Genomic DNA, 115,343 nt, shown 5'->3' on the forward strand with positions numbered 1-115,343 from the left:
TGACCCTCGGCAGGGGGCTGCCCATCATGGTCATCTTGACGAAGCCTGCCATACGGGCATGGCGCAGCGCATGACCTGGCAAGAACAACAGCTTCCCGAAGAACATCCCCCCGTGCGTTCGGGCAAGGTGGGTGTCCTGCTCGTCAATCTCGGCACGCCGGAGGCGCCCACGGCTAAGGCGGTGAAGCGCTATCTGGGCGAGTTCCTGTCCGACAAGCGCGTGATCGAGATACCGCAGATCGCCTGGCAGCCGATCCTGCGAGGGATCATCCTGAATACGCGACCCGCCAAATCGGCCGAGGCCTACAGCAAGGTGTGGAGCGACGAAGGCTCTCCGCTCGCCGCGATCACGAAGGCGCAGGCCGAAGCGATGCAGCGCGCCTTCGGCGATGCGGTGCAGGTCGACTGGGCGATGCGTTACGGCGCGCCTTCGATCCCCGACCAGCTGAATGCCCTGCAGGAGTCAGGGTGCGAGCGTATCCTGCTGGCGCCGCTCTATCCGCAATATTGCGCGGCGACGACCGCGACCGTGGTCGACAAGGTGAACGAGTGGCTCGCCGCGCAGCGCTGGCAGCCGAGCTTGCGCACGCTGCCGCCCTATCATGACGACCCGCTCTATATCGACGCTTTGGCTGCCGATATCGACCGCCAGCTCGGCACGCTGGATTTCGATCCCGAGCTGCTGCTGATGAGCTTTCACGGCATGCCCGCGCGCACACTGCAGCTGGGCGATCCCTACCACTGCCACTGCCAGAAGACCGCGCGGCTGCTGGAAGCGAAGCTGGCCAGACCGGGCCTGCGCTTTCGCACCAGCTTCCAGTCGCGCTTCGGCCCTGCCAAGTGGCTGGAGCCGGCAACCGACGCCGTGCTGGAGGAAGAGGCGCGGGGCGGCACGAAGCGGCTCGCCATCGTCGCGCCCGGCTTTTCCGCCGACTGCCTCGAAACGCTGGAGGAACTGGCGATCCAGGGGCGCGAACAGTTCACCGATGCAGGCGGGGAGCAGTTCGCGGCGCTTTCCTGCCTCAACACGTCCGACGCCGGGCTGGCGATGCTCGAAGCGCTGCTGAAGCGCGAATGTGCGGGGTGGATTTGAGCGGCTGGATTCGGCTCGGAAAATAACTTACATTGGGGTCAATAAGGAGAGAGGACACCCCATGGCCACGCTTGCCGCCCATCAGCCCGCAACCGAGCGCCCGACGCACTGGAAAGAGGATAATCCGAGCCCTTCGGACCTCTCGCACATTCCGGGCGAAACGGGCCTGCCCGTCGTAGGCAACACCTTCAGGATGCTGGCCGATCCGCCCGCCTTTACCAAGGCGATGGTCGAGAAATACGGGCGCGTTTACCGCAACAATGCCTTCGGCGGGACGACCGTGGCGCTGATCGGCGCGGACGCGAACGAACTGGTGCTGTTCGACCGCAAGAAGATCTTTTCCAGCGAGCAGGGCTGGGGCCCGATCCTCGACAAGCTGTTCCCGCGTGGGCTGATGCTGATGGATTTCGACCATCACCGGGCCGACCGCAAGGCGCTGTCGATCGCCTTCAAGCCAGAGCCGATGCGCCACTACGTCGGCAGCCTCAACCGCGGCATCGCCGACCGGATGGAGGAATGGGGTGCGGGCCCCATGAAGTTCTACCCCGCGATCAAGCAGCTCACGCTCGATCTTGCGGCGGACAGCTTCATCGGCATTCCCTTCGGCGAGGAAGCGGACAAGGTGAACCAGGCCTTCGTGGACATGGTCCAGGCCTCGGTCGCGCCGATCCGCCATTCGCTGCCCTTCACCAAGATGAAGAAGGGCACCGACGGGCGGAAATATCTGGTCGAGTATTTCACCCGCGAGACCGAACGCCGCCGGGCCGAAGGCGGCGGGCAGGACATGTTCAGCCAGTTCGCCACCGCGACCCGCGACGACGGCGAGCTGCTGCCGGTCGACGAGGTGGTCGACCACATGAACTTCCTGATGATGGCCGCGCACGACACGATTACCTCGTCCGCCACGTCGCTGGTCTATTACCTCGCCACGAACCCCGAATGGCAGGACAAGCTGCGCGAGGAACTGCGCGCGATCACCGGCGGGGAAGGGCGCGCGCTGGGGTACGAGGATCTGGCCAGGGCCGAGCTGACCGAGATGGCCTTCAAGGAAGCGCTGCGGATGATGCCGCCCGTTCCCTCCATCCCGCGCCGCGCGCTGGAGGAATTCGAATTCCACGGATACCGCATACCGGCGGGCACGCCGGTGGGCGTGAACCCCACTTTCGTCCACAACGACCCGGAAATCTGGGATAACCCGGAAAAGTTCGATCCGATGCGCTTCACGCGCGAGGCGGAAAAGGCGCGGCACAAATATGCGTGGGTGCCCTTCGGCGGCGGGGCGCACATGTGCCTGGGCCTCCACTTCGCCTACATGCAGGTGAAGATCATGATGGCGCACCTGCTGACCCGCTACCGGGTCGAGGTGGCGGAAGGCTACGCGCCCGACTGGCAGGCATGGCCGATCCCGCAGCCCAGGGATGGCTTGCAGATCGTGCTGAAGCCGCTGGCCTAGAGCGCTGTCCTAGGCGTCAGAAATCGATGGCGATCCCGTCCTTCACCCAGTCGCCATAACGCGTGGGGCTGAGGCCCTTGGGGTCGTCCTCGCTGGCATCGATGGGCTCGGGCTGCGGCGCGGGATCGTCGCTCCAGTGCGCAGGCTTCTTGAAGTCTTGCGGGCGTTCGGTAGCGCGTTTCATATGAGAGAAATGATCCTGTTCGCACCCGGTTTCAAGCATGACTAAAGCCGGTAAGCCCAAAGGCGGGGCCGACGTGCCCGGCCTGCCAGCCCGCCGCGCGGCGCTGCGCATGCTCGATGGCGTGCTGCGCCGGGGCGAAACGCTGGAGCAGAACGAGACGGCAGCGCTCCACGGACTGCCCGCCCCCGATGCGGGGCTGGCGCGCGCAATCGCAGCGGAAACCCTGCGCTGGCTGGTCGATTTCGACGCGCTGATCGACAGCGCGACCCGCGAAAACCTGCCGGAAGATGCCAAGCCGCGCACGGTGCTGCGGCTGATGCTGGCGCAATGGCTGCGGCTCGACACGCCGCCGCACGCGGTGGTCGCGACCGCGCTGCCGCTGCTGTCGGGCGGGCCCAAGCGGCTGGCGCACGGCGTGTTCGGCGCGCTCGCAAAACGCGGTGTCGAACTGCCCGGCGCGCCCACATTGCCGCCCGCTGTGGCGGGAAGGTGGGGGGAGCGCGCCGGTGCCATCGCCGCCGGCCTCGCCGAACCGCCGCCTCTCGACCTGACGCTGCGCGATCCCTCGCACACCCCCGAATGGGCGGTGAAGCTGGGCGCGGACAGCCTGATGCCCAGCCACCTGCGCCTCTCGCGCGGGCAGGCGGTGCACGGGCTCGAAGGGTTCGAGGATGGCGCATGGTGGGTGCAGGACCTTGCCGCGTCGCTTCCCGCGCGCCTGCTGGGCGACGGTCAGGGCAGGCGCGTGCTCGACCTGTGCGCCGCGCCCGGCGGCAAGACGCTGCAACTGGCGACGCAGGGGTGGCAGGTCACCGCGCTCGATATCTCGGCCAAGCGGCTGAAGCTGCTCGAGGAAAACCTCAAGCGTACCGGGCTGGAAGCCGAGGTAATCGCCGCCGATGCCTTCAAGTGGGAGCCTGAGGCGCCCTTCGACGCGATCCTGATCGACGCGCCGTGCACCGCCACGGGGACCGCGCGCCGTCACCCCGACGTGCTCCACCGCATCGGCCCGCGCCAGATCGCCGACCTCGCCGAAGTGCAGGCACGCCTGATCGAGCGCGCGAGCGGCTGGCTCACGCCCGGCGGCGCGCTGGTCTATGCGGTGTGCTCGCTCGAGAGCGAGGAAGGGGAGGAGCAGGCGGAGAAAGTCTGGCTCCCGCGCGAGCCGATCAGCGCGGAGGAACTGCCCGCAGGCCTGTCACCCACCTCAAAGGGAACCGTGCGCACCGACCCCGGAATGCTGCCCGAACACGGCGGCCTCGACGGGTTCTTCATCGCCCGCTGGCGCAACAGTTAGCCACATAACTCCCTCCCCTGGGGGAGGGGTCGGGGGTGGGGGCTCTGCGCCACCGGCCTCGGCACACCCCCACCCGACCTTCGTCGAGGGGGAGGGGGATGGTGTGGTCCTCGTGGCGTGGTGGCGGACGGAAGTGAAGTGTCTGCTACTAGGCGGAAAACAGACAGAGCATGTCAACGGTTGCGACGGTCTGCGAAATAGCGCCACGCTGATTTGCGATAATCTGGGTCGCCTGTATCGAACTCGATAGACTCGAAGGGTATGGGGGCCCTCCGCCATCGTTGGGTCCAGCGGACGAAACGCACCTCCTGCTCGGGCGAGGTGAAGATGAGTCCAATCAGCACTGCCCAGCAAATAGGCACGATGGTGCCCAATATGCCGAGCAAAACGACATACTGGCTCCCGTTTCTGGAGAGCGGAAGTTGACGGACGATGCCTTCCGTCCGCTCGGGATAGATTACGGCGAGCGCCAACAGAACACTGAGCACCGAGGCAATCAACGTGAGCCGAACAATCGCTCGAATCTTCTGATCTTGATAGTTCAACGCGTTGCTACCTGTGCTTCACATCGAATGAACTAAAGCACGGTCACGCGATGTCCACAACGGGGCCGAAGCTGCTGCTCCAAATCTCTTTCTTGTCAGACCGTCGCGCGTACGTCCCAGTATCAATTTCAAATGCAGCCCCCCAAAGAAAAACGGCCTCCAGGCATTCGCCCGAGGCCGCTTCTCGTTTCCTCAGGCCGCATCGAACTGCGGCCCGTCACAAGGCTCGCGCGAGTTAAGCGGCTTCCTTGATCTCGACCAGCGTCACGCCGAAGGTCAGGTCTTCGCCTGCCAGCGGGTGGTTGCCGTCGGCCTTGACCGAGTTGTCGTGCACTTCGGTGATGACGAGCTGGATCGGCTGGCCGTCCTGGCCCTGCGCGGAAAGCTGCATGCCCGGCTGCGGTTCGGGTTCGGGCGGCAGGTTCTCGCGCGGCACGTCGATCACCAGTTCCTCGCGGCGCGGGCCGAAGGCGTTGTCGCTGTCGATCTTGACCTGCTGCACGGCGCCGACTTCCATGCCGTCGAGCGCGGCTTCGATCTGCGGAAAGATTTCCTGCTTGCCGAGCGTGACGACCTGCGGGCCGCTTTCCTCGGTGTTGCCGACCACCTGGCCGGCTTCGGTCTTGACCACGAAATCGATGGCGACGGTGTCGCCGTTCTTGGCTGTAGGCATAAGGTATTTCCTCTCTGACTGAGGGGTGAGGGCGGCAGTAATATTGCGGCCACGGGAATATTCGATGCGCTCCAACGTGGGGCCATCCGCGCGAGGCGCAACCCCGAAGTTCGAATCCGCCTATAAACGCGCTGTCCTACAGCCACGCAGGCGTGCCATGCCCACGCCATGCGCCACGATACGAAAACGCCGGTCGGACCCGTCTTTTTCGACGTCCGAACCGGCGGTGGTTTTTTGGCCCCTGGACACTGTGTCAGGTGTGGGAATAGGGCGAGGGACTCAGGCGTCGTCCTTCACGTATTTCTGGAAGCTCTTGCGCAGCTTCATCAGCTTGGGCGGGATCGTCGCCTGGCAATAGGGATTGCGCTGGCCTTCGCCGTCCCAGTAATCCTGATGATAGCCTTCCGCCGAATACCAGGTGGCGGTTTGCTGCCCATCGGACATGCCTTCGATCGTGGTTACGGCCATCGCGCCATTGGCGGCGTTCCAGCGGCCGATTGCGGCCTCGGCTTCTTCCTGCTGCTTCGCGTCGAGCGGGAAGATCGCACTGCGGTACTGCGTGCCCACGTCGTTGCCCTGCCGGTTGAGCTGGGTCGGGTCGTGCGTGCCCAGAAACATGTCGAGCAGTTCGGCATAGCTGATCGTGTCGGCATCGTAGGTGACCTTCACCGCCTCGGCATGGCCGGTCTTGCCGGTGCAGATCTGCTTGTAGGTCGGGTTCTCGGTCTCCCCACCGATATAGCCGCTTTCGACGCCTTCCACGCCGATCACGTCCTTCATCACGGCTTCGGTACACCAGAAGCAGCCGCCTGCGAAAATCGCGGTTTCGGTCATATCGTCGTTCTCCTTTGGCCCGCAGATAGGAAGCGTGGCCGCGATTGCCATCACCCGACCTTGGTGCAGCTTGCCATGCCTCGGTAGCACCCTAGAATGATCCGCACACATCACTCCGGGGGAGAATATCCGATGCGCCGTTTCACCAGCCTTGTCGCGCTTGCCGCGCTGACCGTAACCACGCCTGCTCTCGCCGATCACCATGGCGGTGCGATGATGGGCGAAAGCCATGCGCACCACCACGCGCTGAAAGAGGCGATCGCCGCCGATGCTCGTGGTGAGGACGCCGCACGCGACCAGTGGCGCCACCCGTTCGAAACGCTGGACTTCTTCGGCGTGAAGCCGGGGATGACCGTAGTCGACTACATGCCCGCAGGCGGCTGGTACACGCGTATCCTGGTGCCCTACCTCGGCAGCGAAGGGCGCTATGTCGGCCTGACGCCCGATCCGGCGGCAGCGGATGCAGCCCGCTTCGGCGAGTATTTCGGCGGTCTGCCGGGCAAGTTCCAGGAGGTCTCGCCAAGCTGGAACCTCATCGGTGCGCCGATGAGCGTCTATGCCTCGCAGGATGTCCCCGAAACGATGGAAGGCACGGTCGACCGGGCGCTGATCTTCCGGGAAATGCACAACCTGCTGCGCTCGGGCGTGCTTTATACCGAACTCACCCGCATCCGCTCGATGCTGAAGGACGACGGGATGCTCGGCATCGTGCAGCACCGCGCGAACGAAGACGCGCCGGGCGACTATACCAATGGCTCCAAGGGCTATCTGCGGCAGGAAGACGTGATCGCGCTGGTCGAGGCGCATGGCTTCGAGCTGGTCGGGATGAGCGACATCAACGCCAACCCCGCCGATCCCGCCAACTGGGAAGGCGGCGTGTGGACGCTCGCCCCAAGCAATAGCGGCAATGTCGCCGATGCGGCGCCGGTGGGCGAGAGCGACCGGATGACGCTGCTGTTCAGGAAGCGCTGAGCGCATGCAGGCAGCGTTCATTCGCGCGTCGTCAAGCGAGCGGTTTGACGTCGTAACAACGGGATGATTGCCGTGCGAAAGACCTGCCTGCCCCTGATCGTGACGCCGCTGGCGCTTGCCGCCTGCAACGAAGCCTACGACCCGCGCGGGGTCGACCACGACGAGACACTCCTGTCGGTCAGCGCGACGGGTGAGTCCGAAGTCCGCCCCGACGAGGCGTTCTTCCAGGTGGGGGTCGAGAACTTCGCTCGCACCGGCAAGGCGGCCAGCGATGCCAATGCGGAGGATATCCGCGAAGTCGTGGCGGCGCTGCGCGAGGCGGGGGTGCCTGCGGACGATATCCAGACGCGCACCGTGGGCATCCAGCGGATCCAGTACGGCGACCGCAAGGGCCAGTACCAGGCGAACAACATCGTCGCGGTGACCGTGCGCGATATCGAGAAGGCGGGCGATGCGGTGACTGCGGCGACCGAAGCGGGCGCGAACGTGTTCTCCGGCCCGGACCTGCGCATCTCCGACAGCGAGAAGGCCGCCAACACTGCGTATGGCGAGGCCTTCAAGGCCGCGAAGGCGCGCGCGCAGGCCTATGCCGATGCGGCCGACATGGAGATCGCCCGCGTCCTGACCATCCGCGATGGCGGCGGCGCGCAGGGTGGCCGGTACATTCCCGGCGCGCCGCCGCCGCCCCCGCCCCCCGTGGCGCCGGTGGTGCGCACGCAGGCCATGCCCGAAGAGCAGGCGGGCGGGGTGATCCAGCCCGGCCAGACGACCAGCCGCGTCTCCGTGCAGGTAGACTTCGCGCTGGTGCCCAAGTAACCGGCGGCCATGCGTGAGATTACCGTAGCCGCGCTCCAGCTGGCGCTGGGCGCACAGGACGAGGCAGAGAATATCGAGGCGGTTTCCTCCCTGGTGGAGGAAGCGGCGTCTCGCGGCGCGCAGGTGGTCCTGCCGCCCGAGCTGTTCGATGGGCCCTACTTCTGCAAGGTGGAGGACGAGGCGCTGTTCGCCCGCGCCGCGCCTACTGCCGAGCATTCCAACGTGCGTGCAATGGCAAAGCTGGCCAGGAAGCTGGGCGTGGCGATCCCGACCAGCTTCTTCGAGAAGGATGGGCCGCACCACTACAACTCGCTCGCGATGATCGCCCCGGATGGCGAGATCATGGGCGTCTACCGCAAGAGCCACATCCCCGACGGGCCGGGCTACGAGGAGAAGTACTACTTCCGCCCCGGCAATACCGGGTTCAAGGTGTGGGATGTCTTCGGAACGCGGATCGGCGTGGGCGTATGCTGGGACCAGTGGTATCCCGAAACAGCGCGCGCGATGGCGCTGATGGGGGCGGAACTGCTTTTCTATCCCACCGCGATCGGCTCCGAACCCTATGACGCCGAATTCGACACCAGCCGCATGTGGCAACGCGCAATGCAGGGGCATAGCGTGTCGAACTGCATGCCGGTGATCGCGTCCAACCGGATCGGCGTGGAAGACGGGCAGGCCTTCTACGGACACAGCTTCATCACCAACGAATGGGGCGACAAGCTGGTCGAGTACGGGCGCGAGGAAGATGGCGTTCTGGTCGCCACGCTCGACCTCGATACCGCAGCGAAACACCGCGCAGGGATGGGCTTCTTCCGCGACCGGCGGCCCGAGCTTTACGGTCGGCTGGCGCAGGACGTGTGACCTGAGCGAGGCCTACCTCATCGCGCTCGGTTCCAACCGCCGGCATGGCGTCTACGGAGGTCCGCGGGGGGTCGTGCTCGCGGCAATGGAGGAGCTGTCGGCGCTGGGCACCGTGCGCGTCCGCAGCGCGGTGATCGACAGCGCTCCGATCGGCCCGGCGCGGCGCATTTTCGCCAACGCGGTGGCGGTGCTGGAAAGCGATCTCTCGCCGCCCGCCCTGCTGCGCGCGCTCAAGCTGCTGGAGCGCGAGTTCGGACGCAGGCGCGGCAGGGCATGGGGCGACCGGGTTCTGGACCTCGACATCGTGCTGTGGTCGGGCGGAGTGTGGAACGCGCGCGACCTGCGCATCCCCCATCCCGGGCTGGTGGAACGCGCCTTTGTGCTGGACCCCGCAACCGCCATCGTGCCGGAGTGGCGCGATCCGGATACCGGGTTGAGTCTTCGCCAGTTGCAGGCCCGCTTGACCCGCCCGCGCCCCCTCCTTAGGGAGCCGGCTTGGTCGGGCCGTTAGCTCAGTCGGTAGAGCAACTGACTTTTAATCAGTAGGTCGCTGGTTCGAACCCAGCACGGCTCACCATCCTTCCCGCCATTTTGCGCCGCTCTAGGTAGAGCCCCTGAACTGACAGGGGCGCAGATTGCGTCCAAGCTCCTCTCCGGGTCGCATACCTACTCGGGGGGAGTAAGATGGCGAGTTTACTGGCCGCGGCCCTGCTGGTCGCAAGTCCCGTATCTTTTGCAGATGGCCCTGGCGTCGAGCCGTCTGTGCCGGTGCAGGAACACCTTCCTATTCGCGAAAGGATGGCCGTACGCAGCGATGCCGGATCCGATCTGGCAGTGGTGCCGGGTGGAGCGACCGGCGATGTTCAAGGCAGCCCTCAGGAATCTCCTGCAGCAGAGCCTGGACGCGAAGAGGACGATGCCGCCGAGCAGGTCCGGACGACGACTGTCGTCGAACAGCCGGACAAGGACTTCATGGGGATCAAGTTCGGCGTCGGCGTGGCGTTCACGCTCGACTGGGGCGGGCAGAGCCGCGTCAAGGATGCCGAACTGGTCAACAACATAGTTCGGGTAACGGAAAGCCAGGACGGCGAGGCGCGCGTCCTGCTGGAGGTTCACCATTTCTGGCCGCTCGGCACCGGGGACTCCGAAAAAGCGCTTTATGGGGTAGGGCCGTTCGTCTCCGTCCAGCCCGGCTCGGACGATGTGATCGATTCGCTCGGCATCGGCGTGATGGTGGGCATGCGGCGCAACGCCAAGTCCAACAGCAGCCTGAACATCGGCCTGGGCCTGATCGTCGATCCGAACTCGCAGCTGCTGGGAGACGGCATCGTTGCCAACCAGCCGCTGCCGGCCGGGGAGACAGCGATCCGCTACAAGACCGAGTACGAGACGGGCTTCATGCTGATGGCCTCTTTCTCCTTCTAGATGGCGCCGGAGCCCCCGGGGCGGAATTTGTCGCCACCCTCGGGGCCTGGCTCCAGCCCGACCACCGCGCTCCTAGTAGCCGCTGGCCTGCCCGTCCTTGCGCATCTCGGTCGCACCGACATAGACGCCGGTTTCCGGGTCGCGGGCGATCGCCTGGTAGCCGCCGAAGGGAATGCCGGTGGTTTCCACCTCCACCTTGTGGCCCATCGTGCGCAGCGCCTCGACCGTGGCGACAGGAACACCGGGTTCGACCATCAGCGTGCCCAGATCGTCGATCTCGACACTGTCGGCCGGGCTGCCCGCCAGCGCGTCGGTCGGCTGGCGGCCGCCATCATGCATCAGCCGCGCGGCATCGCCAGCTTCCTGCAGGTTCATGCCGTAGTCCACCAGATTGACGAGGATCTGCACATGCCCCTGCGGCTGCATCCCGCCGCCCATCAGGCCGAAGCTCATGAAAGGCTTGCCGTCCTTCTTCACGAAGGCGGGAATGATCGTGTGGAATGGCCGCTTGTTCGGCTCATACGCATTGGGATGCGCGGGATCGAGGCTGAACAGCTCGCCTCGGTCCTGGAACATGAAGCCCAGCCCCGGCGCGACCAGCCCGCCGCCCATGCCGCGATAGTTGGACTGGATCAGGCTGACCATCATCCCGTCCCTGTCGGCGACGGTCAGGTAGGTCGTGTCGCCTTCACCCTCCAGCTTGGGTTCGCGCATCGGCTTTCCGGGGCCGAAAGCGGGCGTTGCCCGCGCAGGATCGATCAGGGCGAAGCGTTCGCGGCCATACGCGTCGCTCAGCAGGCCTTCCGGCGCGGGCGCGAAATCCGGATCGGCGTAAAACCGCGCCACATCCTCGAACGCCAGACGCTTCGCTTCGGTGATGTAATGGATGACCTGCGGCGATCCGCGATCCCACTGCGCAAGGTCCACGTTCTTGAGGATGTTGACCATCTGCAGCGCGGCAAAGCCCTGCCCGTTGGGCGGCAGCTCGCACAGCTCGTAGCCCTTGCGGTAACCGACGCAGGATACATCGACCCATTCGCTGTCGTGTCTGGCGAAATCTTCCAGTGTAAAGGCGCTGCCCTGTTCGCGCAGATAGTCCACGATGATCCGCGCGGTCTCGCCCTCGTAGTATTCGTCGCGGCCATTGGCTGCGATCCGTTCCAGCGTGTCGGCGAGATCGGGATTGCGGAACATCTCTCCCGGTTCGGGGGCATCGCCGTCGGCGAACCAGGTCGCGCGGGCATTCTCGAAGTCGAAATCGAACCGTTCGAGGCGCGCTTCGTAGGCGGCCAGCGAGCGCTCCAGATACATCGAAATCACCGGGGCTACCGGGTGGCCTTCGCGCGCGTACCGAATCGTGGGCGCAAGATTATCCGCCATGGAAAGCTTGCCGAACCGCTCGTGCAGGTCGAACCAGGCATCCACGGTGCCGGGTATCGTGATCGGCAGCGGGCCGACCGGGGGAATCGCCGTGGCACCGGGCCCAAGCTTTTCTTTCAGCTGGGCAAGAGTTTGGCCCGATGGGCTGCGGCCCGATCCGTTGATGCCGTAAAGCCGGTCGGTCTTCGGATCGTAGACGATTGCAAACAGATCCCCGCCGATGCCGTTGCCGGTCGGCTCCATCAGGCCGAGCGCCGCATTGGCCGCAATCGCCGCATCAACCGCGCTGCCTCCGGCCTTGAGGATATCGAGCGCGATCTGCGTGGCGAGCGGATGTGCGGTCGCAGCCATGCCGTTGGCAGCGGCAACGGGAGAGCGGCTCCAGTCCGCACCGACCGGCCTTGCGCCGGGGCCGATGGCCTGTGTCGCCTCCTCCGTCGTGTCGGCGGTGTTGATCGCAGGCGGCGTGGCCTCCTGGGCGAGGGCGGGGCAGGCGATAAGCGCGCTTGCCGCCAGGAAAGTCGAAATAGGTCGCACGACACCTCTCCTTCGTAAGGCCTGTGGACGCAGGCTAGGGCATGGGTGGGGTTTACAAAAGGTCGCGATGCAACAACAAGCAGGCCAGCTTTGGTCCCGACCTTCGCACGCGCAACATTTCGCATTGAAATTTCGCGTGCCATGGCCAATGCTATTATAAGGATGCGCCGGAGGGGGCGCAGACTTTCCGAAACGCTAATCTTGACGCTTGAAACTGGGCCGGTCCGATAGAACGTAATTCAACCAATAAATTCGTCGAGCGCGAGCAGGCCTATCCGGCCAAGCGCGACCCCGAAAGCCGTCGCGCCGACTTCCTGGAGATCGGCGCGCCTTTCGCGGACGAAGAGGCGCAGCGCCAGGCGGGCCGCTGCTCGCAATGCGGCGTGCCCTACTGCCAATCGCATTGTCCGCTGCACAATCACATTCCCGACTGGCTGCGCCTGACCGCGGAAGGCCGCCTGCGCGAAGCCTACGACCTGTCTGCACGCACTTCCACCATGCCTGAAATCTGCGGCCGCATCTGCCCGCAGGATCGCCTGTGCGAAGGCAATTGCGTGATCGAGTTCTCTGGCCATGGTGCCGTCACCATCGGCAGCGTCGAGAAATATCTCGGCGACAATGCGTGGAAGGAAGGCTGGGTTCGCCCGATCGAGCCGGGCCCTGCAACCGGGCAGTCGGTCGGCATCATCGGGGCTGGCCCCGCCGGGCTGACCGCAGCCGAATACCTGCGCCGTGCGGGCCACGAGGTGCACGTGTACGACCGGCACGACCGCGCAGGCGGCCTGCTGATCTACGGCATTCCCAACTTCAAGCTGGACAAGAGCGTGGTCGACCGGCGCGTCGCCCGGATCGAAGAAGGCGGCATCCACATTCATCGCGGAGTCGAGGTGGGCGCAGATGTGACCCTGTCCGAACTGCGCGAGCGCCACGATGCCATCTTCGTCGCAACGGGCGTGTACCAGTCGCGCGAGCTGACGGTGGACGGCGCGGACAAGAACGGCGTGATCCGCGCAATCGATTTCCTGACTGCGTCCAACCGCAGCGGGCTGGGGGACGAAGTCGCAGCGCACGCCGATGGCAGCCTGCTCGCCAAGGATCGCAACGTGGTCGTGATCGGCGGGGGCGACACTGCGATGGACTGCGTGCGCACCGCCGTGCGCCAGGGCGCGGCCAGCGTGAAGTGCCTCTATCGCCGCGACCGGGAAAACATGCCCGGCAGCCGCACCGAAGTGGCGCACGCGGAGGAAGAGGGCGTCGAATTCCTGTGGCTTTCCGGCCCCGCCTCAATCGAGGGGGGCGAGCGGGCAGAGAAGGTGCAGGCCAATCGCATGCAGCTGGGCGAACCCGACGCCGATGGTCGTCGCCGCCCGGTGGTCGACCCCTCCAGCAGCTTTGCGCTCGACGCCGATCTGGTGATCCTGGCGCTCGGCTTCGAGCCGGAGCCGCTTCCGGCGATCTTCGGAGAGACCGGCCTGAACGTGGACCAGTGGGGCACGCTGGAGTGCGATGAAAACATGATGACCTCGCTCCCCGGCGTATTCGCGGGTGGCGATATTGCGCGCGGCGCCAGCCTGGTGGTGTGGGCCGTACGCGACGGGCGCGACGTGGCCGAGCATATCGAGACCTATCTCGCCGCCGAACGCAAGCCGAGCGCAGCAGCAGCATGACCAAGCAGGAACTGGAAGCGCTCCGCCTCGCGGCGGAAGGAATGTACCATGCCGATAGCGAGCACGATGCCTGCGGCGTCGGGCTGATCGGCGAGGTGTCGGGCAAGCCGACGCGGCGGGTGGTGGATGCGGCGATCGATGCGCTGTCCTCCATCTGGCACCGCGGCGCGGTGGATGCCGACGGCAAGACCGGCGACGGGGCAGGCCTGCTGCTCGATCTGCCGGTCGATTTCTTCACCAGCGCGATTCACGCCAGCGGGCACGACGTGCGCGACGGCCGGCTGGCGGTCGGCGTGATCTTCCTGCCGCGCACCGATCTGGGCGGGCAGGATGCCTGCCGCACTATCGTGGAAGCGGAACTGATCCGCGCCGGGCTGTTCGTCTACGGCTGGCGGCAGGTGCCGGTCGACATTTCGGTGATCGGGCGCAAGGCGCGCGAGACGCGGCCCGAGATCGAACAGGTCCTGATCGCCGGGCCCGAGCCTGACGTGCAGTCGATCGACGAATTCGAAAAGCAGCTTTACGTCGTGCGGCGGCGGATCGAGCGGCGGATCGTGGAGGCCCAGTTGCAGGGCTTCTACATCGCCTCGCTGTCGGCCCGTTCGATCGTCTACAAGGGCCTGTTCCTCGCGGAAAGTCTGCCGACGTTCTATCCGGACGTCATGGACCCGCTGTTCACCAGCCGGATGGCGATCCTGCACCAGCGCTATTCCACCAACACCTTCCCGCAGTGGTGGCTGGCCCAGCCTTTCCGCACGCTGGCGCATAATGGCGAGATCAACACGATCCGCGGCAACAAGAACTGGATGCGCACGCACGAGATCAAGATGGCGAGCCTGTCCTTCGGGGGCACGGCGGAAGACATCAAGCCGGTGATCCCGGTCGGTGCGTCGGATACGGCCAGCCTCGATGCGGCCATCGAACTGCTGGTGCGCTCCGGCAAGGCGATGCCCACCGCCAAGTCCATGCTGGTGCCCGAAGCGTGGCAGGCTTCGCCCGACATGCCGGACGAAACCCGCGCGATGTATCAGTACATGGCTTCGGTGATGGAGCCGTGGGATGGGCCCGCCGCACTCGCCATGACCGACGGCCGCTGGGCGGTTGCCGGGCTGGACCGCAATGCACTGCGCCCGCTGGCTTTCAACCTGACCGATGATGGCCTGCTTGTGGTCGGTTCCGAAAGCGGGATGGTGTCGCTGGAAGATAGCCAGGTGGTCGAAAAAGGCCGGCTGGGACCGGGCCAGATGATTGCCATCGACCTGGAGGAAGGCCAGCTTCTGCGCGACGAGGAGCTGAAGTCCCGCATCGCGCGCGAGGCGCCTTACGAATCGCTGGTTGCTGGCTTCCGCGGGATCGACGATCTGCCCGATCCACCGGAAAATGCCGCGCCTTCCTTTGAGGGCGACGATCTCAGTCGGCGCCTGACCGCAGCGGGCATGACCACCGAGGATATGGAGCTGATCCTCGATGCGATGGCGCTCGACGGCAAGGAAGCCATTGGCTCCATGGGCGACGACACGCCGCTGGCCGTCATCAGCGACAAGCCGCGCAGCGTCAGCCAGTTCTTCCGCCAGAACTTCGCGCAGGTCACGAACCCGCCGATCGACAGCTTGCGCGAACGGCATGTGATGAGCCTGCGAACACGCTTCGCGAACCTGGCCAACATCCTCGAGGAAGACGACCAGAACGACAATGTTCTGGTCCTCGAAAGTCCCATCCTCACCTCGCGCGACTGGGCGCGCCTGCGCGCAGGCTTCGGCGATACCATCGGCGAGATAGACTGCACCTTCGATGCACCCGGCAAGCCGGTCGATCTGCGGCTGGCCATAGAGCGGATCCGCAACGAGGCCGAAGCGCTGGTGCGCGACGGCAAGGCGGAGATTTTCCTGACCGACGAGGCCACGGGGCCCGATCGGATCGGCGTGCCGATGATTCTGGCCGCGGCGGCGGTTCACACCCACCTGACCCGCGTCGGCCTGCGCAGCTTCACCTCGGTCAATGTCCGCTCGGCCGAATGCCTCGATACGCACACGCTCGCGGTGCTGATCGGTGTGGGCGCGACCACGGTGAACCCCTACCTCGTCGAGGCCGCGCTGCTATCCCGGCACGAGCGCGGGTTGTACGGCGACATCAGCCGCGAACAGGCGCTCGCCAATTTCCGTGTTTCGCTGGAAGACGGCCTGCTGAAGATCATGGCCAAGATGGGGATTTCCGTGATCTCCAGCTATCGCGGCGGCTACAATTTCGAGGCGGTCGGCCTCAGCCGTGCGATCACGGCGGACCTGTTCCCCGGCATGCCCAACAAGATTTCCGGCGAAGGGTACGAATCCCTGTTCCTCAGCGCGTCGGACCGGCATCGGCTTGCCTACGCGGTGCGCGATGCGCAGTTGCCCATCGGCGGCTTCTATCGCCAGCGTTCGGGCGAGGAAGTGCATGCCTGGAGCGCGGACGGGATGCACGCGCTGCAGACCGCATGCGCGACCGGCAACGAGAAGCAGTGGCGCCGGTTCGTCGACGTGGTGGAGAACCAGCACCCGATCTACCTGCGCGATCTTCTGGGTATCGACGAAGCCGACGAGCCTCTGCCGCTGGACAAGGTGGAGCCGATAGAGAAGATCCGCACGCGGTTCCTGACACCGGGGATGAGCCTTGGTGCGCTGTCGCCGGAGGCGCACGAAACGCTCGCCATTGCCATGAACCGCATCGGCGCGAAGGCCGTTTCGGGCGAAGGCGGCGAATCCGCAGAGCGCTTCACGCCGCGCGCCAATGGCGACCTCGCCAATAGCGGGGTCAAACAGGTGGCCAGTGGGCGCTTCGGCGTCACCGCGCACTACCTCAACAATTGCGAAGAGATCGAAATCAAGGTCGCCCAAGGCGCCAAGCCGGGCGAGGGCGGGCAGCTGCCCGGCTTCAAGGTGGATGAAGTGATCGCCAAGCTGCGTCACTCGACGCCCGGGGTGACGCTGATTTCGCCTCCGCCGCACCACGACATCTACTCGATCGAAGACCTCGCGCAGCTGATCTACGACCTCAAGCAGATCAACCCGCGCGCCCGCGTGTGCGTGAAGCTGGTCAGCGCGGCGGGTATCGGGACCATCGCAGCCGGCGTCGCCAAGGCGCACGCGGACGCGATCCTGATTTCGGGTCACACCGGCGGAACCGGTGCCAGCCCGCAGACCAGCATCAAGTTCGCCGGTACGCCCTGGGAAATGGGCCTCGCAGAAGTGAACCAGGTGCTCGCGCTCAATGGCTTGCGCCACAAGGTGAAGCTACGGGTCGATGGCGGGCTCAAGACCGGGCGCGAAATCGTGATCGGTGCGATCCTGGGGGCCGAGGAGTTCGGCATCGGCACGATGAGCCTGGTGGCCATGGGCTGCATCATGGTGCGCCAGTGCCACTCCAACACCTGCCCGGTGGGGGTCTGCACGCAGGACCCGCGTCTGCGGAAGATGTTTGGCGGAAGCCCCGAAAAGGTGATCCAGCTGATGGATTTCCTCTCCGAGGACGTGCGCCGTATCCTCGCCAAGCTGGGCTTTTCCTCGCTCGACGAGGTTATCGGGCGGACCGAGCTGTTGCGGCAGATCAGCCGCGGTGCCGAGCATCTGGACGATCTCGATCTCAACCCGATCCTGCAGAAGGTTCAGACCGACGAACCGCGCGTGTTCAGCATCTCCGAACATCGCAATCCCGTGCCCGACAGCCTCGATGGCGAGGTTCTGGAAGACGCGCGCGCGGCACTGGAAAAGGGCGAGCGTTTGACGCTCAGCTATCCGGTCCGCAATGTTCACCGCGCGGTGGGCACGCGGCTTTCGTCGGAAATCGTGACTCGTCATGGGCCCGAAGGCCTGCCCGACGGCACGCTCGACCTGCGGCTGACGGGCAATGCCGGCCAGTCACTCGGCGCGTTCCTTGCGCGCGGGATCCGTCTGACGATTGCCGGCGACGCCAACGACTATGTCGGCAAGGGCCTGTCGGGCGGGGAGATCGTGCTGCATCCGCCCCAGGGTGCCCCGCGTGAAAGTCAGCACAACGGCATCATCGGCAACACCGCGCTTTATGGCGCGACCTCGGGCGCGCTGTTCGCCTCGGGCAAGGCGGGCGAGCGGTTCGCAGTCCGCAACTCGGGCGCGACTGCCGTGGTCGAAGGCTGCGGCGCCAATGGCTGCGAGTACATGACGGGCGGGACGGCAGTGATCCTAGGCCCGGTCGGCAGCAATTTCGGGGCCGGGATGACGGGAGGCATGGCTTTCGTGTTCGACCCGGACGACCGGTTCGAGCGCATGGCCAACCCCGGATCGATTGTGTGGCAACGGATCGCCACCGATTACTGGCACGATCATCTGCGTGGCCTGATCGAACGCCACGTGGAACTGACCGGCAGCGACTTTGCGCGGACCCTGCTGCGCGACTGGGAGGGGACGCTGGCACATACGTGGCAGGTGTGCCCGAAGGACATGCTCGACAAGCTCGACCATCCGATCAACGGCGAGAGCATCTCGGTCGAAGCGGCGGAATAATTGGCTCTGGAAGCGTGCCGATTTCGGTCACGCTTCCAGAACGACCTCGACAATAGCGCCCGGACTGGCAGGTCATTCGGCGTGATTTGGCAGGAGGTTTCAATGAAAATGCTTACGGGATTGGCCGGTATCGCGATCATGGCTGTCGCAACCCCGGCTGCGGCTTACAACACTCCGCCCGAGGGCGAGCCCACCGGCACGCGTGGTGGCGGCTCTACCGAAGTGCCCGCACCGCCCGTGGCTCTGCTGTTCGGCCTTGCGGCCGGCGCGATCCTGGTCCGCCGCAAGATCGTCTGAACGCGAGGAGAGCCGGGACGCGCCAATCACGGCGCCATCGGCTCTCCGCCATGATCGATCTGGGCGCGGTCCTTGCCGCGCCATTGCTGAACGCGGGCCGCGGCGCGCATCTGGATGATCGCCAGCGCGGGGATCAGCAGGATCAGCAGCGCGGTCCCGAACAGGACGCCGAAGCCCAGGCTGGCGGACATCGGGATCAGGAACTGTGCCTGCAGACTGGTCTCGAAAGTGATCGGAGCTACCCCCAGGAAGGTGGTGATCGCGGTCAGCATCACGGGCCTGAAGCGTGATTTGGCCGCTTCGATCATCGCGTCTTCGGGCTCCATCCCGTTGTCGAGATTCTCGTTCAGGAAGTCGATCATCACCAGCGAGCCGTTGATGATGACGCCCGACAGCGCGATGATCCCGAACATCGAAAGGATGCCCAGAGGGATGCCGAGCAGAAGGTGCCCGATGAGCGCGCCGATCATGCCGAAGGGGATCGCTGCCATGATGATCAGCGGCTGGATGTAGGAGCGGAACGGCACCGCCAGCAGTGCATATATCACGAGCAGCGCCAGCAGGAAGGCACGACCCAGGTCGCCGAAGCTTTCCTGCTGCTCTTCCTGCTCGCCGCCGAACTCGTATTGCAGCGCGGGGTAATCCGCCTGCAGGTCCGGCATGATCTTCTCGTCCAGCAATTGCGCGACTTCCTGCCCGGTAATCGTGTCGTCATCGACATCGCCGGTGATGGTGGCAATCCGGTGCCCGTCCTCGCGGCGGATCACCGACGGCGCCTCGCCGAAGGATACGTCCGCTATGCTCGACAGCGCGACTTCGCCGCCCGGCACGCGCACGCGGTAACGTTCGATGTCGGCGATGCTGTCGCGCTCTTCCTCCGGCAAGCGGATATAGACGCGAACGTCCTCTCGCCCGCGCTGGACGCGCACGGCCTCGGCCCCGAAGAAGGCAGCGCGGACCTGGCCGGCGACGTCCTGAAGCGTGACACCTAGCGTTCTGGCGGAGGGCTTCAGGCGTAGCTCGACTTCCTGCTGACCGGCATCCTGATCGCTTTCCAGATCGAAGACGCCGCTGACACGGCCCAGTTCGGCCATCAGGCGGTCGCCCGCCTGATCCAGCACCGCATCGTCGGGATGGTTGAGCTGGACATTGATGGGCGCTCCGACGCCCAGCAGGGAAGACGATATGGACAGCGAACGGGCCTCGGGCACCTCCCCCAGTTCCTCGCGCCATGCCTCTTCGATCTGGACGGCAGACACATCCCGCTCAGCGGAAGGGACAAGGCTGAGTTGCACATTGGCGAGGTTCGGTCGCAGCGTGGTCTGCGGCCCTCCCGGGCCATTCGTGGACCGTGCCTGGCCTATCGTGGTGTACACCGCCTCGAGGAAAGTGGGGCCAGCCGTACCGTCAGCTTCGGCAGCGTCGGTCGGCGTGTCCTGATCCGCGAACCGCGCCATCGCGCGATCTGCGGCTGCTTCTATCCGCTCGGTAACTTCGGCAGTGCGTTCCACCGTGGTGCCCGATGGCATTTCGAGCGCGGCGACCACGATGTCACCCTCGATCTCCGGGAAGAAGGAGAACTTGATCAGGCCGCCCGGGATCATCGCCATGAACACGACCAGCAACGCGACCCCGCTCGCCACGATCAGATAGGGCATGGCGACGACGAAGCGCAGTGCCCTGTCGAGCGGCCCGTTCACGAAGGTCTGGAACCGCGCGTCCACCCAGGCTTGTACCCGCGCGAAGAAGCGCGTGACCGGGTTGCCCGGCTTGTGTTCGGGATCGGGCAGGGTGCTGAGGTGATGGGGCAGCACATACAGCGCTTCGATCAGCGAAAGGCTGAGCACGGCGATCACCACCAGCGGGATGTCCGCCAGAATCTTGCCGATCACACCGCCTACGGCCAGCAGCGGCAGAAAGGCGGTGACTGTGGTGGCCACCGCAAAGAACACCGGAATCTTGACGCGCTGCGCGCCGGCGATCGCCGCGCCGATCCCTGTGCGGCCCCGCTCGCGCTCGGCATAGATGTTCTCGCCGACCACCACCGCGTCATCGACCACCAGCCCCAGCGCCAGGATGAAGCCGAACAGGGAGAACATGTTGATGCTCGATCCGGCCCAGTCGAGGATGAAGATCGCACCCACAAAGGTCGCGCCGATTCCCACCGCCGTCCACGCCGCGAGGCGCAGGTCCAGAAACAGTGTCAGCGCGGCAAGAACCAGAACCAGGCCTAGCGCGGCATTCCGCAACAGCAGGCTGAGACGGTCCTCCAGCAGTTCGGAACTGTCTTCCCAGATGGCGTAGGACACCCCGGGAGGCAGATCGAAGTCTTCGGCGATCAGAGTCTTGGCCGATCCCGCCACATCCAGCACGCGCTCGTCGCTGGTGCGATAGATATCCACGAAGGCTACCGGCTCGTCATTGAACCGGGTGATGAGGTCGGCATCCTCGAACTCATCCCGAACCTCCGCGATGTCGCCCAGCCGCAGCGTCGCACCATCGCTGGTGGTGAGAACGACGATGTTCTCGAAATCCTGCTGGTCGTAGTTCTGGCCGATGGTGCGCACGCGCACCTCTTCGCTATCGGTCTCGATCGCGCCTGCCGGGCTGTCGAGGCTGGACTGCCCGACCGTCTGCGCCAGCTGCGGCAGCGAAAGACCCAGCGCACGCAGGCGCGATTGCGGCACATCGGCGTAAATCTCGTAATTGCGAACCGCCGAGGTCTCGACATAGCTGATTTCGGGAAGGGCGGCGGCGGCGTCTTCCAGCCGATAGGCCGTTTCCTTCAGCGTCCGCTCGTTCACGTCGCCGAACAGCGCGATCCGCAATGCCACCTGGCGGGTGGTCAGTTCCCGGATATCGGGCTCCTCCGCCTCTTCCGGGAAGGTCTGTATCTGATCGACCTCGGACTTCACCTCGTCCAGAGCGCGGGCGATATCGGTGCCCAGGTCAAGCTCCACATTGACCGAGCCCCCGCCTTCGGAGGCGGTCGAGGAAATCTGATCGACTCCGTCGATCGCCTCCACCGCTTCTTCCACCTTCAGCAGGATCGATTCCTCGATCTCCTCCGGCGTTGCGCCGGGATAGGTGACCGAAACAGTGATCGTATCCAGGCTGTTCTCCGGGAACACTTCCTGCACGATGGTGGTGTAGGAAAAATAACCCGCCATCAGCATCAGCAGGAGCAGCAGGTTCGATGCCACCCCGTTGCGCGCCATGAAGGCAATCGGCCCGGTGCGATCGCGCGCCCGGTCGGTCGCTTCGTTGCCGTAGCGGTCGACCGCTGCGGACTTGGCCTGCGAATCACTCACCGCGCGATTGCTCCGGCGTCGGACCTGGCGAGGGGCGCGTGCGCGTATTCATCCGCACCTGCATTCCGTCGGTCGGCGCGCGCAGATTGCTGGTCACGATCTGCCCGCCCACCGCGAGGCTTGGCGTGGTGACATAGGCGATCTCGTCCGTGCGCTGGATGACGCGCACGGGCAGGATGCGCAGGCGTCCGTCGCGTGCCACCCATACCTCGTTGCCGGGGCGCAGCGCATCGATCGGAATACGCGCGAACGGTACCGGGATTTCGCCCGCGATGCGCGCTTCGACGAAACTGCCCAGCAGCAGGGGAGGGCCCGGCGGGGCATCCTGCGCATCGTCCACCGGCTGGCCCGCCTGCAAGGGGCCCGGAACCTGAAGGAAAACGTCGATCGTGCGCGTTTCGGGATCGAGGATCGGATCCGCGCGGTCGACGAAAGCCTCCCATCGGTAGGTGATCCCGCCATATTCGAAATAGACGCTTGCCGGGATGCGGCCTGCGCCCGGGCGCAGTAGCGAGGGGATCAGCGCTGCCTCGTCTTCGGTCAGCGCAACGCGGACCTCGAAGGCATCGGTGGCCACCAGCGTGCCGAGCGTCTGGCCGGGCTGGACCAGCGTGCCCACCGCCGCGCTCTCTTCCTGCACGAGGCTGCCGAAAGGCGCTGCGATGCGGGTACGCGACAAGGTCAGTTGCGCCGCCTCCAGATTGGCGGCCGCGCGCTCGCGGGCGGCCTGGGCGGAGCGCAGCTGCGGCTCGCGAGTCGCAAGACGGCTGGGTCCGGATGCAGCAGGGTCGCTGCGATCCCCACCGAACGCCTGCCGTGCAAGCACCGTGGGCGGAAGGATGCGCGCGGCGTAATCATCGGTGTCGATCCCGGCCTGCAGCACGTCGCGCGTCTGCTGGCGCTGGGCGAACCGCTCCAACTCGTCGCGCGCGATCTCGACCTCCTCGCGGGCCTGCAGCACCGCCACGTCCTGCGCCGCGACATCCGCGCGCGCGGTGCGGACCTGGTTCTGGTAGTCGACCGGATTGACGCGGAACAGCGTGGCCCCGCGCGGGACGATGCGCCCCTCCTGGAACGCGGGATTGACGTAGACCAGGCGGCCGGAGACTTCCGCGCCCAAAGTCACGGTCTCGCGCGGCTGGACCGTGCCGCTGCCGCGCACTTCCAATGCGCCCGAGCCTTGTTCGAACGGTACGGTTTCGACCAGCGGGGCCTGCTCGACGCGTTCCTGTTCCTCCGGTTCGGGGCGCAAGGTCACCATAAGAACGGCGATCAGGACGGCTGCGCCCAGCACTCCGAGGGCGAGGATGAGCTGACGGCTCATGGCTGGGTTCCTTCCTGCGGCGCGGGGACCATGGTGACGGGATTGGAGCGGCCCGGTTCCGGCGCGAGACCCTGCGACCAGTCTCCGCCCAGCGCGCGGTGCACGCCGAGCCGCGACAGGGCCACGGCACGCCCGGCGGAGGATAGCGCCGCTTCCACCTGATAGAGCGCACGCAGTGCGTCGAGATAGCTGACGTAGTCGCCGATGCCGGCCTTAAACCTGCGGGCCTGCAGGTCGGCGGAAAATTGCGCTTCCTCTAGCTGGGCAAGGATCAGCGCATAGCGCTGCCGGTTCTCTTCGTAATCCTCGATCGCGCTGTTTGCCTCGCGGTAGGCGGTCAGAACGGTGCGCGCGTAATTGGCCGCCTGCTGATCGTAGACGGCGCGCGCCGCCTCGATATTGGCGGAGATGCGGCCGCCCTGGAAGATCGGCGCCGTAAGTCCGGCAGCCAGATTGAGCGCCCAGTTGTTCGCAATGTCGAACGCACCGGCCACGTCGCCGCCCTGGGTTCCGAGAGAGGCGGACAGCGTGATCGAGGGAAAGCGCTCTGCCCGCCGTGCACCGACGCGAGCGCGCGCAGCCTCGAGCCGGGCCCAGGCAGCGGCGACGTCCGGCCGCTGGCCGAGCAGATCGGCGGGCAGGCCCGCGGGCACCTCTTCGAACACCAGCCTAGGCGTCAGAGGGCGGGCGAGCCGGCTTTCCATCGCTTGCGGGTACTGCCTGACAAGCAGCGCCATCCGCCCATGCGCGTCGTCGAGCGCAGCTTCCTGCTGGGGCAGAGAGGCTTGCGTATTCCGCTGGTCCTGCTGCACCTGATACAGTTCGAAGCTCTGGGTCAGACCGCGGCGGAAGCGCTCTTCGGTCTGCGTCGCCCGCTCGGCAAGAAGGTCGATCGTTTCCAGCGTCAGCTCGATCTGACGCCGCGTGTCGACGATTTCGAAATAGGTGCTGATCGTTTCGGCGGCGGCAGCCAGCTGCACGCTGCGATAGTCGTACTCGGCGGCGATGGCATCGGCACGCGCGGCGGCAAAGTCGTTGCGCGCGCGGCCGAACAGGTCGATCTCGTAGGAGGCGCCAAGACCGAGCGAATAGCTGTCGTTCTCGATCCGGGTGGGTCCCTGCTGTCCGCCTCCACCGCCTCCGGCGAGCCCGCCGAAGGCGCTTCCGCTCAGTGGCGTGTTCGAATAGCTGGCGTCGCCACTGGCGTTGATGCCCGGGAGCAGCGCGGAGCGAGCCACCCGCGCCTGGGCTGCGGCCTGGGCAACCCGTGCGGATGCTTCCGCAATGTCGAGATTGTCGGCCAGGGCATCGCGCACCAGTGCGTCCAGCACCGGATCGTCGAACGCGGTCCACCATGCCTCGGGGCGATAGTCGCCCACGCTTTCGCTATTGGGAAAGTCCGCCGGGATCTGAGCGGTGAGTTCGGGCTGAGCGCGGTCGGGCGCGAGGTTGGCGCATCCGGCCAGCGAGATGGCCACGAATGCCACCGGGAGCCATGGAGGAATCACGCCGCGCATGGTCCACCTCGATACCCTCCGATTCAGATCGTGACGAGGGTAACGGACAAATAAGTTTCGATTGGCGACGGAAAGGGGCGCTCCGGCGGCTTCAGGGTGTCAGCCACCAGCGCAGGATATAGGCGACTATGCCGAGCGCGCCGACACTCATGGCCCAGATCGCCGCCATCCAGCCGAGGCGTTTCCACAGCGGGGCATCGTCTGCTGCACTGTCGCGCATCAGTGGTAGCCTTCGTCGCCCACCTTGCCGCGAAACACCCAGTAGGCCCATGCCGTGTAGGCGATGATGAGCGGCATGGTGATCGCCACGCCGACCAGCATGAAGACCTGGCTGCGCACCGGTGCGGCGGCTTCCCAGATGGTGAGATCGGGCGGGGCGACATAGGGCCAGATCGTCACACCCACGCCCGCCGTGCCGAAGAAGAACAGCAGCAGCGCCAGCCAGAAAGGCTTGGAGTGGCGATCGCGTGACAGCGCGTGCCACATGAACCCGGCGACGATCAGCGTGGCGATGGGAATCGGTGCAACCCAGTAGAGTTCGGGCGCCGTCAGCCAGCGGTCGGAATATTCGGGCCGGACGAACAGGTTGAGCAGGCTGACCCCCGCCATCAGCGCCAGCGTTGCCAGCGCGGCAATCTTGCCGAGCTTGCGGGCATGGGCCTGCCCTTCGCCGTCGAGCTTCCAGACCAGCCACGTTGCGCCCAGCAGCGCATATCCCGCGACCGTGCCGAGGCCCGTGAGCAGCGTATAGGGCGTCAGCCAGTCCCACCAGCTGCCCGCGTAGGCGCGCCCGTCGATCTCGATACCCTGCAGCAGCGCGCCAAGGATCATGCCCTGCGCCATCGTGGCGATCAGCGAACCGCCGGTGAAGGCGGCATCCCAGAAGCGCCGGTGCGATGGATCGCGCCAGCGGTATTCGAACGCCACGCCGCGGAAGACGAGGCCCAGCAACATGGCGATAATCAGCGGATAGGTCGCCGGAAGGATGATCGCGTAGGCCAGCGGGAAGGCGGCAAACAGCCCGCCGCCGCCCAGCACCAGCCAGGTCTCGTTACCATCCCACACCGGTGCGATGGAATTCATCGCCCGGTCACGCTCACGCCCCGGCGCGAAGGTGGGGAAGAGGATGCCGATGCCCAGATCGAAGCCGTCCATCACCACATAGGCGAAGATGGCGAAGGCTATGATGAAGGCCCAGATGACGGTCAGGTCGATCATTCGCCGTCCTCCTTGCGTGCGGGCTCGATATCCTGCGGCTCGACATATTCGATCGAGCTGAGCGAATCCGGGCTCAGGTTGCCCGGGTCCTGCGTGGGCCCGGGGGTGATACCGGCGGTACGGATCGGGCCGGTATCGCCACGCTTCACGCCGGTCTCACGAGCATGCGGCGGCTGGCTCATCAGTTTGAGGATATACCAGGTCCCGGTGCCGAATACCGCGAAATAGACTACCACGAAGGCGATCAGCGAGGCGCCGACCGCGGGCGCGTCCAGCGGGCTCGCAGCGTCGGCGGTGCGCAGCAGGTTGAAGATGACGTAGGGCTGGCGGCCGACCTCGGTGGTGATCCACCCGGCGATGACGGCGACGAAGCCGGATGGGCCCATCACCAGCGCGGCCTTGTGCAGCCATGGCCAGTCATACAGCTTGCCCCGCCACCGCGCGATCAGGCTCCACAGGCCCACGCCCAGCATCGCAAAGCCCAGGCCGACCATGATCCGGAACGACCAGAAGACGATCCCGACCGGCGGCTCTTCATCGTCAGGAATGGTGTCGAGCCCATCGAGCGGGGCGTCGGCGTCGTGCTTCAGGATCAGGCTGGAAGCCTTGGGAATCTCGACCGCGTATTTCACCTCGCGCGCGTCACTGTCGGGAATGCCGAACAGGATCAGTGGCGCGCCGTCGGGGTGGCTCTGGTAATGGCCTTCCATCGCCATCACCTTCTGCGGCTGATGCTCCAGCGTGTTGAGGCCGTGCAGGTCGCCCGCGAAGATCTGCACCGGCACCACCAGCGCGGCCATCCACATCGCCATGGAGAACATCTTGCGCGCGTGCCCGTTGGTGCGGTCCTTCAGCAGATGCCACGCGCCCACGCCGCCGACTACAAAGGCGGTTGTCAGATAGGCGGCCAGAACGGTGTGGAAGAGGCGGTAGGGGAAGCTGGGATTGAAGATGATTTCCATCCAGCTGTCACCGGGAAGGAACTGGCCATTCGCCCCGATTTCGTAACCTACGGGCGTCTGCATCCAGCTGTTGACCGACAGGATCCAGAATGCGCTGATGAAGGTGCCGCCTGCCACCATCAGCGTGGCCACATAATGCAGCTTCTTGCCCACCCGGTTCATGCCGAACAGCATCACGCCGAGGAAGCCTGCCTCCAGGAAGAAGGCGGTCAGCACTTCGTAGGCCATCAGCGGGCCGATGACGGGGCCTGCCACGTCGGAGAAGACCGACCAGTTGGTGCCGAACTGGTAGGACATGACGATGCCGGAGACGACGCCCATGGCAAAGGCGATGGCGAAGATCTTCAGCCAGTACTTGAACAGGTCCATGTAGACCGGCTTGCCGGTCTTGAGCCACAGCCCTTCCAGCACCGCGAGATAGCTCGCGAGCCCGATCGAAAAGGCCGGGAAAATGAAGTGGAAGCTCACCGTGAAGGCGAACTGGATTCGGGCTAGCAAGATTGCGTCGGTGCCTTCGAACATTCCCGCGATCTACAGCAAAGCCCACCGCGCTTCCAGCGTAGGTTCGGCACCGGCTGTTGCGTCTAACGCAACATCTGCGGGCAGGCTTCCTCAGGCGGCGAGCGATGGCTGGTAGCGCGTCCCGAACCCCTTGCCAGCCTTCTTCGCGGCATAGAGCGCGCGGTCGGCAAGCACATGCAGCTCGGCAATGCCGGTGGCATCGTCGGGATAGCAGGCAAATCCCGCCGTCACACCAATCTGCACCAGGGCTTTCCCATCGACCGTATAGGGCGTGTCGGAGACTGCGGCGATGACGGCTTCAATCCTGGCATTGGTTGCCTCGGCCCCCTGCCCCGGCAGCAGGGCGAGAAACTCATCCCCGCCGATCCGTGCCAGAACCTGGCCTTCCGCCAGAGCATTGCGCATGCGCTCGCCGACTTCGCACAGCAGCCGATCGCCTGCCGCATGGCCGAAACGGTCGTTGATGGGCTTGAAGCCGTCCAGATCGAAGCACACGAGCGAAAAAACTTGGTTGCGGGAGAGGTCTTTCATGACACCTTCGAGGCCGTGACGGTTGAGCAGACCGGTCAGCGGATCGTGCCGCGCGCGCTGGGCATTGATCAGTTCCGCGCCGAGGGCGGCCAGCATCGCGCTGCGGTACTGCGCCAGGATCTGCAGCGCGCCGAGGAGGAAGCCGGGAAGGAGGACAACCAGGGCCAGCATAAGCGGCTCGCCCGTACTCGCTGCTCCGATGACAAAAGGCGCGACACACAGCCCGACGAGCAGCAGGGCAAGCCGTGGTGCTGCATAATTGCGCGCGCATAGCGGGCCGACCAGGCCCATGCAGTGCGCGGCGGCCAGGACCATCAGCGGGGTGCTGCCGGTTCGAATGGCGAAGAAGAACAGCGCACCCTGAAGGCTGCACCAGATAATCGACAGCGTTATCGGCGTGTCGATCGCCGGGACACCACCGGCCTCGTGGATCGACTTCACCCGTTTGAGGCTGACGAGCCGGGTGGCCAGGAGTATCGCCTCGGCGATCATGATGATGGCGAATGCGGTGCCGCCGATTGCGAAATGGGCGAGGCCCGCGACGAACAGACCGTTGAGAGCGCCCAGCACCACCGAACCCGGCGAGGAAAGCAGCGCGCCGCACATGGCCGGCCGCAGTTCGTGGGGGGTTCTGCTCCCCCACCGCATCAGCCAGGGGAGCGGGCCAGCGCCTGCCCGCAGCCGCCCTTGCGGCCTGACCGTCGAAAGCAGGGCTGCTTCATCGTTGAACGTCATCCTGCCAACTTAGCGCGCCTTTGCGTAGGAAAGGTAAAGGCGCGAAGGTCCGGCGGGATGGCGGCGTGGGCGGCAATCCCGATAAACGCCGGCAGCGGATACGAAAAAGGGCGACCCGAAGGCCGCCCTCATCGTGTTCGTTCGGGTTTCGGCCCTTATTCGACGACGTCCATTTCCTCGATCAGGTTGCTCGCGCCGTCGACCTTTTCCATCACCCACAGCATGTAGCGGCTGTCGACGTGGATCGAGCGGGTGGTACGCGGGTCGAAATCCCAGTCCGAGTTCACGCTTTCGAACGTGCCGTCGAACAGCAGGCCGACCAGTTCGCCCTGTGCGTTAAGCGTGGCCGAGCCGGAGTTGCCACCGGTCACGTCGAGGTCGGAGAGGTAGTTCACCGGCACCGAGCCGATCGAGGCGAGCTCGTAGCTGCCGTAATCCTGCGCTTCGATAAGGTCGAGCTGGCGCTCCGGCGCATTGAACGGGTCTTCGCCGGTGTCCTTCTGCGTGATCCCTTCGAGCGTGGTGAAGGGCAGGTACTGCATCCCGTCGAAGGGCGATCCGCCCATCACGTTGCCGAAGGTGATCCGCAGCGTGGAGTTGGCATCGGGATAGGGCAGCTGGCCCTGTTCACGCTGCCACTGCGTGATCGCCTGCATGTAGGCGGGGCGCAGCGCCAGTGCGCGCCCGGCGCGTTCCTCGCCTTCGTTCTCCAGCCCGCGCTCGTAATCGTAGAGCGCGATTGCCAGCTGCATGAAGGGATCGTTGCTCGCTTCCAGATCGGCGACGCTTGCATCCATGAGCGCAAGGCGAGTCTCGCTCTCGTCGAGCGAGGTGTTCGCGTAATAGCTGTCGAGGATCGCATTGATCTGCTTGGCATCGTCGACACCCGTCAGCCCCAGCGCTTCGTCGAACACGGCGACGCGCTCGGCTTGGGGCTGGGCGAGATAGCCATCGAGGAACAGCTTCCATTCGGCCTTGTCGACGCTCGCGTCATAACGCCGGTCGAGCGCCTGCAGGCCCTGGCGGAAGAAGGCCATGTCGCGTTCCTGATAGCCGGATTCGCGCTGCGCATTGGGCTTCTCGCGCTCCTTGGCGAGGCGATAGAGGCGCTGTGCCACGCCCAGCAGCTGCGCGCGCGTGGCGTTTCCGTACCAGAAGCTGGTGCGCGCGGCGGTGGCACTTTCCTGCGAGAGGTCGGAAAGGTCGGCAATCGCCGTACGGTAGCCAGCGCGTGCGGGATCGGCGGCGATCCATGCCGCCAGCGCTTCCTCACGCTCGCGGCGACGTTCGATCAGGCCGACGCGGCGTGCGCCCTCGATCTGCCCGCGCAGGTTCTTCTCGTAATTGTTGAGCCCGGCGAGGCGCGATTCGTACTTCACGCGCGCGTCGGATCCTTCGGGGGCAGCGGTCTCGATCGTGTCGATCCAGTCGGTCAGCAGCGTCTGGAAGGTCGGGTACTGCCAGCCAAACGTATTCTCGACTTCGGCGAGCATTGCGTAGCGCGAGGTCGAGCCGGGATAGCCCGCGACCATCACGAAATCGCCATCGTCGAGGCCCGCCGCGCTCACCTTCAGGTGATGGTCGGGCGCGTAGGGCACGTTCTCCTCGGCATATTCGGCGGAGGAGCCATCGGGCGCGACATAGGCGCGGTAGAAGGAGAAGTCGCCGGTGTGGCGCGGCCACATCCAGTTATCGACGTCGCCGCCATACTTCCCGATCGAATCGGCCGGAGCGTAGACCAGCCGGACGTCCTTCACCTCGAGCTGCTTGATCAGCTTGTATTCCGCGCCCCCGTAATAGCTCGCCACCCGGCAGCGGTAGCCGGCATCTTCCTCGCACTCGGCGGTGATGTCCTTCATGCGCTGTTCGACCGTGTCGTAGCGTTCGTTCGGGGTCAGGGCCTCGGTTCCCTCGCGCACGCGCTGGGTCACATCGCTGAACGCCGTGGTCACGTAGATGCGCGAACCCGGGGCGGCGGGAAGTTCGGCGCCCATGGTCTTCGCCAGGAAGCCGTTTTCGAGATAATTGTTCTCGGCGGTGGAATTGTACTGGACCGATCCGCGCGCGCAGTGGTGATTGGTCACCACGAGGCCCTGCGGCGAGACGAAGCTGGCCGAACAGCCGCCCAGCGATACGACTGCGCCCATGGGGAAACCGGTCAGGTCGGACAGCGCTTCGGGATCGAGTTCCAGCCCAGCTTCGCGCAGGTCGTCCGAGATTTCGGGCAGCTGTTCGGGCGTGAACATGCCTTCCTTGGCGGCAAGCGGCTGCGCTGCGACGCTCGCCAGCAGGACGGCGAGGGTGAAGGTTCTGGTACGCATTGGGGTCCCCTGGAAATTTGCAATCGGCACGGCATCATGCCGATGTAATAGTGTCACGTGCTATTCTCCCGCGCGCGGCAACGCAAGCGCTGGCATGTCGTTGATCGATCAGCGTCGGCCTCTGATCGGAGCCCCGATCGGGCCGGGCTCTCGCTTGCCAGGTCGCCAAGCGGCCGAAGATGGGTTAGCTCCTTGCGACAAGAACAGCCTGGGAAGGAGAGCCAAGCGCATGAGCGAATTCGTCCAGCCGCCGCAGAGCACCGTCACCAATTGCACCGCGCAAGACTACGAAGCGGCCTATGCCCGCTCGCTGTCCGATCCGGACGCTTTCTGGCTGGAGCATGCGCAGCGGCTCGACTGGATTACGCCGCCCACAAAGGGCGGCGAATGGTCCTACGACCCGGTCGAGATCGCGTGGTTCGCCGATGGTACGCTCAACCTGTGCCACAACGCGGTCGATCGTCACCTGGCCGACAAGGCCGACAAGACGGCGCTGATCTTCGAGCCCAACGATCCCGATGGCGAGGTCCGCACGCTCACTTACGCGCAATTGCATGCCGAGGTCGTGCGGATGGCCAATGCGCTCAAGGCGATGGGCGTCACCAGGGGTGCGCGCGTGACGCTGTACATGCCGATGGTGGTCGAAGGCGTGGTCGCGATGCTCGCCTGCGCGCGGATCGGGGCGGTCCATTCGGTCGTGTTCGGCGGCTTCTCTCCCGAGGCGCTGGCCGGACGGATCATCGATTGCGACAGCGAGTTCGTGATCACCGCCGACGAAGGGCGGCGTGGCAACAAGCCGATCCCGCTCAAGGTCAGTGTCGATGCCGCCGTGGACGAGCACGATACGCCGGTGAAGGGCGTGCTGGTGGTCAAGCATACCGGTGCCGACGTCGCGATGAAGGACGGGCGCGACCACTGGTACGCAGACCTCGCTTCCGATGAAGACTGCCCGTGCGAGCCGATGAACGCGGAAGACCCGCTGTTCATCCTCTACACCTCCGGCTCGACCGGAAAGCCGAAGGGCCTGCTCCACACGACCGGTGGCTATGGCGTGTGGACCGCAACCACGTTCCACTACGTGTTCGACCACCAGCCGGACGACATCTTCTGGTGCTCTGCCGATATCGGCTGGATCACCGGACACAGCTACGTCACCTACGGGCCGCTACTGAACGGCGCCAGCCAGGTGATCTTCGAAGGCGTGCCCAACTACCCCGACCACGGGCGGTTCTGGCAGGTGGTCGAGAAGCACAAGGTCAGCATTTTCTACACCGCGCCGACCGCGATCCGCGCGCTGATGCGCGAGGGGGATGATTTCGTGACTGCACACGATCGCTCCTCGCTGCGCCTGCTGGGGACGGTGGGAGAGCCCATCAATCCCGAGGCGTGGCGCTGGTATCACCGCGTCGTGGGCGAGGGGCGCTGCCCCGTGGTGGATACCTGGTGGCAGACCGAGACGGGCGGCGTGATGCTCACCACGCTACCCGGCGCGCACGCGATGAAGCCGGGCAGCGCGGGCTTGCCGTTCTTCGGCGTGCAGCCACAGCTGGTCGATGCCGAAGGGCAGATGCTGGAGGGCGCGGCAGAGGGCAACCTGTGCATTACGTCGAGCTGGCCGGGCCAGGCACGCACGATCTACGGCGATCACGACCGCTTCGTGCAGACCTATTTCAGCACCTACAAGGGCAAGTATTTTACCAGCGACGGGTGCCAGCGCGACGCGCAGGGATACTACCGCATCACTGGCCGGGTCGACGACGTCATCAACGTCTCTGGCCACCGGATGGGCACCGCCGAGGTGGAGAGCGCGCTGGTGCTGCACCCCAAAGTGTCCGAAGCCGCAGTTGTCGCCTTCCCGCACGACATCAAGGGGCAGGGCATCTACTGCTATGTCACGCTGAATGCGGGGCTGGAGGGGTCGGACGATCTGGCGGCGGAACTTCGCCAGCAGGTCCGCAAGGAAATCGGCCCCGTCGCCACGCCCGACCGGATCCACTTCACCGACGATCTGCCCAAGACACGCAGCGGCAAGATCATGCGCCGCATCCTGCGCAAGATCGCGGAGAACGACCATGGCTCTCTGGGCGATACCTCGACGCTTGCCGACCCGTCGCTGGTCGATCGCCTGATCGAAGGGCGGGTTGACGGATGAGGCGGGAAATGCTGCGTTGCGGAACAAATCCCGGGCGATGGCGGTTAGGACTTTATCGCCGGTCGAGGGGCCGTGAATAAGACATAAGATAGATCAGGAAGGCCCGGGACCGAATTGAGCTTCGACGAAATGCTAGGATCGGGCGGAGGCAACGGCGAAGATATTCGTCCGGCCTACCAGGCATTTCGCCAATGGCTCGATCGGCAGCCCGAAAATCGCGTTTCCCGCAAGTCCGAACAGGCGGAGAACTTCTTCCGCAAGATCGGCATCACCTTCAACGTTTATGGCGAGGACGAGGCGGACGAGCGGCTGATCCCGTTCGATGTCGTGCCGCGCGTTCTTTCGGGCAATGAATGGCGCAAGCTCTCCAAGGGGATCGAGCAGCGCGTGCGGGCGATCAACGCCTTCCTGCACGATATCTACCACCGGCAGGAAATCCTGCGGGCGGGGCGCATCCCGCAAAGCCTGATCGCCAATAACGACGCCTTCCTGCCAAAGATGATGGGCTTCGATCCGCCTGGCGGCATCTACACCCACATCATCGGCACCGACATCGTGCGGACCGGGCCGGATGAGTTCTACGTGCTGGAAGACAATGCGCGGACCCCGTCCGGCGTCTCCTACATGCTCGAGAACCGCGAGATCATGCTCCAGATGTTCCCAGAGCTGTTCGCGGAAATCCCGATCTGCGAGGTGAGCGACTATCCCAGCTGGCTGCGCCGTTCGCTTTCGGCCTGCGCTCCGCCGGCCTGCATGGGCCGCCCGACGGTCGCGGTGCTGACGCCGGGTACCTACAACTCCGCCTATTTCGAACACAGCTTCATCGCCGACCAGATGGGTGCCGAGCTGATCGAGGGATCGGACCTGCGCGTGGTCGACGGGCGCGTCGCCATGCGCACCACGCAAGGCTACAAGCCGGTCGACGTGATCTACCGCCGGATCGACGACGATTTTCTCGATCCGCTCAACTTCAATCCGGATTCGATGCTGGGCGTGCCCGGCATCTACGATGTGTACCGCGCAGGCGGGGTGACCATCGCCAATGCGCCGGGCACGGGGATCGCCGACGACAAGGCGCTCTATAGTTACATGCCCGACATCGTGGAGTTCTACACTGGCGAGCGGCCGCTGTTGCAGAACGTGCCGACCTGGCGCTGTTCCGAGCCTGACCAGCTGGCCGAAGTGCTCGACCGGCTGGAAGAGCTGGTGGTGAAGGAGGTTCACGGATCGGGCGGCTACGGCATGCTGATCGGGCCGGCCGCCAGCAAGGCCGAGATCGAGGAATTCCGCGCCAAGCTGAAGGCGAAGCCGGATGGCTACATCGCGCAGCCCACGCTGGCGCTGTCGACCGTGCCGATCTACACCGAACAGGGCCTCGCCCCGCGCCACGTGGATTTCCGGCCCTTCGTGCTGATGGCGCCCAATTCGATCGACATCGTGCCCGGCGGCCTGACCCGCGTGGCGATGAACGAGGGGTCGCTGGTGGTGAATTCCAGCCAGGGCGGCGGCACCAAGGATACGTGGGTGCTCGATGACTGATCGCTCTGCTACATATTTTCGGGGGCCACGCGATGCTCGGTAAGACCGCCTCCGGCCTGTTCTGGATGTTCCGTTACCTGGAACGCGCGGAATCGACCGCGCGTCTGCTCGATGCAGGATTTCGTATCGCGCTGACCCGCGCCGGGTCCTCGCGCTCGGAATGGGAATCCGTGCTGACCACGACGGGCCAGCTCCAGGGCTTCCGCCAGCGTCATGGCGAGGCGACGTCCACCACGGTCATGGAATATCTGCTGAGCGACAGGAGCAATCCGGCCAGCATCATCTCCATGGTGAAGGCGGCCCGCGACAATGCGCGGGCGGTGCGCATCGCCCTCACGCGAGAGGTGTGGGAGGCCACGAACGAAAGCTGGATGACGCTCGACAAGCTGCTGTCCGGCCGCATCCCCGAGGCTGATCTGCCCGATACGCTGACCACCATCCGGCAACAGAATGCGCTCGTGCGCGGGGCCACCAACGGCACGATGCTGCGCAACGACGGGTACAATTTCCTGCGGCTGGGCACCTTTGTCGAACGCGCGGACAACACCGCGCGCATTCTCGACGTGAAATATTACCTGCTCCTGCCTTCCATCAGCCAGGTCGGCTCGACGCTGGATATCAAGCAGTGGGAGACGATCCTGCGGTCGGTTTCCGCCCTGCGATCCTACACCTGGCTGCATGGCGCGACGGTCAATCCGCGCGACATCGCGCAGTTTCTTATCCTGCACGAGCAGATGCCGCGCAGCCTCGCGTTCTGCTACAACAAGATCTGCGATAATCTGGGCTATCTGGAGAAGGACTACGATAACCGGACGCAGGCCTGCGAAATGGCCGATTCCATCCGGACCGACTATCTCGGACGGTCGATGGAAATGATTTTCGATGACGGCCTGCACGAATACATCGAGGACTTTCTCGCCAGCAACTCACGGCTCGCCAAGCAGATTACGGCAGATTACTCGTTCGAGGTGACGGCATGAGGCTGCGGATCGAGCACGAGACGCGCTATTGCTACGATGCGCCGGTCGCCTATGGCCTTCAGCAGGTGCGCCTGCGGCCCAAGGATACGCGGGGCCAGTCGGTTCTCGACTGGAAGATCTCCATCGAAGGCGGCGCGCCCGAACTCCACTACGAAGATCACAACGGCAATGCAGTCGACCTGATCGGGATAGAACGCGGTGCCACCGAAACAGCGATCCGCTGCGTCGGACTGGTCGAGAACACGAACAACGATGGCGTGCTGGGCAAGCATCGCGGCTTCCTGCCGCTGTGGCATTTCAGGCGCTCGTCCGATCTGACGAAGGCGGGCGAGGGTGTGCGCGAACTGGTCGGCAAGCTGGCCGATGCCGATATCGGCGATGTCTCGACCGGGCACCGCCTGTCGGAGGCCATCCTCGATGCGGTGGGTTACGAGGGCGGCAACACCCATTCGGGGACCACGGCGGAAGAGGCGATCGCCGGCGGCACGGGCGTGTGCCAGGACCACGCGCATATCTTCTGTTCCGCAGCGCGTCTGATGGGCCTGCCTGCACGCTACGTGTCGGGCTACCTGATGATGAACGACCGGGTGGAGCAGGATGCGAGCCATGCCTGGGCGGAAGCTTTCTTCGAAGGGCTCGGCTGGGTCGGGTTCGACATCTCGAACGGCTATTCACCCGACGAGCGGTATATTCGCATTGCCACCGGCATCGATTTCCGCGAGGCGGCGCCCGTCAGCGGCATGCGGATGGGGGGAAGCAACGAGGGCGTGCTTGTTTCCCTTCGCGTCGAGCAATAAACCGGTCGCACTGACCTTTCACGAGACATAAATTCAATGACCTATTGCGTTGGCATGCGGCTGGACCGCGGCCTGATCTTCATGTCCGACACCCGCACCAATGCGGGCGTCGACGATGTCTCGCAGGTGCGCAAGATGCGCCATTGGGAGAACCCGGGCGAACGCGCCATCACGCTGCTGTCCTCGGGAAACCTCGCCACGACGCAGGCCGTGGTCAGCCTGCTGGACGAGCGCAGCAAGGCCCCGGCGGAGCGTGATCCCTCGATCCTCTCGGCGCCCTCCATGTTTCAGGTGGCGACCATCGTGGGCAATACGCTGCGCGAAGTGATCGCAAACCTGAAAGGCGAAAAGCAGCAGGCCGCTGCCTCGCCCTTTTCCGCCAGCCTGATCGTCGGCGGGCAGATCAAGGGAAGCGAACCGCGCCTGTTCCTCATCTATCCCGAAGGCAATTTCATCGAGGCGGGCGACGATTCGCCCTTCTTCCAGATCGGTGAGACGAAGTATGGCCGCCCGATCATCGTGCGCACGTTCGACCCGGCCATGCCGTTCGAGGATGCGATCCGCCTGCTGATGGTCTCCTTCGATTCCACCATCCGGTCCAATCTGGCGGTCGACCTGCCGCTGGACCTCTCGATCCACGAGCGCGATGCCTATCGGGTCGGCAAACAGCAGCGGATCGAAGCGGACGACCCCTATTTCCGCCGGATATCGGAACAGTGGAGCCTGTCTCTGCGCGAAGCCGTCAACCGGCTGCCACCCTTCCAGTTCGAACGGAACGACACGGGCGACGCCCGATAGCGTCGGGCAGAAGCGCAACCAAATCCGGCCCTCGCTCGTTGAGCCCCCTAGACAAGGAGGGCCCATGGCCGCGCGTGCATATTGGCAGGGGCAGATCAGGCTGGCGCTGGTCTCGATCCCGGTAGAAATCTACTCCGCCTCGCAAAGCGGAGCGAAGATCAGCTTCCGGCAAATCCACGAGCCGTCGGGCAAGCGCATCTCCTACGAAAAAGTGGTCGAGGGCGTGGGGCCGGTCGATCGCGACGATATCATCCGCGGGTACGAGCTTTCGAAGAACAACTACGTCCTGCTCGAGGACGAGGAGATCGAGGCGGTCAAGATCGAGAGCAAGAAGACACTCGAGCTGGTCCAGTTCGTCGACCATTCCGAGATCGACCCGCTCTATTTCGAAAAGCCCTATTACGTCGTCCCGCAGGACGATCTTGCCGAAGAGGCGTTCATCGTGCTGCGCGAGGCGTTGCGGGCCGCGAAGAAGACCGCGCTGGGGCAGCTGTCGGTGCGCGGGCAGGAAAAGCTCGTGGCGATCAAGCCCTGCGGCAAGGGCATGTTGCTGGAAACCCTGCGCTATGCGGACGAAGTGCGCGAAGGGCAGAAGTTCTTCGGCGGAATTTCGGACGACGAGCCAGAAGACGAACTGCTCGATCTGGCCAGCACGCTGATCGAGAAGAAGACCGCGCCATTCGACGCCGGAGAGTTCGAGGATCGCTATGCCGAGGCGCTGCGCAAGCTGATCGACAAAAAGGCCAAGGCGAAAGGGGACAAGAAGATCCTCGAGGATGTCGAGGAGCCATCGGGCGATGGTTCGGGCAACGTGATCGATCTGATGGCGGCTCTGAAGAAGTCGGTCGATGAGGAGAAACCGAAGAAATCCTCTCGCAAGAAGAAGAGCGCCTAGGCCGTGGCCGGCAAGAAGGATCCACTCGCCGAATATAACGCCAAGCGCGATTTCTCGCGCACGAAGGAGCCTGCGGGAAAGGCTGGCAAGAGCGGCAAGGACCGCATCTTCATGGTCCAGAAGCATGACGCGACGCGGCTGCACTGGGATCTGCGGCTGGAAGCCGATGGCGTGCTCAAGAGCTGGGCGGTCACGAAGGGCCCTTCGCCCGACCCGGACGTGAAGCGCCTCGCCGTGCGGACCGAGGATCATCCGATGGACTACGCAACCTTCGAAGGGACAATCCCGGCGGACGAATACGGCGGCGGCACCGTGATGCTGTGGGACCGCGGCACCTGGCACCCGATCGAAGGCAAGAGCGCCGACGATATCGAGGAAGGCCACCTGCATTTCGTTCTGGAGGGAGAGCGGATGAAGGGCGAGTGGCTGCTGATCCGCATGAAGCCCAAGAAGGGCGAGAAGCGCGAGAACTGGCTGCTGCGCAAGCTGGACGACGCTTATGCCGAGGAAGGCGATGCGCTGGTGGAACAGGCGCTCACCAGCATCGATACCGGGCGCTCCATGGCCGAGATTGCCGCCGGGCGCGAACCCGGGGATGCGACCGGCGAGGACGCGGCGCTCGAAGACCTTGCCGAAATGAAGCACGCGCGGCGCAGCGGCAAACCCGGCAAGCCGCCGAAATTTCGCAAGCCTCAGCTTGCGACGCTGGTCGACGAGGTGCCGAGCGGAAATGGCTGGATGCACGAGATCAAGTTCGACGGGTACCGTGCGCTGATCGCCGTCGCTGGCGATGACGTGACGGTATGGACGCGCAACCAGAAGGACTGGACGGACAAGTTCGGGCCCCTGGTGGAAGCTATTGCGGCGCTCGACCTGCCGCCTGCACTGATCGACGGCGAAATCGTGGCGCTGGACAAGGACGGAAATCCCGACTTCTCTACGCTGCAATCCGTGCTCAAGCGCGGACATGGCTCGCAGGGCCCTGCGGACAAACTTGCCTTTTTTGCGTTCGATCTTCTGGAAATCGACGGCGCAGACCTCACCAGGCAAAGCAATATGGAGCGCAAGGAACGGCTGGAAGCGCTGCTGCGCGATGCACGGCCGCCCATCCATCTTGCCGATCACGTGATCGGGGCGGGCGAGAAGCTCTACGCGCGGATGTGCGACGCGGGGCAGGAAGGGATCATTTCGAAGGGGGTGGACGCGCCCTATCGCCACAGCCGAACCAAAAGCTGGGTGAAGGTCAAATGCGTCCAGCGACAGGAATTCATCGTGGTCGGCTGGTCCGAAAGCTCGGCCAAGGCGCGCCCCTTCGCCTCGCTGCTTCTGGCGACCAGAGATGGCGACGATCTGGTCTATCGGGGCAAGGTGGGGACGGGGTTCGACAGCGACGATCTCGATCGCCTCTCCGGCAAGCTCGACAGGCTGGCGCGCAAGACGCCTCCGCTCGACGTGCCCAAGGCGGACGCGCGCAAGGTGCACTGGGTTACGCCCAAGCTCGTGGCCGAGATCGCCTTTGCCGAACTCACCAGCGAGGGGCGCGTGCGCCACGGCAGTTTTCTCGGCCTGCGGCAGGACAAGGACGCAGGCGATGTGCAGGACGAGCGCAAGACGCCTGCGCCCGAGGCCAAAGGGGATGTGGAAATCTCCAGCCGCGACCGGGTGATCTTCCCCGACAGCGGCCAGACCAAGGGCGATCTGGCGGACTACTATGCTGTGGTCGCGCCCATCATGCTCGCCTTCGCTGCCGAACGCCCGCTCAGCCTCGTGCGCTGCCCGCAGGGGCGCGCGAAGAAATGTTTCTTCCAGAAACATGACAACGGCGGCTTCGGTGATGGCGTGAAAGCGGTGCCCATCAAGGAGAAGGACGGCGGGACCGAGGATTACCTATTTATCGAGGATGCGCGCGGCCTGCTGCAATGCGTCCAGATGGGCACGATCGAGTTTCACGGCTGGGGCGCCCGATCCGGTGCGGTCGAGAAACCGGATCGGATGGTGTTCGATCTCGACCCGGATGAAGGGCTTGATTTCGCGCAGGTACGCGACGCTGCGGGCGATCTTCGCAAGCATCTGGCGGACATCGGCCTCACCAGTTTTGCGATGGTGACCGGCGGGAAGGGCGTGCACGTGGTCGTCCCGCTGACCCCCGGCCATTCATGGGATGCGCACAAGAGTTTCGCAGAGCGTTTCGCCAGGGCGCTGGCCCAGGCCGAGCCGGACCGGTTTACCGCCACGATGAGCAAGGCGAAGCGGGAAGGGCGGATATTCATCGACTGGCTGCGCAATCAGCGCGGCAGCACGGCCGTAATGCCCTATTCTGCCCGCGCGCGGGAGGGCGCCCCGGTGGCTGCGCCCGTCGCCTGGAACGAACTGAAGGACATGGAAAACGCGCGCGGCTTTGCGATCGGCGACGCCAAGCGCCTGCTCGACCGTGCGCAGTCGAAGTCGCTCGCCGGGTGGGGCTTCGCGCAGCAGCGGCTGCCCGACGTCTAGCGCCTCGCGCGGTATGCGCGGCGCCGCAGTCCCTGCCTCAATCCAGCCGCCCCTCCTCTGCGACCACCTGCGCCACCTCGGCGTAAAGGCCTGCAAAGGCGGCGTTCGCTCTCCAGGCTGCGGCCACGCTGCGGTACTGGGCCCAGCCGGCCGGTTCGGCGATCCGCACGCCATCGAGCCCACCGGCTTCCGAGCGGATGTAGAGTTCGGGCAGCATCGCGAGGCCGACGCCTGAGCCGGCCATCTGCTGCAGGGTATAGAGGCTGGTGCCCTCGTAATCGGCCAGGATCGTGGCCCCCAGCTGCTCGCAGATTTCGGATAATTGGCGGTGATAATGGTGGCGGTGATCGAGTGTCAGGAAGGTCCTGCCGGAAAAGTCGGCCTCGCTCAGAGTGTCCAGCGATAGCAGAGGATCGTCTGGCGGGGCGACGATTCTGAGGGGTTCGCGAAACAGCGGTTCCACATGCAGGCCGCGCCCGCGTACCGGCATCGGGGAGAGGATCATGTCCAGTTCGCCCGCCACGAGCTCGGCCTGCTGAAGCGCGGGAATGCCCTCGCGGATGAACAGGCGCAGGTCCGGGTGGCGGCGGTGAAGCACCTTGATGACCCCGGGCATAAGGTACGGGCCGATGGTCGGCGTCACGCCGAAGCGGATCGAGCCTGCCAGCCGGGCGGCAACGTGATCCGCCGTGTCTCGAAAATCCCGGTTGGCCCGCAGGACGTCCCGGGCGGGCTCCAGGATGTTCCGCCCGCTGGGCGTGAGCTGCATTCCCCTGGGCACGCGTTCGAAAAGGCGCAGCCCTAGGCGACCTTCCAGCGCCCGAAGCTGCTGGCTGAGCGCGGGCTGCGTGAGGCCAAGCGCCATCGCGGCTTCGCCCATGTTCTCCATCTCTGCGAGACGCACGAAAATCTCGATCTGGCGCAAGGTCGGCATGGAGCCCTATTAGAGAAACTTATCGATATCGTGCAAGCATTCGAATTGGATTATCGTGAGCCGGCCTCGCATATCACTCCCATAGAATGATGGAGAAAAGCGATGACGGCATCCCCCGAAGAGCGGACCGCGATCCCCTACCTGCACAAGCTGGTCCGCGAGCATCGCGCGCTTAACCGGCGGATCGACACCACCAAGACGGCCGGCGCGCGGGAAGACATCAAGGTGCTCAAGCGCCGCCGGCTGCGCCTGAAGGACAAGATCGCCGCGCTGCAGCACCGCTATCACGGCCGCGGCCTGACGAGCTGAGCAAGGCGGTGGGCGACTGGCCCCCTCGGGCCTGCCGGCCACCGCTTCCTCGGGCAGCCTGTTCCCGTTCGCGCTCCAGGGCACCCTGGCTCGCGTCGCCCTGTCCCGCCCCCGGGGCTGCCGACTGACACACCTCATAACGAAAGCTCTATGACCCAATCTTCCGCTATCCGGAATCTGCGCGCCTTTATCGCCAGCGAGAGCGCGGGGGGCATCATGTTGATCGTCGCCGCCGCGATTGCGCTTGGCGTCGCCAACTCGCCTCTGCTGGGGGCGTATCAGGGCTTCCTCGCCACGCCGGTCGTCTTTGGTGCGGGCGATTGGGTCTCGATCGACAAGCCGCTGCTGTTGTGGATCAACGACGGCTTGATGGCGCTGTTCTTCTTCCTGATCGGGCTGGAGGTGAAGCGCGAGATCGTGACCGGCCAGCTGCGCAGCTGGAAGCAGGCATCGCTGCCGGTCTATGCCGCGCTGGGCGGAATGATCGTCCCGGCGCTGGTCTTCGTCGCGATCAATGCCGGGTCGCCGGAGAATATTCGCGGCTGGGCCATTCCTGCCGCCACCGACATTGCCTTCGCGCTCGGGCTGCTGGCCCTGCTCGGCAGTCGGGTGCCGGTGGCGCTCAAGGCGCTGCTGCTGGCAATCGCCATCATCGACGATATCGGCGCCATCGCGATCATCGCGCTGTTCTATACCGAGAACATGAACATGGGTGCGCTGGGCCTCGCCCTGCTTCCCGCGGCGGGCCTGCTGCTGCTGAACCGGGCGGGCGTGGCGCGCACCATTCCCTATTTCCTGCTCGCTGCCCTGCTGTGGATCTGCGTGCTGAAATCCGGCGTCCACGCAACGCTGGCGGGCGTGCTGACCGCAATGTTCGTTCCCATCGCCACCGGCGAGGAACGCCCGCTGGAGCGGCTGGAGCATGCGCTGCACCCATGGGTGGCGTTCCTGATCCTGCCGGTCTTCGCGTTCGCCAATGCCGGTGTCTCCTTCGCCGGGGCGGGAATCGACGCGCTGCTCGCACCGCTCTCTCTGGGCATCGCGGCAGGGCTGGTCGTGGGCAAGCAGATCGGCATCTTCGGCGCGTGCTGGATTGCCGCGAAAGCCGGCTTCGCGACGATGCCGGAAGGCGTGACCTGGCGCCACATCTACGGCCTGTCCTGTCTTGCCGGGATCGGCTTCACCATGAGCCTGTTCATCGGCGGCCTGGCCTTCGCCGACCCCGCCCAGGTCGATGCGGTGAAGATGGGTGTTCTGTCCGGTTCGCTGATCTCCGCCCTCGTCGGGATGGCCGTGCTGACAGGTGCGCGGACCCCCTCGGATCGGGCCACTCACGATGCGCCCACCGGCTCCCACCCACCACAGATGTTTGAATCAAGAAGCTAGGAGAAAGCGTGATGAAATATGTTGCAATCGCTGCGGCCCTGTCTCTCGGCATATCGAGCGTTGCCCTGGCGCAGGGCAAGGACTGGACCTTCGGTGACGGGGAAACACCCGAAGCCTGGGGCGCGATCAATGCCCAGTATGCCTCCTGCGATATCGGCAAGATGCAGTCGCCCATCGATCTGACCGATCCCGACGCGATCGGCACCCTCAAGCTGACCACCAATTTCGGTGAGGCCAGCGGAAAACTGTCGCTGGGTGAAGAGAAGGTCCAGATCGACTTCGATCCCGGCCAGAACAAGGGCATGATGAGCGGGGCCAAGGCCTTCAACCTGTTGCAGGTCCACTTCCACACGCCGGCGGAGCACGCGGTGAACGGCCAGCGCTATCCCATGACCGCGCACTTCGTCCACGCGACGAGCGCGGGTGAACTGGGCGTGCTGGGCGTCTTCTTCACCGAAGGGGACGAGAACGACGCGATCGAAGAGCTGCTGGACGCCCATGCGCAAGGCAATGGGACCGCGCTGTCGATAGACATAGACGACATGCTGCCCGAAACGATCGAGGTCTATCGCTACATGGGCTCGCTCACGACGCCGCCGTGCAGCGAAGGGGTCAACTGGCACGTGGCGAACGTCCCGGTCGAAGCGAGCGCGGACCAGATCGCCAAGCTGCGCGGAGCGCTGGGGCCGACGGCGCGTTCCATCCAGGACCGTAATGGTCGCCTGCTGGTGGCGCCGGAATAATCCATGCACAAGGCATTGCTGCCAATCGTCGCCGGGGGTGCCATCCTCGCATCCCCGGCACACGCGCGCGACGAGCAGTTCGAGCTGTGGCTCAACCCCTCGTTCGAGACCGAGCTGGACGAGAATACGGGCTTCGAGCTGGAGACCGCCCAGCGCTTTCGTGACGGCGCGCAGGGGCGGGTGGACACCTATTTCGTCCGCGGATGGCTGAAGCAGGATATCGCCGGCGATGCGACGCTCGCGGGTGCGCTCGAGTACCGGGTCAATGATGGCGGGTCTGACGAGGTGCGCACGATGCAGCAGCTCTCCACCAGCCACGGTATCTTCAAGACCCGGCTGCGGCTGGAGCAGCGCTTCGTCGATGGGGCGGATCGCATGGGCCTGCGGCTGCGCCCGCGGGTCGGCATCGGGCTGGACCTGACCGGCGATGGCCGCTGGTCGGCAGGGGCGGATGCCGAACTCTTCTGGACCCTACGCGGCAATAATGTGGGCAGTGACACCGGAATAACCGGCCTCAGGACGACCATCGGCGTCGATTACGCGGTCAGCGACACGCTGACGCTCGGCCTGTCCTATCTCCGCCAGCAAGACTTCGAAGACAATGCCCCGGACGACATCGGCCATGCACCGCTGATCGTCCTCGAACAGAGGTTCTGAGTATTTATGGACCAGCTCACCGCCACGCTGCTGTCTGCGCCCGTTCTGTTCTTCGTCCTCGGCGCGCTGGCCGCCGCCGCGCGATCGGACCTTTCCGTACCCGAGACGATCGCCAAGGGCATGTCGCTGTATCTCATGGCGGCTATCGGCCTGAAAGGCGGGGTGGAGGTCGCCAAGGCGGGGATCGGCGCCGAACTCGTCACCGCGCTCGCCGCCGGGCTTGTGCTGAGCGCGGCCATACCCTTCCTGGTCGCGCCGGTGCTCTCGCGCATCGGCGGGCTCGACCGGACGAACACGGGCGCGGTGGCCGCGCACTACGGATCGGTCAGCGTCGTCACCTTCGTCACGGCGAGCCAGGTTTACGGCGACAGCGGCTTCGTGATCGCGGGGTTCATGGTCGCGGTGCTGGCGATGATGGAAACCCCAGCCATCCTTTCCGGCCTGTTCATCGCGCGGCGCGAGGGCGGCAAGCTCATGTCGCCCGAATTGCTGAGGGAGGTGCTGTTCAACGGGTCGGTCGTGCTGCTTCTGGGCAGTTTCGTGATCGGCATGGTCATCGGGGAAGACGGGTTCGAGCCGGTTTCCCCGCTGTTTCGTGCAGGCTTTACCGGCGTGCTGTGCCTGTTCCTGCTCGACATGGGGCTGATCGCCATGCGCCGCATCCTCAAGACGCGCGCGCTCACCGCAAGGCTGGCGCTGCTGGCCGTTATCTTCCCGATAGTGAACGGCACGCTTGGCGTGGTGACGGGCACGCTGATCGGGCTCGATGCGCCGTCTGCCGCCGCGCTCGGCATCCTTGGGGCGAGCGCGTCCTATATCGCAGTGCCTGCTGCGATGCGGCTATCCCTGCCGCAGGCCGATGCGGGGCTCTACCTCGCCATGTCGCTGGGCGTGACCTTCCCCTTCAACATCGTGCTCGGCATACCGCTGTTCCGCTGGATGGCCGAGACCCTGGGAGCCGTGGCATGATCGAGACGACGACACGAACGCGCATCGAAGTGCTGGTGGACGCACCGCTTGCACCGCGATTGGCAAGGCTGGCCGAAGACGCGGGGATAACCGGCCACACGCTGATCCGAACCGAAAGCGGGCGGGGGCGCCACGGCGAATGGTCGGAAGACCTCATCAGCGGCGCGACCGCTAAGTATGTCTTCCTGACCGTCGCCAACCAGGAGCGCGCGGATGCGTTTCTGGAGGCACTCACACCGCTTCTCGAAACGCACGGCCTGGTGGTGCTGCGCTCTAACGTGGACGTGATCCGACCCGACCGGTTCTGAGCCTGAGACGATCACGATACCGCGGAGCCCGGTCCCTGCCTGGCGGGCGAAACTAAAGCGCGGTCAGACCGCCTTCAGCCCCTCGTCCAGCTGCGCGATCAGATCCTCCGCGTCCTCCACCCCGCAGGAATAGCGTAGCAGCGTCTCCGAGATGCCCAGTTCCGCGCGCTGTTCTGCCGTGCATTCCACATGGCTGGTGACGGAGGGCGGGCCGATCAGCGTGTTGACCGAACCGAGGCTGGCCGCGCGATGGACGTATTTCAGCCCGCCGACAAAACGCTTGAGCGCGTCGAAATCGCCATCGACCGAGAAGCTGAGCATGCCGCCGAAACCGGACATCTGACGCTTGGCCACATCGTGCTTGTCGTGGGTTTCGAGGCCCGGATAGAACACGCTGGCCACCTTGGGGTGCTGGTTCAGGAAGCGGGCGACGGCCAGGCCGGTCTCGTTCTGCTTCTTCACCCTGAGGTCGAGCGTCTTCATCCCGCGCAGCAGCAGGTAGGCGGAAAAGGCGGACAGCACTGCGCCGCAGATTTCGCGGTGCTCGTACACGGTGCGCACCAGGTCTTCGCGCCCGATCAGCACGCCGCCCATCGCATCATCGTGCCCGCCGAGATACTTGGTAGCAGAGTGCAGCACGAGGTCGGCGCCGAATTCCAACGGGCGCTGGTTGATCGGTGTGGCGAAGGTGTTGTCGACCACCACGATCGCGCCCCGTTTCTTGGCTGCCCGGATCGCCCGGTCGAGATCGATGATCTTGAGCGTCGGGTTGGTCGGCGTTTCGAGATAGACCAGTTCGCAGCCCTTCGCGATGGCCGCATCGATTGCGTCGGCATCGCTGGTTTCCACCAGATCGACCTCGATCTGCATGCGCGGTAGCGTATCCATGAACAGCCGGCTTGTGCCGCCGTAGCTATCCTTGATCGACACCACCCGGTCGCCGGGTGAGAGCAGCGAGAGCAGCGTGTTTGAAATTGCGGCCATCCCGCTGGCGAAGGCGATGGCTTTCTCTCCGCCTTCGAGAATCCGGCACTTCTCCTCGAACACGCCCACCGTCGGATTGGTGTTGCGCGAATAGATGTAGCCTTCGGCCTGGCCCAGCGCGACGGCGGCCCATTCGTCCATATCCTCGTAGGCGAAGGGTGCGCTTTGCACGATCGGCACCTGCGCTGCGCCGAAGGCAAGCGGCTTTTCCTCACCCCCCCAGACGGCGATGGTCGAAGGATGCTGGTTGGTGATCGCCATGCGGTCCGCACCGTCCGGCGACGCGTGGGAGGGCGTGTAGTCGGCCATTTTCGTTCAGTCCTCGTTGGCCAGCGTTTCGTCGGCGTAAATCGCCTCTTCCGCCGGGTGTTCGCTGCTGGCCGCGCCCCGGTACATTCCTTCGGTATTCATCGCGAAGGCGATCCGGCCCATCGCGTCCATTGCGATCAGCCCGCCGTCTCCGCCCAGTGCTCCGATGGAGCCGATGGTGTCGTCGGCGGCCTGCGCGATGGTCTGGCCGTTCCAGGCGACGCGGTCGCACACCTGCCGCCCGGCGCTTTCGCGGATGAAATATTCGCCCGTGCCGGTGCCGGAGACCGCGCACTTGCCGTTGGCGGCATAGGTGCCTGCACCGATGATGGGGGAATCGCCGATCCGCCCCCAGCGCTTGCCGGTCAGCCCGCCGGTGGAGGTGGCGGCCGCAAGGTTGCCGTCCCTGTCCAGCGCCACCGCGCCCACCGTGCCGAAGCGATGCGTCGGGTCGAGCGCGAGCGCGGAAAGGTTGTTCTTGCGCCACTCCTGGATCTGCTGCCAGCGGCGCTCGGTACGGAAGTAGGCCGGATCCACCTGCTCGATGCCCTGTTCCCGCGCGAACTGGTCCGCTCCTTCGCCCGACAGCAGGACATGGCGCGATTTATCCAGCACCGAGCGGGCAAGCGTGATCGGGTGCTTCGTGGTGCTCACACCGGCCACGGCGCCTGCATTCAGCGTGGCTCCGTCCATGATCGAGGCATCCAGCTGGTTGCGGCCCTCGGCATCGAACACCGCGCCGCGTCCGGCGTTGAACAGCGGATCGTCTTCGAGGATGCGCAGCGTCGCCTCGACCGCGTCGAGGCTGGTGCCGCCGTTTTCGAGAACTGCGGAGCCCGCCGCCAGTGCCGCCTGCAGGCTTGCGCGGTAGGCGGCTTCCGTCTCGGGCGTCAGGTCGCCGCGCTCGATCACGCCGGAGCCGCCATGGATGGCCAGCGACCAATCACGGCGCTTGGCTTTCGGTTCTTCCGACAGCTTGCCTTCGGTCACCCGGATCGTTGTCATGTAGGCTGGTTCCGATACCGTCATGGTGGCCATGTCGAACCGGGTTTCGGGACCGATGGCGATAAGCTGGACGGCATCCCAATCCAGTGCGCCCGATTCACCGAAGCTCGGCTTCGCCAGAGGCTGGACCAGCCAGGCATTTCCCTCGCTGGTGCTATAGAGTCGTGCGGTGCCGTCGGCTTCGACGGTCAGCGCCGTATCCTCGTCGATGCCGAGACCGATCGTCTGCTCGCCCTGCGCTGCGCGGGCCTGGGCGAGGAAGGCCACAAGCCGGCCCAGCCGATTGCGTTCGGTGAAATGGGTGTCGGTGATGATGTTCCCGAGGAAGGGCATCTCCAGGAAGTCACTGACCAGCGTGACCTTCGGGCCCTTTGGATCGGCGAGGGCTTCGCGCGAGTCGACCGCTTCCTCCGCAAGCGCGCCGTATCCCGTGCCGCCCAGGATCGCGAGCCCTGCGCTGGTGCCGCCGATCGGGCGCCCCGCCGCGACATGCGCGTTCAACGCATCCGAAACCGGCGTACCCTTCCAGAAGCGGACATATTTCGACTGGTCGCCGCCGGCGATGAAAATGCCGTCTGCCTGTTCGAGAATTTCCGCGACGCGCGGATCGAACGCGGCCTCGCGATCGGAGAATACGAGCGTCTGCACGGAGGCGAGCCCGCCGATGTGCTCCATCAGCCACTCGCCATCGCTGCCGTCCTGCGAAGCGCGCAGGATCACCAGATGGCCTTCGCCTGCCTTGCCCGCAAACCAGCGCCAGGCGGGCTCGCTCCAATCCGATCCGCCGATCAGCAACAGGCCGGGTTCAGGTGTTTTCGGAGTGGGCGCGGCCAGATCGCCGGTCTCATAGTAGGTGTACCCGTCCCCGGTTTGCACCTTTGCCTGGGAGGCGCCTGGCAGAAGCAGCGCCAGCGAGGCGAGCGCCACGACAAGGAATGATCTGGCAAGCATGAATGAACCCTCCGAGCTTGGCCGTTTTGCCCCTTGCGAAAACGGCGAGACGATCCGCTGTCTCCCACGTCGTCCCCGCGATGTGCAAACGATTCGACCATCGCTAATTTCGCAGATAGACAGGGCGATATCTGTACGATTGAGGCGGAATAGGACTTATTCTGTCGCTCAGGAGGCTTGGGAGGACAAGTTGAGGAAAATCGACGCGGCAGACGCGCGGCTGCTGGAGGCCGTTCAGCAGGATGCCCATCTCACGGCAGAGCAGTTGGGGGCCGCCTGCGGATTGTCGCCCACCGCCGCGCTCAAACGGCTCAAGCGGTTGCGTGCGGACGGTATCATCGAACGCGAAGCGGCCTTGGTGTCGCCGCGTGCGCTGGGTTACGCCATCATGGCCGTGGTGATGGTGACGCTGGACCGCGAGGATCGCGGAGTGATCGATCGTTTCAAGCAGGACATCCGCAACACGCCGCAGATCACCAGCGGCTACTACATCACGGGCGATGCGGATTTCATTCTGACGATCGTCGCGCGCGACATGGACGAGTACGACGACTTCACGCGCGAATTCTTCTACGACCGCCACCCCACCAAGACCTTCAAGACCTGCGTGGTGATGTCGGCGGTGAAGACCAACGGTGCGCTGCCCGTTCACGATTTGGCGCAATCTGCAATCTGACAGGGTTATCACGACAGAATTTGTCGCCGTCGCGCTCGCATTGTGCAAAAGTCGCCGGGTGAGCGCGATATAGTTTTCCCACAAGGTCCAATGCGTTGCGCATGCGAACACAAGCATGCCGCCGCACGGGGAGGGGTCGCCGGATTGGCGAAGTCAACATGTTCGCGGGCGTTCACCGCCCGAGGGGGGACAATACCATGCGCCGTATCTCAATCGCTGTCGCGCTCGCCAGCACCAGCCTTCTAGCCACCGCCGCCGCCGCGCAAAACGTGCCTGCCGCCAGCGAGGCGGACCCGAGCGAAGAGGCCGATGAGAATTCTCAGGATACGACGGCCACCGAATCGGACACGATAACCGTCGTCGGGTCCCGCATCCCACGGATCGAGCAGGAAGGCCCGGCGCCTGTCGTGACGATCACTTCGGACGATATTCTGGAGCAGGGCTACGCGGACGTGCCCGAGATTCTCGCCTCGCTCTCGCAGAATAACGGTGAGACCCAGACCGCGCAGGATTACGGTGCCAACACTTTCACGCCGGGCGCGCAGCAGGTCGATCTGCGCGGGCTCGGGCCGAACCACACGCTGGTCCTGGTCAACGGGCGCCGGATCGCCAACTTCCCCATGCCCTATGGCGGCAACAGCAATGTCGCCGATATCTCGAGCATCCCGGCAGGTTTCATCGACTCGGTCGAGGTGCTGAGCGGGGCGGCTTCCGCCATCTATGGCTCGGACGCAATCTCCGGTGTGGTCAACTTCAAGCTCAACGAGGAAGTCGAATACACCCGGATCGATGCCCGCGTCGGATTGACGGGCCGCGGCGGCGGCGAATCCTACCGGCTGTCCCTGACGACCGGCTTCGAGACCGACCGGTTCTATACGCTGATAGGGGCCCAATACAGCCACCAGGAGCAGCTGTTCGGTTTCGAGCGGGACATTCAGGATTCCGGTCTGGACAACCCCACCTCGGATCTCGCCTATCGCAACTTCCTGCGCACGGATTCCGACGGCTATTACATAGATCCGGGCCAGGCGACGTGCGACTCGCTCTCTTTCACCAACCAGGGCTCGACCTACTACGCCAGCCGCGAGGGCTACGGCTTCGAATATCCGAGCTATGCCACCACGCCGGGGTATTTCTGCGGCAGCCAGGAGGCCTGGGGCTACGGCGCGATCACATCGGGCTGGGACCAGTTCAATGTTTACAGCTCCTCCGGCTACGAGGTGAGCGACAGCGTCGACCTCTTCCTCGACGCGCAGTTCGGCTACGTCGAACGGCAGGTGCTGAACGGTTTCAAGACCTGGTACTATCAGGCGCCCGACGGGGATGAATCGGGCCTGTTCTACAATCCCGACTATATCGACGTCACCAATTCCTACTGGGACGACGGGCTCGATTACTGGCAGCGCATTTTCACCCCGGAAGAAACCGGCGGCTTCGAAAATGCGATGATCAAGGCCCGTTCCTACACCTTCAATATCACTCCCGGCATCAAGGGGACGTTCGACCCCGGGCTGGGCGAGGAATGGAACTACGAGGTTTACTACAACCACGCCGAATACCGTTCGCGCATCTCATGGCCCGAGATCGTCATCGACGCGGCCAATGACTTCTTCCTCGGCCAGCCGGTCGACGATCCGACCAACACCAGCGGATATCAGCGCTTCGATGCCGATCCTTCGCGGCTGTTCACCGCGCTGACGCCTGCGGAATACGCAAGCATTTCTGCCGATACGGTCTATAATCCCAAGACCTGGGTCAACAATTTCCAGGCAACCGTGAGCACTGCGGAAATCTTCCGGCTTCCCGCTGGTCCGGTTGGTTTCGCAGCCGTGGCAGAAATCGGCGATGCAGGGTACGAGATCAATCCCGATCCCAAAGCGCTGACGCAGTATTACGTCGGCATTCAGGATTCCGACGGCGAAGGGAAGCGCGATCACTGGGGTGTGGGCGCGGAAGTCAGGGTGCCCGTGTTCGATTTCCTCCAGCTGACCGGAGCCGGGCGGTACGACCGGTACAAGTATGCCGACAATGACTTCGGCCAGTTCACCTACAACCTTGGCGCAGAACTGCGCCCGACCGATACCCTGCTGCTGCGCGGCGCAATGGGCACCGGTTTCCGCGCGCCGGACCTGCACTACGTCTATCGTGGGCAGGGCACGGTGAACTCTTCGGGCGCAGATTATTACAATTGCCGTCTCGACGATGCTTCGGCGAGCGCCAACGATTGTATCTATTCCGATTGGTCGAATTTCGTGGGCCGCAGGGGCGGCAATCCCGACCTGCTGCCCGAAACCGCGGAGTCGATCACCGCGGGCATCGTGTGGGCGCCCAGTTCGCGCTGGCAGTTCTCGGCCGATTATTTCCGGGTCGAGCTGAACGACGAAGTGCTCAACCTCAGCACCGATCTCCTTCTGCGCGACGAGGCGGCCTGCCGGCTGGGTACGACGTTCGATGGCACGTCGGTCGATGTGAATTCGCCGACCTGTCAGGATGCACTGGCGCGGGTGGAGCGGTACGATAGCGGCCCGCTGGCGGGTGACATCAGGCTCATCGATGTGCTGCCGGTGAACACCGCCCAGCAGGTCACCGACGGGCTCGATTTCTCTGCCGATGGGTGGTTCACCGTGGCCGGGGACTGGGATCTGTCGCTTGGCGGATCGTTCACCTACGTACTGAACCACACGCTGCTGCAATATCCGGGCGACCCGGTGATCGACAAGTTCGATGTATCCGAGGGTTACGGCGTCGCTCGCGAGAAGGGCAAGGCATGGGCCACGCTCAGCACGGACGAGTTCAAGATTTCCTTGACCGCGCTTTATACCGGGGAGCTGACCAACTGGAACTGGGATGGGCGGATCGACAGCAGCGTATGGTACAACCTGTCCACGCAATACTGGGCGACCGAGAACATCCGGCTGAACTTCTGGATCAATAACCTGCTCGATAGCGACCCGGTGAAGGACCCGACGCACGCCTCTTACCCGTATTACAATAGCTCGTGGTACAACAGCGTGGGTCGGGAGTTCTACTTCTCCGCAACCTTCTGGTTCAAGTGATCGGCGGGGAAGCAAGGTTCTGACCATCGCCAAGCTTGACCGGCCCTGTGGCCCGACGGACAAGAGGGGCTCCCGATTATGAAGGAGCCCCTCTTCGTGTCCTCCCTGCTGCGCGCTGCTGGCGCCGTAATCGCCTGCGCCGCGCTGACCTTCACCACGATAGCCCAAGCCAGCTATGCCTATTATGTCGGCAGGGACCTGACCAAAGACGGCAGCGTGATGCTGGGCGGCACGGGCGAGGAGGTCTCGAGCCACTGGCTGGAAATCGTCCCGGCGCAGGACCACCCGGCAGACGCGACGATCACTGTGGGCGTCACGCAGGACGCCGTGATCCCGGGCGAACTGATCGAGATACCGCAGGTGGCGCACACGTTCCGCTACATGCAGATGGCCTACACCGATTTCGAAGGCTTTCCGCCGCCGCTGACCAATGGCGGTGTCAACGAACACCAGGTGGCGGTGCGCGACGTGTGGGCACCCAGCCGGCAGGAACTGGTCGACATGACCCCGCGCCCGCAGCGCGGCCTGCAATATTCCGATCTCGCCCGCATCGTGATGGAGCGTGCCCGCACCGCGCGTGAAGGGGTGGAGATCATCGGCGATCTGATCGCGCAGCACGGGTTCGCCACCTATGGCGGCAACACCCATCTGATTGCCGATCCGGACGAAGGCTGGGTCGTGTGGGAATTCGCCGGTGGGCAGGGTCTATGGGTGGCCGAGCGGCTGGGCTCGGATGATGTCCGCGTGCTCTACCCCGGCGGGATCGGCGAGATACCGACCGATCTTGAGAATGATCCCGATTACCTCGCGTCGGACAACTTCATTGCCTTCGCCGTCGAACAGGGCTGGTATGACCCCGCTTCGGGCAAGCCGTTCAACGTACAGCACGTCTATGGCGACCAGAGTATCCGCGACTACCGCGATCCGGGCATCAAGTTGATGTCGCCCGCCGCAATGGAAGCTGCCACGCGCGCGATGGCCCCGGTAAGCGAGGCCGACCTGATGGAGCGCGTACGCGACCCGCGCGTGGTCGACGACGACAGCGGCTACGGACAAGTGGTCAGCCTTCGTTCCCACCTTTCGGACCCGGACCTGATTCGCGTGTGGAATGCGCCGACAGGATCGGTCGCCGCGCCGTTCAACGTCTGGTGGCTCGGTGTGCAGCACGTGCCGATGGAGTATGCCCAGCACCGCTACCTGACCAAGGATTCGGCTTCGACCTTCCTCAACCCCGATTACCAGATGCAGGAGGCGACCCGCTTCGCCGGACGCACGTTCAAGCGGGTGATGTACTACGCCTGCTCCGACCCGAAACGCCTGCTGCCGCCCGTCACCGACATGCTCAGCGCCTTCGAGGCGGAGACGATGGCCGATCTGGACTGGGTGGAGCGCAGCGCGTTGACGCTGATCGCGCAGGGCGACCGCGAGGCTGCACACGAGTTGCTGACCCACTATGCGGGCAACCGCGCGCTGGAGGCCCTCACCATGGGAGAGACGATGGCCGAGGCGCTGGATGCCTATACAAGGCTCATCCCCGGCCGCACCGCTCCCGAGGGAAGCGAGATCAATACTTTCGATCCCACGGTGAACTGCCTGGCCGATGGCGACCCGGACGTGCCCGAATAGGTCGGGCGAGGCGCGCGCGCTCCGCGCCGCCGGGCTCTATTTTGCGCGTCGGGACAGGCGAAAATCGGCAGCGGGATAGGTGCCGATCACCCGCAGCGTGTCGGTGTAATGCCGACATTCCTCCAGCAGTGGCTGAACCGCCGGTTCGGAGGTTTCAAAATCGATCTGGAAAGACGAGCATTCGAAATTGTCACCGAGCAGGCCGCTCTCCAGACGAGAGACATTGACACCATTGGCGACAAAGACCGTGAGGAGCCTGAACAGGGCGGAGGGAACGTTTCTGGTCTGCGCGATGATGGAGGTGACGAAAAGTGCGTCCTCACCCGTCGGACGGCAGGGATTTGGCGTCTTCGAGAAGGCGACGAAGCGCGTGAAATTGTTCGTCTGGTCGGCCACATCGGAACGCAGCACGTCCAGCCCGTACAGCTCTGCGGCAAGCGACGATGCGAGCACCCCGCGATGGCGATCCCCGTCTTCGGCCAGCGCTTTCGCCGATCCCGCCGTGTCTCCCGCCGCGAAGCTCTTCGCATTCAGCTCCCGGATCAGCTTGCGGCACTGTGCCAGCGCGTGGACGTGGCTCGCGATCGTCGTGATGTCCGCGATCTTCGCACCGGGTACGCCCAGCAGTTCGAACCGGATGGGCTGATAATGCTCGCCCACGGCGTGGAGATCGATGGAGTGAAGCAGCTGGTGAACGTCTGCCACCCTTCCAGCCAGCAGGTTCTCCACCGGCAGCAGCGCGAGCGATGCCTGCCCGCTCGCCGCTGCTTCGAAGGCATCGTAGAAGCTGGGGCAGGGCAGGGGAGTGAAGTCCGGCGCGTATTCGCGGCAGGCCAGGTGCGAGAATGCCCCGGGTTCGCCCTGAAAGGCGATCGAACCGCCACCGGGCGCTTCATGGTTCATGGCATTCTCCGTGCAACATGCGAGGGAGCGGCGTTAGCTTGTCGTGCGGGAAAAACCACGTTCAATCGGGGGCGGGCACATGCGAAAACCTGTCGTGCCTATTGCCACACGCACGCAATGCCCATAACTCACGCGCGGAATTGCGGCATCGATTTTACTGGCGAGTCCGCCCGGCCCGACCACCCAGGGTATCTTGATCGGTCATCCGCCTGCGCAAGCGAGTACACCCGACGTTGGCACACTCCGGCGATCCTCACGACGGACTAGAGGCGGTTTTCCTGGCAAACAGGGAAACACTGCTCCGCTTTCTCGTCGCGCGCGGGGCGGGCGACAATGCCGAGGACATATTGCAGGATGTCTGGCTGAGGATTTCGCGGGGGAAGGCCGGGCCGATAGCGGCGCCGCTCGCCTATCTCTATCGCGCGGCCAACGCGGCGATGATCGACCGCTATCGCTCCGCAAGGCAGGCGGAATTGCGCGATGCCGCGTGGAGCGAGGGACACGGCGGCGCGACCATCGGCGTCTCCGACAGTCCATCGGCCGAACGGGTGGTTGCCGGCAGGCAGCTTGCGGCACGCGTCGAAGAAGCGCTTGCCCCGTTGCCGGAGCGGGCGGTGGCGGTGTTTCGCCGCAGCCGCATCGACGGCGTGACCCAGCGCGTGATCGCCGGGGAATTCGGCGTGAGCATCAGCACTGTCGAGAGCGATTTGCGCCTTGTCTATCGCGCTCTGGCCGAATTGCGGGAGCGGCTGGATGAGGTATGATGGCCAGGACTCCGTCATGTTGCCAGGAGCATTCATGAATGGCGGTTGATCAGCGAACCCTGGATGAAGCCGCGATGTGGGCGGTACGAACGTCGGAGCCGGACTTCGCGGACTGGCCCGCGTTTACCGACTGGCTGGAGGCCTCGCCCGCACACGCCGAGGCTTACGACCGCGCGATGATCGCGGCGGAGGACGGGGCGCGGGCGCTCGACTCGATCCCTGCGAACGATCCCGAATGGTCGGAGGAGGAAGAGGAAAGCTCGCCGCGCCGCTGGCTCGCGCCCGCGCTTGCCGCGTGTCTCGCAATCCTCGCCGCGCTATGGCTATGGCCCGCCGGGGATGCCGGGATGACCTACAGCACCGCTCCGGGCGAGACGCGCGAGATCGCGCTGGAGGATGGCAGCACTGTCTTGCTGGCGGGAGATACCGAAATCGTGATCGATGGCAACCGCCAGGCGCGCCTGAACAGCGGCCGCGCCCTGTTCGAGATCCGGCACGACGAGGGCGAACCCTTCCGTCTCGCGGTCGGCGATGCGCAGCTCGTCGATGCGGGGACCGTCTTTGAGGTTGCGATCCGCGACGCCGCGGTCGCAGTGGGAGTCGCCGAAGGAGCGGTGATCTACAACCCCGGCGGCCCCGCCGCGCGCATCGACCCGGGCGAGGTCCTGCATTTCGATCGTGGGGATGGGGGCTACCGTATCGAAACCGTGCCCCTGGAGCAGGTCGGCGAGTGGCGGGAAGGGCGCCTTACCTTCCGCGATGCGCCGCTGGCCGAGGTGGCGAGCGACCTCTCGCGGGTGACGGGCATTGCCTACCGCACCGCCGATAGGGGACGCGACCGGTCGATTTCGGGGAGCGTTGCGATCGATCCGCTGCGCCGCGACCCGGCGGCGCTCGGCCCGCTGCTCGGGATCGAGGTCCGGCAGGACGGCGACGTCTGGGTCCTCGACGGAAGCTGACGATGCGCGCGGATACGCTTCTTGTCGCAGCCCCGGTCGCTGCCCTCGTGGCGAGCGCCGCCTGCCCGGCCAGCGCGCAGGAGCGGCGCATCGATGTGCCCGCCGGGACGGTCGCGGAGTCCGCCATCGCGCTGGCGCGCCAGACCGGATCGAGCATCGTCGTCAACGGTTCGGGCCTTTCTTCACGGCGGGTCGCCCGCATTCGCGGGACCATGTCGGTTCAGGCAGCCGTGCAGCGGCTGGCCCGGGCGGCGGATGCCCGCGCAGTCCGCATCAGTTCGAGCGCGTGGCGGCTCGATCCGCTTCCCGAGCGCGCCGCCCCCGCGCGCCGCACGGCACCTCCCAAGCGGGTAGAAGCAAGGCCCGTCCCGCCGCCCCCGCCCCCGCCGCCGCCTGCCGCCCCACCGCAGGAAATCGTGGTGACCGCCAGCAAGCGCGAACTGCCGCTGAAGGACATGCCGGCGCAGGTCGCCATGCTCGAGGGTGAGGAATTGTCGCTGGGCGGCGTGGGAGGGACCGAGAAGATCACCCAGCGCGTTGCCACGGTTTCGTCGACCTATCTGGGCAGCGGGCGCAACAAGCTGTTCATCCGGGGCATCGCGGACTCCAGCTTTACCGGGCCCACCCAGGCGACCGTCGGGCAATATCTGGGTGATATCAGGCTGAGCTACAACGCGCCCGATCCCGATCTCAGGCTGTCGGATCTGGACCGGGTGGAAGTCCTCGAAGGGCCGCAGGGCACCTTGTATGGCGCAGGTTCGCTAGGCGGGATCATCAGGCTGGTCCCGAACAGCCCCGACCTGGGCAGCACGTTTGCCACGGGCACGCTGGGCGGTGCGCTGACCGAACACGGCGACGCCAGCGGCGATATCGGCCTGGTTGCCAATCTCCCGCTGAAGACGGACAGAACCGCGCTTCGCGTCACCCTCGATGCGGTGAGCGAGGGTGGCTATATCGACAAGCCCTACCTCGATCGTACCGACGTCAACCGGACCTCGATCCTCTCCGGTCGAGCCATTCTCCGGACACGGCTGGCGCCCGACTGGACGATGGACCTCATCGGCCTCGGCCAGACCACGCATGCGCGCGACAGCCAGTATGTCACCCGCGACCAGCCCGGCTACGACAGCGCGGCAAGGGTCCGCGAAGGGTCGGAGGCGGACTATCTGCATGGCCAGCTCGTGATCGACGGTCGCATCGGGACCGTGCGATTGCGCTCGTCCACCGCCATCGCCGGGCAGACCCTGCAGGAACGATACGACGCCACCACGGATGTCCAGCGCGACCGGGTGTTCGTGCAGCGCAACGAAACCCGCATGATCGCGCATGAAACGCGGCTGTGGCAGCCGATCGGGAACAGGTTCGGCTGGGTTGCCGGGATGAGTCTGGTGGACAACCGCACCGAGCTCAGCCGAAGCCTTCAGCAGGCGTCCCTGCGCGCTGCCACGACCGGGGTTCTCAACACCGTGGCCGAAGGAACGATCTACGCGGAAGGGTCGTATCGGTTGCGCGACAATCTCATCGCCACGCTGGGCGCTCGCTATTCGCTGGTGCGACTGGGCGGCAGCGCGGAGGATGTGTCTGCCGCGCTGGCGATGGAGCGCGCGGCGGTGACGGCGAAACGCGACCAGTCGGCCTTCCTGCCGTCTGCGTCGCTCGTCGCCCGGCTTGCACCGGAAACCAGCCTCTATCTGCGCTATCAGGAGGGCTTTCGCCCGGGCGGGCTGGCGATCGAGGGCGATTTCGTGCGCAGGTTCGATCGCGACGATGCGAAAACATTCGAGGTGGGCGTACGTCACGGGCGGCCGGGCCGCGATTCCTTCGATCTGGCGCTAAACCTGTCCTATACCAGATGGAACGACATCCAGGCCGATTTCATCGATCTCGCCGGATTGCCCAGCACGGCCAATATCGGCGACGGTCGTGTCTGGACTATCAGCGCGAGCAGCGGGCTCTACATAACCCCCGATCTTCGCGTGAGCGGCGGGGCCAGCGTCAATCGCAGTTCGATCGACGAGCCGCCCTTCAACCTGATCCTTCTGCTTGGGCGGACCTCCCACGTGCCCAATATCGCGGAGTTTTCAGGGCGGTTGGGTCTGGAATACTCCCGCCCCATCGGCCCGGGTCTCGATCTCGATGCGCGCGCGTGGGCCAGCTATATCGGGAAGTCGCGGTTGGGTATCGGCCCCGAACTGGGCGATTTCCAGGGAGACTATCTCGATAGCGGGCTGACCGTCCGGGTAGGGAACGATCGGATCGGCGGTACGCTTTCGCTCACCAACCTGGCCGACGCGAAGGGCAACCGGTTCGCGCTGGGTACCCCGTTCGCGGTCGTCCGTGCACAGGAAACCCCGCTGCGTCCGCGCACGATCAGGCTGGGTGTCGACTTCGCATTCTAGCGGCAGGGGGCGCCTCAGATTTTTCTCGCCCGGGCCCAAGGGAAGATCCGGCTGGCTCCGTCCTCCCGTCTGACAACAGACGGAGGAATGCATGTATCGTTATCTTCTGGCCGGAACCGCGCTTGCCGCCCTGGCAGTGCCCGCGGCGGCCCAGACCACGGTCGATTCTAAGCGTACGCAGCCGGTTCGCACCTCGCAGCTCGACAACGGCGCGGGCGACGATGTCAAGGTGACGAGCAACGGTTCTATCGAGCTGACGAGCGGTTCGGGCATCGTCATCGACAGCGATCATGACGCGACCAACGAAGGCAATATCCTTGTTTCCAACGCCGATGGCGCGAGCGGGATCGAGACCACGGGCGACCGCCAGGCGGACATCGTCAACTCCGGCACGATTACTGTCGACGAAACCTATACCCCGGAAGATGTCGACAAGGACGGCGATCTCGACGGTCCCTTTGCGGTGGGCACGGACCGCGCAGGCATTCGTGTCCGCGGCGACCTGACCGGCAATATCGTCAATTCCGGCAAGATTACGGTCGAAGGCAATGACTCGGCCGGCATCACGGTGGCGGGCACCCTCGACGGCAAGTTCGTTCACGACGGCGAAACGAACGTCCTGGGCGACCAGAGCGTGGGCGTGGAACTGCACGATGTAACGGGCGACGTCCGGCTTGCCGGTACGGTAACGGCCAAGGGCGAGGACGCCGTTGCAGCACGCTTCGCGGGCGATCTGGACGGCACCCTGCAGGTGCAGGGCACGATCGCTGCCACCGGCTACCGCTCCACGACGCTGCCTTCCGATACCAGCAAGCTCGATGCCGACGATCTGCTCCAGGGGGGCAGTGCAATCGTCGTCGAAGGCGACGTCGCCAAGGGCATCCGCTTCGCCGTGCCGCCTGCCGACGCGGACAAGGACGATCCCGACGAGGACAAGGACGGGATCGAGGACGCCAAGGAAGGCACCGCGAAGGTCACGTCCTTCGGTGCTGCGCCGGCCGTTGTCATCGGGGCGACCGGCAGGGATATCGCGATCGGTGCGCTTCCAGCGACAGCCTCCGGCTTCGGCATCATCATCGACGGGTCGATCACCGGCACGGGCGTCTATGCCGGGGTCGATGGAAACGGGATGCTGATCGGCGGGCGCGGCGGCGACGTTTCGGTTGCCGGGGGCATCGCGATCAACGGGTCCGTGACCGCCGCCTCGAGGGACAGCAATGCCACCGCGCTACGGTTTGGCGCGGGCGCTACCACCCCCGAACTGCGCAATGCGGGCACCATTTCCGCATCGGGCGGGGCCAGCGATACGACGCAGGCGACCGCGCTGTCGATCGATGCCGGGGCAAACCTGCCCTATGTCCGCAACAGCGGCAAGATCACCGCGACTGCTCTCAAGGACGCAAGCTCCGCCGTCGCGATCGTGGATCGCAGCGGCACGCTGCAACTGGTCGAGAACAGCGGGAGTATCAGCGCCAGCGGCGCGAAGGCCGGCACGGGCCGGAATATCGCGATCGATCTTTCGAGTGTCAGCGCCGGCGCGGTCGTGCGCCAGACGGTGGTCGGATCGGGAGTGACCGCGCCCTCCATCACGGGCGATATCCTGTTCGGTGGCGGCGCCGACCGGCTCGAACTGCTCGACGGGACTGCGGCGGGCGACGTATCTTTCGGCGCAGGCGTGGACCGTTTCGTTATGTCCGGCGATGCCCGCTTCTCCGGCAAGGCGAGCTTCGGCGGCCAGGCCGACGAGCTGATCCTCTCGGGCACGTCGGCCTTCGCGGGCACCGCCGATTTCGCGGGCGGGACCGGTACTCTCACCCTGGGCGACAACGCCCTGTTCAAGGGGCGTCTCGCCGGTAGCGAGAACGTATCGGTCACGGTCGACGGCGGTACGCTCGATCTGGGCGTGCCGACCACCTTGTCGACCCTTGCGGTGGGGGCGAACGGCGTCATCGTCGGCACGCTCAGCAAGGACCCGGCTGCGGGCACCGCCATCACCGTGACGGGGAACGCAAGCTTTGCCGAGGGCGCAAAGCTCAAGCTGCGGCTGACCGACATCGCCCAGGCAGAGGGAACCTACACCGTCATCAGCGCAGGCAGCCTGACCGGCGCAGGAGACCTCGACTCGGACGTTGCGCTCGTGCCGTTCATGTACGACGCGCTGCTGGCCGTGGATCAGGCCGCCGGGCTGGTGAACGTCGACATCGCTCGCAAGGCGACGGAGGAGCTCGGCCTCAACCGCTCGCAGGCGAGTGCCTATGATGCGGTGTACGCCGCTCTTGCGGATGACGACGATGTGGCGGGCGTCTTCCTCGGCATCACGGAGAAAAACGCGTTTCGTGCAGCCGTCGCCCAGACCCTGCCCGATCATGCGGGGGGCGCGTTCGATGGTATCAGCCTCGGCATCCGGACCTTCGCCCGCAGGCTCGCGAACCCCGAAGGGCCGCTCGAACGCGAGGAAAAGCTGAGCATCCTGTTCGATGCAGCGGCCTGGGATTCGTCCAAGGACGAAGGCGACACCGCGCAATACGATCTCGACGGTCTCGGCTTTTCGGGCGGTGCCGAGCTTTCGACCGGGGTCGGCACGCTCGGTGCCACGGCCACCTGGCTCTGGAACCGCCACGATACGCTGGCCGAGAACAACATCATCTCCAACACCTACGAAGGGGCCCTTTACTGGCGCGGCACATGGGGCGCGCTCTCCGGTTTCGCGCGTGGTTCCTACAGCTTCGCCGACTTCGATGGAGCGCGCTATTTCTCCGGAGCCAATGGCGAGGAGACGGTCCAGCGCACGATCGACGGCCAGTGGTCGGGCAATGCCACCAGCTTCATCGCGGGTGCCTCGCTTGAATTGGGATCGCAGTTCTTCTTCGTCCGGCCGTCCGTCTCGCTCGACTATATTCGTCTGAGCGAGGACGGATATGTCGAGACGGGCGGCGAAGCGCTGAACCTGACCATCGAGGATCGCACCAGCGACGAAATGGCGATCAATGTTGGCAGCGCGGTCGGGTTCGACCTTCTCGGCATGCGTCGGCGCGACAAGAACTGGCTGCGGATCGAAGCGGAAGGCGGCTGGCGCGAAATCCTCTCCGGAGAGCTGGGCGCGACGACAGCCCGGTTCGGCGACGGTGACAGGTTCACGCTGACGCCCGAGCAGCGCGCCAGCGGGTGGTACGCGGGGCTGCGCGGGTTAGGGGGCACCGCCTTCTATACGATCTCGGGCGAAGTCTCGGCCGAGGAGCGTAACGAGCAGATCGGTTATGCGCTGCGAGCCTCCATCAGTTTCGCGATGTAGAAAGGCCGCAGAGCTCACGAGATGGGTTCGGCAACCGGTCCAGACTCCTTCCCACGGAAGGGCCGATCGAATCCGGAACCCGGGCGCCTCATCAGGGGCGCTCGGGTTCTTCGTTCCGGGACGCGTGCGGGCATGGTCGGGGAACTCCGCCCGGGCGGCTTCGGCGGCACTGCTTCCGCCGGTCAGCCCCGCGCGCGCGATAAGCCGGCTTCGCTGATGCCTTCATGATAGAGGGCGAAAGCGCGACCGCTTGGGTTGTCAAAGGAACCAGACGCCTGATTTTTGGCGTGGTCACCTGAATGATCGAAAGCCTGCATCGCGGCATCCTAACGAACGATGCGCCGAATCCTTGGGCCTTCCAACCACATCAGCGCCGTGGGGCGGGTTGCGGGACGGCGCGACCTTCCTTTGGGCAACCACGTTGAATCAACGATTTCAGGAAGGAAGGTGGCGGAGACGGAGGGATTCGAACCCTCGATACCCCGATAGAGGTATGGCTCCTTAGCAGGGAGCTGGTTTCAGCCACTCACCCACGTCTCCGCACGCGCCCTGCGACGCGAGAGCCGCGCGCTATACCGAGGGGTGGGGGTGGGCACAAGGGCGCATCGCCAAGGAATTCGCGCGGGCCGCCATCGACCCGTTCGGCGCCGTTTTCGATTCGGTTCGGCCCGTTTTCGATTCGCCTCGCCGTGTTCGCCCTTGATGCGTGAGGTTCAGGCGATTCAGTCTACAGGCGGAATTGCCCGTACAACCATTCGCGAAGGAGCGTGGCCCATGCCCCGCACTCTCAGCATCCGGCGTGTCGCCACGCTTCTCGCGGCGATCTTCGCCATGGCTTCCGCCCCGCTTGCCGCGCAATCGATAGAGCAGGTCGATCCGAATCTGCAGATCGACGGCGATATCTCCGAAAACCCCGGCGAACCTTCGGTCTATGGCAATCCCGATGGCACCGCACAGCAGCCGGCCCCGGCAGAGCCGGAATCGCAGGTTTCGACCTGGACCGATCTTTCCCCCTCGAACGATCAGGCCACCGAAAGCGAGACCTACGGCAGCACGGCAGCTACGCCCGCGCCCGACTATGCCCAGGCCGCGCGGGATGCTGCGGACGATCCCAATACCTGGCGCGACGACGACCTGATCGGCGCCGCACAGGGCTTCTTCGGCGAAAATGCCGAAGGGATCGCCCGCATGATCGAGCGTGTGCTGGCCGATCAGGGCAAGCCCAACGGCTACATCGTGGGACGCGAGGCGGGCGGTGCGTTCATCGTCGGCGCGCGCTACGGATCGGGTACGCTCTATCACAAGGTGGAAGGCCAGCGGCCGGTCTACTGGACGGGCCCTTCGATCGGCTTCGACGTGGGCGCGAATGGCGGCAAGACCTTCGTGCTGGTCTACAACCTGTTCGACACCGAGGAACTCTACGCGCGCTTCCCGGCGGGCGAGGGGCAGGCCTATTTCATCGGCGGCGTCACCGCGAGCTATCTGCGCAAGGGTGACAAGGTGCTGATCCCGATCCGCATGGGGGCGGGCCTGCGCCTGGGTGTGAACGCGGGCTACATGAAATTCTCCAAGAAGCACCGTTGGTTGCCGTTCTGACGGCGCTGCCCTGCACATTAGCGGTTGCCCTCCCGCCCCGGCGATAGCATGGGGCGGGCATGCTCGATCGCCTGCAAGACACTCCGCCCGACGCGCTGCTCGCGCTCATCAAGCAATTCGCCGCCGACGAGCGCGAGGACAAGATCGACCTCGGCGTGGGCGTGTACCGTACCGACGATGGCGCGACGCCCGTGTTCGCGGCGGTCAAGGCGGCGGAGCGGCGCCTGCTCGATGAGCAGGACAGCAAGAGCTATCTGGGGCCGGAGGGCGACAGCGGCTTCGTCAACGCGCTGATGCCGATCGTCTTCGGATCGGACGCGACGATGGGCGGCCGGATCGACGGTTTGCAGACCCCCGGCGGGACCGGCGCGGTGCGCCTCGCCATTGCCATCGCGCAGAAGGCCGGGGTCACGCGCGTGCATGTCGGCACGCCGAGCTGGCCCAACCATATCCCGATCATCACCGATGTCGGGCTGGAAGCGCCCACGTTCAGCCACGCAAACGCCGATGGCAGTGCCGATGCAGACGCGCTGCTCGAGATCATCCGTGCCGGGCGCGAAGGCGATGCGGTGCTGATCCACGCCTGCTGCCACAACCCGACCGGGATCGATTATTCGCCCGAGCAATGGGACGAGATCGCCGAGGCGCTCTCCACCAGCCCCGTGCTGCCGATCATCGACATTGCCTACCAGGGCCTTGGCGAAGGGCTGGAAGAAGATGCGGCGGGCCTGCGCAAGGTGCTGGCCAAGGTGCCTTACGCGCTGGTGGCCTATAGCTGCGATAAGAATTTCGGCCTCTATCGGGACCGGGTGGGCGCTTTCTACGCCAAGGTTGCCGAGCCCGCGCAACTGGGCGCGGCCCTTTCTAACGCGGCAGCGCTGGCGCGCGCCAACTGGTCCATGCCGCCCGATCATGGCGGCGCTGTGGTGCGCATCGCCCTGCGCGACGAGGAAATGCGCCAGACCTGGCTCGACGAACTGACCGGCATGCGCGAGCGGCTGCGCTGGGTGCGCTCCTACCTCGCCAAGGCGGACGGCAAGGTGGACGGCGTGCCGCTGGGGCATCTGGAGGATCAGAACGGACTGTTCGCGATGCTGCCGCTGAACAAGGATCAGATCGCGAAGCTGCGCGACGATCACGCGGTTTACATGGCCGGTTCGGGGCGCATCAACATCGCCGGGTTGACCAAGGGCAATATCGACAAGTTCGTCGCCGCCCTGGCGGATGTCTCTGCCTGAGCTGGACCGTCAGCCGCGCCTCGAAGGGGCGCGGTATCTGCTGCGGCCGCTAGCCGCCGAGGACTGGGACGCGCTCTACGCAATCGCCTCGGATCCGGCGGTGTGGGAACAGCATCCCATGCAGGATCGCTGGCGGCAGGATGTCTTCCGCGACTTCTTCGACGATGCGCTGGCCAAAGGCGGCGCGCTGGCGATTATCGACAAGGTCAGGGGCGAGATCATCGGCTCGTCACGGTTCCAGGCGCTGAAGAGTGCCGAGGAGGACGAGGAAGAGCAAAGCTCGGTCGAGATCGGCTGGACCTTCATCGCCACGCGCTACTGGGGGAAGGGCGCTAACCGGGAGATCAAGCGGCTGATGGTCGGCCATGCTCTCGAGAGTGTCGAGCGTGTCGATTTCCGCGTCGGCGAGGCCAACTGGCGCAGCCGCACCGCGCTGGAAAATATCGGGGCACAGCGTACCCGGCGAACCGACCTTTCCAAATACCAGCGCAAGCGCGTGCTGCACCTGATCTACGCCATCCGCCGTGAGGATTTTGCGGACGGCCCGCTGGCAAGCGACACCTAGGCGCGCGCGTCGGGACTCAGCGGCTTCGGGCGGACATCGGCAGGCGACGGGTCATGCGCAGCCCGTCGCGCATGTTCAGCGCAAGCAGCGTAAGGTTCACCGCGCCTGCGAGAAGTTCCACGGCCTGTACCACGAAGAACACCGTATCGAATTCGCCCGCGTCGGCTTTCCAGGCGAAGAACAACGCCGCCGGGATGAGGATGATCGCGCCGTTCGCCGCAATGATCGGCATGCGCCGCAGCTTGCGCCCGACAAGGCCTCCGCGCGCCCCGCGCGACCGGATGAACCCCGTACCGCCCGTAGCGGCCAGCGCGGGGACCAGCAGCAGGAAGCCCCAGGGTATCGCCAGCTTGACCGTGGCGATCTGTGCATGGGTGCCCAACGTTTCCACCAGTACGGTCGACAGCCAGAAGACCGCGATCAGCCCTGTTGCGAAGACCCCTGCGATGGGGTGGATCAGTTTAGACATGACGAACCTCCGTGCTTTCGCGCGCCCCGCCGCGACAGCCGCGGCGGGCATATACATAGCTAGCTATTATATTGCTTGATAGCAAGCTATGCTTATTTGCATAGCGAGCTATGCCGGCCTATCGGGGGGCCATGCGCTTCTCGAAAGACAGTTCGGCCGGCTATCTGGTCAACGACCTTGCCCGACGCTTTGCGGCTGCGCTGCAAGCGCGGATCAAGCCGCTGGGGCTTTCCACCGGTGTCTTCCCGGTGATGGTCCAGCTATGGGAGGATGACGGTCTGACGCAGACCGAGCTGGTCCGCCGCATAGGGGTGGAGCAGGCCACCATGGCGAACACGCTGGCGCGGATGCAGCGTGACGGGTTGATCGCCAGACGGCGCAGCAAGGCCGATGGCCGGGTGCAGGAGATCCGCCTGACCGACAGGGGCAAGAGCCTGCGCGGCCCGGCGATCGATGCGGCGCTGGCGGTGAACGACACCGCGCTGTCGAGCCTGTCGCCCGAAGAGCGCGAGCAGTTCCTGGGCCTAATGGGCAAGATCATCCGTACCTTCGACGATGGGGAGGGTGCTGCCGCCGACGATTAGAGATCAGATCTGCTCAATGTCCCGCCTCAGGGCAGGCGCATCGTCCGCATCGCGCAGAACGCGATGTGGGCGGGCATCCGCGCGGTCCGCCCCGCTGCGCATCTGGGCGATGATGGATGGACGGTCGTGACAAGGGACGGAAAAGCTCTGCGCGCAGTTCGAACACACGGTGGCCGTGGCCGCCAAGGGCGGGGAGGTGCTTGCGCTGAGGCAGGCCGAGACGGCCCCGGTCTGACATCTGGCACCGGGCGCTGTCCTACATCGGCCCGCACCGCTATGGTCGGACCGTTCTTTGACACCGTTCGCTGCCGCAACGACCCGCGCTGTGAAAGCGCGAGGAATTCTCCCTCTGGACACTGTGTCAGGTGTGTCAGGGCGCGATGGGCCGGGCGCTCGCTTCGGCCCGTCGGGCACCGCCGGCCTTCGGGTTGTTCAGGCTGAGGTACACGCTGTCGCACCACTCGTCGCCGATCTTCAGCGTGCGGCTCTCGCGGCCCGTTTCCTCAAAGCCCATCCGCCGGAGCAGGCGTAGCGAGGCGGTGTTTCGCGGGTCCACGTCTGCTTCCACTGTGGGCAGATCGTGCACAGCGAAGGCACGGTCCAGCACGGGCCGCAGCGCCTCTCCCGCGAAGCCTTTGCCCCATGCATCGGGATGGAGGATGAAGCCGATTTCGGGGAATGCGAACAGGCCTGCCTTCCCGATCACGCGCCCCTCGTGCTCGATCACGAAGTCCTCGCCCTGGGCCGGGTCGATGGCAAGCATGGCGTCCAGCCAGGCTTGGGTTTCGGCAATGTCCGTGTGTGGTGGCGTCGACCAGTATGCGGTCGCGTCCCTGTCGCTGAGGATGGTGTGGAAGGCCTGGAGGTCGCACGCTTTGGCGGGGCGCAGCAGCAACCGCTCGGTTCTGATTTCCGTCATGCGGCTGCGGCATTGCTCCAACGGACTTCAAAGCCACCGGCGTCGCGTCCCTCGCCATCGTCGTCGTTGGCGCCGGTGAGGCGCGCGGGCGTCCGCTGACTGCGCCTGGCGCGCGGTGTTGCGCCGCTGGCCTTGCGCTTGTCCTGTCGCAAGAAGCGGGGGCGCCAGCGCGACAGGGCGGCATGGGCGCGGGTCCACGAAGCGGAGGCCGCCGCGATCACCACCAGATCGATATAGAGCGCGACATCGGCGGCATAGGCCAGCATCAGTTCGGGCCCGAAGATCAGGGTCGCTTCGCCGCCCAGCAGCAGCATCAACGGCGCAATGATCATGAAGACGAACTGGTGCCGCCTGTGGGCAAGAAGGATGTCGAGAGGGCGCTCGACCAGATGCCGGTTCAGCATACGCCGGAAAGGGATATCCGGCCCGAACCGCATGAACAGCGCCAGCACCAGCAAAATGCCCCAGGTCATCATTCCACTATCTCCGATCAGCCGGCCAGCGCCTGCATCCGCTTGAGGTAGCGTGCAAGGACATCGATTTCGAGGTTCACGTGGTCGCCTTCGGCCAGTTGGCCCAGCGTCGTCACCTCGCCGGTGTGGGGGATGATGTTGAGCGCAAACCGCGCCGAGCCGTCCGCCTCGTCCTCAACCGCGTTGACCGTCAGCGAGACCCCGTCGACGGTGATCGAACCCTTGGGGGCGATGAAAGGCGCAAGCGTCTTTGGCGCGCGAATTTCGAGGTGGATGGAGCCATCCACGCGGCGCACCTGTGCCACTTCGCCCACCGCATCGACATGGCCCGTAACAAGGTGCCCGCCCAGCTCGTCACCCAGCCTGAGCGAGGGTTCGAGGTTGAGCCTGCGGCCTTCCTCCCACTGGCCGGGCACGGTGCGCGATACGGTTTCCTGCGATACGTCCACCGCGAACCACGCATCGCCGGGCGTCCCTCCGCGCTCCGTCACTGTCAGGCACACGCCCGAGCACGCGATGGAGGCGCCGATGGCGATCCGGTCCGGGTCGAACGGGCAGGCGATGCGCACGTGCAGGTCGCCGCGCTGCTCGGTTGCGGCGATGGTGCCGATGGCTGTTACGATACCGGTGAACATGGCGGCTCCATTAGCGGGTGCGGGCAAAGGCCTCGAACGTATCGGGGCCGAGATTGCGTCTTTCCACCGGCTGCCAGCGTCCGTGCGCCTGCGCAAGCTCGCCAAGGCCGAAATCTGGCAGGGCAGGTATGCCGCCGCCTATCAGGATCGGTGCGCGGTAGATCTCCAGCCGGTCGACAAGGTCGGCTTCCAGGAAGCTCGCGGCCGTGCGGGCGCCGCCCTCGACGTAGAGGTACTGCGCCGGAATGCGCGCGATCTCCGCCGGAGCGGCGATCGTCCGTGCGCCCGGGGCCTCCTGCGAGGTTAGCACCCAGCGCTGCGGACTGCGCGTCTCCAGCCCGGGCAGGCGCACGTCGAGGCGGGGGGTGTCGGCCCGCCATGTGCCTCCACCGACCAAAATCGCATCGGCCAGCGCACGGCGCGAATGGACATGCGCGCGCGCCGCCTCGCCGGTGATCCACTGGCTGGAACCGTCGGCCATCGCGATGCACCCGTCGAGCGAGAGCGCGAGCTTGAGCGTGACATGCGGTCGATCACGCCGTGCGCGGGTAAGGTAGCCGGAAAGGCTGTCGGCGCTGTGCGGGTCCTGCGCAAGGATCGCCTCGATCCCTGCGGCCCGCAGCCGTTCGATGCCTTTGCCTGCTGTGCGCGGATCGGGATCGCTCGCGCCCACGATCACCCGCGCGGGCGCTGCAGCCGCCAGCAGGTCGGCACAGGCGGGGCCGCGCTGGGAGACATGCGCGCACGGCTCCAGCGTTACGAAAACGTCCGCGCCGCGTGCGTCGTCGCCCGCCAGTTCGAGCGCCATTGCCTCGGCGTGGGGGCGGCCGCGGGCCTGGGTCCAGCCGCGCGCGATCACGCGGCCCTGCTTCACGATAAGGCATCCGACGCCCGGGTTGGGGTTGCTCGCGGGCCGAGCGCGCAAGGCCAGACGCGCCGCGGCGGCCAGCCATCGTGCTTCGCTGCTGCCGAGGTTACTGGGTGTCGGAGGTGTCAACCGATCCGCCCGTGGCCTCTTCCAGCCGGGCCTGCGCCTCGGCTTCCTCGCGGGCGCGCTCTTCGGCGATCTCGGCCTCCATCTTGTCGGTATCGATGCCGGTCGCCTGCCCCAGCGCGCGGTACATCTCGCGCCGCTTTTCGATCCGCGCTTCCTCCAGCCGCTGGCGCGCTTCCTTGCGCTCCTGGTTTTCGAGGTTGGAGGCGATGATCTCCTCCTCGCTCCGGTCGGGGGCGAAGGTGGTGATGTAGACGATTTCCGGCGCAGCGGGCTCTGCGTACCAGCGCTCCGACGCGAAGACGTACAGCATAAGGCCCGGCACCACGCAGGAGGCAGCCAGGATCGGCCAGCGATAGGGCTGGGGCCGCTTGAGTTCGTTCCACAGGTCCCCGACACCGCCGGCAACATCGTATTTCGGGCTGATACGCATCCGGTCGATATAAGGCCTGCGCCCGCCAGCCGCCAGTGCGGACTTTGGAGCGGGGTCAGCCGAAGCTTGCGAAGAGCTGCGGTCCATGGGCCTTCAGCCAGGCCTCCGCCTGGATCAGGTCGCCCTCGAACAGTTCGCCCAGAAGCGCGTGGAACTGCGGCGAATGGTCGAAATGGACGCGGTGGGCGGTCTCGTGCGCGACCACCGAACGCCGCACGGCGTCGGGGGCCTGTACCAGCCGCCAGTTGAGCCGGAGCGTGCCGTTGGAAGAGCAGCTGCCCCACCGCCGACGCGCATTGCTGAGCGCGAACTGCGGAGCCGCTATCCCGGCGCGGCTTGCGTAGAAGTCGATGTCGTCGGCAAACAGCGCGCGCGCTTCGCCCTGCATCCAGCGCTTGAGGCGTGCCGACATTCCCTCTCGCGGACCGCCCAGTGCAACCGCCCCTTCTCTGAGATGGACCCGGCGCGGGTGGGACTCGAACCAGTCGATGGTGAGTGTTTTGCCCCGGAAATCCACTGTGCCACCCGGTTCCGGCTCCCTTGCAGCCGGGCGCTTCGCGCGTTGCGCCTCCAGCCAGTCGGCGCGCGCCTGCGCGAACCGCACGGCCTCGCGCGTGGCGGCCCAGCGCGGCAATGTGACCTGCGCGCTCTGCCCGTCGAGCGAGAGCCGCAAGGTCATGCGCTTTGCGCGAGGATGACGGCGGATCACCAGCGGCAGATCGCCATGCGCCAGCGCGACCACGGGATCGGCAGGATCGCGCAGCCAGTCGATCACCCGTCCGTTTCCCCGGTGGCGTCGGTCCATTCGACGATGTGATGCTCGATCGGCCCCGCATGGGTTTCCGAGATCACGCGACCGGCCACGCCTGCGCCAGCAAGGTGCACATCCTCGCGCGATCCGGTGAGCAGGTAGTGCCAGCGCGGCAGCGGGCGCCCGTCCGCACGGCGGCGGTAGGCGCAGCTATCGGGCAGCCACGGCAACTTGCCGACCAGTGAACGGGTCAGCCGCAGGCAATCGGGCACGAAGGTCTTGCGGTTGGCATAGTCGCGGCAGCGCGCGGTCGAGCAGTCCAGCAGACGGCAGGCGACGTTGGTCTCGGCAAGTTCGCCGGTGTCCTCGTCCTCAAGCTTGTGCAGGCAGCACCGGCCACAGCCGTCGCACAGCGCTTCCCACTCTGGCGTCGTCAGTTCGTCGAGCGGACGCTCCCAGAAACGGTCCCTCAGCGTACCCATCTGTCGAGTTCCGCGGCAACTGCCTGCGGCCCTTCGTCGGTCGGCAGGATGGCGATGGGCTCGCCGTCGGGGCCGAACAGATAGGTGATGCTGGTATGGTCGACCAGATAGCCGCCCGCTTCGTTCGGTTCGCCGATCCGGTAGTAGGCAGCGAAGTCCTTCACCACCTGGTCCAGCTGCGCCTTGCTGCCGGTCATGCCGATCAGCCGCGGGTGGAAGGCGTCGGTAAACTCGGTCAGCACCTCGGGCGTGTCGCGCTGCGGATCGACGCTGACGAACAGCGGCTGGATCTTCGCGGCGCGTTCCGGATCGCTCTCCTCGAACCGCTTCAGACCCGCCATGGCGCGCTGCACGTCGACCGGACAGACGTCTGGACAGAAGGTGTAACCGAAATAGATCGTGCGGTACTGCCCAGCGAAATCGCCCCAGGAAACGGGCTCGCCGTCCTCGCCGGTCAGAGTGAAATCGCCGCCGATTGCGGCGCCTTCCAGCGGAGGTGGGGCGGCGGGCTGCTCGCTCGCCGAACAGGCAGCAAGCATCAGCAGCACGGAGGCCATCACAGGGCGGGTCAGGGCGGGTAAGAAGTGCATGGTCGCGCGCATGGCAATCGGGTTCAGCGTCTGCTAACTGCGGATCGGAAAGGGCTCCGTGCACGAAATCTAGGGGCTTGGACAGGAGTGTATAAGGTGTCGCTGCCGTTTTTCCGCAACTTGGTCCGCGTGGCCGTCTTATCAGTCGCCGCGCTCGGTAGCGCCGCTTTCGCCCAGGCCGGGCTGGGTTCCGACGGGTACCAGTTTCTGGAAGCGGTGCGTGATCGGGATGGCGCGAAAGTGAATGCCGTCGTCAAGGACCCGAGTGCCACCACGATCCTCAACACCCGCGACAAGACGAGTGGCGAAACCGCGATGCACATCGTCGCGGCCCGGCGCGATACGACCTGGATCAGGTTCCTGGCCAAGAATGGCGCAGACCCCGATCTGGCCGACAGGGACGGCGTGACGCCGCTGATGATCGCCGCGCGTCTCGGCCATGTCGAAGGCGTCACCGCGCTGCTGGAATACGGCGCGCGAGTGGATCCGCTGTCGAGTACCGGGGAGACCCCGCTGATCGCAGCGGTGCATCGCCGCGACATCCCGCTGGTGCGCGTGCTGCTGGCCAATGGAGCCGACCCCGACCGGACCGACAATTCGGGCCGCTCGGCGCGGGACTATGTCGCGCTGATTGGCGAGCGCCGCCTGAGCGAAGAATTTGCCACAGCCGACGAGGCGCGCGAAAACGCGGCGCCGCAGCAGCAATACGGGCCCAGCCTCTGATGATCGACGACGCCGCAGACCTCACCCTCGACGAATTGCGTCTCGCGCTTGCGCCCGCGATTGCGGATTCCGCGATCTTCGACGGCTGGACGCAGGCCGCGCTGACGGCGGCCGCCGAGATGGAGGGCGTGGACCCGGCACTCGCCCGGCTGGCCTTCAAGGGGCAAGGGGGCCAGTCAGAAGCGATGGCGATGATCACCGCCTGGATCGAATCGATCGATCAGGCGATGGCGCGCGACCTGCCGCCGGAAACGCTGGAAGGCCGCAAGATCCGCGACAAGATCCGCGACCTGGTATGGTATCGGCTGGACGCGGTCGCAGGCCAGGAAGAGGCGTTGCGCCGGGCGCTGGCCATCAGCGCCATGCCGCAGAACGCCCGCCAGGCGATGCGCAGTGCATGGCAGAGCGCGGATATCATGTGGCGGCTCGCCGGCGATACGGCCACGGACTACAATCACTACACGAAGCGCGCGATTCTCGCGTCGGTCTATGGTTCGACACTGCTCGCCTGGCTCGATGACGAAAGCGAGGACAAGTCCGAGGCCCGCGCCTTCCTCGATCGGCGGATCGAAAATGTGATGCAGTTCGAAAAGACCAAGGCGCAGCTGACGGGCGGGGGAAGCCGCGAGCGTTTCAGCCCCGTGCGCCTGCTGGGACGTATGCGGTACCCCGCCAGATAGCCTCCCATCCAGTATTGATAATCAGTTGCATTTACGCCCGTGCTTTGTCAGAAGCGCGCGCATGACGCTCGAAAGCCTGAAACCTGGCCATCGCGCCCGGATCGCCGCCATTGACTGGGGCGCGCTGCCGCCCGCCGATGCGAAGCGGATGCGCGCTCTCGGGTTCGAAACGGGTGTCGAGGTCGGCATGGCGCACCACGGCGTGTTCGGTGGGCGCGACCCGGTCGCGGTGTCGATCGGCCGGATGACGATCGCCCTGCGCAAGAGCCAGGCCTCCGCCATTTCGCTCGAAGCGGACTGAGGGGCAGCGGATCATGAGCGAGAATTTCCGGGTCGCGCTGCTCGGCAACCCCAATTGCGGCAAGAGCGCGCTGTTCAACAAGCTGACCGGCGCGCGGCAGAAGATCGCCAATTATCCCGGCGTTACGGTGGAACGCGTGGCGGGCATCCTCGCGCTGCCCGATGGCACCCAGGCCGAGGTGATCGACCTGCCCGGCGCCTACGCGTTCGACGCATCCAGTCCGGACGAGGAAGTCACGCGGCAGGTGGTGCAGGGCGAATTTCCGGGCGAGGCGGAGCCGGATGTGCTGGTGCTCGTGCTCGATGCGGGCAATCTGGAACAGCATCTGGTTTTCGCGCAGGAAGTGCTGGCGCTGGGCAAGCCGACCATCGTCGCGCTCAACATGATCGATATGGCCGAACGCGACGGGCTCAAGCTCGACGCGACGGTCCTCTCGCAGGCTCTGGGCGTACCGGTGATCGAGACGGTTGCCGTGCGCCGTCGCGGGCTCGACGATCTGAAAAGTGCCATCGCCGATGCGCGTGCGCAGATCGGTACGCATGCCGATCGCCCCGTCATGGACGCGACCGAGCGGCGGCTGGAGGCGCGCACCATTGCGAAGGCCACGGTGTACCAGACTTCCAAGGCGCGTCGCGTGGGCGACCGGCTGGACAGCGTGCTGCTCAATCCGTGGGCCGGTCCGCTGATCCTGCTCGCGCTGCTGTTCGTGATCTTCCAGGCCGTGTTCGCCTGGGCCGCGCCGCTGACCGATGCGCTCGATGGCGGGGCCGGGGCGCTGGGCGCGTGGGTCGAGGGTGCGTTGCCAGAGAGCTTCCTGCGCGATCTGCTGACCGAGGGGATCATCGCGGGCGTTGGCTCGGTGGTGGTGTTCCTGCCGCAGATCGTCATCCTGTTCCTGTTCATCCTCATCATGGAGGCAACCGGCTACATGGCCCGCGCCGCCTTCCTGATGGACCGCCTGATGGCGGGCGTCGGGCTGTCCGGGCGCAGCTTCATTCCGCTGCTCTCCAGCTTTGCCTGCGCGATCCCCGGCATCATGGCGACCCGCTCCATCGCCGATCCGAAGGACCGGCTGACCACGATCCTGATCGCGCCGCTGATGACCTGTTCGGCGCGGCTGCCGGTCTATGCTGTCATCATCGCTGCCTTCATTCCGGCGCGCGAGGTGGGCTGGGGGATCGGCCTGCAGGGGCTTGTGCTTCTGGCGCTCTACCTGGCGGGTATCGTGGGCGCGCTGATCGTCGCGCTGGTGCTGCGCGGCACCCTGACCAAGGGCGGGGCGACCGGCTTCATCATGGAACTGCCGCGCTATCAGCTGCCGAGCGTGGGCGACATCGCCCTGGGCCTGTGGCAGCGCGCCTGGGTGTTCCTGCGGCGTGCGGGTACCATCATCTTTTCCGCGACGGTGATCCTCTGGGTCCTGCTCAGCTTCCCGCAGGCCGAGCCGGGCGAGAGCCAGGTCGACGCATCTTTCGCGGGCCAGATCGCGGACGGCCTGAACGTCGTTCTTGAGCCGATCGGCTTCAACCGCGAGATCAGCCTGGCGCTGATTCCCGCGATGGCCGCGCGCGAAGTGGCGGTCGCCTCGCTCGCAACGACCTACGCGATCGATGCGGAGAACGAGGAGGCCGAGGCCGAGGGGCTTGCCAGCACGCTGTCGAACAGGTGGAGCCTGCCGACCGCGCTCGCTTTCCTCGCCTGGTTCGTGTTCGCGCCTCAGTGCCTTTCCACCATCGCGGTCGCCCGGCGGGAGACGAATGGCTGGAAATGGCCGCTGTTCATGGTGGGATACCTGTTTGCGCTGGCCTACATCTTCGCGGGCATCACCTACTGGAGCGCGGTGGCGCTGGGGCTGTAGCGAGCCTGTTCAAATCGGTAGCGTCCCTACTGGCCCCGATGCGCCCCATTCGATAGGCCCTTGGCAACAGACACGAAGGGATACGAATCATGGCGGGCAGCCTCAACAAGGTCATGCTGATCGGCAATCTGGGCGCAGACCCCGAAATCCGCAGCTTCCAGAACGGCGGCAAGGTGGCCAACCTGCGCATCGCGACCAGCGAGACGTGGAAGGACCGCAACACCGGCGAACGCCAGGAGCGGACCGAGTGGCACAGCGTCGCGATCTTCTCCGAAGGCCTCGTCAACGTGGTCGAGCGGTTCCTGAAGAAGGGCAGCAAGGTCTACATCGAGGGCAAGCTGCAGACCCGCAAGTGGCAGGACCAGAACGGGCAGGACCGCTATAGCACCGAAGTCGTGCTGCGCGGCTTCGACGGGACGCTGACCATGCTCGACGGCGCACAAGGCGGCGGCGGCGGCGGTGGTGGCGGCGGCTTCGGCGGCGGCCAGCGTGGTGGCGGTTCGGGAGGCGGCTACGGCGGCGGATCGGGCGGTGGCAACGATCAGGGCGGCAGCTGGAACCAGGGCGGCGGCGGATCGGGTGGCGGCGGCGCCAATTACGACGATCTAGAAGACGACATTCCGTTCTAGGGTGCTGGCCGGCGGCGTTGAGCCGGGTTCACACTTCAGACATTACGACACGGCAAGGATGAGCGGATGCATATCCGCTCATCCCGCTTCCGCATGATCGCAGCGCTCGCCTGCGGGCTTGGTGTGCCCGGGGCGCTCCATGCGCAATCGCAGCCCGCCGCGCCTGCGCAGCATTTGCGATCCATCCCCGCGGACGAGGCGAGCTGGGTGCTCGATGCGTTGCGGCAGGAGCAGGCAAAGTTGAGGGATGGCAGGAACACCTACTTCGACCTCTCCAGCGGTGCCCCCGCATCCTACGATCAGAACCGCATCGGCCCGCGCGATGCCTTCGTCGCGCTAGACCTCGACGATGTCTGGCAGATCGAACGCAAATCGCGCGATGGCGAGGTCTTCCCGCGCTACCAGCTCACGCTGATGCCCGACGGGCACAACGCGCCGATCTGGACGGTCGACGTGACGATGACCTGGCCCAGGGACGTGATGCGAATCATCGAGGTCGCGATGTTCTACGGCCCGCCCGCAACGTTCTGAGCATCCGCCCTGACACACCTGACACAGTGTCCAGGGGCTAAAAACTCCCTTGTCGCAAGGGAGCCGTTTCCGGCGGAAAAGACGCTGTCAAAGAGCCTTGCGTTCAAGCCGCGCGAAGATGCCGTGTGCCGTGGCTGTAGGACAGCGAAATCGGTGCGTTGGTGCGGCGCGTGCCCCCTCGCAAAGCACTTCGGCTTGCACCGGCCAAACCCCCCTCATACATTCCAGCCGAGCCAGAGAAGGAATTGTGCCGTGAACATCAGGACGAACAACGCGAACCGCTTTGTCCCGATCCCTGCCACGGTGCCCTATGTCTCCCTTCCTCACACTCGATTCCGTAACCGCGCGCACGCCTGACGGCAGCCCGCTCTTCCATGATCTGACGCTCTCGATCGGTACCGAGCGAGTCGGCCTTGTCGGGCGCAACGGCTCGGGCAAGTCGACCCTGCTCGACCTGATTGCCGGTGCGGCAAAGCCGTCGTCCGGCACCATTCACGCTTCCGGCACGCCTGGCGTCCTGCATCAGGACCTGCCGCCACAGTTTACGATTGCTCGCGCGCTCGGCGTGGCGGGCCAACTCGAAGTGCTCCACCGCGTGCTGGCAGGCGAGGGCACTCCGGACGATCTCGCCCATGCGGACTGGTCTCTCGAAGATCGGATCGAGGCTGCGCTGGCGCAGGTCGGCCTGCCTGCCATACCGCTCGACCGGCGAATCGGTACCCTGTCCGGCGGGGAGCGGACCCGCATCGGAATTGCGCGCCTGAGGCTGGAAGCGCCAGATCTGCTGCTGCTGGACGAGCCGACCAACAATCTCGATGCTGCCGGGCGCGCTGCAATCGCAGCCCTGATCCGCGATTGGCGCGGCGGCGTGCTGGTCGCCAGCCATGATCGCGCGCTGCTCGAAACCATGGACCGGATCGTGGAGCTGACGCCCATCGGCATACGCAGCTTCGGCGGCGGCTGGTCCGCCTTTGCCGCCGCGCGCGATGCGGAGCGCGCACGCGCTGCCGAGGAGAGCGAGCGCGCCGACGCAGCACTTCGCACTGCGCAACGCTCTGCGCAGGCGCGGCGAGAGGCCAAGGCGCGGCGCGACAAGGCGGGCCGGGCGGTGGCCGCACGGGGATCGGAACCGAAGATCGTGCTCGATGCCCGGGCCGAACGTGCGGAGAACACCGACGGACGCGAACATGCGACGAGCGACCGCCTGATCGGCGAGGCGGCAAGGCGCCGGGAAGAAGCGCAAGCCAAAGTCGAGATCGTCACACCGCTGACCATCGAGATGCCGGCAAGCGGTCTGCCGTCCGGGGCGAGGGTGCTTGCGCTGGACCGCGTGGAGGCGGCTGTCGGAAGCCGCAGGCTGGGCCCGTGGACCCTGCGGATCGACGGGCCGGAACGTGTTGCGCTGACCGGCCCCAACGGGGCGGGGAAGACGACGCTGCTGCGGATTGCGGCAGGGCTGCTCGATCCCGTGGCGGGCGAAGCGTACCGCGCGCAGGGTCGGATCGCCATGCTCGACCAGCATCTGGAGATGCTGGACGGCGATGCGAGCATCCTCGACAATCTGCGCGCCCGTCATCCCGAACTGGATAGAGAAAGCGCCCATGCGCAGTGCGCGCGCTTCGCGTTCCGTAACCGCGATGCGCTGCGCATCGTGGGCACCTTGTCAGGAGGGGAAAGGTTGCGCGCAGGCCTGGCGGTCACACTGGCTGGCGCTGCGCCGCCCTGGTTGCTGATCCTCGACGAGCCGACCAATCACCTCGATATCGAGTCGCTCGAAGTGCTGGAGGATGCGCTTCGGCAATTCGATGGCGCGCTGCTGGTCGTCAGCCATGATGCGTCCTTTCTCGAACGCGTGGGCATCGAACGGTTCGTTGCCGTTTGATCCGCCAGTTCGCTTTTGCGTCTTTATTCGCCCGCGCGATAGGCGCAGATGCGGCGTGTGCTTGCCCTACGCGACCCGATTCGTCTGATCCCGCTGCTGTTTCTGGGCGCGATCATCGTGGGCACGATCCTGCTCAGCCTGCCTTTTGCGACCACTGCGGGCACCCGCGCTCCGCTGCTGACCGCAGTCTTCACCTCCACCTCTGCCGTGGCTGTCACCGGGCTGATCGTGGTCGATACGCCCACCTACTGGTCGGGCTTCGGCCAGGGCGTGATCCTGCTGCTGTTCCAGGTCGGCGGGTTCGGGATCATGACCTCGGCGACCTTGTTCGGCCTGATGGCGGGGCGCGGCTTCGGCCTGCGCGACCGAATGGCGACGCAGGTGGAGCGCAGCAGGCTGGAAAAACACGACGCGGTCACCGCGCTCAAGCTGATCCTCGCGATTACCCTGGTGGTGGAAGGTGTCGTGGCGGCGATCCTCGCCGCGCGGCTGTTCGGCACGTACCACGAATCGCTCGGCCTCGCGGTGTGGCACGGCCTGTTCCATTCGGTCAGCGCGTTCAACAATGCCGGCTTCTCCAGCTATTCGGACAGCGTGATGGGTTTTCAGAACGACCCGCTGATCCTGGGCCCGCTCATGTTCGCGGTGATCCTGACCGCGCTCGGCTTTCCGGTGATGCAGGATTTGCGGACCAACGGCATCGCCTGGCGGCGCTGGTCGCTGCACACCAAGATCACGGTTGCGGGAACCGCCGCGCTGCTCGCCTTCGGCTTCTGCGCGACGCTGGCGATGGAATGGCACAATCCCGAAACGCTCGGCCCCATGGGGTGGGGCGCCAAGATCCTCAACGCCGCCTTCCATTCGGTCATGCCGCGCACCGCCGGGTTCAACAGCCTGAATGTCGGCGCCTTCCATGACGAGACGATCATGACCAATTTCTTCCTGATGTTCATCGGCGGGGGCAGCGCCGGGACGGCAGGCGGCATCAAGGTGACGACTTTCTTCGTCCTGTTCGCCGTGGTGCTGACCGAGGTTCGCGGCCAGCGTGACGCGGGCCTGTTCCAGCGCCGCTTCGGGCGCGAGATCGAACGGCAGGCGCTGTCCGTCACCGTCCTGTCAGCCGCTCTGATCTTCGCATCCACCACCTATATCGCCTCGATCAGCCCGATCCCGCTGGACGACATCCTGTTCGAGACGATTTCCGCCTATTCCACCGTCGGCCTGTCGACCGGCATCACCGCCGATCTGCCGCCCACCGCGCTGCTGGTGCTGGTGATGCTGATGTTCGTGGGCCGGGTGGGAACCATCACCGTCGCCACCGCGCTTGCCATCGGCGGGCGCGACCGGCCCTACCGCTATCCGCAGGAGAACCCCATTGTCGGCTGACAGGCGCAAACCCGTTCTGGTTATCGGCCTCGGCCGTTTCGGAGGCGCGGTCTCGCGCACGCTGGAGCGGATGGGGCACGAGGTGCTCGCGGTCGATTGCGACGCGGAGCTGGTGCAGGAATTCGCGCCGGACCTGACCAAGGTGGTGGAGGCGGACGCCACGGACGAGGCCGTGTTGGAACGGCTGGGCGTGGCCGATTTCGGATCGGCAGTGGTGGCGATCGGCACCGACATAGAAGCCAGCGTGCTCAGCGTGCTGGCGCTGGCGGACCTTGGCCTGACCAACATCTGGGCCAAGGCGACCAACGACAAGCACGCCCGCATTCTTGAGCGGACCGGGGCGACCCACGTGGTCTTCCCCGAACAGCGGATGGGGGAACGCACCGCGCATCTCATCAACGAGCGGCTGCTCGATTTCATTGCCTTCGGCGACGATTTCGCCATCGCACGGCTGGCGGCGCCCGAGCCGATCGTCGGCCTGCCGCTGGTGACCAGCGAGTGCCGCAAGAAATACGAGGTGACGGTGGTCGGCGTGAAGCGCGAGGGCGAGGATTTCATCCACGCCGTCCCGGACACGATCATCTTCCCGGGCGACGAACTGGTCGTCTCGGGCCGCATCCGCAATATCGAGAAGTTCTCCGGGATCTGACCCGCGAGCGGGGCGGTCAGCCTTTCTTCAGCGCGGCGCCCAGCGCTTCGGCCAGCGGGCCGCTGGGCGCATCGTCGCTCTTGATCCCGGCCTTTTCGCGCGTGGCGTCGGCATTGGGCCCTTCGGCATAGGGATCGATCGCCAGCGCCAGCGTCTGCGCGATGGCTTCGCCGACATCGAAGCTGTCGCCGGCATATTCGATCTCGTCGAGATCGTCCTGCTCCAGCTCGATCTCGATTTCCTCGCCTTCTTCCAGCGAGGGATGGATGGAGCCTTCGGGCACGAAGCGCAGCGCGATCTCTTCCTCGATATGGACGGGGAAATCCTCGCCGGAGACTGCGCAGGGCTGGACGATATCCGCCTGAAGCGCCCCCTCGACCGCGACACGTTCGCCGTGCCGGTCGAGCGAGACCCGTGCCGTCAGCGATTCGACCGCGCTGATCGCGAAGCGGCGGGCCAGCGCCGCGCGTTCGGCCTCGCTGGCTTCCAGATCCAGCGGGTGGCCGACGATCTGGCGCAGCGAGATTTCGCGCGAGAATTCGGGCTGGGGCAGTGCGTCGCTCATTCGGCGATCTCCCCGCGCTCGAGCATGGCAATATCGGTGCGTGTGAGCCGTGCGTGGAGCGCGCGCAGCCCCTGCGCCATGGCATCGGGCCCGTTCTCTTCGTCCGAAAGGTGCATGTTGCGGCGCACGACGCCCGCCAGATCGGCATCGTCTTCCCTGGCCAGGGCATCGCGCAGCGTGCCCGCGCGACCGCCCAGCGTCGCCATCATGCGGCCCATCAGCTTGCCCACGGTGGGATCGCCTATTCCCGCCTCGCGCATCTGGCCTTCCATGTCTTCCACGAAGAGTTCGGTCAGCCGCGCAGCGGCGGGCACGCCCTCGGGCTCTGCCTCGAGGCGGAGCATGAACAGCGCGGTGAGCATCGAGATCATGTCGAACCGCCCGTCCAGCGTGTCCGCCGCACCGCGCTGCGCATACCAGTGCTCTTCGCGCGCAGCGCCCACCAGACGGTGCCACAGGGGGCGCCATTTCTCGCGCGGATCGCGCTGCGTACCCAGCAATCGGGAGAGGAATGTCATCGGCCGGGCAGTCCTTCATTCAGCGGCAATTCAAACGCGCTCGCCACATCTGCGGCGCGGTGTCGGCTCCGATCGGCCCGGTGCCATTGCGCGGGCGCTGGCAAGGCCTTAAGGCTCCGCCACGATATAGCGTTTGTGCCCTTGCGCAAAAGGGCGCGCACAGAATTTGCAAAGAGGGTTTCGAGACTATGCGGATCGTTAAGGCCATGGCGCCGGTCCTGTTGGTGGGGCTGGCGGTGTCGGTAGGCGGCTGCTCGTCGATCCGGGAAACGCGCGGCTACATCAATGACGAGCGGCTGATGGGTCTCGTCCAGCCCGGGATCGACAACCAGCGATCCGTGGAAGCGACTCTTGGGCGGCCGACCTTCACCAGCCAATTCGGCCCCGAAACCTGGTACTATGTTTCCAGCATCACCGGGCGCAAGCCCTTCGTGCGGCCGCGGATCGAGGATCACTCGGTGCTCGCGGTTCGGTTCGACGGTAACGGCAACGTGGTCGAGGCGGATCGCTCCGGCATCGACGAGGTGGTCTATCTGCGGCCCGACGGCGACGCGACGCCGACGCTGGGCCGCGAGCGTGGCTTCCTGGAAGACCTGTTCGGCAATATCGGCACGGTCGGCGCACCGGGTGCCGGGCCGGGCGGCGGCGGGCCGGGGCGCTGATCGGGCGCAGCGGCCAGCGCATGCGGCAGCGTACCGCTTGATAGCCGCAGAGGGCCTCCCATATCGCGCGGTATGAGCAATTCAGCGGCAGATCACGGCCTGCAACAGTGGCATGGCACAACCATCATCGGCGTGAAGCGCGGGGATACAACCGTGCTTGCCGGGGACGGTCAGGTTTCCATGGGCAACACGGTGATGAAGCCCAATGCGAAGAAGGTCCGGCGGATCGGCGATGGCAAGGTCGTCGCCGGGTTCGCAGGCGCGACCGCCGATGCCTTCACCCTGTTCGAGCGACTGGAACGCAAGCTGGACCAGTATTCGGGCCAGCTGATGCGGGCCGCGGTCGAACTGGCCAAGGACTGGCGCACCGATAAATACCTGCGCAATCTCGAAGCGCTGATGATCGTGGCCGACAAGGACACGCTGCTGGTGCTGACCGGCAATGGCGATGTGCTGGAGCCCGAAGGCGGCATCGCCGCGATCGGCTCTGGCGGCAACTACGCACTCGCCGCCGCGCGCGCGCTGTCCGACTACGAAACCGATCCGGAAAAGATCGCCCGGCGCGCGATGGCGGTTGCCGCAGAGGTGTGCGTCTTCACCAATGACCAGGTGACGCTGGAAACGGTCTAAGTGCGACGGCGAAGTATCTTCTTCACGCGGTAAGTAGCACTATCGCCAAGATAACGACGATCCCCGCGAGCAGGATATAGCCCACGGTGCGGCCCAATTGTTCGCTTGAAGAAACAATTGCACCTCCGCAATGTTTGCACTTGGTCGCTTTGGGATGAACGGTCTCAAAGCAATGGGGGCAAGTGGCTGACATGCAGACCTCTATAATAAGCGCTCAGGAAAGGCATGTTTAGCCGAAGTCCTGTTTGCGGCCAAGGTAGAGGACATGCCTGGATCCGCGGCTATAAGCTGACCGGCGAGCTCATAAACCTGCATCGCATACGGGGATTTCGGACGTGCACGACAACCCAAGCCCGATCATGGCACGCCTTGCGGCCCTTGCCGGTTTCAATCGGCGGATGAGCTGCAGCGTCTAGGCTTTCTGGGCTGCCGCCTTGCGATGACGGCGGGTGCGCCCCAAATGCCCCGGCGATGACAGACAACCTGACACCCAAAGCGATCGTAGGCGCTCTCGACGAACACATCATCGGCCAGAAGGATGCCAAGCGCGCGGTCGCCGTGGCGCTGCGCAACCGCTGGCGCAGACAACGGCTGGGGCCGGACCTGCGCGACGAGGTGACGCCCAAGAACATCCTGATGATCGGCCCGACCGGTTGCGGGAAGACCGAGATCAGCCGCCGCCTCGCGCGGCTGGCCGAAGCGCCCTTCGTGAAGGTCGAAGCCACCAAGTTCACCGAGGTCGGCTATGTCGGCCGCGACGTCGAACAGATCGCGCGCGACCTGGTTGAAGAGGCGATCCGGCTCGAGAAGGAACGTCGCCGCGAAGCCGTGCGCGAAAGCGCCAGCCAGGCCGCAATGGAGCGCCTGCTCGATGCGCTGGTGGGCGACAATGCCTCCGAAGCGACACGCCACAGCTTCCGCGAACGCATCGTCCAGAACGCGATGAACGAGGTCGAGGTGGAGATCGAGGTGCAGGATCAGCCTGCGACCACGATGGATATTCCCGGAATGGGCGGCAATGTGGGCATGATCGACCTTAGCGACATGTTCGGCAAGGCGATGGGCAAGAAGCCCACCAGCCGCCGCAAGCTGCGCGTGCCCGAAGCGTGGGACCGGCTGGTCGACGAAGAGGCCGAGAAGCGCATGGACCAGGACGATGTGGCGCGAGTCGCGCTCGCCAATGCCGAAAGCAACGGGATCGTCTTCCTCGACGAGATCGACAAGATCGCCGTGTCCGACCAGCGCGGCGGCACCGTGAGCCGCGAAGGCGTGCAGCGCGATCTGCTGCCGCTGATCGAAGGCACGACCGTGGCGACCAAGCATGGGCCGATGAAGACGGACCACGTGCTGTTCATCGCAAGCGGCGCGTTCCACGTTTCCAAACCCAGCGACATGCTGCCCGAACTGCAGGGCCGCCTGCCGATCCGCGTCGAGCTGCGCGCGCTGACCGAAGAGGATTTCGTGCGCATTCTCTCCGAAACGCGCGCCAATCTGGTGGAGCAGTACACCGCGCTTATCGCGACCGAGAAGGTCACGCTCGACATTACGGACGAAGCCGTGCGCGAAGTCGCCAAGATCGCCGCGCAGGTGAACGAGGCGGTCGAGAATATCGGTGCGCGTCGCCTGCAGACCGTGATGGAGCGGCTGCTGGAGGACATCAGCTTCGAAGCCGAAGAGCACGAGGGCGAGACGATCACCATCGACGCGGCCTATGTGCGCGAACGGCTGGACGACCTCGCCAGGGATACCGACCTCAGCAAGTATATTCTCTAGGATTCGACGTGTCGGAAGGCAGGCATGCTGCCTTCCTTCGCGCCGCTTCGCGGGCGGCGTGCAGTCCATCATGGGGAGGGCGAACAGCGCCCGGCCACGCGCGGCATCGAACGGACACTGCCCTGGCTCAGGCGGGGCGCAGCGCGGTTCACGCAAGCCAATTCCGGCCCGTCTGCTGAAAGACTCAACTCCGATCGATCGGACAACTCTCTCGGATTTCAGCACGGAGCTTTAACGCCGATCATGGTCGCGTTCGCTCGTTGGACTTCGACTATGCCACTCTTTCTTAAGTAAAGAGTCGCATACTTCGCTGATGGGAGAGATTTGTTCGACATATACGGTGTCGGCGGCCGACCGCCTGGGAATAGGGCGGCTGCTGCGGAGCGCACCGAGCCCGGGGGCCGACATTCAGGGCCGCCTCTACGCACAGCTTGGCGGTTCGCCCGCAGCGGCCCTGATGGGTTCGCTATGCGCGCTGGTCGTCCTCGCCGTGGCGATCTACCGGTCTTCGGCGCCGGTTTTCGTCGTGTTCGTGGCGCTGGAGATCGTGCTTGCCTTCGCGCGGATTGCCGAATCGCGATGGCGCACGAGACGCAAGGCCGAGTGCTTGTCCATCGACGTCAGCTGGTCTGCTCTGTTCTCGCTTCTGTGGTGCTCGCTGCAGGGGGCGGTCGCCTTCGTCATCATGAGCGGCGACGATCCGGTTCTGCAGGTCCTGTCGGCCACGCTCGTCACGGCCGCGCTCGGGCTGATCTGCGCGCGCAACTATGCCGCGCCCAACTTTGCGACCCTTCTTCTGTTGCTGATGGACGTTCCCTTCGCGGCGGGGGCCGTGCTCGCCGATGCGCCGCTGCTCTCGGTCATCGTGATCCTGACGCCGCCTTTCATGTTCGGCGCGCGGCAGATCATCACGACCTTCCACGGCACCCTGCTCAAGAGTCTGAAGGCGGAGAAGGAGAACCTCTATCTCGCCTATCACGACAGCCTGACGGGCATTCTCAATCGCCAGGGGATGGATCATCACCTCGCCAAGCTGGCGAACGAACCCACGCACACCATGGCGATCGTCTCGCTCGATCTGGACGGGTTCAAGGCGATCAACGACGAATATGGCCATGGGGCGGGCGACACGGTTCTGGTGGAGGTCGCCCGGCGCATCGAAGCCGTGGTGGGCACCCGCGGCGTCGTGGCCCGCATGGGGGGCGATGAGTTCATGGTCCTGGTGAGGGATTGCGGCATCGAACATGTCCGCGCGCTGGGCGAGAAACTGGTCGAGCGAATTTCCGAAGGCGCGATCCCGGTCGCCACCGACGTGCCGGTACGCGTCGGCGCGAGCGCGGGCTTCGCGTGCATTCCGCAGGACGCGCTGACCACGCACGAGCTTCGCATCCGTGCCGACATGGCGCTGTATGATGCGAAGGATGCGGGCAAGCACACCTGCAGGCGATTCCGCCAGCCCGACCGTCCGATCGGGGATCTCAACGCAAAGCTCAGGCGGGCATTCTCGCGCGGCTCCCGCGTCGCTGGATGAACGCGCGCTCCAGCCCGGCCATCGTCACTGTATCTCCGCCTGGCTGATGAGGGGCCGACCGGGCGCGCGAATGATCCGAACTGCTGTCGTGGGGCCGCTTGGTCTGGGTGCCTTTGCCCGCAGTGTCGGGGACGGGAACCTGTAGCCCCCCCTGCGCCGGGAGGTGTGGCAGCGCTTGACCCGGAGCCCGGCGTCTTCAAAGGCGGGCGCGCATGACCGAACCGACCCGCCTCACCACAGCGCAGGAATACTGGCTTGCCGTCGCAGCGGCGGTGGTGACGGCCAACGCCTATTATATCCACCCGATCATCGGCGATGTCGCGCGCCACTTCGGAGTGAGCGCCGGACAGATCGGCCTCGTACCCGCGCTCAACCAGCTCGCGCTGGCGCTGGGCATTCTGCTGTTGCTGCCGCTGGGCGATCGCTTTTCCAACCGCACGCTCACCATCCTGTTCACCATCGGCCAGTGCGCCGGGCTGATCGTGATGACGCTGGCGCAGGGCTTCACGCTGTTCACCGCCGGATCGACGCTGCTCGGCTTCTTCACGATCGCGCCCTATCTGCTGCCGGCCTATGCCTCGAAGCGCGTCGCGCCCGAGCGGCTGGGGCAGGTGACCGCGCTGCTGACCGCAGGCGTGATCTTCGGCATCCTGGTCGCGCGGGTCGGAGCGGGCGTGGTGGCGGAGTATCTTGGCTGGCGGGTGGTCTACTGGATTGCGAGCGGACTGATGATCGCCATCACCCTCGCTCTGCCCACGATCATGGAAAAGGGCGTGCGCGACAAGGATGCCAGCAGGCTGGGCTACGGCGCGCTGATCCTTTCGCTCCTCGCGCTGGCACGCGACCGGCGCGAGATCCTGCTGTCGGGCGCGATCCAGGCGATCGGCTTCGCCCAGTTCATCGCCCTGTGGCTGGCGCTCGCGCTGCACCTGACCGGGCCGCAGATGGGCTACGGCACCGATGTTGTCGGCTACCTGGCCGGGTTCGCGGCGATCAGCGTTTTCTCGACCCCCTACTGGGGGCGGCTCGCGGACCGGATCGGGCCGCGCAAGGCCCGGGTCGGCTACGCAATCGTCCAGGTGCTGGGGATTTCGCTGCTGCTACCTTTCGGCAACAACCTGTGGCCGCTGATAATTCCGATCCTGATCGGCAATATCGTCGGCCCGGCGATCGACGTGACCAGCCGCATGACCTTCCTCTCGCAGGAACCCGAGCTGCGCACCCGGCTGACGACGATCTACATCGTGATGATGTTCATCGGCGGCGCGGTCGGCAGCATTGCGGGCACCGCGCTGTTCGAGGCGTTCGGCTGGACGGGGACGGCGCTCGCCATCCTCGTCAGCTGCCTCAGCCTCTGCCTCCTCTCCTATCTCGCGTATCGCCTGTACGGCCATCGGGACGCCGCAGCCTGACCCTTACGGATGCGGGGCGAGGCCGATCTCGACGCCCGTGCGGTCGGTCGCACCGTGGCGATCGACAAGGTCCGCGCTGGCTTCGTTGAGGCCGACGACCTGCACGCTGCGGCCATGCATCCGCATCCGCTCGACCACCTTGTCGAGCGCGCCGATGGCCGAGATGTCCCAGAAGTGCGCGCGGGTGACGTCGATGATGACATGATCCGCCGGGTCGGGTTGCAGGCTTTCCGGGCCCAGCGCCGCCTCGAAGCGGGCAACGCTGCCGAAGAAGATCTCGCCGTGCGCGGTGTAGGTGGCAGTGTCGCCTTCCTTCGTGCGCTCCACCTCGAACATGTGCATCACCTTCTGGACGAAGAAGATGCCCGACAGCAGCACGCCCACGAGCACACCGATGGCGAGGTTGTGCGTGAACACCACCACCGCGACGGTGACGAACATCACCATGGAGCTCTGCCACGGGTGCACACGCAGGTTGGGGATCGAGTTCCAGCTGAACGTGCCGATGGAGACCATGATCATGATCGCGACCAGCGCGGGCATGGGCACCTGGCCGACGATGCCGCCAAGCAGGACGAGCATGATGAGCAGCGCAAGGCCTGCGGTGAAGGTCGAAAGCCGCCCCCGGCCGCCGGACGTCACGTTGATGACCGACTGGCCGATCATCGCACAGCCGCCCATGCCGCCGAACAGCGCGGCGACGATATTGGCGACGCCCTGTCCGCCGCATTCGCGCTGCTTGTCGCTGCCCGTGTGCGTCATGTCGTCGACGATCTGCGCGGTGAGCAGGCTTTCCAGCAGCCCGACCGCCGCCATGGTGAGCGAATAGGGCGCGATGATCGCCAGCGTTTCCCAGGTCAGCGGTACGTCGGGCAGCATGAAGTAGGGCAGGCCCTGCGGCAGCTCGCCCATGTCGCTGACGGTGTTGACCGGTGAGCCGAGCCAGAGCGACAGGCAGGTGAGCACCACGATGGCGACCAGGGGGCTGGGGATCGCGGTGGTCAGCTTGGGCACGAGGTAGATCATGGCGAGACCGCCCGCGACCATGGCGTAAGTCAGCCAGTTCACGCCTTCACTGGTCGGATCGAGCTGGGGCAGCTGGGCCATGAAGATCAGGATGGCGAGCGCGTTGACGAAGCCGGTAATGACGCTGCGCGATACGAACTGCATCAGCAGGTTGAGCTTCAGCAGCGCGGCGATGCCCTGGAAAACGCCCATCAGGATCGTCGCGGCGAACAGGTATTCCACGCCATGATCGCGCACCAGCGGGATCACCACAACGGCCACTGCTGCAGTGGCGGCGGAGATCATCCCGGGACGCCCGCCGGTAAACGCGATCACCATGGCGATGGCGACCGAGGCATAGAGCCCCACGCGCGGATCGACGCCCGCGATGATCGAGAAGCCGATTGCCTCTGGAATCAGCGCCAGCGCCACGACGATGCCCGCCAGCACATCGGCGCGGACATTGCCGAACCATTCGCTCTTCCATCGGGCTGTTCTGCTGGCATGCGCGTGCGCGCCGGTGCTGGGCGTCATGGGAAATCCGTCAATTTTGCTTGGAAGCTCCACCCGTGCACCATGCTGCGCTGCAACACAACCCCGCGACGGGCCGCCGACTGCCGAATGCCGCATGCTGTTCGTCGATCACAGACGGCGATGCCTTGCGACCGGCCCCGGTGTCTGGTTCATTCCCGCCGGAAATTCTCAAGGGGTCAGGGGAGCCAACAATGCTCAAATCCGTTCTCGCCGCCAGCGCCGCCGTGCTCGCCTTCGCCACTCCAGCCTTTGCGCAGGATGATGCTCCGGATCTGGAGCCGGGCCTGTCCGCGCCCGAGATCGACTTTACCGAATGGACGCTGGACAATGGCCTGCGCGTGATCGCCATCCAGGACGAGGGGACCGCCACCGTCACCACATCGTTGTGGTACGAAGTCGGATCGAAGCACGATCCCGAGGGGCGCAGCGGTTTCGCGCATCTGTTCGAGCATATTCTCAGCCGCAAGACCGAGAACATGCCCTACAACATGATCTACGGGCTGACCGCGGATGTGGGCGGTACGCGCAACGCCTCGACCGGGTCCGACCGGACGAATTACTACGAGACCGTTCCGGCGGAATATCTCGAAACCATGCTGTGGACCCACCGCGAACGCATGTTCAAGCCGGTGATCGACCAGCAGGTGTTCGATTCCGAGCGCGAGGTGGTGAAGGAAGAACTGCGCCAGCGCGTGCTCGCACCGCCCTATGGCCGTTTGCAGCGCTTCGTCATTGCCGAAAACGCCTATGACGTCCTGCCGCAGCGCCGTCCCGGGATCGGTTCCATCGAGGATCTGAACTCCGCCACGCTCGACGATGCACGCGCCTTCCACCAGGCCTATTACGGGCCGGACACCGCCACCCTCATCGTGGCGGGCAACTTCGAAATGGATAACCTGCGCGCGCTGGTCGACGAATATTTCGCCGACATTCCGCGCCGCGCGGACCCGATCGACCTGACGATCGACACCCGCGAGCCCGAGCGGACAAGCCCGCGCAGCTTCGTGGCCACCGCGCCGAACGTGCCACTGCCGGTGGCCGGTTCGATCTGGAAGGGGCCGGAAGCGGACAGCATGGATTCGGTGGTGCTCGACGTGATCTCGGCGATCATGGCGCGCGGCCAGAACAGCCGTCTCTACGAAGCGCTGGTGCGCACCGGCAAGGCGGTCGACAGCGCGATGTTCTCCGCAGCGAGCGAGGAGGGCGGTTACGTCGCGAGCTTCGCGATCACCAACCCGATGGCCGACGCCGACGAGGTCGACGCGCTGCTCAAGGCGGAGCTGGAGAAGCTGCGCACGGGTACGGTGAGCGCGGCCGAACTGGCGGAAGCCAAGAGCGAGCTGTTCTCCGATTCGCTTCGGCGCCGCGAAACCGCGCGGGGGCGGGCGTTCGAACTGGGTGAGGCGCTGGTCTCCACCGGCAACCCGCGCGCTGCCGACGACCGGCTGGCGGCCATCGCTGCGGTGACGGTGGATGACGTGCAGCGGGTGGCGGCGAAGTGGCTCGCCCCGCAGGCGCGCGTGGACATGCGCTATGTCGCGGGAGAGGAAGATCCTTCGGCCTATGCGAACCCGGTCCCGATGCCGACCTTCCGCTCGCTGCCCGAGGCGACCGGCGAGCCTCTGTCGGTCCTGCCCGATGGCGAGCGGCAGGCTCCGCCCGCTGCGGGCACGCGCCCTGCGGTCGACGCCCCCGAGATTGTCGAGCAGACGCTGAGCAACGGGATCGAGGTCGTGGCCGCACAGACCGGCGACGTGCCGATTGCCACGATGACCGTGCTGGTGCCCGGCGGCGCCTCTACCGACAGCCGCGAAAAGGCCGGCGTCGCACAGTTCGCGGCGCAGCTTGCCGATCAGGGCACGGCCGACATGAGCGCGCAGGAGATTGCCGCGCGGCTCGAAAGCCTTGGCGCCAGCCTGAGCGCGAATGCCGGGCGCGACGGCACCTTCTTCAGCCTGACCGCGCCGGTCGCCAATTTCGAGGCGGCGGGCGAGGTGCTGTCCGGCATCGTGCGCAGCGCGCAGTATCCGCAGGCCGAACTGGACCGTGAGCGCAAGCGGGCGATCGACGGGCTGCTGGTGGAAATGAAAGACCCGGGCGAACTGGCGGGCAAGGTCGCTTCGCTCGTGATGTACGGCGATGCGCCCTATGGGTCGCAATCCGGCGGTACGTCGGAAAGCCTCGCTGCGATTACCCGCGAAGATCTGATCGAACACCGGCAGACCTGGTGGCACCCGAGCGAGACGAAGATCATCGTCAGCGGCGGTATCGCGCCCGCGCAGGCAACCGGGCTGGCGCAAAGCCTGTTCGGCGACTGGACGGTCAGCGCCCCCGCGCCAACGCCGCCCGCCAATCCCGCAGGCGATGCGCAGCCGGTGCGTACGGTGGTGATCGACATGCCGGAGGCAGGGCAGGCAGCCGTCTACGCGGCGGTGCGTGCCATCCCGCGCGATGACGAGCGGTATTACGCGCTTGAGCTGGCCAACGCCGTGCTGGGAGGCGGTTCGAGCGGTCGCCTGTTCGAGGAGATCCGGACCAAGCGCTCGCTCAGCTACGGGGCCTATTCGGGCTTTGCCGACCGGGCGGACGATGCCGTGCTCGCGGCGAGCGCGCAGACCAAGAACGAGACTGCGGACGAGGTCGCGCAGATATTCCTCGACGAGTTCGCCCGGCTGGGGACCGAACCGCTCGACGAGGCGCTGCTCGACCGGCGGCGGCTTTATCTCGGCGGCAGCTATGCCCGTTCGCTCGAAAGCAGTTCGGGATTCAACGGCATCGTTGCCGGCCTGATGCAGCAGGGCCTCGAACCGGCCGAGGCGGCGCGTTATGCCGACCGCCTTGCGCAGGTGACGCCGCGCGATGCGGGTGCGGCGGCGCAGGAGCTCGTCGATCCCGACAAGGCGACGATCGTGATCGTCGGCAACGCAGCGGCGTTCATCGACGATCTGCGGGCCATCCGCCCCGATGTGGAAGTGATCCCGGCTGAAGGGCTGGACCTTTCCAGCGCGGATTTCGGCCTCGAAGACTGATCCGGCGCTCTACGCGGGCCGGGCGTCTTCGGTACGCTCGGCCTGCTGGCGCGCCCACATTTCCGCATAGAGGCCATCGCGCCGCAGCAGCTGCGCATGGCGTCCCTGTTCGGCCAGCCGCCCGTTTTCCAGCACCAGAATGCGGTCCGCGTCCGCGATGGTCGAAAGGCGGTGCGCGATGGCCAGCGTCGTCCGCCCGCGCGCCACGCGGTTCAGCGTGGCGAGGATTTCCTGCTCGGTACGCGAATCGAGCGCGCTGGTCGCTTCGTCCAGGATGACGATGGGCGGATCCTTCAGCAGCGTGCGCGCGATGGCGACGCGCTGCTTCTCTCCACCCGAAAGCTTCAGCCCGCGTTCGCCCACCTGCGTATCGAAGCCTTCGGGAAGGGCTTCGATGAAGGGCAGGATGGCAGCGCCGCGTGCAGCTTCGCGGATATCGTCCTGTTCCGCATTCGCGCGCCCATAGCCGATATTGTAGCCGATCGTGTCGTTGAACAGCACGCTGTCCTGCGGGACGATCCCGATGGCGGCGCGCAAGCTCTCCTGCGTCACCTGCGCGATATCCTGCCCGTCGATCAGGATGCGGCCCGCAGCAGGATCGTAGAAGCGGAACAGCAGCCGCGCGATGGTGCTCTTGCCCGCGCCCGAGGGGCCCACCAGTGCCACGGTCTCCCCCGCCGCGATTTCGAAATCGAGGCCGTGGAGGATCGTGCGATCCTCGTCATAGCCGAAATGCACGTTTTCGAAGATGATGCCGGGCCGGGCGATGTTGAGCGCGGGCGCGCCGGGTGCGTCCTCCACCTCCATCTCCGCATCGATCAGCCGGAACATGGCTGCCATGTCGATCAGGCCCTGGCGGATCGTGCGGTAGACGAAGCCCAGCAGGTCCAGCGGGCGGAAGAGCTGCAGCAGATAGGTGTTCACGAAAACGAGATCGCCGGTGGTCAGTTCGCCCTGGCTCCAGCCCCACACGGTATAGGCCATCGCGCCCGCCATCAGCAGGTTGGTGATCAGCGACTGCGCGATGTTGAGCAGGCCGAGCGAGGAATCGGACTTGATCGCCGCTTCCGAATATTCCCGCGCTGCCTTGGCGTAGCGTTCTTCCTCGCGCGCTTCCGCTCCGAAATATTTCACCGTCTCGTAGTTCAGCAGCGAATCGACCGCGCGCGCCAGTGCGTGCCCGTCCAGATCGTTCATCTCGCGCCGCAGCTTGGTCCGCCATTCGGTGATGACCTGCGTTACGACGATATAGGCTACCACCGTGGCTGCCGTGGCGAGCACCAGCTCGATCCCGAATTCGACGTAGAAGATGCCCGCGACGAACACGAGCTCGATCGCCGTCGGCGCGATGTTGAACAGCAGGAAGTAGAGCATCGTATCGATGGTCTTGGTCCCGCGCTCCACTGTCTTGGTGATCTCGCCCGTGCGGCGCGAAAGATGGAACCGCAGCGAAAGGCGGTGCAGCCGGTGGAAGACGTCTTCGGCAAGGTTTCGCGTTGCATCCTGGCCGACGCGTTCGAACACCATGTTGCGCACATTGTCGAAAAGCACGCTGGAAAAGCGAGCGGCGGCGTAGGCGGCGACGAAGGCGATGGCGACCATCGCCGCTTCGTTGGCGGGGGTTTCCATCGCGTCGACCGCGGCGCGGTAGGCATAGGGCAGGGCGAGCGTGGCGCCCTTGGCGACCAGCACGAGCACCATCGCAACCACGATGCGGATGCGCAGGTCCGTCCGGTCCTTCGGCCACAGGTAGGGCAGGAAGCGGCGCAGCGTGTGCCAGCCTTCGGGCGGGGCGCTGTTCGTGTCGGATTTGGTGTTTTTTGGCCCCATCGCGCGCCAGCATGTGGCGATACCGGGCGCGCTTCTCAAGCCGTGGCGGCAGGCGTGCCGCTTCGAATGGCCCTGCGATCAGGCGCTGGCGACCGCCGGCGGCTGCTTGCGAACCACCAGCCGGAACAGTTCCAGCAGCATGTCGCGCCGAAGCACGTAGACTATTCCGAGGTACGCGAGCGCGCCCGTGGGCACGAGCACCGCCAGTTCCAGCGGGGCGGGCAGATCGGGCAGGGCGGCGGCGAGCGCACGCACCACCAGCGCCATGCCGCAGGCCGCGCCGAGGCCCGGGGTAATGGCGCCCAGCAGGCCGCTTGCGGTGATCCCGAGTGCGCGCCCGCCCATCGTCAGCACGGTGAGGGGCAGCAGCGGGCTCGCAAGCACCCACGCCCAGGCCAGCCCGGAAATGCCGTGCGGCAGGCCGATCAGGAAAGCGCCGACCAGGATGGCGGTGACGACTGCGGAGGTCTTGGCCGAAAGATCGGGCCGGTCGATCGCGTTGAAGGCGGGTGCGAACAGGATGTAGATCGTGAAGGCCGGCATCGCGAGCGCAAGCGTGCCGACGATGGGGGCCATCTCGGTCCACTTCGGGCCGAACGCCGTCAGCACCAGCGGCTCTGCCGTGGCGTTCATGCCGAGGAAGATCGGGCTGACCACCAGCACGATCAGCCGGATCGCAGTCAGGAAGCCACGCGCCAGTGCCTCGCGGTCCGATTGCAGGCGGGCGAAACTGGGGAAGGCCACATCGTTCAGCGGCGGGATGAAACGCGCGGTGACGATGGTGACCAGGAAGATGGCTTCGGAATAGAGCCCCACCTGATGCGGATCGAAAGCGCGCCCGGCGAGGAAGATGTCCGCCTGTGTCGCCACCGTCCAGCACAGGTGGCTCGCCAGCAGCCAGCTTCCGTAGGTGAACAGGTTGCCGCTGCCGCGGAAATCGAAGCTTGGCCATACGAGACTGCGGGCGGCGATGGTCAGTCCGACAGCGCGCACGAACAGCAGCGCGATGGGCGCCCAGATCAGCGTCCACACACCGAAGCCCAGCAGGGCGAGCACGAGCGCGACTCCGGCGGAAACGATCGCCGCGATCACGTTGACCACCGCGTGCCGTTTGAAGTCCAGCGCGCGCATCAGCAGCACTTCGGGAATGGCGATGAAGGGGATGGCGATGAAGATCAGCGTCTGCAGGCGCAGCAGATCCGCCACCATCGGCTGGCCGTAATAGGCGGCGGCTACCGGGGCGAGCGCGAACTGCGTGGCGGCGATGGCGGCGTTGACCAGAATCAGCATGCCGAAGGTCTGCTGCACGATTCGTCGGTCGATCTCCTCGCGCTGGATCAGCGCGCTGGCAAACCCATAGCCGTTGAGGAAGGCGAGGAAGGTGACGACCACCTGGCCCATGGCGAACAGGCCATAGTCCGCCGGGTCGAGGATGCGCACCACGGCGAGCGTCACGCTCCACGTGATGATCTGGGCCACGATCTGCCCACCCGATCGCCATGCGACGGCGGAGCGTACGGTGTCGGTAAAGCTCATGAGATCCGCCATGCGATGGCGCGACGCAGCCATCCGAAAAGATCGCCGGCGCGAGTCGCGATGATGCCCGGATCCTCGCGCAGTGCGCGCAGGAGGTAACGCAGCCGCAGTTCGTGGGGGTTGCCCAGGAAAAGGGCGAGCCAGGCACGGGCACGGCGACTACGGTCGCCAGCCAGCACGATCTCGCGCTCGAGTACACGCTCCACCTTGCGGCGGTTCTCGTACCAGCGGCGGTCGGTCAGGCTGTGGGCGTGCCTGCGGTAGTCGTACAATTCCTGCTCCAGTGCGTGGAAGCGAAAGCCCGCGCGCGCGGCGCGCAGCCAGAAGTCGTAGTCCTCTGCGCCAAAGAGAGTCTCGTCATAGCCGCCGAGCGATTCGTCCACCGCGCGCCGGTAGAGGAAGCAGCACCCCACCACGTTGCGTTCCAGCAGATGCCCGGGCGGCTCAGCAGGCGTGTGACCCACGGGCTTCCCGTTCGCATCGATCACCCGGTAGCCGGCATGGATGATATCGGCGCCCGGGTGCCGGTCGCGCGCGGCGAGGAGGGTGGCAAGCATGTCGGGATGCAGAAGGTTGTCGTCGGAGGTCCAGCTCAGCCAGTCGGCGCGGGCCCGGGCGAATCCCGCATTGAGCGCGCCCGGCAGCTTGGCGTTGGTATCCAGGGTGATCACGCGCACGCGCGAGTCCTTATTGGCGAAGGCTGCGAGTATCTGCGGCGAGGCGTCGCTCGACATGTCGTCCACCGCGATAAGCTCGAAGTCGGCAAAGCTTTGCGAGAGAATCGATTCGAGCGCTGCGTCGAGGAAAGGTTCGCCGTTGTGGACCGGCAGGACGATGGAAATTGCGGGCGATTCGCCTGCTGTGCCCGCGCGAGGGCGTGCATGCGCCGCCGGCCGCACGCCGCCGCGCGGCGCATGCGCACATGAAGGGGAAGAAAGATCGCTCATTCGGGGCCGGACATAGGCCGCACAGGGTAAAGATACGTTTGCCATCACACCCGATTCTCGCGGATTCGGTGCGGTTTGCGGCGGATTCGCGCCTTGGGGTGCCCAAGCCGGGCCGCAGCCGGGGGTCCGAAATCGCAGAATGTATCGTTTTAAATCAGCAGCTTATGCACAGAGTGACAGAATTTTGAAAAAAGGGGCTTGCCCGAATCCCGACCCCCGCCTAGATGGGCTTCACCGACGCGGCGCTGGCGGCTTCCACCGCCCACCGCTTCGGTCGCCAACATAGTCGGACAGGCCGTCCCCCGGTCATCAGGTCGGGGATCACTGACTGTCCGCCTCTTGCTTTTGGCGGCTCTTTGAAATCGTTGGTTTTTGATGAAGGGACATGTGGGCGACGGCGCCCGGTCTGCGAAGTTTAAGGTCGCAGTAACCGGTATATATAAGCCGAAGCCACATCCATGGGAAACTCCACGTTTCCCACAGATGATGCATGTTCATTCGTATCCATTACGTTTGACAGCAGGTTTCGGCTCCTTGAACTCTTGCTTGTCGGGTTTGCGATCTCCGGATCGTGCCTGGTAGGTAAGTGACACAAACTTGAGAGTTTGATCCTGGCTCAGAACGAACGCTGGCGGCATGCCTCATACATGCAAGTCGAACGAAGCCTTCGGGCTTAGTGGCGAACGGGTGCGTAACGCGTGGGAACCTGCCCTTAGGTTCGGAATAACAGTTAGAAATGACTGCTAATGCCGGATAATGTCTTCGGACCAAAGATTTATCGCCTTTGGATGGGCCCGCGTAGGATTAGGTAGTTGGTGTGGTAATGGCGCACCAAGCCGACGATCCTTAGCTGGTCTGAGAGGATGATCAGCCACACTGGGACTGAGACACGGCCCAGACTCCTACGGGAGGCAGCAGTAGGGAATATTGGACAATGGGCGAAAGCCTGATCCAGCAATGCCGCGTGAGTGATGAAGGCCTTAGGGTTGTAAAGCTCTTTTACCAGGGATGATAATGACAGTACCTGGAGAATAAGCTCCGGCTAACTCCGTGCCAGCAGCCGCGGTAATACGGAGGGAGCTAGCGTTGTTCGGAATTACTGGGCGTAAAGCGCGCGTAGGCGGCTATCCAAGTCAGGGGTGAAATCCCGGGGCTCAACCCCGGAACTGCCCTTGAAACTAGATGGCTAGAATACTGGAGAGGTGAGTGGAATTCCGAGTGTAGAGGTGAAATTCGTAGATATTCGGAAGAACACCAGTGGCGAAGGCGACTCACTGGACAGTTATTGACGCTGAGGTGCGAAAGCGTGGGGAGCAAACAGGATTAGATACCCTGGTAGTCCACGCCGTAAACGATGATGACTAGTTGTCCGGGCTCTTAGAGCTTGGGTGACGCAGTTAACGCATTAAGTCATCCGCCTGGGGAGTACGGTCGCAAGATTAAAACTCAAAGGAATTGACGGGGGCCTGCACAAGCGGTGGAGCATGTGGTTTAATTCGAAGCAACGCGCAGAACCTTACCAGCCTTTGACATCCTAGGACGGTTTCTGGAGACAGACTCCTTCCCTTCGGGGACCTAGTGACAGGTGCTGCATGGCTGTCGTCAGCTCGTGTCGTGAGATGTTGGGTTAAGTCCCGCAACGAGCGCAACCCTCGTCCTTAGTTGCCATCATTTAGTTGGGCACTTTAAGGAAACTGCCGGTGATAAGCCGGAGGAAGGTGGGGATGACGTCAAGTCCTCATGGCCCTTACAGGCTGGGCTACACACGTGCTACAATGGCATCTACAGTGGGCAGCGAACTCGCAAGGGTGAGCTAATCTCCAAAAGATGTCTCAGTTCGGATTGTCGTCTGCAACTCGACGGCATGAAGGCGGAATCGCTAGTAATCGCGGATCAGCATGCCGCGGTGAATACGTTCCCAGGCCTTGTACACACCGCCCGTCACATCATGGGAGTTGGTTTCACCCGAAGATCGTGCGCGAACCCGCAAGGGACGCAGCGAGCCACGGTGGGATCAGCGACTGGGATGAAGTCGTAACAAGGTAGCCGTAGGGGAACCTGCGGCTGGATCACCTCCTTTCTAAGGATCTTCACGAAAGCGCCGGCGCTAGCCGTCGGAAGTGCTTCGTGGTTTCCAAAGAACATTGCCGTCGTCCTCATGTCCTTTCATCACTGGAGATCAGCGCGAAGCGCACCGTGTATCGGTGTGTGTCGCTGCTGTTGCCTGAGCTGGCTTACGCGGCTATCGGCCCTTTCGGCCGGTTCCGGCATGCGTGGGCCTGTAGCTCAGTTGGTTAGAGCGCACCCCTGATAAGGGTGAGGTCAGAAGTTCAAATCTTCTCAGGCCCACCATTATTGCGTGCGACTGGCCAACGGGGCCTTAGCTCAGCTGGGAGAGCACCTGCTTTGCAAGCAGGGGGTCATCGGTTCGATCCCGATAGGCTCCACCAGTCGCGCAAGCACTCCAGAGATGAGGAAAACGGATCCGGCATCTGGCCGGTAGTACGATTTCGATCGTACGTCTTTGACATTGTGAATGGGTTTTATAATCGATGCCGCGGCGCATAGTGCGTCGGCTTTCGGGCCGACAAGCATGTGCTGCAACATTAATCAGATGATTTATCTGGCTGAGATTAAATTCTTCCGCATCATCGTGAAGACGCATGGGCTTTTATGCAGGCCTGTCGTTGATGGTGTGGATTCTCAAGCGTGAGGTAAGAGCATTTGGTGGATGCCTTGGCGTATACAGGCGATGAAGGACGTGGCACGCTGCGATAAGCGTGGGGGAGCCGTGAGCAGGCTTTGATCCCGCGATTTCCGAATGGGGAAACCCACCTTCACCATTTCTCTTCGATCCCTTCTGGGGCTCGGAGTGAGGTGGACAAGGTATCACCGAGCTGAACACATAGGCTTGGTGAAGCGAACCCGGGGAACTGAAACATCTCAGTACCCGGAGGAAAAGACATCAACCGAGATTCCCGTAGTAGTGGCGAGCGAACCGGGACCAGGCCAGTGCCTCATCTTCAACTAGCCGAACACTTTGGAAAGAGTGGCCGTAGCGGGTGACAGCCCCGTAGGCGAAAGTGAGAGATGAGGACTTGAGTAGGGCGGGACACGTGTAATCCTGTCTGAATATGGGGGGACCACCCTCCAAGCCTAAATACTCGTATACGACCGATAGCGAACACAGTACCGTGAGGGAAAGGTGAAAAGCACCCCGATTAGGGGAGTGAAACAGTACCTGAAACCGGATGCTTACAAGCAGTTGGAGCCCCATAGGGGGTGACAGCGTACCTCTTGCATAATGGGTCAGTGACTTAATGTATCATGCAAGCTTAAGCCGTTAGGTGTAGGCGCAGCGAAAGCGAGTCTGAATAGGGCGACTGAGTATGATGTATTAGACCCGAACCCCGGCGATCTAGGCATGGCCAGGTTGAAGGTGCGGTAACACGCACTGGAGGACCGAACCGGTGAATGTTGAAAAATTCTCGGATGAGCTGTGTTTAGGGGTGAAAGGCCAATCAAGCCGGGAAATAGCTGGTTCTCCGCGAAATCTATTGAGGTAGAGCGTCGGATGTATGCCGATGGGGGTAGAGCACTGGATGGGCTAGGGCTGCGCGAGCGGTACCAAACCTAACCAAACTCCGAATACCATCGAGTCTTATCCGGCAGACAGACGGCGGGTGCTAAGGTCCGTCGTCAAAAGGGAAACAGCCCTAACCTACAGCTAAGGTCCCCAAGTCATCACTAAGTGGGAAAGCATGTGGGAATCCCAAAACAACCAGGAGGTTGGCTTAGAAGCAGCCATCCTTTAAAGAAAGCGTAACAGCTCACTGGTCTAAATAAGGGTTCCTGCGGCGAAGATGTAACGGGGCTCAAGTGATGCACCGAAGCTTAGGGTGTACAGTTTACTGTACGCGGTAGCGGAGCGTTCCGTAAGCGAGTGAAGCCGAAGGGTAACCGACGGTGGACGTATCGGAAGTGCGAATGCTGACATGAGTAGCGATAAAAAGGGTGAGATGCCCTTTCGCCGAAAGACCAAGGGTTCCTGCGCAACGCTAATCGGCGCAGGGTGAGCCGGCCCCTAAGACGAGCCCGAAGGGGGTAGTCGATGGGAACCACGTTAATATTCGTGGGCCTGCAGATGTGTGACGGATGGCGGACGTTGTCAGTCCTTATTGGATTGAGCTGGCAGCCAAGTTGTCCCAGGAAATAGCCTCTGCATATAGACCGTACCCGAAACCGACACAGGTGGTCAGGTAGAGTATACCAAGGCGCTTGAGAGAAGTATCCTGAAGGAACTCGGCAAATTGCCTCCGTACCTTCGGAAGAAGGAGGCCCCATTATTGCGCAAGCAGTAGTGGGGGGCACAGGCCAGGGGGTAGCGACTGTTTAGCAAAAACACAGGACTCTGCTAAGTCGGCTTCAAGACGACGTATAGGGTCTGACGCCTGCCCGGTGCTGGAAGGTTAAGAGGAGGAGTGCAAGCTCCGAATTGAAGCCCCAGTAAACGGCGGCCGTAACTATAACGGTCCTAAGGTAGCGAAATTCCTTGTCGGGTAAGTTCCGACCTGCACGAATGGCGTAACGACTTCCCCACTGTCTCCAGGATATGCTCAGCGAAATTGAATTCTCCGTGAAGATGCGGAGTACCCGCGGTTAGACGGAAAGACCCCGTGCACCTTTACTGCAGTTTCAGAGTGGCATTAGGAAAGAGTTGTGTAGCATAGGTGGGAGGCTTTGAAGCGACGGCGCCAGCTGTCGTGGAGCCATAGGTGAAATACCACCCTGCTGTTTTCTGATGTCTAACCTCGCACCGTTAGCCGGTGTAGGGACCCTCTGTGACGGGTAGTTTGACTGGGGCGGTCGCCTCCTAAAGAGTAACGGAGGCGCGCGATGGTAGGCTCAGGACGGTTGGAAACCGTCTGCGAGAGTGCAATGGCATAAGCCTGCCTGACTGCGAGACTGACGAGTCGAGCAGAGACGAAAGTCGGTCATAGTGATCCGGTGGTCCCTCGTGGAAGGGCCATCGCTCAACGGATAAAAGGTACGCCGGGGATAACAGGCTGATGATTCCCAAGAGCTCATATCGACGGAATCGTTTGGCACCTCGATGTCGGCTCATCACATCCTGGGGCTGGAGCAGGTCCCAAGGGTTTGGCTGTTCGCCAATTAAAGTGGTACGTGAGCTGGGTTCAGAACGTCGCGAGACAGTTTGGTCCCTATCTGCCGTGGGCGTCGATACTTGAAAGGAGTTGCCCCTAGTACGAGAGGACCGGGGTGAACGTGCCTCTGGTGTACCTGTCATCCTGCCAAGGGTGCCGCAGGGTAGCTATGCACGGACGGGATAACCGCTGAAAGCATCTAAGCGGGAAGCCTCCCTTGAGATTAGGTATCTTCGAACCGTCGTAGACCACGACGTTGATAGGCTGGGTGTGGAAGCGCAGTAATGCGTGGAGCTAACCAGTCCTAATAGTTCTGATCATGCTTGAGGATTCGCACCATCAACGACAGTCCTGCTTCGGCAGGCGTCGAAGATCGGAAGAATTTTCCAGCCGGATAGACGCCTTTAATACCGCATCGATTATAACCCGTCGCACGCAAGCTTCATTGCTTCGTGGTCATAGCGCCTGTGACCCACCCGATCCCATCTCGAACTCGGCCGTGAAACCAGGCAGCGCCGATGGTACTAGTGCAAAAGCACTGGAAGAGTAGGTCGCCGCGAGGCATTGCAGCTTGCGGGCAGCGGGAAACAAAACCCATTCACTTGTCAGGGCCTTATGGCCCTCTTCCGGAGGGCCGTTCGCGGCCCTCTTTGCATTTGCGGCCCCTTTTACGGCCGCACACACGGTGACGCGGGATGGAGCAGTCCGGTAGCTCGTCAGGCTCATAACCTGAAGGTCGTTGGTTCAAATCCAACTCCCGCAACCACCGAGACCCCGAACAGACCCCAGAAGAAGCCCCGTTGTATCCAGCGGGGCCGTTCGTGTGTCTGCGCTCGACGCGCAGTTGGGAGGCCGATTGCCCTGCCCAGAAGGGGTTTGCGCGGTCGATCATTGGTGCCCGCCAAGCAGTCCTGGCGCGCGATCGCCGTTCGCCCCGGCTGGGCATGGCCGTCAGGCTCCGCTCGTCATTCGCCCTCTTGCCGGGCCAGCTTTTTACCGGCGCACCTCCCGGCACGGCTTGCCACGTGCTCGCAAGGCAGCCTAGCAGTGCCGGTCTGATGGTCGCTTTGATTTGCGGATGGGTTGGTGCCGGGTTCGGCGGCGAGGATGAGCTCGCGCGGTTTGCGAACGCGCTGGTGGCCAATCCCGGTCTCGAAACCGATTTCGTATTCCACACAGCGGGGCAGGGGGCAGTATCGCTGGCCGCGGTTCACGTTGCCCCGCGCGGTTTCACCGGCGCGCCACCTGAGATCCGCGGGTGCCATGGCGCGGTTACCGCAGTGGCCGACGCACGAATCCACAATGCCCACGCTTTGCGGGCGGAGCTGTCACCTGCTGCGCGCGACAGCGCGGCACGGGGCGACGCAGCGCTGATCGCCGCGCTCTACAGCGAGGCGGGCGAAGCGGGGCTGGACCGGTTGCGCGGCGAATTCGCCTTCGCGCTCCACGACGCGGCGAGCAACCGGCTGATCTGCCGCCGCGACCAGATGGGCGTGCGCCCGCTATATTCCTACGAAACGGCAGACGGCTTTGCCTTTGCTTCGCTGGCCCGTGCCTTCACCGGATCGGGCATCGTTGCAGGCCGGCGCGACTGGGCCGGTTCGATGCAGTTCCTCGCGCGCAACACCAACCCGGACGGGCGCACGATGATCGAAGGCGTCTCGCGCATGCCGCCTGCATCTCAATTCACGTTCGCTTCGGGCCAATTGAAAAAGCGGCGCTACTGGGCTCTTCGCGAGCCGGCGCCTGCCGGCCATCCGCCCGATTTCGAGGCCTGGTGCGATGGGCTGAAGGAACGTTTCGACGAGGCCGTGGCGCGCCGGCTGCCGCGGTCGGGCCCGGTGGCATCGGAAATCTCGGCCGGGCTCGACGCGGGCGGAATCTCCGCCACGGCCGCGCGGCTGCTGCCTGGTGAAGACCAGCATCTGCACGCCCATGTCTATGCGATGGCGCAGGATTCGGATCCCGAACTCTTCATCGACGAGAGCGAGCTGGCGGGGGAGATCGCCCGCCAATCCAATCGGATGAGCGTGACGAAAATCCGCCATCAGGGCCGCGATCCGGGGGAGGTGGGCCAGATCGAACCGGATCGCACCGAAGGGCGCTATGTTCATCTGGAAGATGACGTGTGCGCGTCCGCCTCGGCCACCGGCGCTGAGGTCGTGCTGTGTGGCTGGGGCGGGGACGAATGCGTCACCAACAAGCTGCGCGATACCCCCGCCCAGATGCTGAAGCGCGGTGAAATCTCGCAGTTGGCGGAAGATCTGCGCGCGACTTATTCGCGCGAGGGGCTGGGCAGTGCCGCCCGACGGACGGCTTCGATCGCGACCGAACTGGCCGTCCCCGCTGCATGGCGCAATCGGCTAGCGGACTGGCGCATGGGCCGGGGGCTCTTCCGATCCCAGGCCATCACCATGCCCGGCCTGAAGGCGAAGCATTTCGAGCGCGTGCGCTGGCGCGATCTCTCTGGCAGTGCGGCGGCGCGCATGATCGCGGGGCTGGAGCGAATAGCGACCAGCGGGCGCACGGACAGTCTGGCGGCGACATCCGCCCGCCACGGGGTGCAATATAGCTTCCCCATGCTCGACATCGATCTCATCGAATACATGCTGACCTGCCCGCCGGGCTATCTCGCCGATGCGGAGCTGAAGCGAAAGCCTTTCCGGCAGGCGATGAAGGGCGTGCTGCCGGACAGCGTGCGCATGCGCGGCCGGAAAATGATGCCGATCCCGGAAATCATTCCGGATGTTGCACGCAACAAGCAGCAGTATCTGCAACGCCTCGATGCGCTGGAGCGTGATCCAAGGCTGCACGAATATGCCGATTTTTCGCGGCTGCGCAAAATGATCGAGAAGCTGCCCGATTACGATGAAACCATCGCGTATTTCCGGGAGCAGCGCGCCAAGGGTGTTCAGGCTAGGCCCGACACCCTCGAAGGGGTTCCGTTCCGTACCATTTTCGCGCTGGAGCGGTTGCAGTCGTGGCTTGCGGAAGAAGAGTAAGCGCAGGCAGCGGGCCTGGAGTTGAATACTACAACGGATTCGACTCTTTCCATTAAACGAGACTTACGCGCTAGGCGCGTGCACGGGCTGTTCCGCCGCCATTCCAGTGAACCGCCAACTGCCGCTCAGCAGGCCACGGGAAGACAGGTGCCAAGTGCCGTTGACCAATCGGTATCCCCTGGCCAGTTTCCGTGTCGGTGCAGCTTCCTTCACAGACGATCCTCGGACTTTCCAAAAATAGTCGACTCTTTCTAGACTTACGGATATTTCTGGGACCCAACTCCACAGAGGAACGTCCACAGATGAACCAGCCGCACGAGACTTTACCCACGAATGCTGGCAAGCGCGCATGGTCGACACCGCAGGTTGTCGACCTCGACGATCGTCGGGCGATCGCGGGAGGCGCAGTCAACGCCCCCGAGTATTTCGCTCCCACATTTTATTCCGTATCCTGAGAACGCGCGGCCGGCGCGCGAGCAGGGGCTTTCCTGTCTCACGCTGTCGGCCGATCTGATAATCCCCAAGGCCTGGTTGCCCGCCGCATGCGGAAGCTTCGTCGGCATTTCGCAATTCCCCCGCGAAGGAATGCTCTCCGGGATCGTGCCGGGGGCTGAATCTATTGACTTTTATGTTGGGCCCAATATCCCGCACAGCGGATTCAAGAGGGGAACCGACATGAAACAGCCGCATGAAGCACTTCGCACGAATGCTGGCGAGCGCCGCTGGTCGACACCGCAGGTCGTTGACCTCGATGATCGGCGAGGAGTCGAGGGCGGTGTTTCGCCTGCAACTGAGGCCGTAGCGCCTACAGTTTTCTCCCTTTCCTGAAGGCGTTTCGGGACCACGCGCGAGCAGACGGCGGTCTTGACCCGCCCGGCGGATGGGCCGGATATCAGCAGTCTATGCTGACCAGCGTGCGCTCCCTCAGATCATCGAAAAGCTTGCCGAGTTCCTCTCGGCAGGTCGCTTCGCTGACGTCATAGTCACCGCGCACGGCCTCCACGAGGTCGCCGAAGCGCGCATGCTCGTCCAGCAGGTTCCACGCGTGGCGGCCGGTGTCCTTTAGCGCATAGAAACGGCCATCGACGATGTGCATCAGCACCAGTTCCTCGTCGACGACGGTTTCCACGAAATTCTCGCTCTTGCGGATCGTACAGTCGCTCTCGATTGCCATGTTGCGTCCCAATTCTGTCAGTCACGGCTCGTAGCCGAGCTCTTCCATCACTTCGCGGTTGTGCTCGTAAAGGCGCTGGCGCTGCTCTGTCGAGAGGCGTTGGCGCCCATCACCCGATCGTCCGGAATTGAAGAACCTCCCGGCCTTTTCGGGCTTTTCGCGAAATCCGTGCGCATCTTCCTTGGCGCGCAGTTTCTCGAACCGGCTTTCCTCCACCGCGCGGGCAATGGCTGCATCGTCCGTCGCCTCGTCGAGCGCGAGGAAAGCGGCCATCTGCTTCAGGCAGGCGGCAGTGTCTGCCAGCATGTCTTCGTAACGGATGGTGAGCAGGGGGATCGCGCGCTGTTCGTGCCAGCTGATATAATGCCCCTTCCAGCCGAGCGTGCGCTGGCGCAGCTGCGATTGCCTTCCCCCGGCCATGATGTGATCGGCGTGGTTCATCTGTTTCACGATCCGGTCGAAATTCTCGTGCCCCTGGTGATTGGCGTAAGACACGGCGACATCGTAGGGATGGCGCACGAGGTAGATCGCGCCGAAGCTGCAGCCTGCGGGGAACAGCGGTTCGCCCGCGCCGCTGTCGTGATAGCCGTCATGCACCTTCACGAACTGCCGCTCGATACAATCGACGGCGAGAGCGCGGTAGAAATCGGGGCGGACAAGATCGATCTCGTCGTCGGTCATGTCCGAAGAGGGCAGGCCCGTCACCTGATCGAAGCTCCGCCGGTTGGAAGAGATCGATCCGGGGAGCGAGGCGAAATTGTCATCGTCGACGTAATCGTGCGCCAGCAGGTTGGACAGCAGGATACGCGTCCAGGTGTTTCCGGACTTGGGGAAGGACGTCAGCCAGGTGATTGGCTTGTCGAGATACCCGTCCGGCGCGGGGGCAGGGTCAGCGGGCTTCCGGGTCATAGTCCAGAATCCATTCGCGCATGACCGCAGTCGAGTTTTCGAATTCCGACTTCAGGAGCGATCGATCGAAAGTCTGTACGCGAACCGCTGAAATGAGGGCGCCGAGAGTTCTGAAAAGCTTCTCTCGGCCGATGATCGCATTGGCGAAGCGCATGCGATACACGCTTTCGCGCAAGGCCCTGAGGGCCAGGGCGCCGCTGATCTGCTCTATCTCGACCGGCGTGCGCGCGCGGCGCACATTCTCGTTCTTGAGGATGGTCAGGCTCGACAGCAGGCCGGACGCATTCTCGCCCATGGTCGCGGGGCGGGCAAAGAACTTCTCGAAGCTCGGTTCGTCACGCACCGCGCCAAGCTTGTCCGATCCTGTCAGATCGAACGCATCCTTCCACAATTTCATGTCCTTCTGCCCTGCGTAGCAGAACGACCTGCCCGGTTCGATCCGCTCCGGATCGATGATCAGAACGTCGTCGGTAAAGAAGTCCAGCTCACTGCGGGAAAGGGCGGCCACCAGCGTGGACTTGCCTGCGCCCGAAGGGCCGGTGAAGGCATGGACCTGTCCATCCCTGATCACCGCGCTGGCATGGAGCGGGATGAGGCCCCGCTGATAACAGAGCGCCCCCCAGGCGGAACCCAGCAGAAACAGCGCCATGTCCCGATCGGATGTGTCGTTGCGCCTGTAGGTGATGCGCGAACCACCCTCGACCAGGAAGCTCGCCCCGCGAGGGACATGCAGCAGGAAGCGATCCCCGCTGACCTCGAAGTTGGTTCCCGCCTCGCTGGCATCATCCAGCCTATCTGGCACGCAGCCCTCGCAAATCCGCACATCGGCGCTGTCCGCGCGCACGAACGGTTCTACCCGGGATCCCAGTTCGAGGTCCGCGGTGACGGTAAAGGGAACATCACTCATAGAAACGGTATCTGTAACTCGCATTCAATCGACGGCGCAGTGTGGGCTACATGGTCCGCGCCCCTCTCGGGGAGGGCGAACCCTTAACATTCGGGCTCCAATGTCAACAATTTGGCCGGCAAAACCCCCATCGCGGTGCTGGCACTTTGGTCGCCCGCCAATCGCTGATAGGGAAACCGCATCATGAGGATAGTGCGGTTCCTTCGCAGAAAGCTCGGCGAAGCCGAAATCTGGGTCAGCCTGGCCGTGGCCTGGGTGCTGGTCCGTTTCGTGCCGTTCAACTGGTGGCGCAAGAGCATCGGGCCGATCGGGGGGGAGGGCATGGCTGCCCTTCGGGTGGACGAAGCGGCCACCAGGCGAGCCTACGGACTGGGCAGGGCGGTAGAGCGCATTGCCGATCGCGCCTGGTTTGCGCCCGTGTGCCTGCCGCGCGCGATCGCCGCGCGCTGGATGCTGAACCGGCGCGGCATTCCTTCGCGGATCGTGTTCGGTTCGCGCCGCAATGACGATCCTGCGGGCAGGAAACTGCTTTTCCACGCCTGGCTGAAGGTCGCGGACGTGGTGGTGACGGGCGCCCAGGGGCACCACGCCTTCGTGCCGTTCGAAAAGAGATCGACCGAAAATTCGAGCGACAATTCACCCGGCGAGGACCGGCCGGAGCGCGAACTTTCGGATGCGATAGCGACCCGAAAGTTCTGAGCGGCCTGGCGTCAGCGCTTTGGCGGTTCGCTGCGCGCGCCGCCCTATGCTTTGGCCTCTGCCGTGCGTGCCCGGTCCTCCTCGGGCTCGCCTTCGTGGGTCGCGGCCCACACCACGCTGCCAGCGCTGAAGCCGTGAACGATGGTCGATAGCAGGATGGTGAAGGTCACCGTGGCCCACAGTGCGCCCTCGTCGACCAGGTCGAGCTGGCCGCCTGCATAGGCGAGGTAGTAGATCGAGCCGATGCCGCGCACGCCGTAAAACGCGACCACGCCGCGCTGCCGCACGGACAGTTTCGTCCGGACGAGGGCGAGCATCCCGGAGGCCGGCCGGATCACGAAGATCAGCGCAACGCCGAGCAGCGCGTGCGGCCAGTCCAGGTAGGTCAGCAGCGAGGGGATTGCCCCGCCCAGCAGGACCAGCAGGATCGCGGTGACGGAGTGTTCCAGCGCGCTCGAGAAAGAGTGCAGCCGTCCGTGGTAATCGTGCTCCGCCTCCTTCCGGCGCAGGACAATGCCCATGACGAAGGCGGCGATGAAGCCGTAGCCTTCGATCAATTCGGTCAGTCCGTAGGTGACGAGCACGCCCGCCAGCGCAATCACGCCGGTGCCCGCATTGGCCAGTGGATTGTGGCCGGGCAGAGAGAACAGGATCTTGCCCAGCAGCCAGCCCGCCGCCGCCCCCGCTGCCGCGCCGACGACAATCTTGTACCCGACGTAGAAGCCGAACCACTCGCCGAACCAGTCCGATACGCCCCCGCTCGCGGCCACAAGGAAGATCGCCAGATAGACGAACGGAAAGGCCAGCCCGTCATTGAGGCCGGCCTCGGTGGTCAGGGCGAAGCGGACCGGGTGCTCGCCGCCTTCGGTTGGCGGCCCGACCTGGACGTCCGCCGCAAGAACCGGATCGGTCGGCGCGAGGACGGCGGCGAGCAGCACCGCCGCCGCGAGCGTCAATCCGACCCCGATACCGAGCGCCACAACGGCGAGAATGCACAGCGGCATGGCAATGGCCAGCATGCGGACCGTCGGCCCCCAAAGGTCCTTGCCGATAATGCGATCGATCCTGATGCCGGTGCCGAAAAGCGCGATGATGACGGCGAATTCGGAAGCCAGTTCCCAGATGCGCGGCCGGTCGAGCGGACTCAGCGCGTCGGGCACGCCGGGGATGATGCCGAACACCGCCAGACCGCCAAGGATCAGCAGGCCCGAAGAGGCAGGCTCGCGCCCATGCAGGAACCGCGGAAGCCAGTAGGCGAGGATGATCGCGAAGCCGCACCCCGCGAGCAGTATGTGATAGGGATCGAAACCGAAGGTAGCCTTGTCCATCGTGGATGAACGCCCGAGGCCGCGAGGTGGCCCCCGCTATGCCCTGCGAGGGCGCCTCAGGCCAGCTCTCGCGACAGCTCGCGCCATTGTGCGGCTGTCGGCTCGCGCCTTTCGTTGGCGATGTAGAACAGCGTGTCGCCGCCCTCGATCCGGCGATCGGCCACGCAGTTGAGGTCAAGGTGCCGGCCATTCGCCTCGCTCACCCCGATCAGGGTTATGCGGTGCGATTTCTTGAGCGCCACCAGCGCGTCGATATAGGCCATCGGTGGCGTATCGTCCGGCACGTACAGCGAAAAGGCGGTGCTTTCCGTGCGAGAGGAGAACATCAGGTTGGCAAGGCGCGATGCGCCCGGATCGTTCGCCGCGCGCACCATCATGTCGACCGAGATCGAGGAGAAGACCTCGATATTGTCGATCTGGTGTTCGAGCAGCCGGGCCGTATCCTCGTTCTCCATGTGCACCACGATATGCGCGGTCGGCGCGGCGGCACGCGCAGCCAGCGTCGCGGCCAGCGTGTCATCGTCGTTCGCGCCGCGGATGAGGACCGATTTGGCCCCACCGGCACCCGCGCGGACATAGGCGTCGAGATCGGACAGCGTCTCCGAATAGACGAAGTCGATTGCCTCCGGCATCGGATTTTCGGCAACCGCGGCCGCCATCAGGATGGGGCGCACAGGCTGGCCGCGATCTTCCAGCAGCGTCTCGATCAGGCGCTTGGTGGCACGTTCCTGCCAGCCGACGATCACGATATGGTCGCTGCGCTTCGCGTAGTTTCCCTTGCCTTCCAAGCCTCGCCTCCATTGGTTGCCGATATCGCTCACCGCCTTGCCCAGCACGGCGGTGAACAGGGCGATCGAGCCAGGCAGGACCACGATCGCCGCGGCCGTGCGCCCGGCATCGGTCTGCGGGCTGAGATCGCCGTATCCCACCGTCGTGGCGGTGGTGGTGTAGTAGTAGAAATAGACCGCGAGATCGGAGACCAGTTCGGTCTCTCCGGTCGCTGCGAGCACCACGTAGGACAGGACCATGTGCAGCGCGATCACTGCCAGCAGCACGCTCCACCGCAGCATAGCGATGGCGTAGTAGATTCGCTGCAAGGTCCGGCTCATCACCCCCATGACGCGCAGGGCATAGCCGGGGCTGCGCATTTGGACAATCGCCCCCGCCGCTTCGCCGGGCTGGCGCGGAGACGGGAACGGGGCGCGCCGCCAAGGTTTCTTGTTGAAACGGACAAGAAAGACGGCAGTGAGCGACAAGGCGCAAGAAAACAGCGAAATTCCGGTCGGTATCGACCGAACGGGAGAACGCGTCGAATTCGATTCCATGGGCGAGGTGCGCGTCCCGGCGGATCGCTACTGGGGGGCGCAGACGGCCCGTTCGCTCGAGCATTTCGCCATCGGCGAGGATCGCATGCCGATCGAGCTGTGCCGCGCCTACGGCTACCTCAAGAAGGCCGCTGCCATCGTGAACGAACGGGCCGGTTTGCTCCCGCGCGAAAAGTGCGAGGCAATCGTCGCCGCGTGCGATGAACTGGTCGCGGGCGAACTCGACGATCATTTCCCGCTGCGGGTCTGGCAGACCGGGTCCGGCACGCAGACCAACATGAACGTCAACGAGGTGATCGCGAACCGTGCGATCCAGCTGCTGGGCGGTGAACTGGGCAGCCAGAAACCGGTCGCGCCCAACGACGATGTCAACAAGAGCCAGTCGTCCAACGATACCTTCCCCACGGCCATGCACCTCGCGGCGCTGGGCGCGCTCGACAGCATGCTGCTTCCCGAAATGGAGCTGCTGGCCGAGGCGATCGAGGCCAAGGCGCAAGGATGGATGGATGTTGCCAAGATCGGGCGCACCCATCTGCAGGACGCGGTGCCCCTGTCCGTCGGGCAGGAATGGAGCGCGTGGGCGGAAGCCCTGCGGGCGTCCATCGCGGATCTGGGCGTCGCGCGCGAAGGCCTGATGGAGATCGCGCTGGGCGGTACTGCGGTGGGCACCGGGCTCAATGCGCCAGAAGGCTTTTCGGAAGATGTCGCAAAAGAGATCGCCCGGCTCACACGCCTGCCGATCCGCACCGCCTCCAACAAGTTCTACGCGCAGGCGACGCTGGACCCCACCGTACGCCTGTCCGCCGGCCTGCGCGGCGTCGCGGTTGCGCTGATCAAGATCGCCAATGACGTGCGCTGGCTCGCCAGCGGGCCGCGCTGCGGAATCGGTGAACTGAAGCTGCCCCAGAACGAGCCGGGATCGTCGATCATGCCGGGCAAGGTCAATCCGACGCAGAGCGAGGCGCTACTGATGGTCGCCATGCAGGTGATCGGGCACGATACGGCCAATGCGATGGCGGGCAGCTGGGGCAACCTGCAGCTCAATGCCATGCGCCCGGTTATCGCCGCCAACGTGCTGCATTCCATCCGCATTCTTGCCGATGGCTGCGCAAGCTTCCGGGTGAATGCCATCGAAGGTACGGAGCTGGACCGGGACCGGATCGGCCACCTGCTCGAACAATCGCTGATGCTGGTGACGGCGCTGGTGCCCGAAATCGGCTATATGGCCGCGGCGCACATCGCCGAGGCCGCGGCGAAGAACGGGACGACGCTGCGCGAAGAAGCGATTGCCAGCGGCAAGCTGAGCGAGGAAGACTACGACAGGATCGTGCAGCCCGCGACGATGATCGGAGACGATCTGTCGGGCGCCTGACCAGGGAGGTCGCGTTGCCGTAGCGGTAGGCTGCGCGCGGCGGAAATCGAGATTTGACAGGCCTGCCGCCGACGCGCCAAGCGTTCGCGCAAGGGCCACAGGAACGACAGGGGAACCTCGAAAAATGAGCGATGCGAACATGCAGGACCGGGCAGGATTGAAGATCGCCGGAGAGCTGGTCGATTTCGTCGAAACGCAGGTCCTTCCGGGGCTCGACCTGGCGGCGGAAGATTTCTGGCGCGGCGCTGCGGGCATTTTCGAACGTTTCGTGCCAGGCAATCGCGACCTGTTGCAGAAGCGCGAGGCCATCCAGAGCAAGATCGACGATTGGCACCGCGCCAACCCGGCGCCGGTCGATCCGGAAGCCTACCGCGCCTTTCTGACCGATCTCGGCTACCTCGTTCCCGAACCCGAGGCCTTCACCGTCGACCCGAAGAACGTCGACCCCGAACTGGCGCAGATCGCCGGGCCGCAGCTGGTGGTCCCGGTGCTCAACGCGCGCTTTCTCCTGAACGCAGCAAACGCGCGCTGGGGCAGCCTGTACGATGCGCTGTACGGGACGGACGCCATCCCCGGATCGCCCAAGCCCGATGGCTACGATCCCGAACGCGGCGCGAAGGTGATCGAGTGGGGCCGCGAGTTCCTTGATCGGGCGGTGCCTCTGGAAGACCAGCTCTGGCGCAACTGGGACGGCAGCGAACCGAAGCTGAAGGGCGATGCCCGGGTGGTGGGCAAGCGCGACGCCAACTGGCTGATCCGGCACAATGGCCTGCATATCGAAATCGTGATCGATCCCGCGCATCCGGTCGGCAAGACGGACAAGGCAGGCGTCGCGGACATCATCATGGAGGCGGCGCTTTCGACCATCTGCGATTTCGAGGATTCGGTCGCGGCGGTGGACGCCGAGGACAAGGTGCTGGGCTACACCAACTGGCTCGGCCTGATGAAGGGCGACCTGCGGGAAACCTTCATGAAGGGCGGGGAGGAGATGACTCGCACGCTCAACCCGGACCGGCATTATGTCGATCTGGAAGGGAACGCCTTCACGCTGCCGGGCCGCAGCCTGCTGCTGGCGCGTAATGTCGGCCACCTGATGACGACGCCCGCGGTGGTCCTGCCCGATGGCAACGAAGCGCCCGAGGGCATTCTGGACGCGATCATGACCGCGACCATCTCGTGCCACGACCTGAAGCGGACCGGCGCGCTCTCCAACAGCCGCGAAGGATCGATCTATCTCGTGAAGCCCAAGATGCACGGGCCGGAAGAATGCGCCTTTACCAATGATCTGTTCGATGCGGTGGAAGACCTGCTGGGGCTGGACCGGCACACGATCAAGGTCGGCGTGATGGACGAGGAACGGCGCACGTCCGCCAATCTCGCAGCCTGCATCCACGCGGTGAAGGACCGGATCATGTTCATCAATACCGGCTTCCTCGACCGTACCGGCGACGAGATTCATACCGCGATGCGCGCGGGTGCGATGCGCCGCAAGGGCGCGATGAAGGAAACACCCTGGATCGCGGCCTACGAGGATCGCAACGTGCAGATCGGGCTTGCCTGCGGGCTTTCGGGCAAGGCGCAGATCGGCAAGGGCATGTGGGCCATGCCTGACCGGATGGCGGACATGCTGGCGGAGAAGATCGGCCACCCGATGTCGGGTGCGAACACCGCCTGGGTGCCTTCGCCCACCGCCGCCACGCTGCACGCCACGCACTACCACCTCGTCGATGTGTTCCAGCGACAGGGCGAGCGCCGGGAAGAGGGCATCGCCCCGCTTGCCGACCTGCTCACCATCCCGCTGGCCGATGGCGTGAACTGGCCCGCCGAAGAGGTGCGTGCGGAACTGGAGAACAACGCGCAGGGCATCCTGGGCTATGTGGTGCGCTGGGTCGATCAGGGTGTCGGATGCTCCAAGGTGCCCGACATCAACGATATCGGCCTGATGGAAGACCGCGCGACACTGCGCATTTCAAGCCAGCATATCGCCAACTGGCTGGAACATGGCGTGGTGAGCCCCGAACAGGTGGATGAAGTGCTGCGGGAAATGGCCAGGAAGGTCGATGGACAGAATGCAGGCGATCCGGATTACCGTCCGATGGCCGACGATCCCGAGAACTCCATGGCCTTTCAGGCGGCGCGCGCGCTGATCTTCGAAGGGACCGAACAGCCCAGCGGCTATACCGAGCCGCTGCTGCATGCCTACCGCCAGAAGGTGAAGGCGGGCGGCTAGATCAGGCCGAGCAGCT

At 64.9% G+C, this 115,343-nt stretch carries 93 protein-coding genes, 5 tRNA genes and 3 rRNA genes (2 of these 101 cut by a window edge); 62 read left to right on the plus strand and 39 right to left on the minus strand.

What is annotated here, in order from left to right; genetic code table 11:
* From ADAD_RS0112925 to ADAD_RS0112935, 3 genes are all read left to right on the plus strand, one after another.
* On the plus strand, positions 1-3 hold the 3' portion of the coding sequence (locus ADAD_RS0112925) for a molybdopterin cofactor-binding domain-containing protein (RefSeq protein WP_029140128.1). The gene continues 2,268 nt to the left of window position 1, outside the view; the window shows 3 of its 2,271 coding nt (coding positions 2,269-2,271); its start codon lies off the left edge, out of view; it ends in the stop codon at positions 1-3.
* A 67-nt stretch (positions 4-70) separates the two neighbouring features.
* A complete protein-coding gene (hemH, locus tag ADAD_RS0112930; RefSeq protein WP_029140129.1) occupies positions 71-1,093 on the plus strand; it encodes a ferrochelatase in 1,023 nt (340 codons plus the stop codon).
* Between the two features lie 61 nt (positions 1,094-1,154).
* On the plus strand, positions 1,155-2,546 hold the full coding sequence (locus ADAD_RS0112935) for a cytochrome P450 (RefSeq protein WP_010414516.1): 1,392 nt from the start codon (positions 1,155-1,157) through the stop codon (positions 2,544-2,546).
* A 16-nt stretch (positions 2,547-2,562) separates the two neighbouring features.
* Here ADAD_RS0112935 and ADAD_RS15990 read toward each other — a convergent pair whose 3' ends face one another.
* The gene (locus ADAD_RS15990; protein WP_010414519.1) at positions 2,563-2,769 is read right to left on the minus strand and encodes a DUF1674 domain-containing protein; all 207 of its coding nucleotides are present in this window, start codon (positions 2,767-2,769) and stop codon (positions 2,563-2,565) included.
* Here ADAD_RS15990 and ADAD_RS0112945 point away from each other — a divergent pair.
* Positions 2,768-4,027 carry an RsmB/NOP family class I SAM-dependent RNA methyltransferase gene (locus tag ADAD_RS0112945; protein WP_010414520.1) on the plus strand — a complete coding sequence of 420 codons (1,260 nt, stop codon included), beginning with the start codon at positions 2,768-2,770 and terminating at the stop codon, positions 4,025-4,027. The two genes, ADAD_RS15990 and ADAD_RS0112945, sit on opposite strands and share 2 nt — an antisense overlap.
* Positions 4,028-4,200: 173 nt before the next feature.
* Here the strand turns inward: ADAD_RS0112945 and ADAD_RS0112950 are convergent, their stop codons facing one another.
* From ADAD_RS0112950 to msrA, 3 genes are all read right to left on the minus strand, one after another.
* Positions 4,201-4,572 carry a hypothetical protein gene (locus tag ADAD_RS0112950; protein WP_010414522.1) on the minus strand — a complete coding sequence of 124 codons (372 nt, stop codon included), beginning with the start codon at positions 4,570-4,572 and terminating at the stop codon, positions 4,201-4,203.
* 235 nt (positions 4,573-4,807) lie between these two features.
* Positions 4,808-5,245, minus strand: a complete 438-nt coding sequence (locus tag ADAD_RS0112955; protein WP_010414524.1) for an FKBP-type peptidyl-prolyl cis-trans isomerase — start codon at positions 5,243-5,245, stop codon at positions 4,808-4,810.
* Positions 5,246-5,524: 279 nt separating this feature from the next.
* Positions 5,525-6,079 carry a peptide-methionine (S)-S-oxide reductase MsrA gene (gene msrA, locus ADAD_RS0112960; protein ID WP_033193387.1) on the minus strand — a complete coding sequence of 185 codons (555 nt, stop codon included), beginning with the start codon at positions 6,077-6,079 and terminating at the stop codon, positions 5,525-5,527.
* 132 nt (positions 6,080-6,211) lie between these two features.
* On the opposite strand from msrA, the gene ADAD_RS0112965 reads away from it, so the two are divergent.
* The 6 genes from ADAD_RS0112965 to ADAD_RS0112990 all read left to right on the plus strand — a co-directional run bounded on the left by ADAD_RS0112965 (position 6,212) and on the right by ADAD_RS0112990 (position 10,153).
* A complete protein-coding gene (locus ADAD_RS0112965; protein WP_010414528.1) occupies positions 6,212-7,051 on the plus strand; it encodes a class I SAM-dependent methyltransferase in 840 nt (279 codons plus the stop codon).
* A gap of 63 nt (positions 7,052-7,114) precedes the next feature.
* Positions 7,115-7,867: an SIMPL domain-containing protein gene (locus ADAD_RS0112970; protein WP_010414531.1), complete on the plus strand. Its 753-nt coding sequence runs from the start codon at positions 7,115-7,117 to the stop codon at positions 7,865-7,867.
* 9 nt (positions 7,868-7,876) lie between these two features.
* Positions 7,877-8,728 (plus strand): N-carbamoylputrescine amidase, encoded by an 852-nt coding sequence (gene aguB / locus ADAD_RS0112975; protein WP_010414534.1) that lies wholly within the window; start codon positions 7,877-7,879, stop codon positions 8,726-8,728.
* Between the two features lies 1 nt (position 8,729).
* A complete protein-coding gene (gene folK, locus ADAD_RS16685; RefSeq protein ID WP_029140131.1) occupies positions 8,730-9,239 on the plus strand; it encodes a 2-amino-4-hydroxy-6-hydroxymethyldihydropteridine diphosphokinase in 510 nt (169 codons plus the stop codon).
* Positions 9,230-9,305, plus strand: a tRNA-Lys gene (locus ADAD_RS0112985). Before folK ends, ADAD_RS0112985 begins: the two co-directional genes overlap by 10 nt.
* Before the next feature lie 107 nt (positions 9,306-9,412).
* The gene (locus ADAD_RS0112990; protein WP_158005194.1) at positions 9,413-10,153 is read left to right on the plus strand and encodes a hypothetical protein; all 741 of its coding nucleotides are present in this window, start codon (positions 9,413-9,415) and stop codon (positions 10,151-10,153) included.
* A gap of 72 nt (positions 10,154-10,225) precedes the next feature.
* Here the strand turns inward: ADAD_RS0112990 and ADAD_RS0112995 are convergent, their stop codons facing one another.
* Positions 10,226-12,070 carry a gamma-glutamyltransferase family protein gene (locus ADAD_RS0112995; protein ID WP_010414541.1) on the minus strand — a complete coding sequence of 615 codons (1,845 nt, stop codon included), beginning with the start codon at positions 12,068-12,070 and terminating at the stop codon, positions 10,226-10,228.
* A gap of 227 nt (positions 12,071-12,297) precedes the next feature.
* Between ADAD_RS0112995 and ADAD_RS0113000 the strand changes: the two genes are divergently transcribed.
* The 3 genes from ADAD_RS0113000 (at position 12,298) to ADAD_RS0113010 (ending at position 18,551) form a co-directional block, all read left to right on the plus strand.
* A complete protein-coding gene (locus ADAD_RS0113000; RefSeq protein ID WP_029140132.1) occupies positions 12,298-13,737 on the plus strand; it encodes an NAD(P)-dependent oxidoreductase in 1,440 nt (479 codons plus the stop codon).
* Positions 13,734-18,254 (plus strand): glutamate synthase large subunit, encoded by a 4,521-nt coding sequence (gene gltB / locus ADAD_RS0113005; RefSeq protein ID WP_010414546.1) that lies wholly within the window; start codon positions 13,734-13,736, stop codon positions 18,252-18,254. Before ADAD_RS0113000 ends, gltB begins: the two co-directional genes overlap by 4 nt.
* A gap of 102 nt (positions 18,255-18,356) precedes the next feature.
* Positions 18,357-18,551 (plus strand): PEP-CTERM sorting domain-containing protein, encoded by a 195-nt coding sequence (locus ADAD_RS0113010; RefSeq protein ID WP_010414547.1) that lies wholly within the window; start codon positions 18,357-18,359, stop codon positions 18,549-18,551.
* Between the two features lie 26 nt (positions 18,552-18,577).
* Here the strand turns inward: ADAD_RS0113010 and ADAD_RS0113015 are convergent, their stop codons facing one another.
* The 8 genes from ADAD_RS0113015 to ADAD_RS0113050 all read right to left on the minus strand — a co-directional run bounded on the left by ADAD_RS0113015 (position 18,578) and on the right by ADAD_RS0113050 (position 30,992).
* Positions 18,578-21,862: an efflux RND transporter permease subunit gene (locus tag ADAD_RS0113015; RefSeq protein ID WP_010414548.1), complete on the minus strand. Its 3,285-nt coding sequence runs from the start codon at positions 21,860-21,862 to the stop codon at positions 18,578-18,580.
* Entirely contained in the window at positions 21,855-23,186 is a 1,332-nt protein-coding gene (locus ADAD_RS0113020; protein WP_010414549.1) for an efflux RND transporter periplasmic adaptor subunit, read from the minus strand. Before ADAD_RS0113020 ends, ADAD_RS0113015 begins: the two co-directional genes overlap by 8 nt.
* Positions 23,183-24,673, minus strand: coding sequence for an efflux transporter outer membrane subunit (locus ADAD_RS0113025; RefSeq protein ID WP_237700826.1), 1,491 nt, complete (start codon positions 24,671-24,673; stop codon positions 23,183-23,185). Before ADAD_RS0113025 ends, ADAD_RS0113020 begins: the two co-directional genes overlap by 4 nt.
* A 121-nt stretch (positions 24,674-24,794) precedes the next feature.
* Entirely contained in the window at positions 24,795-24,923 is a 129-nt protein-coding gene (locus ADAD_RS16690) for a DUF2474 domain-containing protein (RefSeq protein ID WP_010414551.1), read from the minus strand.
* Positions 24,923-25,921 carry a cytochrome d ubiquinol oxidase subunit II gene (gene cydB, locus ADAD_RS0113035; RefSeq protein WP_010414553.1) on the minus strand — a complete coding sequence of 333 codons (999 nt, stop codon included), beginning with the start codon at positions 25,919-25,921 and terminating at the stop codon, positions 24,923-24,925. Before cydB ends, ADAD_RS16690 begins: the two co-directional genes overlap by 1 nt.
* Entirely contained in the window at positions 25,918-27,405 is a 1,488-nt protein-coding gene (locus ADAD_RS0113040; protein ID WP_010414555.1) for a cytochrome ubiquinol oxidase subunit I, read from the minus strand. The genes cydB and ADAD_RS0113040 overlap by 4 nt, the downstream gene beginning before the upstream one ends.
* A gap of 90 nt (positions 27,406-27,495) precedes the next feature.
* A complete protein-coding gene (locus tag ADAD_RS0113045) occupies positions 27,496-28,671 on the minus strand; it encodes a GGDEF domain-containing protein (RefSeq protein WP_010414557.1) in 1,176 nt (391 codons plus the stop codon).
* Between the two features lie 155 nt (positions 28,672-28,826).
* A complete protein-coding gene (locus ADAD_RS0113050; RefSeq protein ID WP_010414558.1) occupies positions 28,827-30,992 on the minus strand; it encodes a S46 family peptidase in 2,166 nt (721 codons plus the stop codon).
* 229 nt (positions 30,993-31,221) lie between these two features.
* Between ADAD_RS0113050 and acs the strand changes: the two genes are divergently transcribed.
* The 7 genes from acs (at position 31,222) to ligD (ending at position 40,646) form a co-directional block, all read left to right on the plus strand.
* The gene (acs, locus tag ADAD_RS0113055; protein ID WP_010414561.1) at positions 31,222-33,144 is read left to right on the plus strand and encodes an acetate--CoA ligase; all 1,923 of its coding nucleotides are present in this window, start codon (positions 31,222-31,224) and stop codon (positions 33,142-33,144) included.
* Positions 33,145-33,258: 114 nt separating this feature from the next.
* Positions 33,259-34,683, plus strand: a complete 1,425-nt coding sequence (locus ADAD_RS0113060) for a circularly permuted type 2 ATP-grasp protein (RefSeq protein ID WP_010414564.1) — start codon at positions 33,259-33,261, stop codon at positions 34,681-34,683.
* A gap of 32 nt (positions 34,684-34,715) precedes the next feature.
* Positions 34,716-35,663 (plus strand): alpha-E domain-containing protein, encoded by a 948-nt coding sequence (locus ADAD_RS0113065; protein WP_010414566.1) that lies wholly within the window; start codon positions 34,716-34,718, stop codon positions 35,661-35,663.
* Complete coding sequence (locus tag ADAD_RS0113070) at positions 35,660-36,460, plus strand: transglutaminase family protein (RefSeq protein WP_010414569.1); 801 nt, start codon at positions 35,660-35,662, stop codon at positions 36,458-36,460. Before ADAD_RS0113065 ends, ADAD_RS0113070 begins: the two co-directional genes overlap by 4 nt.
* Before the next feature lie 36 nt (positions 36,461-36,496).
* Complete coding sequence (locus ADAD_RS0113075; protein ID WP_010414572.1) at positions 36,497-37,258, plus strand: peptidase; 762 nt, start codon at positions 36,497-36,499, stop codon at positions 37,256-37,258.
* 64 nt (positions 37,259-37,322) lie between these two features.
* Positions 37,323-38,153 (plus strand): non-homologous end joining protein Ku, encoded by an 831-nt coding sequence (ku, locus tag ADAD_RS0113080; protein ID WP_010414574.1) that lies wholly within the window; start codon positions 37,323-37,325, stop codon positions 38,151-38,153.
* Between the two features lie 3 nt (positions 38,154-38,156).
* Positions 38,157-40,646, plus strand: coding sequence for a DNA ligase D (gene ligD, locus ADAD_RS0113085; protein ID WP_010414576.1), 2,490 nt, complete (start codon positions 38,157-38,159; stop codon positions 40,644-40,646).
* A gap of 37 nt (positions 40,647-40,683) precedes the next feature.
* Here ligD and ADAD_RS0113090 read toward each other — a convergent pair whose 3' ends face one another.
* A complete protein-coding gene (locus tag ADAD_RS0113090; protein WP_010414578.1) occupies positions 40,684-41,580 on the minus strand; it encodes a hydrogen peroxide-inducible genes activator in 897 nt (298 codons plus the stop codon).
* 102 nt (positions 41,581-41,682) lie between these two features.
* On the opposite strand from ADAD_RS0113090, the gene ADAD_RS0113095 reads away from it, so the two are divergent.
* The 6 genes from ADAD_RS0113095 (at position 41,683) to ADAD_RS0113120 (ending at position 45,952) form a co-directional block, all read left to right on the plus strand.
* A complete protein-coding gene (locus tag ADAD_RS0113095; RefSeq protein ID WP_010414580.1) occupies positions 41,683-41,889 on the plus strand; it encodes a YdcH family protein in 207 nt (68 codons plus the stop codon).
* A 150-nt stretch (positions 41,890-42,039) separates the two neighbouring features.
* Positions 42,040-43,275: a Na+/H+ antiporter NhaA gene (gene nhaA, locus ADAD_RS0113100; RefSeq protein WP_010414582.1), complete on the plus strand. Its 1,236-nt coding sequence runs from the start codon at positions 42,040-42,042 to the stop codon at positions 43,273-43,275.
* An 11-nt stretch (positions 43,276-43,286) separates the two neighbouring features.
* Positions 43,287-44,018: a carbonic anhydrase gene (locus ADAD_RS0113105; RefSeq protein WP_010414584.1), complete on the plus strand. Its 732-nt coding sequence runs from the start codon at positions 43,287-43,289 to the stop codon at positions 44,016-44,018.
* 3 nt (positions 44,019-44,021) lie between these two features.
* On the plus strand, positions 44,022-44,675 hold the full coding sequence (locus ADAD_RS0113110) for a DUF2490 domain-containing protein (RefSeq protein ID WP_010414586.1): 654 nt from the start codon (positions 44,022-44,024) through the stop codon (positions 44,673-44,675).
* Positions 44,676-44,681: 6 nt separating this feature from the next.
* On the plus strand, positions 44,682-45,644 hold the full coding sequence (locus ADAD_RS0113115) for a sodium-dependent bicarbonate transport family permease (protein WP_010414588.1): 963 nt from the start codon (positions 44,682-44,684) through the stop codon (positions 45,642-45,644).
* Positions 45,641-45,952: a P-II family nitrogen regulator gene (locus ADAD_RS0113120; RefSeq protein ID WP_010414590.1), complete on the plus strand. Its 312-nt coding sequence runs from the start codon at positions 45,641-45,643 to the stop codon at positions 45,950-45,952. The genes ADAD_RS0113115 and ADAD_RS0113120 overlap by 4 nt, the downstream gene beginning before the upstream one ends.
* A gap of 63 nt (positions 45,953-46,015) precedes the next feature.
* On the opposite strand, the gene ADAD_RS0113125 is transcribed toward ADAD_RS0113120, so the two are convergent.
* Positions 46,016-47,245, minus strand: a complete 1,230-nt coding sequence (locus ADAD_RS0113125) for a cystathionine gamma-synthase family protein (RefSeq protein WP_010414591.1) — start codon at positions 47,243-47,245, stop codon at positions 46,016-46,018.
* Positions 47,246-47,251: 6 nt separating this feature from the next.
* The gene (locus tag ADAD_RS16695; protein ID WP_083825619.1) at positions 47,252-49,201 is read right to left on the minus strand and encodes an isoaspartyl peptidase/L-asparaginase; all 1,950 of its coding nucleotides are present in this window, start codon (positions 49,199-49,201) and stop codon (positions 47,252-47,254) included.
* 190 nt (positions 49,202-49,391) lie between these two features.
* Between ADAD_RS16695 and ADAD_RS0113135 the strand changes: the two genes are divergently transcribed.
* The 3 genes from ADAD_RS0113135 to ADAD_RS0113145 all read left to right on the plus strand — a co-directional run bounded on the left by ADAD_RS0113135 (position 49,392) and on the right by ADAD_RS0113145 (position 54,559).
* Complete coding sequence (locus tag ADAD_RS0113135; RefSeq protein WP_010414596.1) at positions 49,392-49,877, plus strand: Lrp/AsnC family transcriptional regulator; 486 nt, start codon at positions 49,392-49,394, stop codon at positions 49,875-49,877.
* A gap of 197 nt (positions 49,878-50,074) precedes the next feature.
* Positions 50,075-52,933, plus strand: a complete 2,859-nt coding sequence (locus ADAD_RS16005) for a TonB-dependent receptor domain-containing protein (protein WP_010414598.1) — start codon at positions 50,075-50,077, stop codon at positions 52,931-52,933.
* A gap of 78 nt (positions 52,934-53,011) precedes the next feature.
* Positions 53,012-54,559 (plus strand): C69 family dipeptidase, encoded by a 1,548-nt coding sequence (locus tag ADAD_RS0113145; protein ID WP_010414600.1) that lies wholly within the window; start codon positions 53,012-53,014, stop codon positions 54,557-54,559.
* A 36-nt stretch (positions 54,560-54,595) separates the two neighbouring features.
* On the opposite strand, the gene ADAD_RS0113150 is transcribed toward ADAD_RS0113145, so the two are convergent.
* On the minus strand, positions 54,596-55,462 hold the full coding sequence (locus tag ADAD_RS0113150) for a prephenate dehydratase domain-containing protein (RefSeq protein ID WP_010414602.1): 867 nt from the start codon (positions 55,460-55,462) through the stop codon (positions 54,596-54,598).
* A gap of 233 nt (positions 55,463-55,695) precedes the next feature.
* Between ADAD_RS0113150 and ADAD_RS0113155 the strand changes: the two genes are divergently transcribed.
* The 4 genes from ADAD_RS0113155 (at position 55,696) to ADAD_RS0113170 (ending at position 62,876) form a co-directional block, all read left to right on the plus strand.
* Positions 55,696-56,226, plus strand: coding sequence for an RNA polymerase sigma factor (locus ADAD_RS0113155; RefSeq protein ID WP_010414604.1), 531 nt, complete (start codon positions 55,696-55,698; stop codon positions 56,224-56,226).
* A 38-nt stretch (positions 56,227-56,264) separates the two neighbouring features.
* Entirely contained in the window at positions 56,265-57,185 is a 921-nt protein-coding gene (locus ADAD_RS0113160; RefSeq protein WP_010414607.1) for a FecR family protein, read from the plus strand.
* Between the two features lie 2 nt (positions 57,186-57,187).
* Positions 57,188-59,584, plus strand: coding sequence for a TonB-dependent receptor (locus ADAD_RS0113165; RefSeq protein WP_010414610.1), 2,397 nt, complete (start codon positions 57,188-57,190; stop codon positions 59,582-59,584).
* Positions 59,585-59,675: 91 nt separating this feature from the next.
* The gene (locus ADAD_RS0113170) at positions 59,676-62,876 is read left to right on the plus strand and encodes an autotransporter outer membrane beta-barrel domain-containing protein (RefSeq protein ID WP_010414613.1); all 3,201 of its coding nucleotides are present in this window, start codon (positions 59,676-59,678) and stop codon (positions 62,874-62,876) included.
* Positions 62,877-63,324: 448 nt separating this feature from the next.
* On the opposite strand, the gene ADAD_RS0113175 is transcribed toward ADAD_RS0113170, so the two are convergent.
* Positions 63,325-63,416 (minus strand) — tRNA-Ser (locus ADAD_RS0113175).
* A gap of 234 nt (positions 63,417-63,650) precedes the next feature.
* On the opposite strand from ADAD_RS0113175, the gene ADAD_RS0113180 reads away from it, so the two are divergent.
* From ADAD_RS0113180 to ADAD_RS0113190, 3 genes are read left to right on the plus strand one after another with little or no spacing between them, the layout of a single operon-like run.
* Positions 63,651-64,472, plus strand: a complete 822-nt coding sequence (locus ADAD_RS0113180) for a DUF1134 domain-containing protein (protein ID WP_010414616.1) — start codon at positions 63,651-63,653, stop codon at positions 64,470-64,472.
* 59 nt (positions 64,473-64,531) lie between these two features.
* The gene (locus ADAD_RS0113185) at positions 64,532-65,710 is read left to right on the plus strand and encodes an amino acid aminotransferase (RefSeq protein WP_010414618.1); all 1,179 of its coding nucleotides are present in this window, start codon (positions 64,532-64,534) and stop codon (positions 65,708-65,710) included.
* On the plus strand, positions 65,697-66,275 hold the full coding sequence (locus tag ADAD_RS0113190) for a GNAT family N-acetyltransferase (protein WP_010414620.1): 579 nt from the start codon (positions 65,697-65,699) through the stop codon (positions 66,273-66,275). The genes ADAD_RS0113185 and ADAD_RS0113190 overlap by 14 nt, the downstream gene beginning before the upstream one ends.
* Positions 66,276-66,291: 16 nt before the next feature.
* Here ADAD_RS0113190 and ADAD_RS0113195 read toward each other — a convergent pair whose 3' ends face one another.
* Positions 66,292-66,744, minus strand: coding sequence for a hypothetical protein (locus ADAD_RS0113195; protein ID WP_033193394.1), 453 nt, complete (start codon positions 66,742-66,744; stop codon positions 66,292-66,294).
* A 131-nt stretch (positions 66,745-66,875) separates the two neighbouring features.
* Between ADAD_RS0113195 and ADAD_RS17320 the strand changes: the two genes are divergently transcribed.
* Positions 66,876-67,328, plus strand: a complete 453-nt coding sequence (locus tag ADAD_RS17320; RefSeq protein ID WP_033193381.1) for a MarR family transcriptional regulator — start codon at positions 66,876-66,878, stop codon at positions 67,326-67,328.
* A 370-nt stretch (positions 67,329-67,698) separates the two neighbouring features.
* Here ADAD_RS17320 and ADAD_RS0113205 read toward each other — a convergent pair whose 3' ends face one another.
* The 8 genes from ADAD_RS0113205 to ADAD_RS0113240 are packed head-to-tail and all read right to left on the minus strand — an operon-like array spanning position 67,699 to position 72,605.
* Positions 67,699-68,247: a GNAT family N-acetyltransferase gene (locus tag ADAD_RS0113205; RefSeq protein ID WP_010414627.1), complete on the minus strand. Its 549-nt coding sequence runs from the start codon at positions 68,245-68,247 to the stop codon at positions 67,699-67,701.
* On the minus strand, positions 68,244-68,699 hold the full coding sequence (locus ADAD_RS0113210; RefSeq protein ID WP_237700827.1) for a hypothetical protein: 456 nt from the start codon (positions 68,697-68,699) through the stop codon (positions 68,244-68,246). Before ADAD_RS0113210 ends, ADAD_RS0113205 begins: the two co-directional genes overlap by 4 nt.
* Before the next feature lie 38 nt (positions 68,700-68,737).
* Complete coding sequence (locus ADAD_RS0113215; RefSeq protein ID WP_010414632.1) at positions 68,738-69,355, minus strand: riboflavin synthase; 618 nt, start codon at positions 69,353-69,355, stop codon at positions 68,738-68,740.
* A gap of 10 nt (positions 69,356-69,365) precedes the next feature.
* On the minus strand, positions 69,366-70,304 hold the full coding sequence (gene ribD / locus ADAD_RS0113220) for a bifunctional diaminohydroxyphosphoribosylaminopyrimidine deaminase/5-amino-6-(5-phosphoribosylamino)uracil reductase RibD (protein WP_029140134.1): 939 nt from the start codon (positions 70,302-70,304) through the stop codon (positions 69,366-69,368).
* Positions 70,305-70,329: 25 nt separating this feature from the next.
* A complete protein-coding gene (locus tag ADAD_RS0113225) occupies positions 70,330-70,782 on the minus strand; it encodes a hypothetical protein (protein ID WP_010414639.1) in 453 nt (150 codons plus the stop codon).
* 55 nt (positions 70,783-70,837) lie between these two features.
* Positions 70,838-71,587 carry a M48 family metallopeptidase gene (locus ADAD_RS0113230; RefSeq protein ID WP_139020458.1) on the minus strand — a complete coding sequence of 250 codons (750 nt, stop codon included), beginning with the start codon at positions 71,585-71,587 and terminating at the stop codon, positions 70,838-70,840.
* Positions 71,554-72,015, minus strand: a complete 462-nt coding sequence (locus ADAD_RS0113235; RefSeq protein WP_010414645.1) for a YcgN family cysteine cluster protein — start codon at positions 72,013-72,015, stop codon at positions 71,554-71,556. The genes ADAD_RS0113230 and ADAD_RS0113235 overlap by 34 nt, the downstream gene beginning before the upstream one ends.
* Positions 72,003-72,605: an SCO family protein gene (locus tag ADAD_RS0113240; protein WP_033193396.1), complete on the minus strand. Its 603-nt coding sequence runs from the start codon at positions 72,603-72,605 to the stop codon at positions 72,003-72,005. Before ADAD_RS0113240 ends, ADAD_RS0113235 begins: the two co-directional genes overlap by 13 nt.
* A 129-nt stretch (positions 72,606-72,734) precedes the next feature.
* Between ADAD_RS0113240 and ADAD_RS0113245 the strand changes: the two genes are divergently transcribed.
* The 9 genes from ADAD_RS0113245 (at position 72,735) to ADAD_RS0113285 (ending at position 81,244) form a co-directional block, all read left to right on the plus strand.
* Complete coding sequence (locus tag ADAD_RS0113245; protein ID WP_033193397.1) at positions 72,735-73,328, plus strand: ankyrin repeat domain-containing protein; 594 nt, start codon at positions 72,735-72,737, stop codon at positions 73,326-73,328.
* Entirely contained in the window at positions 73,328-74,008 is a 681-nt protein-coding gene (locus tag ADAD_RS0113250; protein ID WP_010414650.1) for a COQ9 family protein, read from the plus strand. The genes ADAD_RS0113245 and ADAD_RS0113250 overlap by 1 nt, the downstream gene beginning before the upstream one ends.
* A gap of 61 nt (positions 74,009-74,069) precedes the next feature.
* A complete protein-coding gene (locus ADAD_RS0113255) occupies positions 74,070-74,309 on the plus strand; it encodes a FeoA family protein (RefSeq protein WP_010414652.1) in 240 nt (79 codons plus the stop codon).
* A 13-nt stretch (positions 74,310-74,322) separates the two neighbouring features.
* Positions 74,323-76,167 carry a ferrous iron transporter B gene (feoB, locus tag ADAD_RS0113260; RefSeq protein WP_010414654.1) on the plus strand — a complete coding sequence of 615 codons (1,845 nt, stop codon included), beginning with the start codon at positions 74,323-74,325 and terminating at the stop codon, positions 76,165-76,167.
* Between the two features lie 89 nt (positions 76,168-76,256).
* The gene (gene ssb, locus ADAD_RS0113265) at positions 76,257-76,796 is read left to right on the plus strand and encodes a single-stranded DNA-binding protein (RefSeq protein ID WP_010414656.1); all 540 of its coding nucleotides are present in this window, start codon (positions 76,257-76,259) and stop codon (positions 76,794-76,796) included.
* Positions 76,797-76,862: 66 nt separating this feature from the next.
* On the plus strand, positions 76,863-77,327 hold the full coding sequence (locus ADAD_RS0113270) for a hypothetical protein (protein WP_237700828.1): 465 nt from the start codon (positions 76,863-76,865) through the stop codon (positions 77,325-77,327).
* Positions 77,328-77,637: 310 nt separating this feature from the next.
* A complete protein-coding gene (locus ADAD_RS0113275; protein ID WP_010414662.1) occupies positions 77,638-79,209 on the plus strand; it encodes an ABC-F family ATP-binding cassette domain-containing protein in 1,572 nt (523 codons plus the stop codon).
* 48 nt (positions 79,210-79,257) lie between these two features.
* Entirely contained in the window at positions 79,258-80,595 is a 1,338-nt protein-coding gene (locus tag ADAD_RS0113280; RefSeq protein WP_010414665.1) for a TrkH family potassium uptake protein, read from the plus strand.
* Positions 80,585-81,244 carry a potassium channel family protein gene (locus ADAD_RS0113285; protein ID WP_010414667.1) on the plus strand — a complete coding sequence of 220 codons (660 nt, stop codon included), beginning with the start codon at positions 80,585-80,587 and terminating at the stop codon, positions 81,242-81,244. Before ADAD_RS0113280 ends, ADAD_RS0113285 begins: the two co-directional genes overlap by 11 nt.
* 16 nt (positions 81,245-81,260) lie before the next feature.
* Here ADAD_RS0113285 and ADAD_RS0113290 read toward each other — a convergent pair whose 3' ends face one another.
* Positions 81,261-81,809 carry a YceD family protein gene (locus ADAD_RS0113290; protein ID WP_010414669.1) on the minus strand — a complete coding sequence of 183 codons (549 nt, stop codon included), beginning with the start codon at positions 81,807-81,809 and terminating at the stop codon, positions 81,261-81,263.
* The gene (locus tag ADAD_RS0113295; protein ID WP_033193382.1) at positions 81,806-82,327 is read right to left on the minus strand and encodes a ubiquinol-cytochrome C chaperone family protein; all 522 of its coding nucleotides are present in this window, start codon (positions 82,325-82,327) and stop codon (positions 81,806-81,808) included. The genes ADAD_RS0113290 and ADAD_RS0113295 overlap by 4 nt, the downstream gene beginning before the upstream one ends.
* A gap of 188 nt (positions 82,328-82,515) precedes the next feature.
* Between ADAD_RS0113295 and ADAD_RS0113300 the strand changes: the two genes are divergently transcribed.
* From ADAD_RS0113300 to ADAD_RS0113320, 5 genes are all read left to right on the plus strand, one after another.
* Positions 82,516-82,989 carry an outer membrane protein assembly factor BamE gene (locus ADAD_RS0113300; protein WP_010414676.1) on the plus strand — a complete coding sequence of 158 codons (474 nt, stop codon included), beginning with the start codon at positions 82,516-82,518 and terminating at the stop codon, positions 82,987-82,989.
* 72 nt (positions 82,990-83,061) lie between these two features.
* Positions 83,062-83,619, plus strand: coding sequence for an ATP-dependent protease subunit HslV (hslV, locus tag ADAD_RS0113305; protein WP_010414680.1), 558 nt, complete (start codon positions 83,062-83,064; stop codon positions 83,617-83,619).
* A 471-nt stretch (positions 83,620-84,090) separates the two neighbouring features.
* Entirely contained in the window at positions 84,091-85,392 is a 1,302-nt protein-coding gene (gene hslU, locus ADAD_RS0113310; RefSeq protein ID WP_010414683.1) for an ATP-dependent protease ATPase subunit HslU, read from the plus strand.
* 340 nt (positions 85,393-85,732) lie between these two features.
* On the plus strand, positions 85,733-86,923 hold the full coding sequence (locus ADAD_RS16010) for a GGDEF domain-containing protein (protein WP_010414686.1): 1,191 nt from the start codon (positions 85,733-85,735) through the stop codon (positions 86,921-86,923).
* Between the two features lie 212 nt (positions 86,924-87,135).
* Positions 87,136-88,335 (plus strand): MFS transporter, encoded by a 1,200-nt coding sequence (locus ADAD_RS0113320; protein ID WP_010414689.1) that lies wholly within the window; start codon positions 87,136-87,138, stop codon positions 88,333-88,335.
* Positions 88,336-88,338: 3 nt separating this feature from the next.
* On the opposite strand, the gene ADAD_RS0113325 is transcribed toward ADAD_RS0113320, so the two are convergent.
* Positions 88,339-89,874, minus strand: a complete 1,536-nt coding sequence (locus ADAD_RS0113325; protein WP_010414690.1) for a SulP family inorganic anion transporter — start codon at positions 89,872-89,874, stop codon at positions 88,339-88,341.
* Between the two features lie 191 nt (positions 89,875-90,065).
* On the opposite strand from ADAD_RS0113325, the gene ADAD_RS0113330 reads away from it, so the two are divergent.
* Entirely contained in the window at positions 90,066-92,903 is a 2,838-nt protein-coding gene (locus tag ADAD_RS0113330) for a M16 family metallopeptidase (RefSeq protein WP_010414693.1), read from the plus strand.
* A gap of 9 nt (positions 92,904-92,912) precedes the next feature.
* On the opposite strand, the gene ADAD_RS0113335 is transcribed toward ADAD_RS0113330, so the two are convergent.
* The 3 genes from ADAD_RS0113335 to ADAD_RS16015 all read right to left on the minus strand — a co-directional run bounded on the left by ADAD_RS0113335 (position 92,913) and on the right by ADAD_RS16015 (position 97,216).
* On the minus strand, positions 92,913-94,733 hold the full coding sequence (locus ADAD_RS0113335) for an ABCB family ABC transporter ATP-binding protein/permease (protein ID WP_010414696.1): 1,821 nt from the start codon (positions 94,731-94,733) through the stop codon (positions 92,913-92,915).
* A 78-nt stretch (positions 94,734-94,811) separates the two neighbouring features.
* The gene (locus ADAD_RS0113340; protein ID WP_139020459.1) at positions 94,812-96,269 is read right to left on the minus strand and encodes a lipopolysaccharide biosynthesis protein; all 1,458 of its coding nucleotides are present in this window, start codon (positions 96,267-96,269) and stop codon (positions 94,812-94,814) included.
* Positions 96,266-97,216, minus strand: coding sequence for a glycosyltransferase family 2 protein (locus ADAD_RS16015; RefSeq protein ID WP_010414704.1), 951 nt, complete (start codon positions 97,214-97,216; stop codon positions 96,266-96,268). Before ADAD_RS16015 ends, ADAD_RS0113340 begins: the two co-directional genes overlap by 4 nt.
* A gap of 593 nt (positions 97,217-97,809) precedes the next feature.
* Between ADAD_RS16015 and ADAD_RS0113350 the strand changes: the two genes are divergently transcribed.
* The 7 genes from ADAD_RS0113350 (at position 97,810) to ADAD_RS0113380 (ending at position 105,383) form a co-directional block, all read left to right on the plus strand.
* Positions 97,810-99,296: ribosomal RNA gene (locus ADAD_RS0113350) — 16S ribosomal RNA — on the plus strand.
* 195 nt (positions 99,297-99,491) lie between these two features.
* Positions 99,492-99,568 (plus strand) — tRNA-Ile (locus ADAD_RS0113355).
* Between the two features lie 22 nt (positions 99,569-99,590).
* Positions 99,591-99,666 (plus strand) — tRNA-Ala (locus ADAD_RS0113360).
* Positions 99,667-99,920: 254 nt separating this feature from the next.
* Positions 99,921-102,709, plus strand: a 23S ribosomal RNA gene (locus tag ADAD_RS0113365).
* 120 nt (positions 102,710-102,829) lie between these two features.
* Positions 102,830-102,944 (plus strand): 5S ribosomal RNA (rrf, locus tag ADAD_RS0113370).
* The 16S, 23S and 5S rRNA genes sit together here with 3 tRNA genes alongside, the layout of an rRNA operon.
* Positions 102,945-103,070: 126 nt before the next feature.
* A tRNA-Met gene (locus ADAD_RS0113375) sits at positions 103,071-103,147 on the plus strand.
* Positions 103,148-103,439: 292 nt separating this feature from the next.
* On the plus strand, positions 103,440-105,383 hold the full coding sequence (locus ADAD_RS0113380) for an asparagine synthetase B family protein (protein WP_010414708.1): 1,944 nt from the start codon (positions 103,440-103,442) through the stop codon (positions 105,381-105,383).
* Between the two features lie 892 nt (positions 105,384-106,275).
* Here ADAD_RS0113380 and ADAD_RS0113390 read toward each other — a convergent pair.
* The 3 genes from ADAD_RS0113390 to ADAD_RS16025 are packed head-to-tail and all read right to left on the minus strand — an operon-like array spanning position 106,276 to position 108,373.
* Positions 106,276-106,557, minus strand: coding sequence for a PqqD family protein (locus tag ADAD_RS0113390; protein ID WP_010414711.1), 282 nt, complete (start codon positions 106,555-106,557; stop codon positions 106,276-106,278).
* 21 nt (positions 106,558-106,578) lie between these two features.
* Positions 106,579-107,466 (minus strand): sulfotransferase domain-containing protein, encoded by an 888-nt coding sequence (locus ADAD_RS16020; RefSeq protein WP_010414714.1) that lies wholly within the window; start codon positions 107,464-107,466, stop codon positions 106,579-106,581.
* The gene (locus ADAD_RS16025) at positions 107,447-108,373 is read right to left on the minus strand and encodes an ATP-binding cassette domain-containing protein (protein ID WP_010414718.1); all 927 of its coding nucleotides are present in this window, start codon (positions 108,371-108,373) and stop codon (positions 107,447-107,449) included. Before ADAD_RS16025 ends, ADAD_RS16020 begins: the two co-directional genes overlap by 20 nt.
* 183 nt (positions 108,374-108,556) lie before the next feature.
* Between ADAD_RS16025 and ADAD_RS16430 the strand changes: the two genes are divergently transcribed.
* Entirely contained in the window at positions 108,557-109,072 is a 516-nt protein-coding gene (locus ADAD_RS16430) for a lasso peptide biosynthesis B2 protein (RefSeq protein WP_010414721.1), read from the plus strand.
* Positions 109,073-109,116: 44 nt separating this feature from the next.
* On the opposite strand, the gene ADAD_RS0113415 is transcribed toward ADAD_RS16430, so the two are convergent.
* Together ADAD_RS0113415 and ADAD_RS0113420 are read right to left on the minus strand one after the other, a co-directional pair.
* Complete coding sequence (locus tag ADAD_RS0113415; RefSeq protein ID WP_010414724.1) at positions 109,117-110,400, minus strand: cation:proton antiporter; 1,284 nt, start codon at positions 110,398-110,400, stop codon at positions 109,117-109,119.
* A 56-nt stretch (positions 110,401-110,456) separates the two neighbouring features.
* Positions 110,457-111,548: an ion channel gene (locus tag ADAD_RS0113420; protein WP_010414726.1), complete on the minus strand. Its 1,092-nt coding sequence runs from the start codon at positions 111,546-111,548 to the stop codon at positions 110,457-110,459.
* Positions 111,549-111,645: 97 nt separating this feature from the next.
* Between ADAD_RS0113420 and ADAD_RS0113425 the strand changes: the two genes are divergently transcribed.
* Complete coding sequence (locus ADAD_RS0113425; protein ID WP_010414729.1) at positions 111,646-113,097, plus strand: class II fumarate hydratase; 1,452 nt, start codon at positions 111,646-111,648, stop codon at positions 113,095-113,097.
* Between the two features lie 124 nt (positions 113,098-113,221).
* Entirely contained in the window at positions 113,222-115,327 is a 2,106-nt protein-coding gene (locus tag ADAD_RS0113430) for a malate synthase G (protein WP_010414732.1), read from the plus strand.
* Position 115,328: 1 nt separating this feature from the next.
* Here the strand turns inward: ADAD_RS0113430 and ADAD_RS0113435 are convergent, their stop codons facing one another.
* Positions 115,329-115,343, minus strand: partial view of a radical SAM protein gene (locus ADAD_RS0113435; protein ID WP_010414734.1) — the 3' portion only. It continues 990 nt past the right edge of the window; only the last 15 of its 1,005 coding nucleotides appear in the window; its start codon lies beyond the right edge, outside the window — the gene reads right to left on this strand; it ends in the stop codon at positions 115,329-115,331.

It is taken from the genome of Citromicrobium sp. JLT1363, from assembly GCF_000186705.1.
Classification (GTDB): domain Bacteria; phylum Pseudomonadota; class Alphaproteobacteria; order Sphingomonadales; family Sphingomonadaceae; genus Alteriqipengyuania.

Bases quoted from the DNA above. Each gene is read 5' to 3' on its own strand.
- ADAD_RS0113230 (WP_139020458.1), bottom strand. From the start codon at position 71,587: ATGGACCGACGCCACCGGGGAAACGGACGGGTGATCGACTGGCTGCGC.
- ADAD_RS0113070 (WP_010414569.1), top strand. From the start codon at position 35,660: ATGAGGCTGCGGATCGAGCACGAGACGCGCTATTGCTACGATGCGCCG.
- ADAD_RS0112935 (WP_010414516.1), top strand. From the start codon at position 1,155: ATGGCCACGCTTGCCGCCCATCAGCCCGCAACCGAGCGCCCGACGCAC.
- ADAD_RS0113020 (WP_010414549.1), bottom strand. From the start codon at position 23,186: ATGAGCCGTCAGCTCATCCTCGCCCTCGGAGTGCTGGGCGCAGCCGTC.
- ku (WP_010414574.1), top strand. From the start codon at position 37,323: ATGGCCGCGCGTGCATATTGGCAGGGGCAGATCAGGCTGGCGCTGGTC.
- ADAD_RS16025 (WP_010414718.1), bottom strand. From the start codon at position 108,373: ATGAGTGATGTTCCCTTTACCGTCACCGCGGACCTCGAACTGGGATCC.
- ADAD_RS0113380 (WP_010414708.1), top strand. From the start codon at position 103,440: ATGGTCGCTTTGATTTGCGGATGGGTTGGTGCCGGGTTCGGCGGCGAG.
- ADAD_RS0113180 (WP_010414616.1), top strand. From the start codon at position 63,651: ATGCCCCGCACTCTCAGCATCCGGCGTGTCGCCACGCTTCTCGCGGCG.
- ADAD_RS0113090 (WP_010414578.1), bottom strand. From the start codon at position 41,580: ATGCCGACCTTGCGCCAGATCGAGATTTTCGTGCGTCTCGCAGAGATG.
- ADAD_RS15990 (WP_010414519.1), bottom strand. From the start codon at position 2,769: ATGCTTGAAACCGGGTGCGAACAGGATCATTTCTCTCATATGAAACGC.
- ADAD_RS0113050 (WP_010414558.1), bottom strand. From the start codon at position 30,992: ATGCGTACCAGAACCTTCACCCTCGCCGTCCTGCTGGCGAGCGTCGCA.
- ADAD_RS0113330 (WP_010414693.1), top strand. From the start codon at position 90,066: ATGCTCAAATCCGTTCTCGCCGCCAGCGCCGCCGTGCTCGCCTTCGCC.
- ADAD_RS0113065 (WP_010414566.1), top strand. From the start codon at position 34,716: ATGCTCGGTAAGACCGCCTCCGGCCTGTTCTGGATGTTCCGTTACCTG.
- ADAD_RS17320 (WP_033193381.1), top strand. From the start codon at position 66,876: ATGCGCTTCTCGAAAGACAGTTCGGCCGGCTATCTGGTCAACGACCTT.
- ADAD_RS0112955 (WP_010414524.1), bottom strand. From the start codon at position 5,245: ATGCCTACAGCCAAGAACGGCGACACCGTCGCCATCGATTTCGTGGTC.
- ADAD_RS0113255 (WP_010414652.1), top strand. From the start codon at position 74,070: ATGACGCTCGAAAGCCTGAAACCTGGCCATCGCGCCCGGATCGCCGCC.
- ADAD_RS0113115 (WP_010414588.1), top strand. From the start codon at position 44,682: ATGGACCAGCTCACCGCCACGCTGCTGTCTGCGCCCGTTCTGTTCTTC.
- ADAD_RS16015 (WP_010414704.1), bottom strand. From the start codon at position 97,216: ATGAGCGATCTTTCTTCCCCTTCATGTGCGCATGCGCCGCGCGGCGGC.
- ADAD_RS0113335 (WP_010414696.1), bottom strand. From the start codon at position 94,733: ATGGGGCCAAAAAACACCAAATCCGACACGAACAGCGCCCCGCCCGAA.
- ADAD_RS0113340 (WP_139020459.1), bottom strand. From the start codon at position 96,269: ATGAGCTTTACCGACACCGTACGCTCCGCCGTCGCATGGCGATCGGGT.
- ADAD_RS0113075 (WP_010414572.1), top strand. From the start codon at position 36,497: ATGACCTATTGCGTTGGCATGCGGCTGGACCGCGGCCTGATCTTCATG.
- hslV (WP_010414680.1), top strand. From the start codon at position 83,062: ATGAGCAATTCAGCGGCAGATCACGGCCTGCAACAGTGGCATGGCACA.
- ADAD_RS0113225 (WP_010414639.1), bottom strand. From the start codon at position 70,782: ATGCGTATCAGCCCGAAATACGATGTTGCCGGCGGTGTCGGGGACCTG.
- ADAD_RS0112965 (WP_010414528.1), top strand. From the start codon at position 6,212: ATGCGCCGTTTCACCAGCCTTGTCGCGCTTGCCGCGCTGACCGTAACC.
- ADAD_RS0113415 (WP_010414724.1), bottom strand. From the start codon at position 110,400: ATGGACAAGGCTACCTTCGGTTTCGATCCCTATCACATACTGCTCGCG.
- nhaA (WP_010414582.1), top strand. From the start codon at position 42,040: ATGACCCAATCTTCCGCTATCCGGAATCTGCGCGCCTTTATCGCCAGC.
- ADAD_RS0113040 (WP_010414555.1), bottom strand. From the start codon at position 27,405: ATGTTCGAAGGCACCGACGCAATCTTGCTAGCCCGAATCCAGTTCGCC.
- ADAD_RS0113105 (WP_010414584.1), top strand. From the start codon at position 43,287: ATGAAATATGTTGCAATCGCTGCGGCCCTGTCTCTCGGCATATCGAGC.
- ADAD_RS0113190 (WP_010414620.1), top strand. From the start codon at position 65,697: ATGTCTCTGCCTGAGCTGGACCGTCAGCCGCGCCTCGAAGGGGCGCGG.
- ADAD_RS0113215 (WP_010414632.1), bottom strand. From the start codon at position 69,355: ATGTTCACCGGTATCGTAACAGCCATCGGCACCATCGCCGCAACCGAG.
- ADAD_RS0113275 (WP_010414662.1), top strand. From the start codon at position 77,638: ATGTCTCCCTTCCTCACACTCGATTCCGTAACCGCGCGCACGCCTGAC.
- ADAD_RS0113235 (WP_010414645.1), bottom strand. From the start codon at position 72,015: ATGGGTACGCTGAGGGACCGTTTCTGGGAGCGTCCGCTCGACGAACTG.
- hslU (WP_010414683.1), top strand. From the start codon at position 84,091: ATGACAGACAACCTGACACCCAAAGCGATCGTAGGCGCTCTCGACGAA.
- ADAD_RS0113165 (WP_010414610.1), top strand. From the start codon at position 57,188: ATGCGCGCGGATACGCTTCTTGTCGCAGCCCCGGTCGCTGCCCTCGTG.
- gltB (WP_010414546.1), top strand. From the start codon at position 13,734: ATGACCAAGCAGGAACTGGAAGCGCTCCGCCTCGCGGCGGAAGGAATG.
- ADAD_RS0113125 (WP_010414591.1), bottom strand. From the start codon at position 47,245: ATGGCCGACTACACGCCCTCCCACGCGTCGCCGGACGGTGCGGACCGC.
- ADAD_RS0112990 (WP_158005194.1), top strand. From the start codon at position 9,413: ATGGCGAGTTTACTGGCCGCGGCCCTGCTGGTCGCAAGTCCCGTATCT.
- ADAD_RS0113325 (WP_010414690.1), bottom strand. From the start codon at position 89,874: ATGACGCCCAGCACCGGCGCGCACGCGCATGCCAGCAGAACAGCCCGA.
- ADAD_RS16005 (WP_010414598.1), top strand. From the start codon at position 50,075: ATGCGCCGTATCTCAATCGCTGTCGCGCTCGCCAGCACCAGCCTTCTA.
- ADAD_RS16695 (WP_083825619.1), bottom strand. From the start codon at position 49,201: ATGCTTGCCAGATCATTCCTTGTCGTGGCGCTCGCCTCGCTGGCGCTG.
- ADAD_RS0113010 (WP_010414547.1), top strand. From the start codon at position 18,357: ATGAAAATGCTTACGGGATTGGCCGGTATCGCGATCATGGCTGTCGCA.
- ADAD_RS0113280 (WP_010414665.1), top strand. From the start codon at position 79,258: ATGCGGCGTGTGCTTGCCCTACGCGACCCGATTCGTCTGATCCCGCTG.
- ADAD_RS0113205 (WP_010414627.1), bottom strand. From the start codon at position 68,247: ATGACGGAAATCAGAACCGAGCGGTTGCTGCTGCGCCCCGCCAAAGCG.
- feoB (WP_010414654.1), top strand. From the start codon at position 74,323: ATGAGCGAGAATTTCCGGGTCGCGCTGCTCGGCAACCCCAATTGCGGC.
- ADAD_RS0113250 (WP_010414650.1), top strand. From the start codon at position 73,328: ATGATCGACGACGCCGCAGACCTCACCCTCGACGAATTGCGTCTCGCG.
- ADAD_RS0113430 (WP_010414732.1), top strand. From the start codon at position 113,222: ATGAGCGATGCGAACATGCAGGACCGGGCAGGATTGAAGATCGCCGGA.
- hemH (WP_029140129.1), top strand. From the start codon at position 71: ATGACCTGGCAAGAACAACAGCTTCCCGAAGAACATCCCCCCGTGCGT.
- ADAD_RS0113320 (WP_010414689.1), top strand. From the start codon at position 87,136: ATGACCGAACCGACCCGCCTCACCACAGCGCAGGAATACTGGCTTGCC.
- ADAD_RS0113270 (WP_237700828.1), top strand. From the start codon at position 76,863: ATGCATATCCGCTCATCCCGCTTCCGCATGATCGCAGCGCTCGCCTGC.
- msrA (WP_033193387.1), bottom strand. From the start codon at position 6,079: ATGACCGAAACCGCGATTTTCGCAGGCGGCTGCTTCTGGTGTACCGAA.
- ADAD_RS0113045 (WP_010414557.1), bottom strand. From the start codon at position 28,671: ATGACGTTCAACGATGAAGCAGCCCTGCTTTCGACGGTCAGGCCGCAA.
- ADAD_RS0113420 (WP_010414726.1), bottom strand. From the start codon at position 111,548: ATGCGCAGCCCCGGCTATGCCCTGCGCGTCATGGGGGTGATGAGCCGG.
- ADAD_RS0112945 (WP_010414520.1), top strand. From the start codon at position 2,768: ATGACTAAAGCCGGTAAGCCCAAAGGCGGGGCCGACGTGCCCGGCCTG.
- ADAD_RS0112970 (WP_010414531.1), top strand. From the start codon at position 7,115: ATGATTGCCGTGCGAAAGACCTGCCTGCCCCTGATCGTGACGCCGCTG.
- ADAD_RS0113195 (WP_033193394.1), bottom strand. From the start codon at position 66,744: ATGTCTAAACTGATCCACCCCATCGCAGGGGTCTTCGCAACAGGGCTG.
- ADAD_RS0113290 (WP_010414669.1), bottom strand. From the start codon at position 81,809: ATGAGCGACGCACTGCCCCAGCCCGAATTCTCGCGCGAAATCTCGCTG.
- ADAD_RS0113095 (WP_010414580.1), top strand. From the start codon at position 41,683: ATGACGGCATCCCCCGAAGAGCGGACCGCGATCCCCTACCTGCACAAG.
- ADAD_RS0113150 (WP_010414602.1), bottom strand. From the start codon at position 55,462: ATGAACCATGAAGCGCCCGGTGGCGGTTCGATCGCCTTTCAGGGCGAA.
- ssb (WP_010414656.1), top strand. From the start codon at position 76,257: ATGGCGGGCAGCCTCAACAAGGTCATGCTGATCGGCAATCTGGGCGCA.
- ADAD_RS0113170 (WP_010414613.1), top strand. From the start codon at position 59,676: ATGTATCGTTATCTTCTGGCCGGAACCGCGCTTGCCGCCCTGGCAGTG.
- ADAD_RS16690 (WP_010414551.1), bottom strand. From the start codon at position 24,923: ATGCGCGACAGTGCAGCAGACGATGCCCCGCTGTGGAAACGCCTCGGC.
- cydB (WP_010414553.1), bottom strand. From the start codon at position 25,921: ATGATCGACCTGACCGTCATCTGGGCCTTCATCATAGCCTTCGCCATC.
- ADAD_RS0113145 (WP_010414600.1), top strand. From the start codon at position 53,012: ATGAAGGAGCCCCTCTTCGTGTCCTCCCTGCTGCGCGCTGCTGGCGCC.
- ADAD_RS0113120 (WP_010414590.1), top strand. From the start codon at position 45,641: ATGATCGAGACGACGACACGAACGCGCATCGAAGTGCTGGTGGACGCA.
- ADAD_RS0113110 (WP_010414586.1), top strand. From the start codon at position 44,022: ATGCACAAGGCATTGCTGCCAATCGTCGCCGGGGGTGCCATCCTCGCA.
- ADAD_RS0113160 (WP_010414607.1), top strand. From the start codon at position 56,265: ATGGCGGTTGATCAGCGAACCCTGGATGAAGCCGCGATGTGGGCGGTA.
- ADAD_RS0113390 (WP_010414711.1), bottom strand. From the start codon at position 106,557: ATGGCAATCGAGAGCGACTGTACGATCCGCAAGAGCGAGAATTTCGTG.
- ADAD_RS16430 (WP_010414721.1), top strand. From the start codon at position 108,557: ATGAGGATAGTGCGGTTCCTTCGCAGAAAGCTCGGCGAAGCCGAAATC.
- aguB (WP_010414534.1), top strand. From the start codon at position 7,877: ATGCGTGAGATTACCGTAGCCGCGCTCCAGCTGGCGCTGGGCGCACAG.
- ADAD_RS16020 (WP_010414714.1), bottom strand. From the start codon at position 107,466: ATGACCCGGAAGCCCGCTGACCCTGCCCCCGCGCCGGACGGGTATCTC.
- ADAD_RS0113240 (WP_033193396.1), bottom strand. From the start codon at position 72,605: ATGCACTTCTTACCCGCCCTGACCCGCCCTGTGATGGCCTCCGTGCTG.
- ADAD_RS0113185 (WP_010414618.1), top strand. From the start codon at position 64,532: ATGCTCGATCGCCTGCAAGACACTCCGCCCGACGCGCTGCTCGCGCTC.
- ADAD_RS0113295 (WP_033193382.1), bottom strand. From the start codon at position 82,327: ATGACATTCCTCTCCCGATTGCTGGGTACGCAGCGCGATCCGCGCGAG.
- ADAD_RS0113300 (WP_010414676.1), top strand. From the start codon at position 82,516: ATGCGGATCGTTAAGGCCATGGCGCCGGTCCTGTTGGTGGGGCTGGCG.
- acs (WP_010414561.1), top strand. From the start codon at position 31,222: ATGAGCGAATTCGTCCAGCCGCCGCAGAGCACCGTCACCAATTGCACC.